This is a genomic window from Pseudomonas sp. FP453 (assembly GCF_030687495.1).
Classification (GTDB): domain Bacteria; phylum Pseudomonadota; class Gammaproteobacteria; order Pseudomonadales; family Pseudomonadaceae; genus Aquipseudomonas.
Genome location: NZ_CP117435.1, coordinates 288,358 through 403,700, shown reverse-complemented (window position 1 = coordinate 403,700; position 115,343 = coordinate 288,358). Strand labels below are relative to the sequence as shown.

At 61.1% G+C, this 115,343-nt stretch carries 82 protein-coding genes, 2 tRNA genes and 5 pseudogenes (2 of these 89 only partly in view); 52 read left to right on the top strand and 37 right to left on the bottom strand.

Annotated features, from left to right (window positions below):
- Both PSH87_RS01765 and PSH87_RS01760 read right to left on the bottom strand, forming a co-directional pair.
- Positions 1–2,433, bottom strand: partial view of a DUF2339 domain-containing protein gene (locus PSH87_RS01765; RefSeq protein ID WP_305432252.1) — the 5' portion only. The gene continues 1,065 nt to the left of window position 1, outside the view; 2,433 of the gene's 3,498 nt are visible here — the first part of the coding sequence; the start codon lies at positions 2,431–2,433; its stop codon lies beyond the left edge, outside the window.
- A gap of 197 nt (positions 2,434–2,630) precedes the next feature.
- Positions 2,631–5,081 (bottom strand): glycogen/starch/alpha-glucan phosphorylase, encoded by a 2,451-nt coding sequence (locus PSH87_RS01760; protein WP_305432250.1) that lies wholly within the window; start codon positions 5,079–5,081, stop codon positions 2,631–2,633.
- Between the two features lie 240 nt (positions 5,082–5,321).
- Here PSH87_RS01760 and PSH87_RS01755 point away from each other — a divergent pair, with 240 nt between their 5' ends.
- Positions 5,322–5,756, top strand: coding sequence for a YkgJ family cysteine cluster protein (locus PSH87_RS01755; protein ID WP_017734855.1), 435 nt, complete (start codon positions 5,322–5,324; stop codon positions 5,754–5,756).
- A 193-nt stretch (positions 5,757–5,949) separates the two neighbouring features.
- Here the strand turns inward: PSH87_RS01755 and typA are convergent, their stop codons facing one another.
- Together typA and thiI are read right to left on the bottom strand one after the other, a co-directional pair.
- Complete coding sequence (gene typA, locus PSH87_RS01750; protein ID WP_305432249.1) at positions 5,950–7,770, bottom strand: translational GTPase TypA; 1,821 nt, start codon at positions 7,768–7,770, stop codon at positions 5,950–5,952.
- A 139-nt stretch (positions 7,771–7,909) separates the two neighbouring features.
- The gene (gene thiI / locus PSH87_RS01745; RefSeq protein ID WP_305432248.1) at positions 7,910–9,364 is read right to left on the bottom strand and encodes a tRNA uracil 4-sulfurtransferase ThiI; all 1,455 of its coding nucleotides are present in this window, start codon (positions 9,362–9,364) and stop codon (positions 7,910–7,912) included.
- A 334-nt stretch (positions 9,365–9,698) separates the two neighbouring features.
- On the opposite strand from thiI, the gene glnA reads away from it, so the two are divergent.
- The 4 genes from glnA to ntrC all read left to right on the top strand — a co-directional run bounded on the left by glnA (position 9,699) and on the right by ntrC (position 14,759).
- Positions 9,699–11,105, top strand: a complete 1,407-nt coding sequence (gene glnA / locus PSH87_RS01740; RefSeq protein WP_017734852.1) for a glutamate--ammonia ligase — start codon at positions 9,699–9,701, stop codon at positions 11,103–11,105.
- 245 nt (positions 11,106–11,350) lie between these two features.
- The gene (locus PSH87_RS01735) at positions 11,351–11,938 is read left to right on the top strand and encodes a hypothetical protein (RefSeq protein WP_305432247.1); all 588 of its coding nucleotides are present in this window, start codon (positions 11,351–11,353) and stop codon (positions 11,936–11,938) included.
- 302 nt (positions 11,939–12,240) lie between these two features.
- Positions 12,241–13,326, top strand: coding sequence for a nitrogen regulation protein NR(II) (gene glnL / locus PSH87_RS01730; RefSeq protein WP_017734850.1), 1,086 nt, complete (start codon positions 12,241–12,243; stop codon positions 13,324–13,326).
- Positions 13,323–14,759 (top strand): nitrogen regulation protein NR(I), encoded by a 1,437-nt coding sequence (gene ntrC / locus PSH87_RS01725; protein WP_017734849.1) that lies wholly within the window; start codon positions 13,323–13,325, stop codon positions 14,757–14,759. Before glnL ends, ntrC begins: the two co-directional genes overlap by 4 nt.
- A gap of 537 nt (positions 14,760–15,296) precedes the next feature.
- Here the strand turns inward: ntrC and PSH87_RS01720 are convergent.
- Positions 15,297–15,737 carry a hypothetical protein gene (locus PSH87_RS01720; RefSeq protein ID WP_305432243.1) on the bottom strand — a complete coding sequence of 147 codons (441 nt, stop codon included), beginning with the start codon at positions 15,735–15,737 and terminating at the stop codon, positions 15,297–15,299.
- Here PSH87_RS01720 and PSH87_RS01715 point away from each other — a divergent pair.
- Positions 15,736–16,191, top strand: a complete 456-nt coding sequence (locus PSH87_RS01715) for a tRNA (cytidine(34)-2'-O)-methyltransferase (RefSeq protein WP_003171120.1) — start codon at positions 15,736–15,738, stop codon at positions 16,189–16,191. The two genes, PSH87_RS01720 and PSH87_RS01715, sit on opposite strands and share 2 nt — an antisense overlap.
- A gap of 132 nt (positions 16,192–16,323) precedes the next feature.
- On the opposite strand, the gene secB is transcribed toward PSH87_RS01715, so the two are convergent.
- From secB to PSH87_RS01700, 3 genes are read right to left on the bottom strand one after another with little or no spacing between them, the layout of a single operon-like run.
- Positions 16,324–16,803, bottom strand: coding sequence for a protein-export chaperone SecB (gene secB / locus PSH87_RS01710; RefSeq protein ID WP_003171119.1), 480 nt, complete (start codon positions 16,801–16,803; stop codon positions 16,324–16,326).
- Between the two features lie 34 nt (positions 16,804–16,837).
- Positions 16,838–17,089, bottom strand: coding sequence for a glutaredoxin 3 (grxC, locus tag PSH87_RS01705; protein ID WP_017734847.1), 252 nt, complete (start codon positions 17,087–17,089; stop codon positions 16,838–16,840).
- 1 nt (position 17,090) lies between these two features.
- Positions 17,091–17,504 (bottom strand): rhodanese-like domain-containing protein, encoded by a 414-nt coding sequence (locus tag PSH87_RS01700; RefSeq protein WP_017734846.1) that lies wholly within the window; start codon positions 17,502–17,504, stop codon positions 17,091–17,093.
- A 151-nt stretch (positions 17,505–17,655) separates the two neighbouring features.
- Between PSH87_RS01700 and gpmI the strand changes: the two are divergent.
- From gpmI to PSH87_RS01660, 8 genes and pseudogenes are all read left to right on the top strand, one after another.
- Positions 17,656–19,183: pseudogene (gene gpmI, locus PSH87_RS01695) on the top strand (2,3-bisphosphoglycerate-independent phosphoglycerate mutase).
- Positions 19,184–19,442: 259 nt separating this feature from the next.
- On the top strand, positions 19,443–20,738 hold the full coding sequence (locus PSH87_RS01690) for a murein hydrolase activator EnvC (RefSeq protein ID WP_305432242.1): 1,296 nt from the start codon (positions 19,443–19,445) through the stop codon (positions 20,736–20,738).
- Positions 20,739–20,768: 30 nt separating this feature from the next.
- The gene (locus PSH87_RS01685; RefSeq protein WP_017738358.1) at positions 20,769–22,076 is read left to right on the top strand and encodes a S41 family peptidase; all 1,308 of its coding nucleotides are present in this window, start codon (positions 20,769–20,771) and stop codon (positions 22,074–22,076) included.
- A 1-nt stretch (position 22,077) separates the two neighbouring features.
- The gene (locus PSH87_RS01680) at positions 22,078–22,860 is read left to right on the top strand and encodes a divergent polysaccharide deacetylase family protein (RefSeq protein WP_305432241.1); all 783 of its coding nucleotides are present in this window, start codon (positions 22,078–22,080) and stop codon (positions 22,858–22,860) included.
- 72 nt (positions 22,861–22,932) lie between these two features.
- A complete protein-coding gene (locus tag PSH87_RS01675) occupies positions 22,933–24,183 on the top strand; it encodes a Vps62-related protein (protein WP_305432240.1) in 1,251 nt (416 codons plus the stop codon).
- 88 nt (positions 24,184–24,271) lie between these two features.
- Positions 24,272–25,855 carry a trypsin-like peptidase domain-containing protein gene (locus PSH87_RS01670; protein WP_305432239.1) on the top strand — a complete coding sequence of 528 codons (1,584 nt, stop codon included), beginning with the start codon at positions 24,272–24,274 and terminating at the stop codon, positions 25,853–25,855.
- Between the two features lie 79 nt (positions 25,856–25,934).
- Positions 25,935–27,029 carry a Vps62-related protein gene (locus PSH87_RS01665; protein ID WP_305432238.1) on the top strand — a complete coding sequence of 365 codons (1,095 nt, stop codon included), beginning with the start codon at positions 25,935–25,937 and terminating at the stop codon, positions 27,027–27,029.
- A gap of 7 nt (positions 27,030–27,036) precedes the next feature.
- Positions 27,037–27,210 (top strand): hypothetical protein, encoded by a 174-nt coding sequence (locus PSH87_RS01660; protein ID WP_305432237.1) that lies wholly within the window; start codon positions 27,037–27,039, stop codon positions 27,208–27,210.
- Here PSH87_RS01660 and PSH87_RS01655 read toward each other — a convergent pair.
- The 7 genes from PSH87_RS01655 to PSH87_RS01625 all read right to left on the bottom strand — a co-directional run bounded on the left by PSH87_RS01655 (position 27,163) and on the right by PSH87_RS01625 (position 32,915).
- Positions 27,163–27,918, bottom strand: coding sequence for an ABC transporter substrate-binding protein (locus tag PSH87_RS01655; RefSeq protein ID WP_305432236.1), 756 nt, complete (start codon positions 27,916–27,918; stop codon positions 27,163–27,165). The two genes, PSH87_RS01660 and PSH87_RS01655, sit on opposite strands and share 48 nt — an antisense overlap.
- Before the next feature lie 67 nt (positions 27,919–27,985).
- Positions 27,986–28,756 (bottom strand): imidazole glycerol phosphate synthase subunit HisF, encoded by a 771-nt coding sequence (gene hisF / locus PSH87_RS01650; protein WP_003171107.1) that lies wholly within the window; start codon positions 28,754–28,756, stop codon positions 27,986–27,988.
- 9 nt (positions 28,757–28,765) lie between these two features.
- The gene (gene hisA / locus PSH87_RS01645) at positions 28,766–29,503 is read right to left on the bottom strand and encodes a 1-(5-phosphoribosyl)-5-[(5-phosphoribosylamino)methylideneamino]imidazole-4-carboxamide isomerase (protein ID WP_003187784.1); all 738 of its coding nucleotides are present in this window, start codon (positions 29,501–29,503) and stop codon (positions 28,766–28,768) included.
- A gap of 39 nt (positions 29,504–29,542) precedes the next feature.
- Entirely contained in the window at positions 29,543–29,800 is a 258-nt protein-coding gene (locus PSH87_RS01640; RefSeq protein ID WP_017738355.1) for a DUF2164 domain-containing protein, read from the bottom strand.
- Complete coding sequence (gene hisH / locus PSH87_RS01635; RefSeq protein WP_305432235.1) at positions 29,801–30,439, bottom strand: imidazole glycerol phosphate synthase subunit HisH; 639 nt, start codon at positions 30,437–30,439, stop codon at positions 29,801–29,803. It abuts the gene before it with no gap.
- Positions 30,439–31,032: an imidazoleglycerol-phosphate dehydratase HisB gene (hisB, locus tag PSH87_RS01630; protein WP_003218037.1), complete on the bottom strand. Its 594-nt coding sequence runs from the start codon at positions 31,030–31,032 to the stop codon at positions 30,439–30,441. Before hisB ends, hisH begins: the two co-directional genes overlap by 1 nt.
- A gap of 221 nt (positions 31,033–31,253) precedes the next feature.
- The gene (locus PSH87_RS01625; RefSeq protein ID WP_017738353.1) at positions 31,254–32,915 is read right to left on the bottom strand and encodes an OFA family MFS transporter; all 1,662 of its coding nucleotides are present in this window, start codon (positions 32,913–32,915) and stop codon (positions 31,254–31,256) included.
- Between the two features lie 326 nt (positions 32,916–33,241).
- On the opposite strand from PSH87_RS01625, the gene PSH87_RS01620 reads away from it, so the two are divergent.
- The 4 genes from PSH87_RS01620 (at position 33,242) to PSH87_RS01605 (ending at position 36,976) form a co-directional block, all read left to right on the top strand.
- Entirely contained in the window at positions 33,242–35,464 is a 2,223-nt protein-coding gene (locus tag PSH87_RS01620) for an AsmA family protein (protein WP_305432233.1), read from the top strand.
- Positions 35,461–36,528, top strand: coding sequence for an A/G-specific adenine glycosylase (gene mutY, locus PSH87_RS01615; protein ID WP_017738351.1), 1,068 nt, complete (start codon positions 35,461–35,463; stop codon positions 36,526–36,528). The genes PSH87_RS01620 and mutY overlap by 4 nt, the downstream gene beginning before the upstream one ends.
- Positions 36,525–36,797, top strand: a complete 273-nt coding sequence (locus tag PSH87_RS01610) for an oxidative damage protection protein (RefSeq protein ID WP_017738350.1) — start codon at positions 36,525–36,527, stop codon at positions 36,795–36,797. Before mutY ends, PSH87_RS01610 begins: the two co-directional genes overlap by 4 nt.
- Positions 36,798–36,900: 103 nt before the next feature.
- Positions 36,901–36,976: transfer RNA gene (locus PSH87_RS01605), tRNA-Phe, on the top strand.
- Positions 36,977–37,200: 224 nt separating this feature from the next.
- Here PSH87_RS01605 and PSH87_RS01600 read toward each other — a convergent pair.
- The 4 genes and pseudogenes from PSH87_RS01600 to PSH87_RS01585 form a co-directional block, all read right to left on the bottom strand.
- The gene (locus PSH87_RS01600) at positions 37,201–38,799 is read right to left on the bottom strand and encodes a hypothetical protein (RefSeq protein WP_305432231.1); all 1,599 of its coding nucleotides are present in this window, start codon (positions 38,797–38,799) and stop codon (positions 37,201–37,203) included.
- A 77-nt stretch (positions 38,800–38,876) separates the two neighbouring features.
- Positions 38,877–39,844: pseudogene (locus tag PSH87_RS01595) on the bottom strand (arsenic resistance protein).
- A gap of 42 nt (positions 39,845–39,886) precedes the next feature.
- Complete coding sequence (locus PSH87_RS01590) at positions 39,887–40,195, bottom strand: type II toxin-antitoxin system RelE/ParE family toxin (protein ID WP_256204495.1); 309 nt, start codon at positions 40,193–40,195, stop codon at positions 39,887–39,889.
- Positions 40,185–40,379 carry a stability determinant gene (locus PSH87_RS01585; RefSeq protein WP_078731168.1) on the bottom strand — a complete coding sequence of 65 codons (195 nt, stop codon included), beginning with the start codon at positions 40,377–40,379 and terminating at the stop codon, positions 40,185–40,187. The genes PSH87_RS01590 and PSH87_RS01585 overlap by 11 nt, the downstream gene beginning before the upstream one ends.
- Positions 40,380–40,604: 225 nt before the next feature.
- On the opposite strand from PSH87_RS01585, the gene PSH87_RS01580 reads away from it, so the two are divergent.
- Together PSH87_RS01580 and PSH87_RS01575 are read left to right on the top strand one after the other, a co-directional pair.
- Entirely contained in the window at positions 40,605–41,525 is a 921-nt protein-coding gene (locus PSH87_RS01580) for an alpha/beta fold hydrolase (protein ID WP_370695289.1), read from the top strand.
- Positions 41,526–41,544: 19 nt separating this feature from the next.
- Positions 41,545–41,958, top strand: coding sequence for a hypothetical protein (locus PSH87_RS01575; protein WP_305432229.1), 414 nt, complete (start codon positions 41,545–41,547; stop codon positions 41,956–41,958).
- Positions 41,959–42,090: 132 nt separating this feature from the next.
- Here PSH87_RS01575 and gabP read toward each other — a convergent pair whose 3' ends face one another.
- Positions 42,091–43,482, bottom strand: a complete 1,392-nt coding sequence (gabP, locus tag PSH87_RS01570) for a GABA permease (protein ID WP_305432228.1) — start codon at positions 43,480–43,482, stop codon at positions 42,091–42,093.
- Positions 43,483–44,035: 553 nt separating this feature from the next.
- On the opposite strand from gabP, the gene PSH87_RS01565 reads away from it, so the two are divergent.
- The 5 genes from PSH87_RS01565 to PSH87_RS01545 all read left to right on the top strand — a co-directional run bounded on the left by PSH87_RS01565 (position 44,036) and on the right by PSH87_RS01545 (position 48,239).
- A complete protein-coding gene (locus PSH87_RS01565) occupies positions 44,036–44,809 on the top strand; it encodes an ABC transporter ATP-binding protein (RefSeq protein ID WP_017738342.1) in 774 nt (257 codons plus the stop codon).
- Between the two features lie 13 nt (positions 44,810–44,822).
- Positions 44,823–45,575, top strand: coding sequence for an ABC transporter substrate-binding protein (locus tag PSH87_RS01560; RefSeq protein ID WP_305432226.1), 753 nt, complete (start codon positions 44,823–44,825; stop codon positions 45,573–45,575).
- 72 nt (positions 45,576–45,647) lie between these two features.
- Positions 45,648–46,343 (top strand): ABC transporter permease, encoded by a 696-nt coding sequence (locus PSH87_RS01555; protein ID WP_017738340.1) that lies wholly within the window; start codon positions 45,648–45,650, stop codon positions 46,341–46,343.
- A 38-nt stretch (positions 46,344–46,381) separates the two neighbouring features.
- A complete protein-coding gene (locus tag PSH87_RS01550; RefSeq protein ID WP_025999969.1) occupies positions 46,382–47,071 on the top strand; it encodes an ABC transporter permease in 690 nt (229 codons plus the stop codon).
- Positions 47,052–48,239 (top strand): methyltransferase, encoded by a 1,188-nt coding sequence (locus tag PSH87_RS01545; RefSeq protein WP_305432225.1) that lies wholly within the window; start codon positions 47,052–47,054, stop codon positions 48,237–48,239. The genes PSH87_RS01550 and PSH87_RS01545 overlap by 20 nt, the downstream gene beginning before the upstream one ends.
- Positions 48,240–48,481: 242 nt before the next feature.
- On the opposite strand, the gene bcsQ is transcribed toward PSH87_RS01545, so the two are convergent.
- Positions 48,482–49,441, bottom strand: coding sequence for a cellulose biosynthesis protein BcsQ (gene bcsQ / locus PSH87_RS01540; protein ID WP_017738338.1), 960 nt, complete (start codon positions 49,439–49,441; stop codon positions 48,482–48,484).
- 292 nt (positions 49,442–49,733) lie between these two features.
- On the opposite strand from bcsQ, the gene lapG reads away from it, so the two are divergent.
- Together lapG and lapD are read left to right on the top strand one after the other, a co-directional pair.
- Positions 49,734–50,426: a cysteine protease LapG gene (gene lapG, locus PSH87_RS01535; RefSeq protein ID WP_207041063.1), complete on the top strand. Its 693-nt coding sequence runs from the start codon at positions 49,734–49,736 to the stop codon at positions 50,424–50,426.
- Between the two features lie 11 nt (positions 50,427–50,437).
- Positions 50,438–52,384 (top strand): cyclic di-GMP receptor LapD, encoded by a 1,947-nt coding sequence (lapD, locus tag PSH87_RS01530; RefSeq protein ID WP_017738336.1) that lies wholly within the window; start codon positions 50,438–50,440, stop codon positions 52,382–52,384.
- Between the two features lie 56 nt (positions 52,385–52,440).
- Here lapD and PSH87_RS01525 read toward each other — a convergent pair whose 3' ends face one another.
- From PSH87_RS01525 to PSH87_RS01510, 4 genes are all read right to left on the bottom strand, one after another.
- Positions 52,441–52,779, bottom strand: a complete 339-nt coding sequence (locus PSH87_RS01525; protein WP_017738335.1) for a hypothetical protein — start codon at positions 52,777–52,779, stop codon at positions 52,441–52,443.
- A 124-nt stretch (positions 52,780–52,903) separates the two neighbouring features.
- On the bottom strand, positions 52,904–60,466 hold the full coding sequence (locus PSH87_RS01520) for a type I secretion C-terminal target domain-containing protein (protein ID WP_305432222.1): 7,563 nt from the start codon (positions 60,464–60,466) through the stop codon (positions 52,904–52,906).
- Positions 60,456–66,788: a hypothetical protein gene (locus PSH87_RS01515; RefSeq protein ID WP_305432221.1), complete on the bottom strand. Its 6,333-nt coding sequence runs from the start codon at positions 66,786–66,788 to the stop codon at positions 60,456–60,458. Before PSH87_RS01515 ends, PSH87_RS01520 begins: the two co-directional genes overlap by 11 nt.
- 47 nt (positions 66,789–66,835) lie before the next feature.
- The gene (locus PSH87_RS01510) at positions 66,836–72,463 is read right to left on the bottom strand and encodes a retention module-containing protein (RefSeq protein ID WP_305432220.1); all 5,628 of its coding nucleotides are present in this window, start codon (positions 72,461–72,463) and stop codon (positions 66,836–66,838) included.
- Between the two features lie 341 nt (positions 72,464–72,804).
- Between PSH87_RS01510 and PSH87_RS01505 the strand changes: the two genes are divergently transcribed.
- The 4 genes from PSH87_RS01505 to PSH87_RS01490 all read left to right on the top strand — a co-directional run bounded on the left by PSH87_RS01505 (position 72,805) and on the right by PSH87_RS01490 (position 77,906).
- Positions 72,805–74,157 (top strand): TolC family outer membrane protein, encoded by a 1,353-nt coding sequence (locus tag PSH87_RS01505; protein ID WP_017734864.1) that lies wholly within the window; start codon positions 72,805–72,807, stop codon positions 74,155–74,157.
- Positions 74,158–74,202: 45 nt separating this feature from the next.
- The gene (locus tag PSH87_RS01500) at positions 74,203–76,356 is read left to right on the top strand and encodes a type I secretion system permease/ATPase (protein ID WP_017734865.1); all 2,154 of its coding nucleotides are present in this window, start codon (positions 74,203–74,205) and stop codon (positions 76,354–76,356) included.
- Entirely contained in the window at positions 76,346–77,722 is a 1,377-nt protein-coding gene (locus PSH87_RS01495) for an HlyD family type I secretion periplasmic adaptor subunit (protein WP_305432218.1), read from the top strand. The genes PSH87_RS01500 and PSH87_RS01495 overlap by 11 nt, the downstream gene beginning before the upstream one ends.
- Before the next feature lie 108 nt (positions 77,723–77,830).
- Positions 77,831–77,906 (top strand) — tRNA-Thr (locus PSH87_RS01490).
- 60 nt (positions 77,907–77,966) lie between these two features.
- Here the strand turns inward: PSH87_RS01490 and PSH87_RS01485 are convergent.
- Positions 77,967–78,218 (bottom strand): annotated as a pseudogene (locus tag PSH87_RS01485) (hypothetical protein); the annotation flags it as partial.
- 206 nt (positions 78,219–78,424) lie between these two features.
- Positions 78,425–78,631, bottom strand: a pseudogene (locus tag PSH87_RS01480) (hypothetical protein); the annotation flags it as partial.
- 541 nt (positions 78,632–79,172) lie between these two features.
- Between PSH87_RS01480 and PSH87_RS28725 the strand changes: the two are divergent.
- Complete coding sequence (locus tag PSH87_RS28725) at positions 79,173–79,316, top strand: hypothetical protein (RefSeq protein WP_370695288.1); 144 nt, start codon at positions 79,173–79,175, stop codon at positions 79,314–79,316.
- 61 nt (positions 79,317–79,377) lie between these two features.
- Here PSH87_RS28725 and PSH87_RS01475 read toward each other — a convergent pair whose 3' ends face one another.
- Positions 79,378–79,692 carry a colicin E1 family microcin immunity protein gene (locus tag PSH87_RS01475; RefSeq protein WP_305432217.1) on the bottom strand — a complete coding sequence of 105 codons (315 nt, stop codon included), beginning with the start codon at positions 79,690–79,692 and terminating at the stop codon, positions 79,378–79,380.
- 716 nt (positions 79,693–80,408) lie between these two features.
- Here PSH87_RS01475 and PSH87_RS01470 point away from each other — a divergent pair.
- The 7 genes from PSH87_RS01470 to PSH87_RS01440 all read left to right on the top strand — a co-directional run bounded on the left by PSH87_RS01470 (position 80,409) and on the right by PSH87_RS01440 (position 90,047).
- Positions 80,409–80,909, top strand: coding sequence for a sigma-70 family RNA polymerase sigma factor (locus tag PSH87_RS01470; RefSeq protein ID WP_305432216.1), 501 nt, complete (start codon positions 80,409–80,411; stop codon positions 80,907–80,909).
- The gene (locus tag PSH87_RS01465) at positions 80,909–81,856 is read left to right on the top strand and encodes a FecR domain-containing protein (RefSeq protein ID WP_305432214.1); all 948 of its coding nucleotides are present in this window, start codon (positions 80,909–80,911) and stop codon (positions 81,854–81,856) included. Before PSH87_RS01470 ends, PSH87_RS01465 begins: the two co-directional genes overlap by 1 nt.
- Before the next feature lie 100 nt (positions 81,857–81,956).
- Positions 81,957–84,386, top strand: a complete 2,430-nt coding sequence (locus PSH87_RS01460; RefSeq protein WP_305432213.1) for a TonB-dependent receptor — start codon at positions 81,957–81,959, stop codon at positions 84,384–84,386.
- 140 nt (positions 84,387–84,526) lie between these two features.
- A complete protein-coding gene (locus PSH87_RS01455; RefSeq protein WP_305432212.1) occupies positions 84,527–85,870 on the top strand; it encodes a CHASE2 domain-containing protein in 1,344 nt (447 codons plus the stop codon).
- A 37-nt stretch (positions 85,871–85,907) separates the two neighbouring features.
- On the top strand, positions 85,908–86,273 hold the full coding sequence (locus PSH87_RS01450; RefSeq protein ID WP_017734873.1) for a hypothetical protein: 366 nt from the start codon (positions 85,908–85,910) through the stop codon (positions 86,271–86,273).
- Positions 86,274–86,285: 12 nt separating this feature from the next.
- The gene (locus PSH87_RS01445) at positions 86,286–87,851 is read left to right on the top strand and encodes a M48 family metallopeptidase (protein ID WP_026136538.1); all 1,566 of its coding nucleotides are present in this window, start codon (positions 86,286–86,288) and stop codon (positions 87,849–87,851) included.
- Between the two features lie 66 nt (positions 87,852–87,917).
- Entirely contained in the window at positions 87,918–90,047 is a 2,130-nt protein-coding gene (locus PSH87_RS01440) for a M48 family metallopeptidase (RefSeq protein WP_305432210.1), read from the top strand.
- A 73-nt stretch (positions 90,048–90,120) separates the two neighbouring features.
- Here the strand turns inward: PSH87_RS01440 and PSH87_RS01435 are convergent, their stop codons facing one another.
- A complete protein-coding gene (locus tag PSH87_RS01435; RefSeq protein ID WP_026136539.1) occupies positions 90,121–91,416 on the bottom strand; it encodes an OprD family porin in 1,296 nt (431 codons plus the stop codon).
- A 409-nt stretch (positions 91,417–91,825) separates the two neighbouring features.
- Between PSH87_RS01435 and PSH87_RS01430 the strand changes: the two genes are divergently transcribed.
- A complete protein-coding gene (locus tag PSH87_RS01430) occupies positions 91,826–93,895 on the top strand; it encodes a TonB-dependent siderophore receptor (protein ID WP_305432209.1) in 2,070 nt (689 codons plus the stop codon).
- A 126-nt stretch (positions 93,896–94,021) separates the two neighbouring features.
- Here the strand turns inward: PSH87_RS01430 and PSH87_RS01425 are convergent, their stop codons facing one another.
- From PSH87_RS01425 to PSH87_RS01415, 3 genes are all read right to left on the bottom strand, one after another.
- Entirely contained in the window at positions 94,022–94,234 is a 213-nt protein-coding gene (locus PSH87_RS01425) for a hypothetical protein (RefSeq protein ID WP_305432208.1), read from the bottom strand.
- A 234-nt stretch (positions 94,235–94,468) separates the two neighbouring features.
- Entirely contained in the window at positions 94,469–95,575 is a 1,107-nt protein-coding gene (gene aguA / locus PSH87_RS01420) for an agmatine deiminase (protein ID WP_305432207.1), read from the bottom strand.
- A gap of 122 nt (positions 95,576–95,697) precedes the next feature.
- Entirely contained in the window at positions 95,698–98,598 is a 2,901-nt protein-coding gene (locus PSH87_RS01415) for an aminotransferase (protein ID WP_305432205.1), read from the bottom strand.
- 151 nt (positions 98,599–98,749) lie between these two features.
- Between PSH87_RS01415 and rfbB the strand changes: the two genes are divergently transcribed.
- The 7 genes and pseudogenes from rfbB (at position 98,750) to PSH87_RS01380 (ending at position 105,784) form a co-directional block, all read left to right on the top strand.
- Positions 98,750–99,832, top strand: coding sequence for a dTDP-glucose 4,6-dehydratase (gene rfbB, locus PSH87_RS01410; RefSeq protein WP_305432203.1), 1,083 nt, complete (start codon positions 98,750–98,752; stop codon positions 99,830–99,832).
- Positions 99,829–100,704, top strand: a complete 876-nt coding sequence (rfbA, locus tag PSH87_RS01405) for a glucose-1-phosphate thymidylyltransferase RfbA (protein ID WP_305432202.1) — start codon at positions 99,829–99,831, stop codon at positions 100,702–100,704. Before rfbB ends, rfbA begins: the two co-directional genes overlap by 4 nt.
- Positions 100,701–101,246: a dTDP-4-dehydrorhamnose 3,5-epimerase gene (gene rfbC / locus PSH87_RS01400; RefSeq protein ID WP_305432201.1), complete on the top strand. Its 546-nt coding sequence runs from the start codon at positions 100,701–100,703 to the stop codon at positions 101,244–101,246. Before rfbA ends, rfbC begins: the two co-directional genes overlap by 4 nt.
- Positions 101,243–102,112 (top strand): dTDP-4-dehydrorhamnose reductase, encoded by an 870-nt coding sequence (gene rfbD / locus PSH87_RS01395; RefSeq protein ID WP_305432200.1) that lies wholly within the window; start codon positions 101,243–101,245, stop codon positions 102,110–102,112. The genes rfbC and rfbD overlap by 4 nt, the downstream gene beginning before the upstream one ends.
- A gap of 36 nt (positions 102,113–102,148) precedes the next feature.
- Positions 102,149–103,957 carry an ATP-binding protein gene (locus PSH87_RS01390; protein ID WP_026136884.1) on the top strand — a complete coding sequence of 603 codons (1,809 nt, stop codon included), beginning with the start codon at positions 102,149–102,151 and terminating at the stop codon, positions 103,955–103,957.
- Positions 103,954–105,332, top strand: a pseudogene (locus PSH87_RS01385) (sigma-54-dependent transcriptional regulator). Before PSH87_RS01390 ends, PSH87_RS01385 begins: the two are co-directional and overlap by 4 nt.
- Complete coding sequence (locus PSH87_RS01380) at positions 105,329–105,784, top strand: YiiD C-terminal domain-containing protein (protein ID WP_017737573.1); 456 nt, start codon at positions 105,329–105,331, stop codon at positions 105,782–105,784. The pseudogene PSH87_RS01385 and the gene PSH87_RS01380 overlap by 4 nt, the downstream one beginning before the upstream one ends.
- Positions 105,785–105,924: 140 nt before the next feature.
- On the opposite strand, the gene cysQ is transcribed toward PSH87_RS01380, so the two are convergent.
- Positions 105,925–106,761, bottom strand: coding sequence for a 3'(2'),5'-bisphosphate nucleotidase CysQ (gene cysQ / locus PSH87_RS01375; protein ID WP_305432197.1), 837 nt, complete (start codon positions 106,759–106,761; stop codon positions 105,925–105,927).
- Positions 106,758–107,324: an ADP compounds hydrolase NudE gene (gene nudE / locus PSH87_RS01370; protein ID WP_017737571.1), complete on the bottom strand. Its 567-nt coding sequence runs from the start codon at positions 107,322–107,324 to the stop codon at positions 106,758–106,760. Before nudE ends, cysQ begins: the two co-directional genes overlap by 4 nt.
- A gap of 87 nt (positions 107,325–107,411) precedes the next feature.
- Between nudE and yrfG the strand changes: the two genes are divergently transcribed.
- Positions 107,412–108,074 (top strand): GMP/IMP nucleotidase, encoded by a 663-nt coding sequence (gene yrfG, locus PSH87_RS01365; protein ID WP_017737570.1) that lies wholly within the window; start codon positions 107,412–107,414, stop codon positions 108,072–108,074.
- A gap of 127 nt (positions 108,075–108,201) precedes the next feature.
- On the opposite strand, the gene lysM is transcribed toward yrfG, so the two are convergent.
- Positions 108,202–108,642, bottom strand: a complete 441-nt coding sequence (gene lysM, locus PSH87_RS01360; RefSeq protein ID WP_017737569.1) for a peptidoglycan-binding protein LysM — start codon at positions 108,640–108,642, stop codon at positions 108,202–108,204.
- A 142-nt stretch (positions 108,643–108,784) separates the two neighbouring features.
- Here lysM and PSH87_RS01355 point away from each other — a divergent pair, with 142 nt between their 5' ends.
- The 4 genes from PSH87_RS01355 to PSH87_RS01340 all read left to right on the top strand — a co-directional run bounded on the left by PSH87_RS01355 (position 108,785) and on the right by PSH87_RS01340 (position 113,628).
- Positions 108,785–109,672 (top strand): LysR family transcriptional regulator, encoded by an 888-nt coding sequence (locus PSH87_RS01355; protein ID WP_017737568.1) that lies wholly within the window; start codon positions 108,785–108,787, stop codon positions 109,670–109,672.
- A 97-nt stretch (positions 109,673–109,769) separates the two neighbouring features.
- Entirely contained in the window at positions 109,770–110,609 is an 840-nt protein-coding gene (fdhD, locus tag PSH87_RS01350) for a formate dehydrogenase accessory sulfurtransferase FdhD (protein WP_305432196.1), read from the top strand.
- Positions 110,606–112,954, top strand: coding sequence for an FdhF/YdeP family oxidoreductase (locus PSH87_RS01345; protein ID WP_017737566.1), 2,349 nt, complete (start codon positions 110,606–110,608; stop codon positions 112,952–112,954). Before fdhD ends, PSH87_RS01345 begins: the two co-directional genes overlap by 4 nt.
- A gap of 200 nt (positions 112,955–113,154) precedes the next feature.
- Positions 113,155–113,628 carry a glycine zipper domain-containing protein gene (locus tag PSH87_RS01340; protein ID WP_017737565.1) on the top strand — a complete coding sequence of 158 codons (474 nt, stop codon included), beginning with the start codon at positions 113,155–113,157 and terminating at the stop codon, positions 113,626–113,628.
- A 153-nt stretch (positions 113,629–113,781) separates the two neighbouring features.
- Here PSH87_RS01340 and PSH87_RS01335 read toward each other — a convergent pair whose 3' ends face one another.
- Together PSH87_RS01335 and PSH87_RS01330 are read right to left on the bottom strand one after the other, a co-directional pair.
- A complete protein-coding gene (locus tag PSH87_RS01335; RefSeq protein ID WP_017737564.1) occupies positions 113,782–114,213 on the bottom strand; it encodes a thioesterase family protein in 432 nt (143 codons plus the stop codon).
- Positions 114,214–114,237: 24 nt separating this feature from the next.
- Positions 114,238–115,343, bottom strand: partial view of an ATP-dependent DNA helicase RecQ gene (locus PSH87_RS01330; RefSeq protein ID WP_305432195.1) — the 3' portion only. It continues 832 nt past the right edge of the window; the window shows 1,106 of its 1,938 coding nt (coding positions 833–1,938); its start codon lies off the right edge, out of view; the stop codon is at positions 114,238–114,240.

Genomic DNA, 115,343 nt, shown 5'->3' with positions numbered 1-115,343 from the left:
CACTTCGCCGATCAACGCCAACGCCCACCACGCCGCGCCCCAGACCAGCAGCAGGTCGGACAGGCGTTGCAGTTTCAGCACGCTAAACACCGGCGCATGGGGTTGACGCTGCAAGCGCCAGGCGCCGACCAGTGCGGCCAGGCCCAGCACCAACGGCGTCCAGAAACCGCTGTGGGCAAAGGGTCGCAAGCCTTCGCTGGTCAGCGGCCCCAGCAGTTCCGGCACCGACAACAGGAATGAACCGCCGCCGATCAGTTGCAGCAGCAAACCGAACACAAAGCTGACGCGCTGTTGCAGGTACAGGCTCAGCCAGATGATCAACAGCCCACTGGCCGCCCACACGCCGCTGGCGCTTTGCCACGGCAGCACGAACAGCACCGCGAGGTTGATCAGCACCAAGCCCGCCAGCAGCACCACCGACAGCCCGCGCAGCAAGCGCACATCGCCGCGCACCATGTCGTCGCGCGCCGCCAGCAGCATGCCGCCGATCAAGGCCAGGCCGATCAGCGACGCGGTGAGCAAGCCACTCCAGCCCGCACTGAACACCGCCGCGCCTTCACCGCCTTGCAAGCGCAGGAGGAACAACGCGCCGCCCAGCAACTGCACGGCGAACGCGGTGAAGAGGAAGGTGCGCGAGCCGATGCGCAGGCCGACAAACAGCGTCGCCAGACCGGCGATGGCCCAACTGATGGCGGTGCCTTGGGTCTGCAACAACAACGGCGCCAGCAGGTACAAAAAGCCCAGGCCAAGGCTCGCCAGCACCGGCAGGCCTTTGCGCTCCCAGTCCGCCGCCTGTTCGTTCGGTGCCTTGCGCAATTGATCGAAGCTGAACAGCAGCGCCGCGCCGAGCAGCAAAGCACCCAAAGGTGCACCGTCGAGCAAGGTGTGTTCGCCAACGCGTAACTCGCTGAGGAACGCCAACGCCGAGCCCACTTGCAGCAGCAAGCCGAAGGCCCGCGCCAATGGCCGCTGCTGACGCAAGCCAAGCCAGAAGATCCCGGCGCCTTCCACGGCCCAGGCGGCAGCGGTCCAGCGCGCATCGAGGCCCAAGGGAATCGCCAGGCTGGCAAAGATCACACCCAGTGCCAGACAGGTTTCAGCCAACAACAACGCGCGGCCACCACTGAGCAGTCGCGCCAGCCCCATGTAGATAATGCCCAGGCCCAGCGCACTGAACGCGGCGGCAAACTCAAGGTGCTGCACCAGCGCGAACTGCAAGCCAAAGCCCACCAGCGGTGGGCCGAACAGCAGGCTGCCGTCGACATAATCGCCCTTGGCAGCCGACCAGCGCAGCAACGCATCACGGCCTTCAGGCGCGCCCCCCATCTCCAACAACTTGCGCCGGGCAAACAACAGGCCGATGGCCAGGTACATCAGGAAAAACAGGATCAGGAACGGCTCGGTGCTCCACAGCAGTTCCGGCGTGTAGGAGCGCAGGCCCCAGGCGAAGCCGATGCCGAAGGTGCCGACAAAGCCGATCAGGTTGAGCAGGCGCCACGCCTTGAACCAGGCGATGGCGAGGATGCCGGCGTTGAGCAAGGCGAAGTAACTGAACAACGCCACATGGTTGCCGGCGCCAGTGGACGTGAGGATCGGCGCCGCGAAACCGCCGAGCGCGGCGGCACAGGCCAGGCCCAAGGCGTCCTGGGTAATCGCCAGGATCGCCGAGAACACCGTGACCGCCACCAGCAAGCCCAGCGCCGCACCGGGATCGATCAGCGGATGCAGGCGCATCGCCGCGAAGACCGTGAGGTACAGCACCGCGATCCCGGTGCCTTGCAGCATCAGGCCGTAGTTGCTGTTGCGCAGGCGCAGCCACCAGCCCAGGCCCAACAGGGCGATGGCAGCGGCGGCGACACCGGCGTAGCGCAGTTCAATCGGCACCACCATGCCTTCGGTGGCATAACGCAGCAAGAACGCCAGGCCGAGGAACAACAGCACCACGCCCACACGCAATACGGTGTTGCCGCCAAACAACCAATTACGCGCACCGCTGATGGCGCGTTCGATCAGGTTGGGGCCACGGGGGATTGCCGGTTCTTTTTCCGGGCGTGGCGTTGGGGCCCAGGCGTCTTCCGGCAGTGGCCGGCTCGTTTCGGCAACCACGGCGACGGGTGCCAATTCGGCCGGCAGCTCCCAGACAAGTTCGGGCGCCTTGGCCACGGGGGTTGGCTCGGGGATTGGGGGTTCGACGATGGCGCTGCTTGGCGGCGCGGGCACTTCCAGTTGCCGCAGGCGTTCACCCAGGGCGATCAGCGCCTTTTGCGTGGTTTCCAGCTGGGTTCCCTGCTTGTCTGCCTGGGCCGACAGTTGCGTGAGGCGGATCGCCTGGCCAATACCCAAGCCCAGCAGCGCACCGATGCCGGCGTCACTGAACGACTCGTCGAGTGTCCAGCCGAGCGCGAGGCCAATCAGCATGAAAATCCATTGCATGGTCGATAATCCCTAGGCAAACCGAGGCCTAGTATATCGACGCAAGCGCAATGTGGGAGAAGGCTTATGTGGACTTATGTGGGAGCGGGCTTGCCCGCGATTGCGGTGTGCCAGTCGACATATTGGTTAACTGACACACCGTAATCGCGGGCAAGCCCGCTCCCACAAGAGCCTGTTCCCACAGGGTGTTGCGGGGTTTAGTCGAGGGCTTTCCAGATTTCGGTGGCGTATTCGCGGATGGTCCGGTCGGAGCTGAACCAGCCCATCCGCGCCGTATTGAGCACCGCCGAGCGCCACCACGCCTTGGAATCGTGCCAATGCGCTTCGACCCGCGCCTGGGCGTCCCAGTAGGAATCGAAGTCGGCACACACCAGGAAACGGTCGTAATCGACCAACCCGTCGATCAAGCCCACATAACGCCCCGGATCATCCGGCGAGAACACCCCGCCACGGATCGCTTGCAGCACATCGTTGAGGCGATGGGACGCGGCGATATCGGGCCCGGCGTTGAATTCACCGGCATGTTTACGCGCTTCAACCTGCTGCGCGCTGAGGCCGAAGATAAACATGTGCTCGGCGCCGACGCGCTCGTGCATCTCCACGTTGGCGCCGTCCATGGTGCCGATGGTCAGCGCGCCGTTGAGGCCGAACTTCATGTTGCTGGTGCCCGAGGCTTCAAAGCCGGCGGTGGAGATCTGCTCCGACAAGTCCGCCGCCGGGATGATGCTTTCCGCCAGGCTGACGTTGTAGTTGGGCAGGAACACCACCTTGAGCAGGCCGCGCACGGTGGGGTCGTTGTTGACGGTGCGGGCGATGTCGTTGGTCAGCTTGATGATCAGCTTGGCCTGGTGATAGCTGGCCGCCGCCTTGCCCGAGAAGATCTTCACCCGTGGCACCCAATCGGTACCCGGCTCGGCGCGGATCGCCTGGTACAGCGCCACGGTGTGCAGCAGGTTGAGCAGTTGGCGCTTGTACTCGTGGATGCGCTTGACCTGCACGTCGAACATCGCCGCCGGGTTGACCGAAATGCCCAGGCGTTCGTGGATGATTTCCGCCAATGCCCTTTTACTGTGCAGGCGTTGCTCGGCGAACTCCTTGCGGAACGCCTGCTTGTCGGCAAACGGTTCCAGCTCGATCAGGCGTTGTTCGGGTTGGTCGAGGATGTCCGGGCCGAGGGCCTCCACCAGCATCTCGGTGAGCTTGGGGTTGGCCTGGTACAGCCAGCGGCGAAAGGTGATGCCGTTGGTTTTGTTGTTGATCCGCTCGGGGTAGAGCTTGTGCAGTTCGGAGAACACTGTGCTGCGCATCAGTTGGGTGTGCAAACCCGACACGCCGTTGACGCTATGGGAGCCGAGGAACGCCAGGTTGCCCATGCGCACGCGGCGGCCGTTGTCTTCTTCGATCAGCGACACGGCGCGCAGCACGTCGAAGTCGTGGATGCCCTTGGCGCGCAGCGAGTCGATGTGCTGGGCGTTGATCAGGTAGATGATCTGCATGTGCCGGGGCAGCATGCGTTCCATCAATCCGACAGGCCAGGTTTCCAAGGCTTCGGGCAGTAGGGTGTGGTTGGTGTAGGACAGGGTTTCAACCGTCACATCCCACGCGGCGTCCCACGGAATATCGTGAAGGTCCACCAATTGGCGCATCAATTCGGCCACGGCGATGGACGGGTGGGTGTCGTTGAGCTGGATCGCCGCGTGTTCGCCCAGGCTGAGGACCGAGCCGTGCATGTTCTTGTGGCGGCGCAGCAGGTCTTGCAGCGACGCGGCGACAAAGAAGTATTCCTGGCGCAGGCGCAGTTCCTGCCCTGCTTCGGTGCTGTCGGCCGGGTAAAGCACGCGGGAGATGCTTTCGGCGCGGGCCACTTCGGCGACGGCGCCGAGGTGGTCACCGGCGTTGAAGCGTTCCAGGTGCAGATCTTCCACGGCGCGGGCACGCCACAGGCGCAGGGTGTTGACGCTGGCACCGCGCCAGCCGACCACCGGGGTGTCATAAGCAATGGCGCGTACGGTTTCGCTGGGGGTCCAGCGCTGGACCATCTTTCCTGACTCATCCTCCAGTGTTTCGACGCTGCCACCAAAGCCAATCGGGTACACCACTTCCGGCCGTTCGAATTCCCACGGGTTGCCGAAATCCAGCCAGTGTTCGGTCTGTTCCTGTTGCCAGCCATCGACAATCGCCTGGCGGAACAGGCCATGTTCATAACGGATGCCATAACCGTGGCCGGCAATGCCCAGGGTCGACATGCTTTCCATAAAGCACGCCGCCAGACGGCCGAGGCCACCGTTGCCGAGCGCCGCGTCGGGCTCCAGCAGGCGGATGCGCTCCAGGTCCACGCCCAGCTCGGCCAGGGCTTCGCGGGCAATCTCCAGCACGCCGAGGTTGCTCAGGCTGTCGTAGAGCAAGCGGCCGATGAGGAATTCCAGGGAAAGGTAATACACACGCTTCTGGCCTTTGCGGTAGATGCGCCGCGTGTGGTCCATCCAGTGATCGACCATCTGGTCGCGCGCGGCCAGGGCAATGGCTTCGAACCAGTCGTGGTCGAAGGCGTGATCCGGGTCCTTGCCCACCGCGTAGGTGAGTTTGGTCAAGACGGCATCGCGGAATGCGGCTACCTCTGCTTCTCGTGCAAGTGGTTCCTGAGACATCAGATGCGACCTCGGGCGAGATAGAAGGAGTTGCTAGAGCCTAGACGGTCTGACAGACGGTGACCGCTCTGGTTCGGCACTTTTTTAACGCATTTACCTTTGCTGGTTTTTGATGCATTGGCCGTGCCTGCTTTTGCGGCAAGCGCACCTTCTGGCTGAAACCCGCAAAATATTGTTCAAAAAATCACCAATCCCGGTATGATCGCGCGCCCGGATACAGCCCCACCTTTTGGAACCCTGATGAAGCCTCAACTGATCGCCGCCGCGGAACTCGACCGTCTTGAAACGTGGCAGAAATACTCCGCGCACATGTGCGGTGGCTGCGTGTCCAGCTGCTGCACGCTGCCGGTGGAAGTGAAGGTCAAGGACCTGATCCGCATTGGCTTGGTCGATGAATTCGAACTCGGCGACCCGGCGAAGAACATCGCCAAGCGCTTGCAGAAGGAAGGCATCGTCGAGCGCTTCAATTCCAAGTCCGAGATTTTTACCCTGCAGCGCATGAGCAACAACGACTGCCTGTTCCTGGATCGTAAGACGCGCTTCTGCACTATTTATGACAAGCGCCCGGATACCTGCCGCAACCACCCGAAGATCGGGCCGCGCCCGGGGTATTGCGCGTACAAGCCGAAGGAAGTGGTGCGCGAGACCAAGTTCAAGACGCTCGATAAGTTCTGATCCAGATTCTGTAGTGCCCTTTAGGGCCTCATCGCAGGCAAGCCAGCTCCCACATTTTGATTTGTGAACACATTCAAGTGTGGGAGCTGGCTTGCCTGCGATGGGGCCGGTAGAGACAACACACAAACTGCAGGCACAAAAAAACGCCCCCGGCCTTTCGACCGGGGGCGTTTTTCATTCAGCCTGAGTTAACTCAGTTCTTGGCTTTCTTGGCAGCGCGGGTACGCTCGCCTTCGTCCAGGATCTTCTTACGCAGGCGGATCGACTTAGGCGTAACTTCGCACAGCTCGTCGTCCTGGATGAATTCCAGGGCCTGTTCCAGGGTGAAGCGAACAGGTGGAACCAGAGCGATGGTTTCGTCTTTACCCGAAGCACGCATGTTGTCGAGCTTCTTGCCTTTGGTTGGGTTGACGCCCATGTCGGTGTCACGGCTGTTCAGACCAACGATCTGACCGTTGTAGATCTCTTGACCGTGTTCAACGAACAGCTTGCCACGCGCCTGGAGGGTTTCCAGGGAGTAGGTCAGCGCCTTGCCGGTTTCTACCGATACCAGAACGCCGTTCTGACGGCCGGACATTTGACCGGACTTCATCACGTCGTAACGGTCGAAGATCGAGGTCAGGATGCCAGCACCGTTGGTCAGGGTCAGGAACTGGTTACGGAAACCGATCAGACCACGAGCAGGGATGTTGTATTCCAGACGTACACGGCCTTTGGCATCCGGCACCATGTTGGTCAGGTCGCCTTTACGCAGACCCATCTCTTCCATCACCTTGCCCTGGGATTCTTCCGGGGTGTCGATGGTGACGTTTTCGAATGGTTCGTGCTTGTTACCGTCAACAACGCGGATGATCACTTCTGGACGACCAACGCCCATTTCGAAGCCTTCGCGACGCATGGTTTCGATCAGTACGGACAAGTGCAGCTCGCCACGGCCCGATACCTTGAACTTGTCAGCCGAGTCGCCTTCTTCAACGCGCAGTGCAACGTTGTACAGCAGCTCTTTGTCCAGACGTTCCTTGATGTTACGGGAAGTCACGAACTTGCCTTCTTTACCGCAGAAAGGCGAGTCGTTTACCTGGAAGGTCATGGAAACGGTTGGCTCGTCAACGGTCAACGGCTTCATCGCTTCAACGTTCAGCGGGTCGCACAGGGTGTCGGAGATGAACAGCGAGTCCATGCCGCTGATGCAGACGATGTCGCCGGCAGCCGCTTCTTCAACGTCTACACGGTGCAGACCGTGGTGACCCATCAGCTTCAGGATACGACCGTTACGCTTCTTGCCGTCGGCGTCGATAGCCACAACCGGAGTGTTCGGCTTGACGCGACCACGAGCGATACGGCCAACGCCGATAATGCCCAGGAAGCTGTTGTAGTCCAGTGCCGAGATTTGCATCTGGAACGGACCGTCACGGTCAACTTTTGGCGCTGGTACGTTGTCGACGATCGACTGGTACAGCGGGGTCATGTCTTCAGCCATGTCGGTGTGGTCCAGACCGGCAATACCGTTCAGGGCCGAGGCGTAGACGACTTTGAAGTCCAGCTGTTCTTCGGTGGCACCCAGGTTGTCGAACAGGTCGAAGATCTGGTCCAGAACCCAGTCCGGACGCGCGCCTGGACGGTCAACCTTGTTGATCACCACGATTGGACGCAGGCCGGCTTCGAAAGCCTTCTTGGTCACGAAACGGGTTTGCGGCATAGGACCGTCTTGGGCATCAACCAGCAGCAGAACGGAGTCAACCATCGACATTACGCGTTCTACTTCGCCGCCGAAGTCGGCGTGGCCCGGGGTGTCCACGATGTTGATGTGGTAGCCGTTCCAGTTGATGGCGGTGTTTTTCGCCAGGATGGTAATACCGCGCTCTTTTTCCTGGTCGTTGGAGTCCATCACGCGCTCGTCGTTGAGCTCGTTGCGCTCCAGGGTGCCGGATTGACGCAGGAGTTTGTCTACCAGGGTGGTTTTACCATGGTCAACGTGAGCAATGATGGCGATGTTACGTAGATTTTCGATCACTTGTGTATCTCGATCAGAGGATTCGGTGTGCTGACAGGTCGTGGCAGCGATTAACAGTAGAGTCAGGCCTTGCCGTTACAGCTTGACGGCAGAGTCGGGGGGCCGGTGACGCAGGCCACAGGCAAACAGCCCCGGGCTCTTAGCTCGGTCGATAAACGCGCACATTGGCATGCCCCTCACTGAGCAAATGGTGGGCATGCAGGCGACTCATCACGCCTTTGTCGCAATACAGCAGGTACTGACGGCTGTTATCCAGTTCCTTGAAACGCGCGTTCAATGCATAAAACGGCAGCGTTTGTACGTCGATGCCAGCGATTTCCAGCGGCTCATCTTCAGCGGCATCCGGGTGACGGATGTCGATGACGATCTGGCCGGCCAGGGCTTCGCTGACTTCTTCGATCTTGATGTCCTGGCCCAATTCGTCGATCACGCGATCGATCGGCACCAGCTTGGCATTCTCGAGCGCACGCTCCAGAACGGCCATGTCGAACTGTTGTTCTTCGTACTCCACGCGGTTGCGCTTGGCGTGGGTCTTGGGGTTCACCGAGATGACCCCGCAATATTCAGGCATGTGCTTGGCAAAATCCGCCGTGCCGATTTCTTCGGCCAGGTCGATGATGTCCTGCTTGTGACTGGCGATCAGCGGGCGCAAGACCAGCTTCTCGGTGACGCAATCGATCAGCGACAGGTTCGGCAGCGTTTGGCTGGAGACCTGGGAGATGGCTTCACCGGTCACCAGAGCGTCGATCTGCAACTGATCGGCGATCCGCGACGCAGCGCGCAACATCATACGCTTCAATACCACGCCCATATGACTGTTATCGACTTTACCGAGAATTTCTCCCAGCACTTCCTCAAACGGTACGCTTACAAATAGCACGCGTTGGGAGCTGCCGTACTTCTTCCAGATAAAGTGCGCGACTTCCATCACGCCCAATTCGTGTGCACGCCCGCCCAGATTGAAGAAGCAGAAGTGGCTCATCAGGCCACGGCGCATGATCTGGTAGGCCGCCACCGTGGAATCGAAACCGCCGGACATCAAGACCAGGGTCTGTTCCAGGGCGCCCAGCGGGTAGCCGCCGATGCTGTTGTGCTGGCTGTGGATGACAAACAACCGTTGGTCGCGAATTTCCATGCGCACTTCAATTTGCGGCGCTTTCAGGGAAATTCCGGCAGCGCCGCACTCGCGACGCAGCTTGCTGCCGACGTATTTTTCGACGTCCATGGAGCTGAAGGCGTGCTTGCCGGCGCGCTTGCAACGCACCGAAAAGATCTTGCCTTCGATCTCGCTGCCGAAGTGCTGTTTGCACTTCTCGGTGATGTCGTCGAAGTCGCCCAGCGGGTACTCATCCACCTGCAGGAAATGCGCGATGCCCGGCATGCAGCTCAGGCGTTCGGTCATGTCCTTCAAGGCTTTGGCGTCGGTGAGGCGGGTTTCCAGCTCGAGGTTGTCCCACACGCCGTTCACCACCACAGCCGGGTCCAGGTCACGGAGCACGGCACGGATGTTCTTGGCCAACTGACGGATGAAACGCGTCCGTACCGGTCGGCTTTTGATGGTGATCTCGGGGAAGACTTTAACGATTAATTTCATGGAAACAGCGCGCGCCGGGCCTGCTGAAAAAGGGGGGCGCGGATTATAGCGGAAATCGCTCAAGGTTTAACCAGTTAATATGCATTGGACTGTGCGCGCACTAAAGCAGTGCGCTTTCAGGCGGAAGCGCCACATTGCGGTGCGCCATTTTCGAGCTTTTGTCGCATTGCACCTTTATAGGGGCGTTTTTGGACCAAAAAACCCATGTTGGCGCACTGGCATGCAATTTGCTCTCTTGTGAGGCAGGTTGCCATGGCGGACTATCCGCGCCGGCATCACCCACATTCTAAGGGCTAACTCCACTACCCCAGCCCGAAGCCACCCGGAGGACACTATGTCGAAGTCGGTTCAACTCATCAAAGATCATGACGTTAAATGGATTGATCTGCGCTTCACGGACACCAAAGGCACGCAGCACCACGTGACCATGCCGGCTCGTGACGCGCTGGAAGACGACTTCTTCGAAGTCGGCAAGATGTTCGACGGTTCCTCCATCGCTGGCTGGAAAGGCATCGAAGCCTCCGACATGATCCTGCTGCCGGACGACGACTCCGCCGTACTGGACCCGTTCACCGAAGAGCCGACCCTGATCCTGGTCTGCGACATCATCGAACCTTCGACCATGCAAGGCTACGATCGCGACCCGCGCGCCATCGCCCACCGTGCCGAGGAATACCTGAAGACCACCGGTATCGGTGACACCGTTTTCTGCGGTCCAGAGCCTGAGTTCTTCATCTTCGACGAAGTGAAGTTCAAGTCCGACATCTCCGGTTCGATGTTCAAGATTTTCTCCGAGCAAGGCTCGTGGATGTCCGACCAAGACATCGAAGGCGGCAACAAAGGCCACCGTCCAGGCGTCAAAGGCGGCTACTTCCCAGTACCTCCGTTCGACCACGACCACGAAATCCGTACCTCCATGTGCAACGCGCTGGAAGAAATGGGCCAGGTCGTTGAAGTTCACCACCACGAAGTGGCAACTGCTGGCCAGAACGAAATCGGCGTCAAGTTCAACACCCTGGTGAAGAAGGCCGACGAAGTTCAAACCCTGAAATACGTTGTCCACAACGTAGCTGACGCCTACGGCCGCACCGCGACCTTCATGCCTAAGCCTCTGTACGGTGATAACGGTTCGGGCATGCACGTGCACATGTCCATCGCCAAAGATGGCAAGAACACCTTCGCCGGCGAAGGCTATGCCGGCCTGTCGGAAACTGCCCTGTTCTTCATCGGCGGTATCATCAAGCACGGTAAGGCCCTGAACGGCTTCACCAACCCGGCGACCAACTCCTACAAGCGTCTGGTACCAGGTTTCGAAGCACCGGTCATGCTGGCCTACTCGGCCCGTAACCGTTCCGCCTCGATCCGTATTCCTTACGTCAACAGCCCACGTGGCCGTCGTATCGAAGCACGTTTCCCGGACCCGGCTGCCAACCCGTACCTGGCGTTCGCCGCCCTGCTGATGGCTGGCCTGGACGGCATCCAGAACAAGATCCACCCAGGCGACGCCGCCGACAAAAACTTGTACGACCTGCCGCCTGAAGAGGCCAAAGAGATCCCACAAGTGTGCGGCAGCCTGAAAGAAGCCCTGGAAGAGCTGGACAAGGGCCGTGCGTTCCTGACCAAAGGCGGCGTGTTCAGCGACGACTTTATCGATGCCTACATCGCCCTGAAAAGCGAAGAAGAAATCAAGGTCCGCACCTTCGTACACCCACTGGAATACGAGCTGTACTACAGCTGCTGATCCGGTAGCGCTGCTTAACGTGGCGTGACAAAAAAGACCTCCTTCGGGAGGTCTTTTTTTTGCCTGTTTGCCTTGTCCGATCACGCCCCAGTTCAGTGCAGGCCATTTCCGGTCATTTCATAAATTTGCAGAAATATCCGACATACCCCAGACAGCCGATTCGCCAGGATGCAACGACCAGCCGCCACCCTCCTGCGTACTTAGCAATGAATCCCACCTGCAAACGCCTATGCTCACTGATGCTCATGCTCAGCCCGCTGGCCTGCGCACAAGAACGCACGTCCTCCCCAATCAACAACTTCGTGCCCGCCACCTGGATCGTGCAAGCGCCCGAGCCGCGCAGCAAGATTACCAGCGTGCACATCGACGGCATGGCCGCTCACGCTGACGAGACCAGCATTGCGATCCTGCAAGTCGCCTGCTATCGCTCACCTTTGCGCCCGGTCATCTCGCTGTACACCCACACCGATGAACTGCGCTTCAATCCCAGCATTTATGAAGGTAAAAGAACCCGGCCAACAGACCCCCTCAGCCTCACGACAGGTGCGCTTCCCGCCCACACCTATCCCGTAAACGGCTACTACAGCGCAGAACACCCGCAACCGCAGGGTGCACTGTTCAAATTCACCATGCCTGCCAATCGCCGCGAGTTACGCGAGTGGATCAGCGCTGATATGGCCGGCCACCCCATCAAGATAAAACTGCCTTCAGCCGTCCGCGGAGGCACACCGTTGACTGCGGTGTTTTTATTGCCGCACGACAATGGTGGCCTGCGCGAAGTCATCACCCCTTGCCTGAACAACAGAAAGACCCCGCCGAAAAAGCCTTCCTGAATCCAGAACGCCACCGTTGCGTGATCTACCGCCGTACCCTCTGCCAACAAAGCCTTTTTCAGCATTCCTGAACAGACCCGCCAAATACGCACTATATTGGTGCGCAAGACTGCCCCCTTCCCACCCATCAGCCCATTTTGGTTCGAAACTTCCCGGGCAAGCCGGCAGACCGCCACAGATTCGCGCCCTAAACCCCCATTCCAGGGCATTTACGCTTCTTTTCGGAGCCTTGGTTTGGTTTTTGCATTTTCCTTGTATCAGCGCGTGCCTCAAGCCCGCGCCTTGCTCCAAAAGAGGTCCTGATGACCATCAGCGATGCACTGCACCGTTTGCTACTCGACAACCTGACCACCGCGACCATCCTGCTCAATGACGACCTGCGCCTTGAGTACATGAACCCGGCGGCGGAGATGCTCCTGGCCATCAGCGGCCAGCGCAGCCATGGGCAGTTCATCAGCGAACTGTTCACCGAGTCGGCCGAGGCCTTGAGCTCGTTGCGCCAGGCGGTGGAGCAGGCACACCCGTTTACCAAGCGCGAAGCGATGCTCACCGCCCTCACCGGCCAGACGCTGACCGTCGATTACGCCGTGACCCCGATCCTCAGCAACGGCACGACCCTGCTGTTGCTCGAAGTGCACCCCCGCGACCGCCTGCTGCGCATCACCAAGGAAGAAGCGCAGCTGTCCAAGCAGGAGACCAGCAAGATGCTGGTGCGCGGCCTGGCCCATGAGATCAAGAACCCGCTCGGCGGCATTCGCGGCGCGGCGCAGCTGCTGGCCCGTGAGCTGCCCGACGAGAACCTCAAGGACTACACCAACGTCATCATCGAGGAAGCCGACCGCCTGCGTAACCTGGTGGACCGCATGCTCGGCTCCAACAAGCTGCCGTCCCTGGCGATGACCAACGTGCACGAAGTGCTGGAGCGCGTCTGCCAACTGGTCGAGGCCGAAAGCCAGGGCTGCATCACTTTGGTGCGCGACTACGACCCAAGCATTCCCGACGTGTTGATCGACCGCGAACAGATGATCCAGGCGGTGCTCAATATCGTGCGCAACGCCATGCAGGCCATCAGCAGCCAGAACGAGCTGCGCCTGGGCCGCATCAGCCTGCGCACCCGCGCCCTGCGCCAGTTCACCATCGGCCATGTGCGCCATCGCCTGGTGACCAAGGTCGAGATCATCGACAACGGCCCGGGCATTCCTGCGGAACTCCAGGAAACCATTTTCTTTCCCATGGTCAGCGGCCGCCCGGACGGTACCGGGCTGGGCCTGGCCATTACCCAGAACATCATCAGCCAGCACCAGGGTCTGATCGAATGTGAGAGCCATCCTGGCCACACCACGTTCTCGATCTTTCTGCCACTGGAACAAGGAGCCCCATCGACATGAGCCGTAGTGAAACTGTCTGGATCGTCGATGACGACCGTTCTATCCGCTGGGTCCTCGAGAAAGCCTTGCAACAGGAAGGCATGACCACCCAGAGCTTCGACAGCGCCGACGGCGTGATGAGCCGCCTGGCACGCCAGCAGCCCGACGTGATCATCTCCGACATCCGCATGCCCGGCGCCAGTGGCCTGGACCTGCTGGCCCGCATTCGCGAGCAGCACCCGCGCCTGCCGGTGATCATCATGACCGCGCACTCGGACCTGGACAGCGCTGTCGCGTCCTACCAGGGCGGCGCCTTTGAATACCTGCCCAAGCCGTTCGACGTGGACGAGGCGGTGGCGCTGGTCAAGCGCGCCAACCAGCACGCCCAGGAACAGCAAAGCCAGGAAGCCCCACCGGCCCTGACCCGCACCCCGGAGATCATCGGTGAAGCGCCGGCGATGCAGGAAGTGTTTCGCGCCATCGGGCGCTTGAGCCATTCCAACATCACCGTGCTGATCAACGGCGAATCCGGCACCGGTAAAGAACTGGTGGCCCACGCCCTGCACCGGCACAGCCCACGGGCGGCGTCGCCGTTTATCGCGCTAAACATGGCGGCGATTCCCAAGGACTTGATGGAGTCCGAGTTGTTCGGCCACGAGAAAGGCGCGTTCACCGGCGCGGCCAACCTGCGGCGCGGGCGCTTTGAACAGGCCGACGGCGGCACGCTGTTCCTCGATGAAATCGGCGACATGCCGGCCGACACCCAGACCCGCCTGCTGCGTGTGCTGGCGGACGGCGAGTTCTATCGCGTGGGCGGGCACACGCCGGTCAAGGTCGACGTGCGCATCATCGCGGCGACCCACCAGAACCTGGAAACCCTGGTACACGCGGGCAAGTTCCGTGAAGACTTGTTCCACCGCCTCAACGTGATCCGCATCCACATCCCGCGCATGTCGGACCGTCGCGAGGACATCCCGACCCTCGCCCGCCACTTCCTCAGCCGCGCCGCCCAGGAGCTGGCCGTCGAGCCGAAGCTGCTGAAAAGCGAGACCGAGGAGTACCTGAAAAACCTGCCATGGCCGGGCAACGTGCGCCAGCTGGAGAACACCTGCCGCTGGATCACGGTGATGGCGTCCGGCCGCGAAGTGCATATCAGCGACCTGCCACCGGAACTGTTGAGCCTGCCGCAGGACTCGGCGCCGGTGACCAACTGGGAGCAGGCGCTGCGTCAGTGGGCCGACCAGGCATTGGCACGCGGCCAGTCGAACCTGCTGGACAGCGCGGTGCCGGCGTTTGAGCGGATCATGATCGAGACGGCCCTCAAGCACACCGCTGGTCGTCGTCGCGATGCGGCTGTGCTGCTGGGCTGGGGCCGCAATACCTTGACGCGCAAGATCAAGGAATTGGGGATGAAGGTCGATGGCGGCGATGATGACGAGGGCGATGACGCCTGACATCTCTCTCACCTCCACCGAAAATCCAATGTGGGAGCGGGCTTGCCCGCGATAGCGCCGTGTCAGCCACTGAAAATGCTGGCTGATACACCGCTATCGCAGGCAAGCCAGCTCCCACAGTTGTTTTGTGCTGGAGCCAATACTGTGCACCGCTTCAAGGCACCATGAACCGGCATTGGGCATGGAACCAACACATGAAACTTCAGCGTCGCTGATAAAAACCTGAAAACCAAAAACACCAAAGCCCCGTATTCCGGGGCTTTGCGCTTTCTGTAAAAAGTTTTTTGCACAACCTGGCCACTCTGGCACGCCCCCTGCAATAACCCTCGTACAACCCAGTTTCGGGGACCTTGGTACAGGCAGGCCGAGAATCCCCTCTTTACACCCGGGGTGCTCGATGCGAACCGCGTCGCGCTCCACACCGCTTTGGGGAACCTTGGTACAGGCAGGCCGGGGATTCCCTCTTTAACACCGAAGCCCGTGCGGCTTCAGCCCGTTTTGGGAGCCCTGGTACAGGCAGGCCGGGAACTCCCTCTTTTATTGCTCCTGGAGATGGATCTCCAACCGCCAGCGGCCTTCGGCCTTCTCGCCCTTCCACTCCCCGCGCAACGGCCGAGCCGCCACCAGGTTCAGCAGCAGGCCGCCATCGGTCTTGCGGATGCGCCAGTTCACGTCCTTGTCATTGACCTTGAGTTGCCCACTGGCCGCCTTGCCCTGGGCGTCGAACAGCAGCGCCACGGTGCCGTCGACATGCTCGCCGTGCAGCTTGGGTTCGCTGTTGAACCACACCACCACGCCGTCCGCCGCCGTCTCGACCTGTTGCAGTTCGATGGGGTCCGCAGTGGTCAGGCGACCAATCATCAGCCCCACCATCATGCCGACAATCGCCAAAGAGCCCATGACCCTCGGCATTAGCTTCGGTCTTGGGTCCTCTTCGGGAGTAGAATGCAGCGCATCTTTACCTTCGGAGCCGTGCATGTTTCACGTCATCCTTTTTCAACCAGAAATTCCGCCGAATACCGGCAACGTTATCAGGCTGTGCGCCAACAGTGGCTGCCACCTGCATTTGATCGAGCCCCTGGGCTTCGACATGGACGACAAGCGCCTGCGCCGCGCCGGGCTGGACTACCACGAGTACGCCACGCTCAAGCGCCACGCCGACCTGGCCAGCTGCCTGGAAAGCCTGGGGCACCCACGGCTGTTCGCGTTCACCACCAAGGGTTCGCGACCGTTTCATGATGCCAGCTTTGCCGAAGGGGATGCCTTCCTGTTTGGCCCTGAGAGTCGCGGTCTGCCGGCTGAGGTGCTGGATGCCCTGCCCGATGGTCATCGCTTGCGGTTGCCGATGCGTGAAGGGTGCCGCAGCTTGAACCTGTCCAACACCGTGGCCGTCGCTGTCTATGAAGGCTGGCGTCAACTCGGTTTCAAGTAATACACAAAACAAAATGTGGGAGCGGGCTTGCTCGCGAAAGCGGTGTGTCAGTCAATGAAGATGTCGACTGAAGTACCGCATTCGCGAGCAAGCCCGCTCCCACATTTGATCGGTGTCGCTGTTCAGAACCGCTTACTGAACAGTCGACGAACCTTCCTGTTGCATGCGCTGCAGCTCTTGCGCGTACAGGGCATCAAAGTTCACCGGTGCCAGCATCAGCGCCGGGAACGAGCCACGGGTGACCAGGCTGTCCAGGGTCTCACGGGCATACGGGAACAGGATGTTCGGGCAGAACGCGCCCAGGGTGTGGCTCATGGACGCTTCGTCCAGGCCCTGGATCAGGAAGATACCGGCCTGTTGCACTTCAGCGATGAAGGCGACTTCTTCGCCGTTCTTCACGGTCACCGACAGGGTCAGCACGACTTCGTGGAAGTCGCCTTCCAGTGCCTTTTGACGGGTGTTCAGGTCCAGCGCAACGCTTGGGGTCCATTCCTGGCGGAAGATCGCCGGGCTTTTCGGCGCTTCGAACGACAGGTCACGCACGTAGATGCGCTGCAGCGAGAACTGTGGGCCTTGGTCTTGCGCAGCTTCGGTGTTCTGTTGGTCAGTCATCGCAGATCCTTGTGATCTTGGGGTCTTTTAGGGGTTAGGCGAGCAGCGCATCCAGCTTGCCGGCGCGCTCAAGGGCAAACAGGTCGTCGCAGCCACCGATGTGCTTGGCGCCGATCCAGATCTGCGGCACGGACGTGCGCCCCGCCTTCTGGGCCATTTCGGCACGCACCTGGGGTTTGCCATCGACCTTGATTTCTTCGAAGGCAACGCCCTTCTTCTCCAGCAAGGCCTTGGCCCGCATGCAGTAAGGGCACCAATCGCTGGAATACACGACAACCTGGCTCATATCACTTCACCAGCGGGAGGTTATCGGCTTTCCAACTGCCGATACCGCCGGACAGCTTGGCGGCGGTGAAACCGGCCTTGAGCATTTCGCGGGCGTGGGTGCCGGCGTGCTGGCCCTGGGCATCGACCAGGATGATGGTCTTGGCCTTGTGTTTTTCCAGCTCGGCCAGGCGCGCGATCAGCTTATCCTGTGGAATGTTCAGGGCACCGACGATATGGCCGGCGGCAAAATCCTTGGCCGGGCGGATGTCCACGACAACGGCCTCATCCTTGTTGACCAGCGCGGTCAGCTCCGCTGTGCTCAGGCTGCGGCCACCACGGCTCATCTCGTGAGCGATCAGCAGCGCCAGCAGGATGACGAAGGCACCCACGAGCAGATAGTGGGCAGTGGCAAATGCAATCAGGTGATCAACCATCAAGGAGGTTCCAGGGCGTTAAAATGGCGGTAAGTATACACAGCCGCCGGGGGGGGCCAACCCCCGTAAAGCGGTGACGCGGTCGGAACTTCGCTTTAAACTGCCACTCCCTTTTCAATCGCCTTCCTTTATTACCGCCACGAGAGGATCTATGACTACTACGCCTAAACCTTTGGTCCTGATAATTCTCGATGGCTTCGGACACAGTGAAAGCCACCACGACAACGCGGTATACGCGGCCAGGAAGCCCGTCCTCGACCGCCTGACCGCGACGATGCCCAATGGCCTGATCTCCGGTTCCGGCATGGACGTGGGCCTGCCGGACGGCCAGATGGGCAACTCGGAAGTCGGCCACATGAATCTCGGCGCCGGACGAGTGGTCTATCAAGACTTCACCCGCGTGACCAAAGCGATCCGCGATGGCGAGTTCTTCGAGAACCCGACCATCTGCGCCGCCGTCGATAAAGCCGTGGCTGCCGGCAAGGCCGTGCACTTCATGGGCCTGTTGTCCGATGGCGGCGTCCACAGCCACCAGGACCACCTGGTCGCCATGGCCGAACTGGCCTTCAAGCGCGGCGCCGACAAGATCTACCTGCACGCCTTCCTCGACGGCCGCGACACCCCGCCGAAAAGCGCGCAATCGTCCATCGAACTGCTGGACGCCACCTTTGCCGCCCTGGGCAAAGGCCGCATCGCCAGCCTGGTCGGCCGCTATTTCGCCATGGACCGCGACAACCGTTGGGATCGCGTGTCCCAGGCCTACAACCTGATCGTCGACGGCCAGGCCGAATTCAACGCCGCCACTGCCCAGGAAGGCCTGGAAGCCGCCTACGCCCGTGGCGAGAGCGATGAATTCGTCAAGGCCACCACCATCGGCGAGCCGGTCAAAGTGGAAGACGGCGACGCCGTGATCTTCATGAACTTCCGCGCCGACCGCGCCCGCGAGTTGAGCCGGGTGTTTGTCGAAGACGGTTTCAGCGAGTTCGAGCGCGCGCGCCAGCCGAAAGTCCACTACGTCGGCCTGACCCAATACGCCGCCAGCATCCCGGCCCCTGCCGCTTTTGCGCCGGGCAGCCTGGAAAACGTGCTGGGCGACTACCTGGCGAAAAACGGCAAGACCCAGCTGCGCATCGCCGAAACCGAAAAATACGCCCACGTGACCTTCTTCTTCTCCGGCGGTCGTGAAGAACCGTTCCCGGGCGAAGAGCGCATCCTGATCCCGTCGCCCAAAGTCGCCACCTACGACCTGCAGCCGGAAATGAGCGCGCCGGAAGTCACCGACAAGATCGTCGACGCCATCGAACACCAGCGTTATGACGTGATCGTGGTCAACTACGCCAACGGCGACATGGTCGGCCACAGCGGCAACCTCGCCGCCGCGACCAAGGCCGTGGAATGCCTGGACGAGTGCGTCGGCCGCATCGCCGAAGCGCTGGAAAAAGTCGGCGGCGAAGCGCTGATCACCGCTGACCACGGCAACTGCGAGCAAGATGTCCGACGAATCCACCGGCCAAGCCCATACCGCCCATACAACCGAACCGGTGCCGTTCATCTACGTCGGCAAGCGTGATCTGAAAGTACGTGAGGGTGGCGTGCTGGCCGATGTGGCGCCAACCATGCTGAAGCTGATGGGGCTGGAGAAGCCGGCTGAGATGACCGGCACCTCGATCCTGGTCTAAATCTCGGATACACCACATAACAGTGTGGGAGCGGGCTTGCCCGCGATAGCGGCAGATCAGTAGCCATTTATGTGGCTGACCCACCGCCATCGCGGGCAAGCCCGCTCCCACATTTGTTTTGCACAGCTTTCAGAGATGTCTTTTAGCCATACCCCCGCCACTCGGCACCTATCTTGGCCCCCAGCCCGAATTGGACGTTTTTTTTGCAGCAGTTGGCGGGCATACTAGGCCGTCCATTTCCCTGGTGTCGCCCGCCTCTATGCTTCGCGCCTTGATTCCCCTTGCCCTTGTCTGCCTGCTCCAACCGGCGTTTGCCGATGAGCGCGCACAAACCCAACAACAGTTGGACGCTACGCGTCAGGACATTACCGAGCTGAAAAAGCTGCTCGGCAAGCTCCAGGAAGAAAAATCCGGGGTGCAGAAAGACCTGCGCGGTACGGAAACCGAGATGGGCAAGCTGGAGAAGCAGGTCCAGGAGCTGCAAAAAGAATTAAAGAAGAGCGAGTCGGAACTGGAGCGACTCGACGCTGAGAAAAAAAAACTCCAGGGCGCACGCGTTGAACAGCAACGCCTGATCGCAATCCAGGCCCGTGCCGCCTACCAGAGCGGCCGCCAGGAATACCTCAAGCTGCTGCTGAACCAGCAGAATCCGGAAAAATTTGCGCGCACCCTCACCTATTACGACTACCTGAGCCAGGCGCGTCTCGCGCAACTGAAGGGTTTCAACGAGACCCTGCGCCAGCTGGCCAACGTCGAGCAGGAAATCGCCGACCAGCAATCACAGCTGCTCGACCAGAAGACCGCCCTCGACACCCAGCGCGATCAGTTGGAACAGGTGCGCAAGGAACGCCAGCAGGCCCTGGCCAAGCTCAATGACGACGTGAAGGCCCGCGACGCCAAGCTCCAGGCCCGCGAGCAGGACCAGGCCGACCTGGGCAAAGTCCTCAAAACCATCGAAGAAACCCTGGCCCGCCAGGCACGTGAGGCCGAAGAAGCGCGCCAGAAAGCGCTGATCGCCCAGCAGGAAGCCGAAAAAAAGCGTCAGCGTGAGGCCGAGCTGGCCGCCACCACGGATGCTCCGGCGCCGCGTAAACCGGCGCATGCAGCCCCTGGCCCGCTGGTTTCCAGCGCCGGCGAGAACTTCGGCGGCCCTTTTGCTTCAGCCCGCGGCAAACTTCCATGGCCAGTTGATGGTCGACTACTGGCACGCTTCGGTGAAACCCGTGGCGATGACACCCGTGCCAAGTGGGATGGGGTGATGATCAGCGCCTCCTCCGGCAGCCAGGTCCACGCCGTCCACGGTGGCCGTGTGGTGTTTGCCGATTGGCTGCGGGGCGCCGGTTTGTTGGTGATTTTGGACCACGGTAATGGCTATTTGAGCCTTTACGGCCACAATCAGACTTTACTCAAGTCGGCAGGTGATGTTGTAAAAGCCGGTGAATCCATCTCCACTGTCGGTAACAGTGGTGGCCAGGATACCCCGGCGCTGTACTTCGCTATTCGTCAGCAGGGCCGCCCGAGCGATCCTGCACAATGGTGCCGTTCCCAAGGATAGGGCCGCATCTACATTAGGAGTTCGTTCGACATGCTGCATTTGTCCCGCCTCACTTCGCTGGCCCTGACCATCGCCCTGGTGATCGGCGCGCCCCTGGCTTTCGCCGCACCGGCCGCACCGGCTGCACCTGCAGTGACCACCAAGGCGCCACTGCCGCTGGACGAGCTGCGCACCTTTGCCGAGGTCATGGACCGGATCAAGGCAGCTTATGTCGACCCCGTAGACGACAAGACCCTGCTGGAAAATGCCATCAAGGGCATGCTCAGCAACCTCGACCCGCACTCCGCCTACCTCGGCCCGGAAGATTTCGCCGAACTGCAGGAAAGCACCAGCGGTGAGTTCGGCGGCCTGGGCATTGAAGTCGGCTCCGAAGACGGCAACGTCAAGGTGGTCTCGCCCATCGACGACACCCCGGCATCCAAGGCAGGCATCCAGGCCGGTGACTTTATCGTCAAGATCAACGGCCAGCCGACCCGTGGCCAGACCATGACCGAAGCCGTCGACAAGATGCGCGGCAAGATCGGCCAGAAAATCACCCTGACCCTGGTGCGCGATGGCGGCACGCCGTTCGACGTGACGCTGACCCGCGCGACCATTGTGGTCAAGAGCGTGAAGAGCCAGCTGCTGGAGTCGGGCTACGGCTACATCCGCATCACCCAGTTCCAGGTCAAGACCGGCGACGAAGTGGCCAAGGCCCTGGCCAAGCTGCGCAAGGACAACGGCAAGAAACTCAACGGCATCGTGCTCGACCTGCGCAACAACCCGGGCGGCGTGTTGCAGGCGGCGGTGGAAGTGGTCGATCACTTCATCACCAAGGGCTTGATCGTGTACACCAAGGGCCGTATCGCCAACTCCGAGCTGCGCTTCTCGGCCACCGGCAACGACCTCAGCGAAAACGTGCCATTGGCCGTGCTGATCAACGGCGGCAGCGCCTCGGCGTCGGAAATCGTCGCCGGTGCCCTGCAAGACCAGAAACGCGGCGTGCTGATGGGCACCACCAGCTTCGGCAAAGGCTCGGTGCAAACCGTGCTGCCGCTGAACAACGACCGCGCCCTGAAGATCACCACCGCGCTGTACTACACGCCGAACGGCCGCTCGATCCAGGCCCAGGGCATCGTGCCGGACATCGAAGTGCGCAAGGCCAAGATCACCAACGAGGCCGACAGCGAGTACTACAAAGAGGCGGACCTGCAAGGTCACCTGGGCAATGGCAACGGCGGTGCCGACCAGCCAACCGGCAGCGCCGCCAAAGCCAAGCCAATGCCGCAGGACGATGACTACCAACTGGCCCAGGCGCTGAGCCTGCTCAAGGGCTTGAGCATCACCCGCAGCCGTTGATATGCGTTTTGCCCTGATCATCGCTGTGCTGTGCAGCCTGGCCGGAGTCGCTCACGCGGCGCCGGCCAGCGAATCGCACAAAGCCTACCTGACCCTCATCATCGACGACCTCGGGCAAAACCTGCCCCGGGATCGTCGTGTGCTGGCCCTGCCTGGGCCGGTGACCACGGCGATCATGCCCGACACGCCCCACGCCGCCGAATTCGCCCGCGAAGCCCACAAGGCCGGCAAGATCGTCATCCTGCACATGCCCATGGACCCAGCCACCGGCCCGTTCGCCTGGCACCCCGAGCTGCCCATCGAAGAGCTCGGCAAACGCCTGGACGCCGCGTTCAAGGCCGTGCCCTACACCGCCGGCATCAACAACCACATGGGCAGCCGCATGACGGCGCAACCGGCAGCCATGGCCTGGCTGATGGCCGAGTTGCAACGGCGCAACAAGTTCTTTGTCGACAGCCGCACCAGCGCACAAACCGTGGCCGCCGCCGAAGCACAGAAGATCGGCCTGGCCAGCGTCTCGCGGGACGTGTTCCTGGATGACGAGCGCACCGAAGCGGCCATCACCACGCAATTGCAGACCGCAATCAAGCTGGCCCACAAGCAGGGCTCGGCAGTGATGATCGGCCATCCGTACCCGCAGACCTTGGCGGTGCTGGAGCGCGAGCTGCCCAAGCTCAAGGCCCAGGGCGTCGACTGGATCGACATCAAGCTGATGATCAGCGTGCGCAGCAACCAAGCCATGGCTGGGCATGGCAAGGACGGCACCTACCGCCCCGCTAGATAAGTACCGCCCCCGTTCTCCGCGCGTCCTGAATAGTGGGTCCTTCGGCTATTGATGCAAAAGGAACCCAACCCTATGGACTCGCTGATCTTCAAAGATTTGCTGATCAACTTCACCAGCGACTTCACCCCACTGTGGAATGATCGGGGCTCCGGCGCCCAACTGTCGGTCAGCTACTGGCGGCCGATTCCTACCGAGCATTTTCATGGCTTTCACATTCTCGGGGACTTCGCCAGCAGCGATTACAACAGCATCGTGAGAAACCGCATTGTCGCGATAGTGAGCGACGCCAACGGGCCTGACGGCACTGCCCTGCGCCCGCCCGTGGACTACCAGCGCCTCTGGAGCGACACCGGCACCGGTGCGGATACGCACGGCGCCATCTGGAAACCCATCGCCCCAGAGGGCTACGTGGCGCTCGGCATGTTATGCACCCTCGGTTATGAAAAGCCGTTATTGAGCACCATGCGATGCATCAGGGCTGACCTGGTGATCGCGTCCTATGTCGGCGACATGATCTGGAACGACCGGGGCAGCGGCGGCGACAGCGACTTCAGTGCCTGGTCCGTTCAACCGCCGAAGGCCGCATCCGGGGAGTTGTACTTCTCATCCGGCACCTTCATCGGTGTGCCCAGCTACGAAAAGCCGGACATCCACATCAACGCGCACGCGCTGCGCATGCAGATGCCGCTGGAAGCTTTCACGCCTTCCCCGGTGCCAGCACTTGCCAACTTCAACAAACCACCCAGTGTCGAACCCAGCAGCGTGACCTACATCACGCGCTTGCCATGGTTCATTGTGAAAGACCCAAACCTGCAAAACCACGAGCAGCTAAGGCTGTCACCTGAATACCGCCTGGAGCGGTCTGATCGTTTTATCCTGGTCGGGTTTGGCCACAACACCAGTTCGGTGACACAAGCCTTCGATTGGACGGCCACTCACGGCGAAAGTGGCGGGCACTCCCATACGCTCTCTGACACAACCCTCGTCGAAGTGGGCTTCGAGTGGCAATTCAGCGTATTCAAGAACTCGATAAAGTTCTCCGCCAAGTTCAACAACAGCGTCACCCACACCAAGACATCCTCCATTGGCTGGAGCACAACCACGTCCCTGAAAGTGACCGCCGTAGTGCCCAGCCAAAAAGCCGTGGCGGTGTATTTGATCCAGAGTGATTACCGCCTGCTACGCCGAGATAATGGGCAAATATCCACGAGCATCAGCTATACCGACGGCAATAGCGTGTATTGGAGCGAATTCCCGCCGACGCCAGAACGTGAAGTGACTGTGAGCTGCACGCCCATCGAACAACCGCCCAGCCTAGAGTGAGCCCTCAGATACATCTAGATAAGTACCGCTTGCCCTCACCTTGCGTCCTGAATAGTGGGCACTTCGACCCACTCTTACAGGACGCTTCATGAATATCCCCCACATCGCCCTTTACGGCCTGCTGCTCGCCAGCCTGCCCAGCACGCTGATGGCCGCGCCCACTGATTTTGGTGAAGGCCTGCCGAACGCCAGCCCAGCGCGCTTGCTCACCAATGCCCGAAACGAGCACAGCCATTGGAATGGGGTCGGCCGCATCAGGAACGAGGCCCAAACCCTGTGCACCGCAACGCTTCTGGACACCCGGGGCGCCACCGGAAAGTCCGGCCCGGCGTATGTGCTCACCAGCAGCCACTGCCTGCATCGCCTCAATGGCGCAGTGCAAAAAGACCTGCCGATCAAGGGCAGCGTCAGCTTCAACTATTTCGACGACACCTTGGAGTCGATCAAGACCTACCCGCTCAAAACCTTGAAATGGGGCAGCAGCCAGGGCATGGACCTGGCGATTATCGAGTTGCAGGCCCCCTTGGCTGCATTGCTCAAGGACGGTATTGCCCCACTCAAACTCGCCGAAGAAGTACCCGCCGATGGCAACGACATCCTCGCGCTGACGGCCCCGGAATGGGACACGCTGCACCTTTCGGCATGCGTCCAGCAAAGCTCCAGGGAACTGGTGGAGCAGCCGTTCGTATGGCGGGTCACCATGAAAAACCAATGCGAAGGCGTTGAGCGCGGCAGCTTTGGCGGGCCATTGCTCGACCGGGCAACCAATACCCTGTTTGGCATTCTCAGCACCAGCACCAAGGGGCAGCCCGAAGAGCGAAAATGCCAGCGGGACGCCCCATGCGAGGTCCGTGACGGCCACCCCTCGTGGCATGCAGAAACCAATTACGGCAGCCCGACGACCTTTCTCAATAAATGCTTCACCGCCGGGGTACTGGAAGCTGACAGTGAGCACTGCGAGCTTTTCCCGACCACCACGATCACCTTCAACAACCCGGAACCGATCCAGCAATACTTCATCAAGAAATCCGGCAGCAAAGGCAAGGACATCGTGCCTCGCTGGAACCTGACCTTCACCACCAACACGCCGCTGTACCGCTACAAGGCCACACGGCGTGCCATTGACTGCGAAAACCCTGTGCACTACAGCACGCCGATCAACGCCGACAAGGCGCATATCACCGACGCCATAGGCCCACAGACTGGCATGCACATGCTCTGCATCGTTGGGGTCGAATCCGCCGAGCAACAGGTCACCAATGGCATGATGCGCAATGCCTTGACGCTGGCAGTTGAGCTCGCCGAACCGGGTCCTGCACGTACGCCTAACCTGACCATCAGCCTGGACCGGCTTGGCCTCGGTGCTTATACCGTGATCTGGAACCTGGCGCCGCCGTTCATGCAGCGATACACCTATAAATATGGGCCGGCGGCAACTACCGATTGCCTTCGTCCTGCAGGCTTCTTGCCGATTCCCACCCCGCCAGCGAGCGAGGACGACGAGGAGCCCATCGAGCTGGTGTATCCACTCAATGACTTCCCCGCCATGCCGCCGGAGAAATTCGCCCAAGTGATCAACGTCAGAAACACCCCCATCAAGATCTGTACCTATGCATTCGACCAGGCAGACCAGCCCTCGACCCTGCGGGTCGATTTGCTTAAACCGCGCTGAATACGCCCTAAATAGCTACTGCCTGCCGCTGCCTGGCGTCATCGATAGTGAGCCTTCCAACCCTCTGGAGAGTTCACCGATGAACCCACTGCAATTCAAAGACCTGCTCATCAGCTTTACCAGCGAGTTCCTGCCGCTATGGAACGACAAGGGATCGGGCGCCCACACCGCCATAGGCCTGTGGCGGCCCAGCAACGCCGCCGACGCGCTGGGCCAGTTTTTCTCGCTGGGGGATGTCGCCACAAACAGCTACCGCAATATCAACCAGCGCAGGATCGTCGCTGTCGTCAGTGAAGCCGATAAGCTCAACGGCACCGCGTTGCGCCCGCCGGATGACTATGAATTGGTCTGGAAGGATACCGGCTCAGGTGCCCGCACCGATTTCTCCATCTGGCAGCCGCTGGCACCGGAAGGCTATGCGGCGATGGGCCAGGTGTGCGGCGTGGGCTACGAAAAGCCCTCGCGCAATGCCGTACGTTGTGTCCGTGCTGACCTGGTAGCGAGCGCCCAACCCGGCCAATTGATCTGGAGCGACAAAGGCAGTGGCGCGCCCAACGACTTCAGCGCCTGGACGATAACGCCACCGGACGCAGCCCCCGGAGAACTTCACCTGGCGCCAGGTACGTTTATCGGTAACGCCCGCTACACCAAACCCACCCTGCCGGCCTACACCCTGCGCCTGGCACTGGCCGCACAACTGCGCGAGCCCCTGCCGGCGCCCGCCCTCACTGGCTACGAAAGCCCCGCAGACCAGCAAATTGTGTCTACACCGCAAGTGTGCGAGCTGCCCTGGTTCAGCGTAAAAGATCCGGAGCTGAGTGCCATCGAGCAACTGCAAACCTCCCCCATCTATCGCCTGGAGCGGAACGATCGCCACCTTCTCGCCGGTTTTGGCCACAACACCGCCACCACCAGCCAACCGTTCATGTGGACAGCCACCAAGGGCGAAATCGGCGGGCACTCCAGAGCCTTGGCCTCCACCTCCTGCGTCGACTTGTGCAACGAATGGCCGCCCAGGTATCGCACCTTCGAGCTAGGCTTCTCGGCCAACCTTGAGCAGGTTTTTTCCCACACCCAACGCTCGGCCAAAGGCATGGAACCATGCCTCACCGCTGGAAATCATCACCTACGTTCCGGCGAAGAAAGCCGTCGCGGCGTACCTGATCCAAAGTGAATACCGCTTGCTGCGCCAGGACGGCAGCCAGGTTTCGGCCACCGTCAGCTACACCAACGGCGATCAGGTCTATATGAGTGAGTTTCCCGCTGCCGAACCGGCGCACAGCGAAGAACCGGCAGTGGAGCCTGTGCTAGAGGTAACCGGCCATGATCCGGTCGACAACGCCCTCACCTCGTAACTGATCAAGCGCCGCCTGCAACTTGGCGACCACCTCATCCGGCACCTGCTTGTTCAGCGCGAGGTACAACTGGGCACTGTTGAAGCGCAGTACGGTCTTCAGGCCTGTGACCCCCACCTGGCGCGCCAGGTAACGCCCGGCCGGATCGCCCGTGGCCCAGAGGTCGATCTGGCCATCCAACAGCTTTTGCGCGTTGTCCTGGTCGCGCAACACCACAAGCGGGTTGAGCCCCTGCTTTTCCAGGGTCTCGGCAATGGCATCGCCCTTGTAGGCGCCGATCTTGTAGCGACGCGCCTGTTCAAGGTCGGCCAACTGGATCTTGCTGTCAGCCTTGGCCAGTAGCACCCAATCGTCCGGGCCGATGGGGCCGACCCATTTGAACAGGGCTTCGCGGTCCGGCAGGCGAGCCATCACGAACACGCCGTAGCCGGGTTTTTCCAGGGCGAGTTTGTAGATTCGCTCCCAAGGAAAACGCAGAGTGAGGTTGTAGGAGATGCCGGCACGGTTGAAGGTTTCGCGCACGATGTCCACGGCGATGCCTTCGATGTTGTCTTCCTTGGCGAAGTTCTTGCCGTTTTTCGCCATGTTGTAGGGCGGGAAGTTTTCCGTCAGCAGCACCAGGGCGGTGCCAGACGGTGCTTCGGCGTGGGCCGACCCCGTCAGAAGGATGGACGTACTGGCAAGGGCTAGCAACAGGTGTTTGAACATGAAGGGCTACCGGAATCCATGGCAAGCGCAGAGAGTGCCGCGCACTTGCCATGGTGTCCAGCAGCGTTTAGCGCACGACGATACCGCGCGCCGCCATGTAGGCTTTTGCCTCGGGAACGGTGTATTCGCCAAAGTGGAAAATACTCGCCGCCAGTACCGCACTGGCGTGGCCTTCAATGACGCCGTCAGCCAGATGCTGCAGGTTGCCGACGCCGCCGGAAGCGATCACCGGAATCCCCAGCGCGTCGCTGATGGCACGGGTGACGCCAAGGTCGAAGCCGTTTTTCATGCCGTCCTGGTCCATGCTGGTCAGCAGGATTTCACCGGCGCCCAGGCCTTCCATCTTCATCGCCCACTCCACCGCGTCCAAGCCGGTAGGCTTGCGCCCGCCGTGGGTGAAGATCTCCCAACGCGGGGTTTCACCCGGGCCGGAGACTTTCTTGGCGTCGATGGCCACCACGATGCATTGCGAACCGAAGTGCTGCGCGGCTTCGCCGACGAACTCCGGGTTGAACACGGCGGCGGTGTTGATCGAGACCTTGTCCGCGCCGGCGTTGAGCAGGTTGCGGATGTCTTGCACGGTACGCACGCCACCGCCCACGGTCAGCGGGATAAACACCTGGCTGGCCATGCGCTCGACGGTATGCAACGTGGTGTCGCGGCCGTCGACGCTGGCGGTGATGTCGAGAAAGGTAATCTCGTCGGCACCTTGCTCATCGTAGCGACGGGCGATTTCCACCGGGTCGCCGGCGTCGCGGATGTTCTCGAACTTGACGCCCTTGACCACGCGACCATTGTCGACGTCCAGGCAAGGGATGATGCGTTTGGCCAGCGCCATGGTCAGTCCTCAGCCGTTGTAGGCGTCGCAGTAAGCCTGGGCTTCGGCGACGTCCAGGGTGCCTTCGTAGATCGCACGGCCGGTGATGGCGCCGATGATGCCGGGGGCCTTGGCGTCCAGCAGCGACTTGATGTCACCCAGGTTGTGGATGCCACCGGAAGCGATCACCGGGATCTTGGTCGCGGCGGCCAGCGCGGCGGTGAACGGTACGTTGCAGCCCTGCATCATGCCGTCTTTGGCGATGTCGGTATAAACGATGGCGGAGACGCCGTCGGCTTCGAACTGCTTGGCCAGGTCGATCACCTGCACGGTGCTGATTTCAGCCCAGCCGTCGGTGGCGACAAAACCGTCTTTAGCGTCCAGGCCCACGATCACTTTGCCCGGGAACGCACGGCAGGCTTCGGCGACGAATGCCGGGTCTTTCACGGCCTTGGTGCCGATGATCACGTAGCTCACGCCCGCCTTGACGTAGTGCTCGATGGTTTCCAGGGAACGGATACCGCCACCGATCTGGATCGGCAGGTTGGGGTAGCGCTTGGCGATGGCCGTGACCACTTCGCCGTTGACCGGCTGGCCTTCGAAGGCGCCGTTCAAGTCCACCAGATGCAGGCGACGGCAGCCCCCTTCCACCCATTTGGCAGCCATGCTCACCGGGTCATCGGAGAACACGGTGGAGTCTTCCATACGGCCTTGGCGCAGACGGACGCAGGCGCCGTCCTTGAGATCGATAGCGGGGATAATCAGCATCTGGCAAACCTTATTCGATATTCAGCAATGCTTGGGAAATCAGGGTTTCTCAAGCGACCACAGGTCGCTTTCGATGCTTTCGAACCTTTCTTTAAGGAGCGTCTGTGCATCGAAAATCGCCCGGTTGTAATAGTGCGGCGCCACTTCATTGGTAAACAGTTCGAGGATCTCGGCGACCTCGAACGAGCCAAGCTTGAGCTCGAAGCGATCTTCCATGAACCGCTTGATCTTGAGGGTAGCCTCACTCTCCTGTTCGGGCGTGAGGTTCAAGAGCGGCAGCTTCGGCTTCTTGGCCATTTACCAGCGCCCGTTCCAGGCGGCGAAGTTCTGCAGCAACTGCAGGCCATGGGTATGGCTCTTCTCCGGGTGGAACTGCACGGCAAAGCGCGAACCTTCGGCCAGCGCGGCGGCGAAATCGACACCGTAGTGCCCGCCCCCCACCACCTGGGCCGGGTTGCCGGCGGCGATGTAGTAGCTGTGCACGAAGTAGAAGCGCGCCAGGTCCGGAATGTCATGCCACAGGGGGTGATCCACCGTCTGGCTGACTTCGTTCCAGCCCATGTGCGGGACTTTCAGGTGGGCGCCGTCTTCGTGCAAGTCCTTGCCGAAGAACTTCACCTGGCCCGGAAACAGGCCGATGCAGTCCACGCCGTCGTTCTCTTCACTGCGGTCGAGCAAGGCTTGCATGCCCACGCAGATGCCGAGGAACGGACGGTCCTGGCTGACTTCACGCACCAGGCTGTCAAAGCCCAGGCGGCGGATCTCGGCCATGCAATCGCGAATCGCGCCAACGCCGGGGAATACCACCCGGTCGGCTTCGCGAATCACGTCTGCATCGCTGGTGATCAGCACCTTGCCGGCACCTACGTGTTCGAGGGCCTTGGCCACCGAGTGCAGGTTACCCATGCCGTAATCGATAACCGCGACCGTCTGCATTACAGGACGCCCTTGGTCGAGGGCATTTGCCCGGCCATGCGGTCATCCAGCTCCACGGCCATGCGCAGGGCGCGGCCGAAAGCCTTGAACACGGTTTCGATCTGGTGGTGGGTGTTGGTGCCACGCAGGTTGTCGATGTGCAGGCTGACCAGGGCGTGGTTGACGAAACCCTGGAAAAATTCCTGGAACAGGTCGACGTCAAAGCCGCCCACGGTGGCGCGGGTGTAGGGCACGTGCATCTGCAGGCCTGGGCGGCCGGAGAAGTCGATGACCACACGCGACAGCGCTTCGTCCAGCGGGACATAGGCGTGGCCGTAGCGACGGATGCCTTTTTTGTCGCCGATGGCCTTGGCAAACGCCTGGCCGAGGGTGATACCGACATCCTCCACGGTGTGGTGGTCGTCGATATGCAGGTCGCCCTTGCTGACGATATCCAGGTCGATCAGCCCGTGACGGGCGATCTGGTCCAGCATGTGCTCAAGAAAAGGTACACCGATATCAAATCGGGCCTTTCCGGTGCCATCCAGGTTGATCGAGGCTTTGATCTGGGTTTCCAGAGTGTCGCGCTCGACGGACGCCTTACGTTCGGCCATCACCAGCTCCGCAAAATCATTGGGCGAAAAAGGCAGCCATTATAGGGGCGCGGGCGCTAAACAGAAACATCGGAGGGGATAAGACTGATGGAGTGTCGGGGATAGACATGTGCATACAACTGTGGGAGCTGGCTTGCCTGCGATGCAGGCACCTCGGTCACTCAGACAGACCGAGGTGATGCTATCGCGGGCAAGCCCGCTCCCACAGGGTTTTTGCGGTGTTAGTGGAACAGTACCGCCGTCTTCTGCAGGGTCACCCACACACCCCACGCCAACGGAATACCCACCACCAGCCAGGCGGCAATCGCCAATGGCACAGTACCTGGCGCGGCTTTCCACTCCAGGGACGTGCTGGCGTCGGCGCCTTTGTCATGCCCCAGCGCTTGCTCGGCGGCCAGTTCGGCGTCGGTCATGAAGTACTTGTCGGCCACCGGACGCACCAGCAGGTTGCAGATGAACCCCAGCACCAGCAGGCCAGCGAGGATGTACAAGGTGATGTCATAGGCCGCAGCGCGTTCAACGCCGATGCTCAACTGATACTCACGCAGATAGTTCACCAACACCGGGCCCAAGACGCCCGCCGCTGCCCAGGCGGTCAGCAGGCGACCGTGGATCGCACCGACCATCTGCGTACCGAACAGGTCGGCCAGGTAAGCCGGAACCGTGGCAAAACCACCGCCGTACATCGACAGGATGATGCAGAACGCCGCCACGAACAGCGACACGTTGCCCAGGTGACCGAGGTTCGGGATCAGCGCGTACAGGGCAAAACCCAGGGCGAAGAACACGAAGTAGGTGTTTTTACGGCCCAGGTAGTCGGAGAACGACGCCCAGAAGAATCGCCCACCGATATTGAACAGGCTCAACAGACCGGTGAAGCCCGCCGCGATCGCCGCGATGGACGCCAGTTGACCGGCATCCAGCTGGCCAAACGGCACATCCACGCCCAGCAGCTTGCCGCCGAACACTTCCTGCAGCAGGGGCGACGCCATGCCGAGGATGCCGATACCGGCAGACACGTTCAGGCACAGCACCAGCCACACCAGGCGGAATTGCGGAGTTTTCCAGGCCACGTTCACGTGCACGTGACGGTGGGTGATCATCGCGTTGCTGGCTTTTTTCGCCGGCGCGGTCCAGCCCTCAGGCTTCCAGCCGGTTGGCGGAACGCGGTAGGACAAGGCGCCGCCGATCATGAACACGAAGTAGATCGCCGCCATCACCAGGAAGCTCTGCCATACGCCCACGCTGTCCGGCGTGGCGAAGTGGCCCATCAATGCCGCTGCCAACGGGGCGCCCACCATGGCGCCGCCGCCGAAGCCCATGATTGCCATGCCGGTGGCCATGCCGCGCTTGTCCGGGAACCACTTGATCAGGGTCGACACGGGCGAGATGTAGCCCAGGCCCAGGCCGATACCGCCAATGACCCCGGAGCCGATCCACATCAGCCAGATCTGGTGGGTGTAGATGCCCAACGCCGAGATCAGCAGGCCGCCACACCAGCACAGCGCCGATACAACGCCGGCCTTGCGCGGCCCGGCATGTTCCAGCCAGCCGCCCCAGATCGCTGCCGAGCAGCCCAGGAAGATGAAGAACAGGGTGTAGATCCAGCCCAGCATGGAGATGGGCCAGTCACACTGGGACGAGAAGATTTGCGCGATAAAACTCATGTCTGGCGCGCAGGCCAGCGGCTTGGTGACGCCCAGCGCTTTCGACAACGGCAGCCAGAACACCGAGAAACCGTAGGCCATGCCGATGCACAGGTGGATGGCCAACGCGGCCGGCGGAACCAGCCAGCGGTTGAAGCCGGGCTTGGCGATGATGCGCTCCTTGGACAGGAACGCAGGCTGTGCGGCAGTTGAAGCTGCCGCAGTGCTAGTGCTCATTGGTGTTTCCCCCAGTTATTAGTATGTGTTCGTCAGGCGCTCTCTCCCTCGGCCTTGCACGCAGAGCGTTGGCCGTTGTTGTTGAGTAAAGCTCCATTTGAGCGCGACGCTATGTCGCAGAAGGCAGACGAACCGGCGAAGATTAGCACCTGTGGATGACAGAAAAACCAAACTGACATCACCTTTTTCGGGATATCTGTTTTGTTTGACGCCAAATTCCCGTTTTGCTGGGCCTGGATACAATGTAACGATGAGGGAACTGACGTACGGTTACGGGCGTTATACTCTTCGGCTAAATTTTGAAATCGACATACAAGGACTCGCCCATGAAAGCGTTCGGCAAAATCCTGGGTCTGGTACTTCTCGGGCTGTTGCTGATCATTGTGGCGCTGGGCTTTGCCCTGACCCACCTCTTCGATCCCAACGACTATAAAGACGAGATTCGCCAGATTGCCCGCGACAAGGCCCACATCGAGCTGACGCTCAATGGCGACATCGGCTGGAGCCTGTTCCCCTGGCTCGGCCTCGAATTGCACGAAGCCAGCGTGGCCACCCTGACCACCCCGACGCAACCGTTCGCCGACCTGCAAATGCTCGGCCTGTCGGTCCGCGTGCTGCCGCTGCTGCGCCGCGAAGTGCAGATGAGCGACGTGCGTGTCGAAGGCCTGAACCTGCGCCTCAACCGCGACAAGCAGGGCCACGGCAACTGGGAAGATATCGGCAAGAACGCGCCTGTCGCGTCCACCGAAACACCCGCGCCAGCCGCCACGCCGGCCGAGCCCGCTGCCGAGGCCAAGCCGGAGAAGCCGCCACAGCCGATCCGCCTGGACATCGACAGCCTGACCATCAACAACGCCCGCGTCGAATACAACGACGAGCAGACCGGCAAGCAATTCAGCGCCGAAAGCATCCAGCTGAGTTCCGGCGCGATCCACGACGGTGCGAGCATCCCCGTGAAGCTCACCGCGTTCTTCGGCAGCAACCAGCCGGTGATGCGCGTCAAGACCGAGCTCAACGGCAACCTGCGCATCCAGCGTGCGCTCAAGCGCTACCAGTTCGAAGACATGCGCCTGAGCGGCGAAGCCACCGGCGAGCCACTGCAAGGCAAGACCGTGACCTTCTCCACCCAGGGGCAGTTGTTGGTGGATCTGGCAGCGAACGTCGCCGAATGGACCAACTTGAAGCTGTCGGCCAACCAGTTGCGCGCCTTGGGCGAGTTGAAGGTCAACGACCTCGACAAGACTCCGCAACTGAGCGGCGCCCTGTCCATCGCCCAGTTTGACCTGGCCAAGTTCCTCGACAGCGTCGGCCAGCCGTTGCCGCCGATGGCCGAGGGCAGCCTGAGCAAGGTCGAGCTGGTCAGCCGCCTCAGCGGCACACCGACCCGCGTGGCCCTGGACGACCTGAACCTGAAGGTCGACGGCAGCACGTTCACCGGTCGCATTGCCGTGGATGACTTCGCCAAGCAGTCGCTGCGCGTGCAACTCAAGGGCGATAGCTTCAACGCCGACAACTACTTGCCGGCCAAGTCCGAAGCCGCCAAAGGCGCCTCCGCCGCGCGCCAGGCCGAAGTGCAGAGCAGCGAAGCCGGGGCCATGGCCGCCGGCGGCACCACGCCGCTGCCGGACGCACCCACCAAGGGCGCCTGGAGCACCGACAAGCTGCTGCCACTGACGCGCCTGCGCACCTTGGACGTGGATGCCGACCTGGCCTTCGGCCAACTGACCCTGAGCAAGCTGCCGATCCAGAACGCCGTGCTCAAGGCCACTGGCATCGACGGCCAACTCAAGCTCAACACCTTGAGCGGCGGCCTCTACAACGGCACCTTCCAGGCCAACGGCAGCCTCGACGTACGCCAGGATACCCCGCTGCTGGCGCTGCAAAGCCAGATCAGGCAAGTGCCGGTCGAACGCATCCTGCAAGCCCAGGGGCAAACGCCACCGGTGAAGGGCCAGATCACCCTCGACAGCAACCTCAGCGGCCGCGGCAACAGCCAGAAAGCCCTGATCGACAGCCTCAACGGCACCGCCAGCTTTGTGATCAACAACGGCGTGCTGCTCAACGCCAACCTTGAGCAACAGCTGTGCACCGGCATCGCCCTGCTCAACCGCAAGACCTTGAGCAGCACGCCACAGGGCAAGGACACGCCGTTCCAGGAACTGCGCGGCAACCTGACCTTCCGCAACGGCGTGGCCAGCAACCCGGACCTGAAAGTGCGCATCCCGGGCCTGACGGTCAACGGCAACGGTGACATCGACCTGCGCGTGCTGGGCATGGACTACCGCGTGGGCATCCTCGTCGAAGGCGACCAACGCGCCGTGCCAGACCCGGCCTGCCAGGTGGGCAGCAACTTCCAGGGCATCGAAGTGCCGCTGCGCTGCCGTGGCCCGCTGGAACTGGGCGCCAAGGCCTGCCGCCTGGACAAGGACGGCCTCGGCCAGGTCGCGATCAAGGCGGCGGGCAACAAGCTCAGCGACAAACTTGAAGAGAAGCTCGACAAGGTCAACCCGCAGCTCAAAGACGCGCTCAAAGGCCTGTTCAAACGATGAGAAACGAGCAGTTTTCAACGGCGGTGCTGGACTGGTACGACCGCCACGGTCGCCATGACCTGCCCTGGCAACAGGGCATCACGCCTTACCGGGTGTGGGTCTCGGAGATCATGTTGCAACAGACCCAGGTGAGCACCGTGCTCAATTACTTCGACCGTTTCATGGCCTCGCTGCCGACGGTCGAAGCCCTGGCCGCCGCACCGGAAGACGAAGTGCTGCACTTGTGGACCGGCCTGGGTTACTACACCCGCGCACGCAACCTGCAAAAGACCGCGAAGATTGTCGTGGCCGACTACGGCGGCGAGTTTCCCCGGGACGTGGAAAAACTCACCGAGCTGCCGGGCATCGGCCTGTCCACCGCTGGCGCAATCGCGAGCCTGAGCATGGGCCTGCGCGCGCCGATCCTCGATGGCAACGTCAAACGCGTGCTGGCGCGCTTTACCGCGCAAGAGGGCTACCCGGGCGAGCCCAAGGTGGCCAAGCAGCTGTGGGCCACCGCAGAGCGCTTCACGCCCCATGATCGCGTCAACGCCTACACCCAGGCGATGATGGACATGGGCGCCACCCTCTGCACCCGCAGCAAACCCAGCTGCCTGCTGTGCCCGCTGGAAAAAGGCTGCGAAGCCCACATGCTCGGCCTGGAGACGCGTTACCCGATCCCCAAGCCGCGCAAGACCATCCCGCAGAAGCGCACGCTGATGCCGATGCTGGCGAATGCCGAGGGCGCGATCCTGCTTTACCGCCGCCCATCGACAGGGCTATGGGGTGGGCTGTGGAGCTTGCCGGAGCTGGACGACCTGCAAGACCTCGAACACCTCGCCCACCAGCACGCGCTGGAACTGGGCAAGCCACAGGCACTGCCGGGGCTGATCCACACCTTCAGCCACTTCCAGCTGGCCATCGAGCCCTGGCTGGTGCAGGTCGAGGAATCCGCCCATCACGTGGCCGAGGCCGACTGGCTCTGGTATAACCTCGCCACCCCGCCGCGCCTGGGCCTTGCCGCCCCGGTCAAGAAACTGCTGAAGCGCGCGGCCGACGTTTTGAATGCAGGAGTGTCGTCATGACCCGCACCGTAATGTGCCGCAAGTACAAAGAAGAACTGCCAGGCCTGGAACGTCCTCCGTATCCGGGCGCCAAGGGCCAGGACATTTTCGAGCACGTCTCTGCCAACGCCTGGGGCGACTGGCTGAAACACCAGACCCTGCTGATCAACGAAAAACGCCTGAACATGATGAACGCCGAAGACCGCAAATACCTGGCGGGCGAAATGGACAAGTTCTTTTCCGGCGAGGATTACGCCAAGGCCGACGGCTACGTGCCGCCTGCTCAATAATTGATCAAAAACCGGGGTCGGCACGTAAGCGACGGTAATAATTAAATATTTTTTGAAAACTTGCTTGACGACCCCCTGAAAAACCCGTTTAATGCGCCCCGTTGCCCAGATAGCTCAGTCGGTAGAGCAGGGGATTGAAAATCCCCGTGTCGGCGGTTCGATTCCGTCTCTGGGCACCACTAATTAGTTTTAGGTGGTGCGAACATCATCTGAAACACACAAGAAACCCGCCTAGTGCGGGTTTTTTGTTGTCTGCGATTTTGTGCAGAAATTTCACTTATCCGAGTGGCGATTTAGAGATAGTGAATTTATCTGCAGCGGCCTCGAAGCTGATTCCACAAGGGCTACGCCACTTACTTTTTGAGATAACGCTTCGCCCAGTTAGAGAAATCCTCCAGCATCGTCACCTAAGCAAAAACACCATCAACGGATTGTCATTCAACCGCCCACTGAACACCGGCGCCTGATGCTCCAGCGGCGTCCCCGCCAGCAACGCCGTTTCCTTGCGCGCCACGATCACCCATGCAGGCCGTGGCAACGCGCCCAGCCGCTCCACCTCGCCGGCACTGACAAACAGCGGCTGCTCATCGTGGTCCAGGTTCATCATGTAACGCACCGCCCAGGTATCACGACCCAGATTGAGAAACACCAACGGCCCCGGCTGTGTGACGCGAAGTGCCTCTACCTGGCCAACAAAGGTGCGGGTGTCGAATTGCAGATCTTTGGCGCGATCGACCACGGTCACCAGCACCAACCATTGCGCGACCAAGGCGATTGCACTGAGCCACACCAGCCGATGCCAGGCGATCACTGCCGCCACCTGCAAAATCAACAACGCGCCAATCAACAGCGGCAACGAAACGTCCGGCCAGTATCCGTGCTTCTGCCATCCATGCCGACAGACAAAGACTACAACCACGCACAACGTCGGTAGCGCCGCGACAAGCCCTTCGTAGCACCTGCGCACGCCAACGAGCCAACCTTGCGCCTGGAGCAGCCCATAGGCGGCGACAGCAGCAAACAGCGGCACCATGGGCAAGATGTAATAAGCACGCTTGAAGTGCGGCACCGATAGCCCGAGCAGGATCATCAGGCCGCATGCTCCCAGCCGTACAACCAATTGCACATCGTCACTCACAAACCGCTCAGACCAGCGATGGCGCAGCGCGACCAACGTTGCCAGCGCCAGCGGCACAACCGGGAAGTAGCGGTACACACTCAACTGGAAGTAGAAATAGAACGGCTCGCCACTTTCATCGAGTCGCCCGCCGACCTGCATCTTGAACACCTCATCGGCAAAGGCATCACCGCCGCTGATCCGCGCCAGCTTCACCAGCAGCCACCAGCACGCGGCCAACAACAGCAGGCCAACCGCGCCGTGGATCAGCACCTGCCTGACCCGCTGCCCGGGGCGACTCAACGCCCAGTACACGCACACCACCCCACAGATTTCGATCAACCCCAACGGCCCACGAATGGCAAAGCCGAGAATAAACAAGGGGAACACTGCCAGTTGGCGCCACCGCGATCCCAGGCGCTCGCCGGTGTGCAGCAGGTAGAAACTGCCTACACACAACAGCGACACCATCTGATCCAGGCACACCGAGCGCGACTTATCGAGCAACTGCGCGGTGAGCAGCGTCAGCAGCACCGTCAGCAGTGCCCATTGGCGACTCGACGGGACTAGGAGGCGATAGATCAAGGCAACCACGCCTGCGGACGCCAGCGCTGTAGGCAGGATATTCGCCAGGTGGTTGGGCGCACCGAACAGCCGGGCAAAAACAAAACTGAAGAAGGTCGCGGTGCCAGGATAGTCCGCGTAAGGCTGGCCATAGGTCGTCGGGAAAAAACTCACACCGTGGCGAAACATTTCTTGCAGGAACAGCGCCCAGCGCCCGTCAAAGCCCTGGGGCTGCTGATCCCAGATGCCCAAGGTAAACAGCAATAAGGCCAGCAGGAAAATGCCCATGGACTCCAGGCGAAAACGGTTGCGGTGATCCATCGGTTGACCTGTCAGGTGAAGGGCGCCGACCTATGTTGCCGACCCTCCTGCTGAATAGCGCCTGAACAGACACACACTTACCGCCGCGCGGGCCACACCAACGCCGGGATCAGGCGGATGTAGATCAACTCACCCACCAGCTCGATCAAGGTTTGCAGGATCACCACCGTCGCCGCCAACCCGCGTACATCCTCAGGCAGCGCCAATGCCAAAGGCAGTACCACCAACGAGTTGCGCGTCGATGCGCTGAACGTCACCGCGCGCGCCGTCGCCGCAGGCAGCGCGAACAGGCGCGCGGCCAACATACCCATCAGCGGCGCCAACACCAGGAAGCCCACATACACAGGGATCACCCGGCACCAACAGGCCGATATCACGCACCACCGAGGTGATTTGCGACGCGATCACCACGAACAGCACCAACGCCATCGCCGGCACCGGCAGCCAGGCCCAGGCGTTGCTCCACGCGCTGACGACCGAGGATCGCCGTGCCAGGGAGGTGGTCAGCACCGCCAGGATCATCGGCAGCACAATCAACAGCACGAACGCCTCGACAAACGGCCCCGCCGCCACCGCCACGCCCGATTGCGCCCCCAGCATCAAACCCAGGTACACCGGCAACAGCACCAGTTGCAGCAACAACAGCACCGGCGTCGCCGCCAACATCAGCCGCGAATCGCCCTTGCCGATATGGGTAAACACCACCACGTAGTCGATGCACGGCGTGAGCAACACCAGCAACGCCCCCCACCAGCAACGCTGGGCGCTCCACCAGGCCACGGGTCAACGCCCACACCAGCAAGGGCACCAAGATGAAGTTGCCCAGCAGCAAGGCCGAGAGGAAACGCTTGTTGGCCAAGCCTTGGCGCAAGTCCAGAAACGGGATTTGCAGGAACATCGCGTACATCAGCACGGCGATGGCAGGCGTGACCAGCATGCCCAGGCCGCTGGCTGATGAGGGCACGAGCAAGCCGAAGGCCGCGGCCAGGAGGACAGCGACGAAGTAGAGGGGGATCTGATGGTGTTCGAGAGTGTCGCGGGTCATGACATCGCCCTAGCTGATCGCAAAGGCAACAAGCCTATGGATCTATTGGCGAGAGGTCGAGTGGTAAGGCTTGAGCTTGTCAGAGGGATATTCCTGACGGGTGTGTAGCACCGCCAGTACCTCGATTTGCTCCAGCACTCGATAAACCACCAGATAATTGGGATGAACAACCATTTCCCGCGTGCCGATCAAGCGACCACACTTGAATCCGTAGGGCATTGAAGACAGCCCCTCAGTGGCCGCCACAATGTTTCGGTGAAGGGTCGCAGCGGCAACGGGGTTGTACTGCTCAATATAATCAATGATATCGGTCAGGGCGGCGATAGCCTCAGGCCGCCACTTAACGAGCAGCACGGCGAGCCTTGCGCCTCTCTTCCAGCATCCTCTCGACTTCGGCCATGGCCTCATCATGCGGAATGCTCGGGCGAGGATCATCAATCGACGCCTGCACCTTGGCCCGAAACCAACGGTCGTAGCTGGCAGCCTGCTCTTCTGTTTCAAACTCTGAAACGATGGGAGAAAGTGGGATGCTCATAGAGACCTCCGAGTTAGGTGCCTGCCAGTCTAATCGGTCCATGGTCGGGTGTCGTTCCTCTCGGATGTATGGCTCTATCAGTGAGCGCCGAGATTAGTGAACCCACCAAAGGCAGGACAAGTACTGGCAAACTGGCCAACTGTTACTAAAAAAATAAAAACGATTAAAGGCAGAACCCCAATGAATTTGAATGACGCCTCTTCGCGAATGCCCGATGTGACACGCATGCCAAGTCAAAGCACCCCATTCAAAGAACCCACCGCCGACAACCACCTCCTCGGCGGCTTCACCTGGCGCCACCCGCGCACCGACCTCGAACGCCCCATCGTCATCATCAACGCCGCCACTTCCCTGCGCTGTCGCTATTACTCGCGCTTCGCCGACTACCTGTTTGCCAACGGCCTTGACGTCATCACCTACGACTACCGTGGCATCGGCGAATCCCGCAGCGGCTCGCTGCGCAGCTTCAAGGCGTCCTGGTCGGATTGGGGCACGCTGGACTTCGAGGCGATCCTGCGGCGCGCTCAACGGGAGTTTCCCGGGCAGCCAATCGACGTGGTGGGCCACAGCTTCGGCGGCTGTGCGGCAGGCCTTGGCGCCTCGGGCGCGGTGATCCGGCGCATCGTTACCGTCGGCGCACAGTTTGCCTATTGGCGCGACTACGCAACGCGTGGGCGCTGGCAGATGGTTGCCAAATGGCATGTGCTGATGCCGTTGCTAACCGCCCTCTGCGGATACTTCCCCGGCAAGCGCCTGGGCTGGCTGGAAGACACGCCCGCGGGCGTGGTGCGGGACTGGAGCACGCCGACGCCCCGCTATGAAACGAGGCCCAGCGGACGAGACCTGGGTGAGCTGCCGTTCAGCCGGGTGAAGGCGCAGCTCCTGGCCATCAGCCTCACTGATGATCCGTTCGGCACCGTGGCAGCCATCGAGCGGCTGCTCGGCTACTTCGCCAACAGCGAGCGCACCCACCTGCGGATTGCGCCCGAGGACATCGGCGAAAAACAGGTCGGGCATTTCGCCTTTTTCCGTAGCGAGTATCAGGACCGATTGTGGCCGATAGCATTGGCGTGGCTGCGAAACGGCCAATTACCGACAGATACCCTTGGGATTTGCGCCAAGCTGCGCTTCAATACCCCACTCTGAACCCTAGGACGTCACACCCATGGCCTCGCCAAACAAGCAGCAAAAACGCGCCCAACGGGCCAAGACCAAGGCCAAGCAAAACCGCACCCAGCGCGCCGTCGCGAGCAAGCCGGACGCGTTTGCCGGCGATGACAGCCGCATTGACCTTGAGTCAGTGGATTTGACCGAGCTGTTCGTCGAGATGCGCGCCGCGGGCGAGACCAGCCAGCAGGCATTGTGCGCAGCGTTCCTGTCGCACCCATTGCTGGCGCTGGTGTTGGAGCAGGAAGGCGAAGAGGAAGCTACTGACTTTATCCTGGCGGCACTGATCGAGTATCGGCAGTGGGCCACGGATAGCGATGATGAAGCGACTGCGCTGGCGTGGATCGAATCGCCAGAGTTCCAGGCGGATTACCTGGCGGCGTCCCAGGCCCTGACCAGCTCGGCAGACTGACGCAACACCCAATGTGGGAGCTGGCTTGTGTGGGAGCTGGCTTGCCTGCGATAGCATCACCTCGGTGTCACTGTAAGACCGAGGTGCCTGCATCGCGGGCAAGCCCGCTCCCACATTTTTGAACGCATTCCGTCAGTTGAGTACTGCGGCGCCTACCTTTTGCGCCTTGCGACGACTGGACACCATCAGCCCCGCCGCCACCACCAGCAAACTCAACACACCCGTCGCAATAATCTCGACCCGATGGGCTTCCTGGAACAGCATGATGGTCAACGTACCGACGATAAACACCATCACCGCGTAGGTCAGGCCCGGGAACAGCCACATCTTGAAGACAATCTTCTCACCCGCCGCCGTACGCTTCTGGCGCATGCGCAGTTGCGACACCGCGATCACCAGGTACACCAGCAGCGCAATTGCGCCGGAGCTGGCCAGCAGGAATTCCAACACGGCAGCCGGAGCCACGTAGTTGGCGAACACTGCGAGGAACGCCGCGCCGGTGGACAGCATCACCGCCCAATAAGGCGTGCCGCTCTTGTTGGTGCGCTTGGCCACAGCCGGTGCGTCACCGCGACGACCCAGGGAGAACAGCATGCGCGACGCGGTGTACAACGCCGAGTTCAGGCAGCTGGTCACGGCAACCAACACCACGATATCAACGATCATCTTGGCGTTCGGGATGCCCATGCGTTCCAGCACGGTCTGGTAGGAACCTACGGCCGCGAGGGTCGGATCGTTCCATGGCACCAGGGACACCACGATGAAGATCGACAACAGGTAGAACAAACCAATCCGCCAGATCACCGAGTTGGTGGCCTTGGTGATTTGCTGGCCAGGGTTCTTCGATTCGGCGGCAGCGATGGTGACGATCTCGGTGCCCATGAACGAGAACATGGTGGTGAGGATCGCGGCCAATACCGCGCCCATGCCGTTGGGCATGAAGCCTTGGGTGTCGAACAGGTGCGAAACGCCGCTGACCTGGCTGGTCGGCAGGAAGCCGAAGATCGCGGCCAGGCCGAGGATCACAAAGCCCACGATGGCCACGACCTTGATCAGCGCAAACCAGAACTCGAACTCGCCGTAGTTCTTCACGCTGAACAAGTTGGTCGCGGTCAGCAGCAAGGTGATGACCAGCGTGAACGCCCAGATGGCGATATCCGGGAACCAGGCGTGCAGGATGGTCGCGGCGGCGTTGGCTTCCAGCGGGATCACCAGGACCCAGAACCACCAGTACAACCAGCCGATGGTGAAACCGGCCCAGTGACCGATGGCGCGGTCGGCGTACGTCGAGAACGAACCGGTGTCCGGTGACGCCACGGCCATTTCGGCCAGCATGCGCATCACCAATACCACCAGCGTACCGGCGGCGGCGTAGGCCAGCAGCACCGCAGGGCCGGCGGCAGCAATCGCGTGGCCGGAGCCAACAAACAAACCGGCACCAATGACGCCGGCAATCGACAGCATGGTGACGTGACGCGGTTTGAGCCCCTGTTCGAGGTCATTGGAGCTTTGCGTACTACTCATTGACACACCTTTGCGAGGAATTGCGAAAACGGTCCGCCCGGCCTGTGCTCTTTCTCGTGAAAAGAAACCAACAGGGCGTTCTTTATTTTTTACGCAAGATTTGCGCCAAAATGTTACAAGCCCGCAATTGACGCGGGCTGTAGGACAATCCAGCAGCCATCGCAACCCATTGAGAACAATGAAATTCCGCTATAGCGTTACCGTGCGACTCACTTTTAAACGAAAGCACGCACCAAAAACACACACAAAAAGTACGTGACGCGCCATAACGGGGCTGATATGCACCGTTTGCCCGATTGACCCTTCCAACCCCCGGCCAAAGCTGGCACCATCGCGCCCTTTTTTACGCGAAGCCTGCCGGTTTACAGGTTCAAACGGCTGTTCGGTTGTAGATGGCGCGACACGCTGCTGTGCCGATGCGACACCCTGCCGCAGACCACCTGTTAACCGTCCGCAGCGCTGTTGGCTGTCATTCAAACGCTATGCTAGCTTGGCGCCTCGCCAGGAAGGCGGCCCAACAGCAAGCACGCAACGAACACAATGAGGACCGCACATGGCCGAGGCCACGCCCGCGCTTGAAATCCGCAACTTGCATAAACGCTATGGTGAGCTGGAGGTACTCAAAGGTATCTCGCTGACCGCTCGCGACGGCGATGTGATCTCGATCCTGGGTTCCTCCGGTTCCGGCAAGTCCACATTCCTGCGCTGCATCAACCTGCTGGAAAACCCGCACCAGGGCCAGATCCTGGTCGCCGGCGAAGAGCTCAAGCTCAAGGCTGCGAAAAACGGCGAGCTGATGGCCGCCGACGGCAAGCAGATCAACCGCCTGCGCAGCGAAATCGGTTTTGTGTTTCAAAACTTTAACCTGTGGCCGCACATGAGCATCCTCGACAACATCATCGAGGCCCCGCGCCGTGTGCTCGGCCAGAGCAAGGCCGAAGCCATCGAAGTGGCCGAAGCCCTGCTGGCCAAGGTCGGCATCAGCGACAAACGCCACGCCTACCCCGCGCAATTGTCCGGTGGCCAGCAACAACGGGCCGCCATCGCGCGCACCCTGGCGATGCAGCCTAAAGTCATCCTGTTCGACGAGCCCACATCGGCCCTTGACCCGGAAATGGTTCAGGAAGTACTTAATGTGATCCGCGCACTGGCCGAAGAAGGCCGCACCATGCTGCTGGTCACCCATGAAATGGGCTTCGCCCGTCAGGTGTCCAGTGAAGTGGTGTTCCTGCACCAGGGCCTGGTCGAAGAGCAAGGATCGCCACAGCAGGTATTTGAAAACCCGCTTTCGGCGCGCTGCAAACAATTCATGTCCAGCAACCGCTAACGGAGCAACATGCATGCAGAACTATAAAAAATTCCTTCTGGCTGCGGCCGTCTCGATGGCGTTCAGCGCCACGGCCATGGCAGAAACCTTGAAGATGGGGATCGAAGCGGCTTACCCGCCCTTCAACAATAAAGATGCCAGCGGCAACGTCGTGGGCTTCGACAAGGACATCGGCGACGCCCTGTGCGCCAAGATGAAAGTCGAGAAGTGCGAAGTGTACGTGTCCGACTGGGACGGCATCATCCCGGCCCTGAACGCCAAGAAGTTCGACTTCCTGGTGTCCTCGCTGTCCATCACCGATGAACGCAAGCAGGCCGTCGACTTCACCGACCCGTACTACTCCAACAAGCTGCAGTTCATCGCGCCGAAAGCCACCAAGGACTTCAAGACCGACGCCGGTTACCTGAAGGGCAAGATCATCGGCGCCCAACGCGCGACCTTGGCCGGTACCTACCTGGAAGACGAGCTGCCGGACACCACCGCCAAGCTCTACGACACCCAGGAAAACGCCTACCTCGACCTGATCTCCGGCCGCCTCGACGGCATGCTCGCCGACAAGTACGTGCAGTACGAATGGCTCAAGAGCAAAGACGGTTCCGCCTACGAGTTCAAGGGCGACCCGGTTGTAGAAAGCGACAAGATCGGCATCGCCGTCCGCAAGGGCGATCCGCTGCGCGAGCGCCTAAACAAAGCCTTGGCAGAGATCAAGGCAGACGGCACCTACAAGAAGATCAACGACAAGTACTTCCCTTTCAGCATCGAATGATCTGAACGGTATGCCCGACGCGCTCACCCGGGCGCGTCGGCTTTTAGCAATGCCTTGCGATATGAAAACACCATGAATTTCGATCTCTACGGATTCGGCCCCGCGCTCGCCGCTGGCGCGCTGATGACCGTCAAACTGGCGCTCACGGCCCTGTGCCTGGGGCTGGTGCTCGGCCTGGCCGGCGCCCTGGCCAAGACGTCCCCGTACAAGCCGCTGCAATGGCTTGGCGGCGCGTACTCGACCCTCGTTCGCGGCATTCCCGAACTGCTGTGGGTGCTGCTGATCTATTTCGGCACGGTCAACCTGATGCGTGCCCTCGGCGAGTTCTTCGGCAACCCCGACCTGTCCCTCAGCGCCTTTGCCGCCGGGGTCATCGCCCTGGGCCTGTGCTTTGGCGCCTACGCCACCGAAGTGTTCCGTGGCGCGATCCTCGCCATTCCCAAGGGCCACCGCGAAGCCGGTGTGGCGTTGGGCCTGTCGAAGTTTCGCATCTTCACCCGCCTGATCATGCCGCAGATGTGGCGCATCGCCCTGCCGGGCCTGGGCAACCTGTTCATGATCCTGATGAAGGACACCGCGCTGGTCTCGGTGATCGGCCTGGAAGAAATCATGCGCCACGCGCAAATCGGCGTGACCGTGACCAAGCAGCCCTTCACCTTCTTCATGGTCGCGGCCTTCATGTACCTGGGCCTCACCGTCCTGGCGATGACCGCCATGCATTTCCTGGAAAAACGCGCCGCCCGCGGCTTTGCAAGGAGCACCCAATGAGCGGCGACTACAGCTGGCTGGCGCATTTCGACCTGGGCCTGAACTGGGCCGTGATCATCAAGTGGCTGCCCAAGCTGGCCCAGGGCGCGATCCTGACCCTGGAGCTGGTGGCCATCGCCGTGATCGCCGGCCTGCTGCTGGCGATTCCGCTGGGTATCGCCCGCTCCTCGCGACGCTGGTACGTGAGCGCCCTGCCCTACGCCTACATCTTCTTTTTCCGGGGCACGCCGCTGCTGGTGCAGTTGTTCCTGGTCTACTACGGCCTGGCGCAGTTCGATGCGGTGCGCGAGAGCTTCATGTGGCCGTACCTGCGCGATCCGTTCTGGTGTGCCACCGCCACCATGACCCTGCACACCGCCGCCTATATCGCCGAGATCCTGCGCGGCGCGATCCAGGCGATCCCGCCCGGTGAGATCGAAGCGGCGCGCGCCCTGGGCATGTCCAAGCCGAAGACGCTGTTCTACATCATCCTGCCGCGCGCCTCGCGCATCGGCCTGCCGGCGTACAGCAACGAAGTGATCCTGATGCTCAAGGCCAGCGCCCTGGCCAGTACCGTGACCTTGCTCGAACTGACCGGCATGGCCCGTACGATCATCGCCCGCACCTACTTGCCGGTGGAGATCTTCTTTGCCGCTGGCCTGTTCTACCTGCTGATGGCCTACATCCTGGTGCGCGGCTTCAAGCTGCTGGAACGCTGGCTGCGCGTCGATGCGTGCCAGGGACGTTGAAGCGCGCTTTGAAGCGCTGGATACATTCCTGATCGAACACCAAGGGCTGTGGCGACCACGGCCCTTCACCCACCGGCAATTACCCTGGGAAGCCGAACACCCCGCGCTCTCCCAGTGGCTGCGCCAACGTTCGTTGGCCGACGCCGAAACCGCCCACAACCATCCCCATGACTTACCCGCGCCCGCACCTTTTCCACAGCTGGCCAGCCAGGCGTTGGCGCTCGGTGCTGTGGATAAGTTACCGACCATGCCCCTTGAGCCCGCCCGCCATCGCCTGAATGTCGATGTGCCCGGGCGCAAATGGCAACAGATCGAAGCCTTCGGCGCGGCGCTGGGATTTGCCGCAACGCCGACACACTGGCTGGACTGGTGCGCCGGCAAGGGCCACCTCGGCCGCCGCCTGCTGCAAACCGGGCAACACCTGACCTGCCTGGAATATGACCCCGCCCTGATCGCCGCCGGCCAGGCCTTGAGCGAACACCACGGCCTGCCCGTGACCCATCGCCTGCAAGATGTGATGGCCGACGTCACGCTCAGCGCCGAGCACACGCTCGTTGCCCTGCACGCCTGCGGTGACCTGCACGTGCGCCTGCTGCAACTGGCCAGCAGCGCCGGCTGCAAGCAACTGGCCCTGGCGCCCTGCTGCTACAACCGCATCGGCGCAGAGCGTTATCAAGCACTGTCCAGCGCAGGCCAGGCGTCGGCATTGCAGCTGTCAATCGACGACCTTGGCCTGCCCCTCAGCGAAACCGTCACCGCCGGCGCCCGCGTGCGCCGCCAACGCGACATCTCCATGGCGCGGCGCCTGGGCTTCGATCACCTGCAACGGCAACTGCGCGGCTGTGACGACTACTTGCCCACCCCTTCACTGCCCAGTGCCTGGCTGGATAAACCCTTCGCCGACTACTGCCGGGAACTGGCGGCGCTCAAAGGGTTATCCACAGGCAGGCAGGATTGGCTGGCGCTGGAGGCGCACGGCTGGCGGCGACTTGCCGAGGTCAGAAACCTGGAATTGCTGCGTGGTCTGTTTCGGCGCCCGTTGGAGCTATGGCTGGTGCTGGATCGGGCACTGTTTCTGCGCGAAAACGGCTACAGGGTCGATGTCGGCAGCTTTTGCGAAGCGGCATTGACGCCGCGCAACTTGATGGTGCTTGCCGAGCGCGATTAGAGGGCAAGATTGTCGCACCCAATCCTGTGGATAACTCTGTTGATGAATTCTTTACAGCGCCTGTAGCCGTCTGCGTTAGCGGCCAAAAGCCAGGCTGATCATTTTTTGTTCACAAAATAAAACACACGTAAAACAGGTAGTTGCGACGTGTTGAGAACAGATCCACAGAATCGCTGTTTAACCCCGTCAGCAACCAACCAATTGTGCATAAGCATTTGGCATCTTGCCTATAACGCGCCCGCTCAAGGCGTGTTTTTTGCCCTGGTCAGCACCCGGCACAGCTCGTTGATATCGTCGCTGGCGAGGCTCTGGCCCACGTTATCCAGCGGGTCTGAACCAAAGGCCAGGGCTTCGCTGAAGGACAGATCGCGGTGCACGACATCCAGCAGCTGTTCACCCAGGCGCAGCTTGAACGCTTCGACCATGTCCAGGCTGAACGCCGAATGCTCATCCAACTGGTTGATCACGAAGTGACAACGCGGCGGGTGATGGCGCTCACGGTAAGGCGCCAACAAGGCCTCCATCTGGTCCAGCGTGCCGAGGCAGGCGGCGTCCGGCTGGACCACCACCAGCACGATGTCGGCGACGTTCAGTGCTTGGTGCAGGTACGCATTGTTGCCAGCGGGGGTATCGATGATCACCGTCTGGCGCTCGCTCAAGCCCAGCACCGACAGGCGCTGCGCCAGCCATGTCGGCTCGCGGGTGAGCCAGCGCTGGAGGTTTTCCTGCTGCTGCACATCGGTGTCGCCAAAGGGCATCACCTGGCAACCGGCAAACCCCGCTTGCAAGACACTCTGCCATTGCGCATTGATCAAGCTGGTGCGGCCGATACCCGGTAGCTCATGGCCCACACCAAAGTGCTGGCGCAGGGCGTTCTGCGGGTCGAGGTCCAATGCCACCACCGACTCGCCCAGGCGCTGCAAACCGCTGCTCAGAGCCGTGACCAGGGTACTGCGGCCCACGCCACCATTGACGGAAACCACGGCCAGCACCTTCGGGTGCGGCGCATTCGAATCAAAAGGCAGGGTGTGTTCGTAGGCATAAGGCGTGTTGGCGCTGAAGCGCGAACCGTCCTTCGCATTCACGCGAGTGCCATCATCGAAGGGGATGGTGCCGAAAAAGTGCAGTCGAGCGTTGCGCCCTTCCGGGTCGCGGGACACGCCCTTGCCGAACAAGGCAAACAGATCATCAGTGCGGCTCATGGCCGGAGCTCCTTCACGGCGCGTTTAAAGACGTGGGAGGTCGGCAAGAAAACAAGGGGCTTACCGCAGTCTTTTTGTAGGCGCTGTCGTTGGGCCATTTTGTGACAGAGATCAGGGGGTGTCATTATTTTGGTGATATTCTCAGCCTTCTTTCGGACGAGCGGAAAACAGCCAATTTACTGACGTTTAAATCCCGTTATTTCTGGCCCCGTGATTTCACCGTGCCATTGTTTTTTACCCGCTATCACCGCACCATTGCCGCACCTTCCAGGCTGCAAGCTCGGGTATAGCTGTGGCGATACGCTTTAAAATCCCCCGGATTCTGTTCGGTTTTGCCATCACGCTGATGCTGGGTGGCGGGCTGCTGGGCGATTTGCATGCCGATTGGGATTTCAGCCAGATCAGCCGTCGCGCCGAGGCGCTCTATGGCCCACTCGGCGCCGGGCGCCAACGCATCGATGCCTGGCAAAACCTGCTGTCGACGCAAAAGCAAATCGGCGAGCTTGAGCAACTCAAAGTGGTCAACCTGTTCTTCAACCGGCAGATGAAGTACGAAGAAGATATCGACCTGTGGCACGAGATTGATTACTGGGCGACCCCCATTCAATCCCTGTGGAAAGGCGCCGGTGACTGCGAAGACTACGCCATCGCCAAATACTTCAGCCTGCGTAACCTCGGCATCCCGGCCGACAAGCTGCGCATTACCTACGTAAAGGCCTTGCGCCAGAACCGCGCGCACATGGTGCTGACCTACTACGCCAGCCCCGAAGCCATGCCGTTGGTCCTGGACAGCCTGATGGACCCGATCCTGCCCGCCAGCCAGCGCACCGACCTGCTGCCGGTCTACGCGTTCAACGGTGAAGGGTTGTGGCTGACCGGGGCGGCGGGCAACAAGAAAGTCGGTGACACCAAGCGCCTGTCGCGCTGGCAGGATGTCTTGAAGAAAATGACCGCCGAAGGGTTTCCGGCCAGTTCGGATAATTAACAGGAGCTACGATGTCACTGTTCAAACAATTGCTGATCGCTATCTGTGTGTTTCTCGTGGTCGCCTTCAGCGGTAGCTTCGTGGTCAGCCTGGAAAGCTCGCGTACCCAGTACGTCAACCAGCTGCGCTCCCACGCCCAGGACGCGGCCACCGCGCTGGCGCTGTCGCTGACGCCGAACATCGACGACCCGGCGATGACCGAACTGATGGTCAGCTCGATCTTTGACAGTGGCTACTACGCCAGCATCCGCGTGATCGACCTGAGCAATGACCAGGTGCTGGTGGAACGCTCTGCCGAGCCCGACGCCAATGGCGTGCCGGCCTGGTTCGTGAAGATGATCGGCCTCGCGCCGGCCGGCGGCGATGCCATCGTCAGCCGTGGCTGGCAGCAGGCGGCGCGCGTGGAGGTGGTGAGCCACCCAATGTTCGCCCTGGCCAAACTCTGGCAAAGCGCCCTGGGCAGCCTCGGCTGGCTGCTGCTGTGCGGGGCGGCGAGTGCGATCCTCGGGGCCTTGCTGCTGCGGCGTCAGCTCAGGCCGCTGGACTATATGGTCGAGCAATCCCACGCCATTGCCCGGCGTGAATTCCTCAGCCTGCCCGACCTGCCGCGCACCCCGGAATTGCGCCGCGTGGTGCAAGCCATGAACCAGATGGTGGAGAAGCTCAAGGCACTGTTCCACGAGCAGACCGAACGCAGCGAGAAACTGCGCGTGGAGTCCTACCAGGACAGCCTGACGGGCCTGGCCAACCGGCGTTATTTCGAGATGCAGCTCAGCTCCCGCGTCAGCAACCTGGAAGAGCCCAGCTCCGGCTACCTGCTGATACTGCGCGTCAACGACCTCGGCGGCCTCAACCAGCGCCTCGGCGGGCAACGCACCGACCAGTTGCTGCAAGCCGTCAGCCAGCAACTGGTGCGCACCTGCGCCAAATACCCGGAAACCCACAACCTGATCACCCGCAGCCGTGGTGGTGAATTCGCGGTGCTCGCGCCAGGCCTGGTGCGTGACGAAGCCCGGCAATTGGCCCAGGAGCTGGAAACCACCCTGCAAAGCCTGCACGAAACCGGCGCCACCGACATGCCCACCGTGGCCTATATCGGCCTGGCCCCGTACAACCCCGGCGACGCCTCGGCCGACCTGCTGATGCTGGCCGACCAGGCCCTGGCCCAGGCGGAAGCCAGCAGCGGCCAGACCTGGGTGTGCCTGGAGCACCAGACCGCCGGCACCGTCAGCGATGACCCGCACAGCTGGCATACCCTGCTCGACCACGCCCTGAAGCAAGGGCGTTTCCGCCTGTTCTTCCAGCCGGTGGTGAGCAGCAGCGATACCCAGCGAGTGCTGCATTACAAGGTGTTGTCGCGCCTGCTCGACAACGAGGACCAGACCATCGCGGCCGGTCACTTCCTGCCGTGGCTGGAGCGCTTCGGCTGGACCGCGCGCCTCGACCAAGTGATGCTCGATCTGGTCATCAAGCAATTGGCCCAGCACAACCAGTCAGTGGCCCTGAACCTTTCCGCCGCCACGTTGAACGACCCGCAGGCCATGGAGCAGATCTTCGAACGACTGGCCCAGCACCCGGCACTGGGGCCGCGCCTGATCCTGGAAATCGGTGAAGAGCAAGTGCCCGAGCAAACCCAGCTTGAGGTGATGCTGCGGCGCATGCGCAGCCTCGGCTACAGCCTTGGCCTGCAGCGTTTCGGTGGGCGTTTCAGCATGATCGGCAACCTGGCGAACCTGGGCCTGGCCTACCTCAAGATCGACGGCAGTTACATCCGCGCCATTGACCAGGAAAGCCACAAGCGCATCTTTATCGAAGCCATCCAACGGGCCGCCCACAGCATTGACCTGCCGTTGATTGCCGAGCGCGTGGAAACCGAGGGTGAGTTGCGGGTAATCCGCGAGATGGGCGTCGAAGGGGTACAAGGCCAACTGGTCGGTGAACCGGCGCCCTGGAAGTAAAACATCGAAGCCTCATGCCTCCTTGACGCGGATGCCGTAAAGGAGGTGTGGCGTGTTCAGATCAGGCCGGTTTCATCGTCATTGATCAGTTCACTCAAGCCGCCCAGCGCCGCCCGGGCCTGGGTCCGCTCCAGAAACTTGGCCTGTGCCGCCGGCGGCAAGTCGGTGATGCGGATCACGCCTTTGGATGTCAGCACCTGGATCAAGTCGTCGAGCACTCGAATCATCTCAAGGTCACTGTTCTTGAGCTGCTTGAGGCTGTCTTCGATCTCATCGCCGGCAAACCACGCCTGGATCTCGTGATGGTCCGCCGGTAGCGTCTCGGTGGCTTCCGCGTAGGCCTGCGCCTCGACGCGTACCAAAGCGTTGTTTTGATCGCGTTGCACGTAGAACATCAGCGTTCTCCCAATAAAAAATCCCTGCAGGCGCCGCGCACGACGCCCACAGAGATTACACACATTTCCCCGAAGCCGATGCCACTGGGGCGCCAATCCCGAAAGATTGCCGCCCCGGTGGTGATCAGTCGTGGTGCTTGACGGTCAGGTCGCCACCGGCGATCAGGTTGTTGATCGCGCTGCTGCCGTTGCCCCAGTTCGCGCCATCGACCTTGATCGTCACATCGGCCGTACCGCCACTGGTGGTAAACGAACCGCTGCTGCTCACGCTCAGCGTCGAGTTGCCCGACGAGTCGGTGGTCAGCTTCAGATACTTATCCAAGTTGCTGTCGGTATTGCCTTGCAGCAAGTCGGACAGGTCCAGCTTGTCGCCTTCGCTGTGCTTGAAGTCAGTGATGCGATCAAAGCCGCCGCTGGTGTTGGTATCGCCTTTGAGCCAGACGAAGGTATCGGCACCTGCGCCGCCGGTCAGGATGTCATTGCCCTTGCCGCCCACCAGGATGTCGTTGCCGGCACCGCCATTGAGGGTGTCGTTGCCGCCCTGGCCGAACAGGATGTCGTTGCCTGCGCCACCCAGCAGGGTGTCGGCGCCATCGTTGGTACCGTAGATGTTCGACGCGTTGGCCAAGGCCCCGACGTCCTGCACATGCTCAGTGATGTACTGGTGCAAGGTGCGATCGTCAATCAGGTCAGGCGTAGTCGACAGCTTCTCGGCAGCGAAGGCCTTGAGTGCCGCATTGCCTTCCTGGCCTTTGTAGCTGATCAGGTCGCCGAACAGGATGTCGTTGCCCGAACCACCGGAAACGTTGTCCGCGCCGGCATCGGCGGTGTGGCCGGTGATGGCGTCTGCCAGCTTCTCGGTGTCGATGGTGGAAACCACCTTGTCGGTATCGAACTGCTTGAGCACGGTGCTATCGATGCTCGAACCCAGACCGATCGCCTCGACCACGACTTTGTCGGGCACCGAGTTGACCAGATCGCTGTAGGCCGTCTTGGCGTTTGCCAGTGCGGTGCTGGAGTTGTTGTAGACCGCAGCAACGTCGAAGCCGCCATTGCTGTTGGCCACAACCGTACCTTCATAGTTCGAGTAGCCGCGGCTGTCGTAGGAGTAAACCTTACCGCTGCTATCGACAATCATCCGCCAGTTGCCATTGATCACGGCGTAGACCGGACTGCTCTGGCCCAGGACGTAATTGGAGTTGTTCACCATGCTGTCAAAGTAAACGCTGGAGCCCTTGTTGCCGCCGCTATAGCCCAGGTACGGGTTGCCCTGCACGTCGGTGTACACGTTCGGCGAACCGTCGGTGATGAAGTACGTGAGGTTTTTCGCACCGGCGTTGCTGGTGGCGTCGCTGCTCTTGAACCAATCCGAGGCCGCTTTGAACGCGTCCTGGTAGTTGGTCATGTCGCTGGAATTGGACACCATCTGGTTCAACACGGCCTGCAAGGCAGCCTTGGCGGCGGTCTTGTCGGCCAGGTTGACCGAGACTTCAGACTGGACGCGGGTGTCGAAGTCCACCAGCAGCACTTTCACAACGCCCGAGTCTTTAGTCGCGGCATTGGCAATCAAGGTATCGAAGATGCTCGAGAGCTGATCCTTGATCGACTTCATGGCGGTCGAACCGATACTGCCCGAGGTGTCGACGAGGAACGCGATGTTGTAGTTGGTACCCGGCGTGGTGATACCGCCTTTGTCGCCGACCACAATGTTGTTCGCCGAGCTGGAACCCAGGTCGATGGTATCGGCACCCGCGCCGCCTTCCAGGTTCAGGGTGTAAACCTGCGACTTGACCGTGATGGTGCTGGTGGCAACCGACGAGCTCAAGCTGTCGGAACCGGCGCTGTCCTTCACGGAGATGTCGATGAGACGATCACCGGTGGTTGGGTACTTGCTGGTGCTGGAGTACTGGAACGACTCCAGCAGCGCCTTGTAAGTGGCCGAATCCGCTACGCCCGAGAGCGTCAGCACGATCTTGCCGCTGACGTCGGTACCGACGCTGGTTAAGGTCACGCCTTTGTAAGTACCGCCCACCGCAATCAGGCTGGAGCTGAGCTGATCGCCCGAGCTGGCGTTTTTCAGGGTGATGGTCGCACTTTGCATCTGCGTGCTGTCGACGTCGGCAATGCCCACGCTGGCAGTGATCGCAACGCCGGCGTCGGAGCGCTCGGTGTACGAGGTGCTGTAGCCGGTGGCGAGAGCGCCGTCTGCGGTGCTGAGGTCCAGCACTGGGGCGTCGTTGACCGGGGTGATCACGATGCTCACCTTGCCGCTCGACGTCACGGTTTCACCGGTGCTCTGCTCGGTGGAGGTTGCCTTCACGGTCAGGTCGAAGGTCCCGGTGGAATCCTTGACCGGCGTGACCGTCAGGGTTTTCAGGTTCCAGGTGCTGACATCGTAGAGCGTGCCCGTGCCGGTCGAGGTGTAGGTATGACCGGTGGTGCCGTCGGTGATCACGGTGCCTTTCGGCAGGCCGCTGATTTCCACCTTGTGCAACTCCGAACCGTCGTTATCGGCAAACGTCGCGGTAATCGGGCTGACCTTGATGACGGTGTCTTCCAGGCCGCTGTTATAGACATACCCGGTGTAGTAACCCTCGCCATTGACCACATGGCTGTCGCCCAGCACCGCACCGGCGGCTTTCAACGCCTCGATGCTGGTGTAGGTCTGGATGCCGCTGCTGCCCAACGACACCGAAGGGGCGTTGTTGATCGACACATTGACGTTGTAGTTGCCCGCGCCAGCCTGATTGTAGTGGTAGATATCGAGGGTGTAGTAGCCCGACTCGGTCGGCGTGTAGGCCGAGCCGGTGATCGCGCTGCCGCTGCTCCAGGTTTCGGTCGCAACCAGCTTGCCGCCCACGGTGATTGCCAGGCTGTCGTCGGCCGTACCGGTGAAGGTATAGCTCTTGCCCGCTTCCAGGTAGATCAGGCCCGAGACCTTGGTCGCGGTGGTGGCCGTCACATTGTCGTTGGCCACGGTGTGGATCACACCGGTGGACACAGCGCTGGCTGCGGTTTTGGCGTCGATGACCTTGATCAGGTCGTCGGATTTGACTACGCCGTTACCGTTGGTGCCCAACGCAGTCGGCAGGTTGCCGCCCGTCCAGGTCTGGATAACCAGGCCCTGCGCCGCAGCGCCGGCCTGAGTCACCGTCACAACCCCCGCATCCGCCAGCGGATGGATATCCACGGTGATGGTTTTGGTCTCGCTGTTGGTGTTGCCGTCGGTGGCCTGGAACTTCAGCTCGGTGTAGTGACCTTGCTTGTTGCCCACGCCGGTGCCGCCGAAGCTGCTGTCACCGGACTCGTTCTCCGCCGGGCTGTAACGCACGTTGTGGTTATCGAAGTCCGCCTGGCTGAAGGCCTTGCCGGCCGACGTGGCGGTTGCCAGATCGGCCGTGGTGAGCTTCACCCACACGCCGTTGACGTTGTACTCGATGGAACCGGCAGGCAGCGCGGTGAACACCACTTTCGGGTTCGCCGAGTCTTCATCCTTGACGCCGAAGGTGGCCCAGGTCAGTTCGACCGGGGTGTCTTCGTTGCTCTGGATGCTGCCGTTGGTGGCGGTTGGGGTGTCGTCGACCAAGGTCACCGTCGGCTGCGCAACGTTATGCGAGTTCAGGCCTTCTGGGTCGGTAACGGTCAGGTCGATCTTCGGCAGCTGGTTGCCGGCGTTGACGAAATCAGCACCTTTCTGGGTCAACACCACGTTGTTGCCGGAGATGCTGTAGTAGCCGCTCGCGTTGGTGGTGCCGGTGAAGGTGATGGTCAGGCCCGAACGTGGGGTTTCTTCGTCGGTCGCAACGAAGGTACCGGCCACGGTGCCGACCTTGGCGGTGTCTTCAACGATGGTGGTCGGCGTGATGGTGATCACTGGCACGTCGTTGTGCAGGTTAACCACTGGCTGAGCGTTGTTGTTGGAGCTCAGGCCTTCTGGGTCAGCGACAGTCAGGTCGATCTTCGGCAGCTGGTTGCCGGCGTTGACGAAGTCGGCGCCTGCTTTGGTCAGCACAACGTTGTTGCCAGAGATCGCGTAGTAACCGGCAGCGTTGCTAGTGCCAGTGAAGGTGATCGTCAGGCCAGCACGTGGGGTTTCTTCGTCGGTCGCGACAAAGGTACCGGCGACGGTGCCCGTGGTGACCGAGTTCTCTTCCAGAGTGTTGGCGGTGACGGTGATGACCGGCACGTCGTTGTGCACGTTGACCACTGGTTGGTCGGAACCTTTGGAGTTCAGGCCTTCAGGATCAGTAACGGTCAGATCGATTTTCGGCAGCTGGTTGCCGGCGTTGACGAAGTCGGCGCCTGCTTTGGTCAGCACTACGTTGTTGCCAGAGAGCGCGTAGTAACCGGCAGCGTTGCTAGTGCCAGTGAAGGTGATCGTCAGGCCAGCACGTGGAGTCTCTTCGTCGGTCGCAACGAAGGTACCGGCGACGGTGCCTGTAGTGACCGAGTTTTCTTCCAGGGTGTTGGCAGTAACGGTGATGACCGGCACATCGTTATGCACGTTAACTACTGGCTGGTCGGAACCTTTGGAGTTCAGACCTTCAGGATCAGTAACGGTCAGGTCGATTTTCGGCAGCTGGTTGCCAGCGTTGACGAAGTCAGCACCTGCTTTGGTCAGCACGACGTTGTTGCCAGAGATGCTGTAGTAGCCAGCCGCGTTGCTGTTGCCCGTGAAGGTGATCGTCAGGCCAGCACGTGGGGTTTCTTCGTCGGTCGCGACAAAGGTACCGGCGACGGTGCCCGTGGTGACCGAGTTCTCTTCCAGAGTGTTGGCGGTGACGGTGATGACCGGCACGTCGTTGTGCACGTTGACCACTGGTTGGTCGGAACCTTTGGAGTTCAGGCCTTCAGGGTCGGTGACGGTCAGGTCGATTTTCGGCAGCTGGTTGCCGGCGTTGACGAAGTCGGCGCCTGCTTTGGTCAGCACAACGTTGTTGCCGGAGATGGCGTAGTAGCCAGCGCCGTTGGTGCCTGGAGTGAAGGTGATCGTCAGGCCAGCGCGCGGAGTTTCTTCGTCGGTCGCAACGAAGGTACCGGCGACGGTGCCCGTGGTGACCGAGTTCTCTTCCAGGGTGTTGGCGGTGACGGTGATGACCGGCACGTCGTTGTGCACGTTGACCACTGGTTGGTCGGAACCTTTGGAGTTCAGGCCTTCAGGATCAGTAACGGTCAGGTCGATTTTCGGCAGCTGGTTACCGGCGTTGACGAAGTCGGCACCTGCTTTGGTCAGCACAACGTTGTTGCCGGAGATGGCGTAGTAGCCAGCGCCGTTGGTGCCTGGAGTGAAGGTGATCGTCAGGCCAGCGCGCGGAGTTTCTTCGTCGGTCGCGACAAAGGTACCGGCGACGGTGCCTGTAGTGACCGAGTTCTCTTCAAGGGTGTTGGCGGTAACGGTGATGACCGGCACGTCGTTGTGCACGTTGACCACTGGTTGGTCGGAACCTTTGGAGTTCAGGCCTTCTGGGTCAGTAACCGTCAGATCGATTTTCGGCAGCTGGTTGCCGGCGTTGACGAAGTCAGCACCTGCTTTGGTCAGCACTACGTTGTTGCCAGAGATCGCGTAGTAACCGGCAGCGTTGCTAGTGCCAGTGAAGGTGATCGTCAGGCCAGCACGTGGGGTTTCTTCGTCAGTCGCAACGAAGGTACCGGCGACGGTGCCTGTAGTGACCGAGTTCTCTTCAAGGGTGTTGGCGGTAACGGTGATGACCGGCACGTCGTTGTGCACGTTGACCACTGGCTGGTCGGAACCTTTGGAGTTCAGACCTTCAGGATCAGTAACGGTCAGGTCGATTTTCGGCAGCTGGTTGCCAGCGTTGACGAAGTCAGCACCTGCTTTGGTCAGCACGACGTTGTTGCCAGAGATGCTGTAGTAGCCAGCCGCGTTGCTGTTGCCCGTGAAGGTGATCGTCAGGCCAGCACGTGGGGTTTCTTCGTCGGTTGCAACGAAGGTACCGGCGACGGTGCCCGTGGTGACCGAGTTCTCTTCCAGGGTGTTGGCGACAACGGTGATGACCGGCACGTCGTTATGCAGGTTGACCACTGGCTGCGCGTTGTTGCTGGAGTTCAGGCCTTCTGGGTCGGTGACGGTCAGGTCGATTTTCGGCAGCTGGTTACCGGCGTTGACGAAGTCGGCACCTGCTTTGGTCAGCACAACGTTGTTGCCGGAGATGGCGTAGTAGCCAGCGCCGTTGGTGCCTGGAGTGAAGGTGATCGTCAGGCCAGCGCGCGGAGTTTCTTCGTCGGTCGCGACAAAGGTACCGGCGACGGTGCCTGTAGTGACCGAGTTCTCTTCAAGGGTGTTGGCGGTAACGGTGATGACCGGCACGTCGTTGTGCACGTTGACCACTGGTTGGTCGGAACCTTTGGAGTTCAGGCCTTCTGGGTCAGTAACCGTCAGATCGATTTTCGGCAGCTGGTTGCCGGCGTTGACGAAGTCAGCACCTGCTTTGGTCAGCACTACGTTGTTGCCAGAGATCGCGTAGTAACCGGCAGCGTTGCTAGTGCCAGTGAAGGTGATCGTCAGGCCAGCACGTGGGGTTTCTTCGTCAGTCGCAACGAAGGTACCGGCGACGGTGCCTGTAGTGACCGAGTTCTCTTCAAGGGTGTTGGCGGTAACGGTGATGACCGGCACGTCGTTGTGCACGTTGACCACTGGCTGGTCGGAACCTTTGGAGTTCAGACCTTCAGGATCAGTAACGGTCAGGTCGATTTTCGGCAGCTGGTTGCCAGCGTTGACGAAGTCAGCACCTGCTTTGGTCAGCACGACGTTGCGGTTGCCAGAGATGCTGTAGTAGCCAGCCGCGTTGCTGTTGCCCGTGAAGGTGATCGTCAGGCCAGCACGTGGGGTTTCTTCGTCGGTTGCAACGAAGGTACCGGCGACGGTGCCTGTAGTGACCGAGTTCTCTTCCAGAGTATTAGCTGTAACGGTGATGACTGGCACGTCGTTGTGCACGTTAACAGTCGGTTGGCCTTCGCCATTCGAGTGAGCGCCCGCTGGATCAGTAACGGTCAGGTCAATCTTCGGCAGCTGGTTACCAGCGTTGACGAAGTCCGCGCCTGCCTTAGTCAGCACAACATTGTTGCCGTCGATGGCGTAGTAACCATCAGTGTTGGTGCCCGGAGTGAAGGTGATGGTCAGCCCCGAACGTGGGGTCTCTTCGTCAGTCGCGGTGAAGGTACCGGCGACAGTACCAACGGCAGCCGAGTTTTCTTCAATCGTGGCCGGAGCAACGGTGATCACAGGCACGTCGTTAACCAGGTTAACGGTCGGCTGGCCTTCGCCATTCGAGTGAGCGCCTGCTGGATCAGTAACGGTCAGGTCAATCTTCGGCAGCTGGTTACCAGCGTTGACGAAGTCCGCGCCTGCCTTAGTCAGCACAACATTGTTGCCGTCGATGGCGTAGTAACCATCAGTGTTGGTGCCCGGAGTGAAGGTGATGGTCAGCCCCGAACGTGGGGTCTCTTCGTCAGTCGCGGTGAAGGTACCGGCGACAGTACCAACGGCAGCCGAGTTTTCTTCAATCGTGGCCGGAGCAACGGTGATCACAGGCACGTCGTTAACCAGGTTAACAGTCGGCTGGCCTTCGCCATTCGAGTGAGCGCCTGCTGGATCAGTAACGGTCAGGTCAATCTTCGGCAGCTGGTTACCAGCGTTGACGAAGTCCGCGCCTGCCTTAGTCAGCACAACATTGTTGCCGTCGATGGCGTAGTAACATCAGTGTGGTGCCCGGAGTGAAGGTGATGGTCAGCCCCGAACGTGGGGTCTCTTCGTCAGTCGCGGTGAAGGTACCGGCGACAGTACCAACGGCAGCCGAGTTTTCTTCAATCGTGGCCGGAGCAACGGTGATCACAGGCACGTCGTTAACCAGGTTAACAGTCGGCTGGCCTTCGCCATTCGAGTGAGCGCCCGCTGGATCAGTAACGGTCAGGTCAATCTTCGGCAGCTGGTTGCCGGCGTTGACGAAGTCCGCACCCGCCTTGGTCAGCACAACATTGTTGCCGTCGATGGCGTAGTAGCCAGCCGAGTTGCTGCCTGGAGTGAAGGTGATGGTCAGACCCGAACGAGGAGTCTCTTCATCAGTCGCAGTGAAAGTACCGGCGACGGTACCTACAGCGGCGGAGTTCTCTTCAATCGTGGCCGGAGCAACGGTGATGACCGGTACGTCGTTAACCAGGTTAACAGTCGGTTGGCCTTCGCCATTCGAGTGAGCGCCCGCTGGATCAGTAACGGTCAGGTCAATCTTCGGCAGCTGGTTACCAGCGTTGACGAAATCAGCACCTGCTTTGGTCAACACAACATTGTTGCCGTCGATGGCGTAGTAGCCAGCCGAGTTGCTGTTGCCAGTGAAGGTGATGGTCAGACCCGAACGAGGAGTCTCTTCGTCAGTCGCAGTGAAGGTACCGGCGACGGTGCCTACAGCGGCGGAGTTCTCTTCGATGGTAGCCGGAGCAACGGTGATGACCGGCACGTCGTTAACCAGGTTAACAGTCGGCTGGCCTTCGCCATTCGAGTGAGCGCCTGCTGGATCAGTAACGGTCAGGTCAATCTTCGGCAGCTGGTTACCAGCGTTGACGAAGTCCGCACCCGCCTTGGTCAACACAACATTGTTGCCGTCGATGGCGTAGTAGCCAGCCGAGTTGCTGTTGCCAGTGAAGGTGATGGTCAGACCCGAACGAGGAGTCTCTTCGTCAGTCGCAGTGAAGGTACCGGCGACGGTGCCTACAGCGGCGGAGTTCTCTTCGATGGTAGCCGGAGCAACGGTGATGACCGGCACGTCGTTAACCAGGTTAACAGTCGGTTGGCCTTCGCCATTCGAGTGAGCGCCCGCTGGATCAGTAACGGTCAGGTCAATCTTCGGCAGCTGGTTACCAGCGTTGACGAAATCAGCACCCGCCTTGGTCAGCACAACATTGTTGCCGTCGATGGCGTAGTAGCCAGCCGAGTTGCTGTCTGGAGTGAAGGTGATGGTCAGACCCGAACGAGGAGTCTCTTCATCAGTCGCGGTGAAGGTACCGGCGACAGTACCTACAGCGGCCGAGTTCTCTTCAATCGTGGCCGGAGCAACAGTGATAACCGGCACATCGTTAACCAACGTCACATCCGGCGTGGCCGCATCATGCGCGCTGCCTTTGTCGGCATCGGTCACGGTCAGATCAATCGCCGGCAGTTTGTTGCCAGCGTTGACGAAGTTCGCACCCGCCAGGGTCAGCACCACGGCATTGCCAACGAGGGTGTAGTAGCCATCTTTGTTGCTGTCGCCGGTGAAGGTGACTTTCAGCTGGGCAACCGGGGTTTCCACATCGCTGACGGTGAAGTTACCGGCAACGGTGCCTTCCGCCACTTGGCCTTCCACCAGGGCGTTGGCAACCACTTCGATGACGGGCAGGTCGTTGACCGAAATCACGTTGATCGGCAGCGTGATCGACTCGGACTTAGGCAACGCATCGCCATCCTGCGCCGTAGCGGTCACGGTCAGGTTGACCACGCCGTAGGCGTTTGCCACCGGGTTGTAGACCAGTGTGGCTCGGCTCCAGTCGCTGATGTCGACGCTTTGATTGCCGGCCGTCGCGGTGAAGGTGTGGCCCGCGCCATCGGAAATGGTCGCGCCTGCCGGGATGCCGCTGATTTCCAGCTTGAGCGTCTCGGAGCCATCCTTGTCGGTGGCGTAGGCGTCAATCGCCGACAGCTTGATTGCGTGGTCTTCCAGGCCGGTGTTCAGCACCTGGGTCACGCTGATGTTGTCCAGCACGCCGCCGTAGGAGTTGTTGGTATCGCCGGCCGGGGCCTTGAATTCGAGCTTGGCATCACCGTCGGCAGTGACCGGCACCACGAAGGTGTAGGTCTTCATGCCCACGACGGTGGTGTCCAGGGTGCCGACTTTGACGCCGCCCCAGAATACGTCGATCACCGAATCGTTCTCGTGACCGAGACGCGGCGAGTAGTCGACCGAGATGCTGTAAGCGGTGCCGCTTTCAGCCTTGATGATGGTGTACAGGCTGGAGTCGTCGCCGGCGTTTTTCTCCAGCTCGATGACCTGGCTGTTGCCCGGGGTCTCGACGCCGTAGATGCTGCTTTGGCCGATTTCGACCTTGCCGTCGCTGTTGCCGGTCATCCACTGGGTGGCAGGACCGGTGCCGGCTGCATTGTTGGCATTGCCGACGGCGACGGTGCCCCACGAACCGTTGAGGTTCGCGCTGTCGAAGTTGATCGCGCTGACGACGCCGCCACCGAGCAGGCCCAGGTGCGGGGTGTCGGTGACCGGTGCAATGGTCACAGGCGCGGTGGTGACGTCGCTGGCTTTACCGGCATTGTCGACCGCCGTGAAGGTGACCGCCGTTGTGCCGCTCCAGTCAGCCGTTGGGTTGAAGTAGACCAACGCCTTGCCGTCAGCGCCCGCAGGCACCGAGTCACCGACCTTGAGTTCGGTGGTCATGCTTTCGTCGCTGTACAGCTTGCCGTTCTCCGGCAAGGTGGTGATGACGAACTTGGCAACGGTGCCGTCCACATCGGCGCCGCTCAGTACGATCGTGGCCGCGTGGTCTTCGTCTGCGCCGGTAGAGCTACCGGTTGCAGTCGGCGCATCGTTGAACAGCTCGACAGTCACCTTGCCATTCGCAGTGCTGGTTTCTGGCGGCTCTCGGTCGAGGTTACCGCCACCGTTATCGGTGACAGAGATGCTCACGGTGCGATCAGTACCGGCCGGGTTGTTGCCCGGGGCCTGGAAGGTGATCGCTTCAACCAGCTTGATGAAGTCGGCGGCGCTGCTGCCGGCCGGCAAGTTGCTGGTCAGGGTGTAGACGATCTTGCCATCGGCGGCGCTGCCGCTTTCGGTGATGGTGATACCGGCAACGGCGAGGGCCTTGAGCACGTCGGCGTTGGTGAGCAGGTCGCCAGACACCAGGTGATCAACGGTGACCACCACTTTGCTGAAGGTTTGGTTGTCGACGTCGGTGATGCTCAGTTTTTCAACCAGTGCCACGGCGCCTTTTTGCTCGACAAACTTGGTGCTGTCGAAGCTGATCACCGGCGCATCGTTGACCGGCACCACGTAGATCACGGAGGTCACTGGCGCCGAATCCGCCTGGCCGTCGTTCACGGTGATGGTCAGGTTGCGGTTGACCGGGCTCGGGTCTTCGCTTTCGCTGGCGAAGTGCACCGAACGCAGGACTTCCTGGTATTCAGCCTTGGTGGCTTCGCCGGACAGGGTCAGCACACCGGTGGTCTTGTCGTAGCTGACGGTGATCTTGGTGTTGCTGACATCCGCGATCAGCACGTCGTCGGTCAGGTGGTTGACCAGCGTGACCTTGGCGCTTTGCAGGGTGGTGTTGTCGACGTCGGTGATGGTCAGGTTCGCCGCGACGTAGCCGCCTGGCTTGCCTTCGATGTAGGTGTCGCCGAACGCGTTGGTCGATTCGTTGCCCAGTACTGGCGCGTCGTTGACGGCTGTAACCACCACGCTGATCTTGCCGGTGGTGACTTCTTCAACGCCGGTGCTCTGCTCTTTGGCGGTGGCTTTCACGGTCAGGTCGAAGCTGGCGGTCGAGTCCTTGAACGGGGTAACGCTCAGGGTGCCCAGGTTCCAGGTGCTCACGTCGTACAGCGTGTTTGCGCCGGTCGAGGTGATGGTATGGGTGCCGTCGGTCAGCACGGTGCCTTCCGGCAGGCCGCTGATTTCGACCTTGTGGGATTCCGAGCCGTCGGTGTCGACAAACTTGACGTCAATCGGCGCGATCTTGATCGCGGTGTCTTCCAGGCCGTGGTTGTAGACGTTGCCGGTGTAATAGCCTTCGCCATTCACCACGTGGCTATCGCCCAGCACCATGCCGGCGTCTTTCAACGCTTCGATACTGGTGTAGGTCTGCACGCCGCTGCTGCCCAGCGATACCGACGGGCCGTTGTTGACCGACACGTTGACGTTGTAGTTGCCCGGGCCGTTCTGGTTGTAGTGGTAGATGTCGAGGGTGTAGTAACCCGACTCGGTCGGCGTGAAGGCCGAGCCATTGATACCGCTGCCTTGGCTCCAGGTCTCGGAAGCAACCAGCTTGCCGCCCACGGTGATTGCCAGGCTGTCGTCGGCTGTACCGGTGAAGGTGTAGCTCTTGCCGGCTTCCAGGTAGACCAGGCCGGACACTTTGGTCGCGGTGCCTTCGGCCACGTTGCCGTTGTTGACATCGCTGGTCACGCCCGTGGTGGCTGCGCTACCGGCGGCTTGGCCGTTGATCACCTTGATCAGGGTGTTGGAGTCGGTCACGCCTTGGCCGTTGGTGCCCAGGGCACCCGGCAGGTTGCCGCCGGTCCAGGTCTGAATGGTCAGACCGGTTGGCACTTGGCCGATGGTCAACACCGGCACATCCGTCACCGGGTGGATATCCACGGTGATGGTTTTGGTGTCGCTGTAGGAGTTGCCGTCGGTGGCCTGGAATTTCAGCTCGGTGTAGTCACCTTGCTTGTTGCCCACGCCAGTGCCGCCGAAGGTGTCATCGCCGGATTCGTTTTCCGCCGGGCTGTAACGCACGTTGTGCGCATCGAAATCAGCCTGGGTGAAGACCTTGCCTGCCGAGGTGTCGGTTTTCAGGTCGGCCGTGGTGAGCTTGACCCACTCGCCGTCGACTTTGTACTCGATGGAACCGGCCGGCAGGCTGGTGAACACCACGCCTGGGCTGGTGGTGTCTTCATCCTGAACGCCGAAGGTCGCCCAGGTCAGTTCGATCGGGGTGTCTTCGTTGCCTTCGATGTGGTTGTCGATGGCGGTCGGGGTGTCGTCAACCAGGGTGACGGTTGGTTGGCCAGTGCCGTTGGAGTGCAGGCCTTGTGGGTCGGTGACGGTCAGGTCGATTTTTGGCAGCTGGTTGCCGGCGTTGACGAAGTCCGCACCTTTTTGGGTCAGCACGACGTTGTTGCCGGAGAGGCTGTAGTAGCCGTCGGCGTTGCTGTTGCCCGTGAAGTCGATAGTCAGGCCATCACGTGGGGTTTCTTCGTCGGTCGCGGTGAAGGTACCGGCGACGGTGCCTGCGCTGGCGGTGTCCTCAACAATGGTGTTGGCCGCAATTTCGATTACCGGCGCATCGTTGTGCAGGTTGACCACTGGTTGGTCGGAACCCTTGGAGTTCAGGCCTTCTGGGTCGGTGACGGTCAGGTCGATTTTTGGCAGCTGGTTACCAGCGTTGACGAAGTTCGCGCCTGCTTGGGTCAGCACAACGTTGTTACCAACGATGGCGTAGTAGCCAGCTTCGTTGCTGCCCGGCGTGAAGCTGATGGTCAGGCCGTCACGTGGAGTCTCTTCGTCTTTGGCAACGAAGGTACCGGCGACGGTGCCTTCTACGGCCGAGTTCTCTTCCAGGGTGTTGGCGACAACGGTGATCACCGGCACGTCGTTGTGCAGGTTGACCACTGGTTGGTCGGAACCTTTGGAGTTCAGGCCTTCTGGGTCGGTAACAGTCAGGTCGATCTTCGGCAGCTGGTTGCCAGCATTGACGAAGTCAGCACCTTCTTTGGTCAGCACAACGTTGTTGCCAACGATGGCGTAGTAGCCAGCTTCGTTGCTGCCCGGCGTGAAGCTGATGGTCAGGCCATCACGTGGAGTCTCTTCGTCTTTGGCAACGAAGGTACCGGCGACGGTACCCTCAACGGCCGAGTTTTCTTCCAGGGTGTTGGCGACAACAGTGATCACCGGCACATCGTTGTGCAGGTTGACCACTGGTTGATCGGAACCCTTGGAGTTCAGGCCTTCTGGATCGGTAACGGTCAGGTCAATCTTCGGCAGCTGGTTGCCAGCATTGACGAAGTCAGCACCTTCTTTGGTCAGCACAACGTTGTTGCCAACGATGGCGTAGTAACCCTGCGTGTTGGTGCCCGGCGTGAAGCTGATGGTCAGGCCGTCACGTGGAGTCTCTTCGTCTTTGGCAACGAAGGTACCGGCGACGGTGCCTTCTACGGCCGAGTTTTCTTCCAGGGTGTTGGCGACGACAACGGTGATCACCGGCACGTCGTTGTGCAGGTTAACCACTGGTTGGTCGGAACCTTTGGAGTTCAGACCTTCAGGATCAGTAACGGTCAGGTCGATCTTCGGCAGCTGGTTGCCAGCATTGACGAAGTCAGCACTTCTTTGGTCAGCACAACGTTGTTGCCAACGATGGCGTAGTAGCCCGCGTCGTTGCTGCCCGGCGTGAAGCTGATGGTCAGGCCATCCGTGGGGTTCTTCATCTTTGGCAACGAAGGTACCGGCGACGGTGCTTCTACGGCCGAGTTTTCTTCCAGGGTGTTAGCAACAACAGTGATCACCGGCACATCGTTATGCAGGTTGACCACTGGCTGGTCGGAACCTTTGGAGTTCAGACCTTCAGGATCAGTAACGGTCAGGTCGATCTTCGGCAGCTGGTTGCCAGCATTGACGAAGTCAGCACCTTCTTTGGTCAGCACAACGTTGTTGCCAACGATGGCGTAGTAACCCTGCGTGTTGGTGCCCGGCGTGAAGCTGATGGTCAGGCCGTCACGTGGAGTCTCTTCGTCTTTGGCAACGAAGGTACCGGCGACGGTGCCTTCTACGGCCGAGTTTTCTTCCAGGGTGTTGGCGACAACGGTGATCACCGGCACGTCGTTGTGCAGGTTAACCACTGGTTGGTCGGAACCTTTGGAGTTCAGACCTTCAGGATCAGTAACGGTCAGGTCGATCTTCGGCAGCTGGTTGCCAGCATTGACGAAGTCAGCACCTTCTTTGGTCAGCACAACGTTGTTGCCAACGATGGCGTAGTAGCCCGCGTCGTTGCTGCCCGGCGTGAAGCTGATGGTCAGGCCATCACGTGGGGTTTCTTCATCTTTGGCAACGAAGGTACCGGCGACGGTGCCTTCTACGGCCGAGTTTTCTTCCAGGGTGTTAGCAACAACAGTGATCACCGGCACATCGTTATGCAGGTTGACCACTGGCTGGTCGGAACCTTTGGAGTTCAGACCTTCAGGATCAGTAACGGTCAGGTCGATCTTCGGCAGCTGGTTGCCAGCATTGACGAAGTCAGCACCTTCTTTGGTCAGCACAACGTTGTTGCCAACGATGGCGTAGTAACCCTGCGTGTTGCTGCCCGGCGTAAAGCTGATGGTCAGGCCATCACGTGGCGTCTCTTCGTCTTTGGCAACGAAGGTACCGGCGACGGTGCCTTCTACGGCCGAGTTTTCTTCCAGGGTGTTGGCGACAACAGTGATCACCGGCACATCGTTGTGCAGGTTAACCACTGGTTGGTCGGAACCCTTGGAGTTCAGGCCTTCTGGGTCGGTAACAGTCAGGTCGATCTTCGGCAGCTGGTTGCCAGCATTGACGAAGTCAGCACCTTCTTTGGTCAGCACAACGTTGTTGCCAACGATGGCGTAGTAACCCTGCGTGTTGCTGCCCGGCGTAAAGCTGATGGTCAGGCCATCACGTGGAGTCTCTTCGTCTTTGGCGACGAACGTACCGGCGACGGTGCCTTCTACGGCCGAGTTCTCTTCCAGGGTGTTGGCGACAACGGTGATCACCGGCACGTCGTTGTGCAGGTTGACCACTGGTTGGTCGGAACCTTTGGAGTTCAGGCCTTCTGGGTCGGTAACGGTCAGGTCAATCTTCGGCAGTTGATTGCCAGCGTTAACGAAGTTCGCGCCCGCTTGGGTCAGCACGACGTTGTTGCCAACGATGGCGTAGTAGCCCGCGTCGTTGGTGCCTGGCGTGAAGCTGATAGTCAGGCCGTCGCGTGGGGTCTCTTCGTCTTTGGCAACGAAGGTACCGGCGACGGTGCCTTCTACGGCCGAGTTCTCTTCCAGGGTGTTGGCGACAACGGTGATCACCGGCACGTCGTTATGCAGGTTGACCACTGGCTGGTCGGAACCTTTGGAGTTCAGGCCTTCTGGATCGGTAACGGTCAGGTCGATTTTTGGCAGCTGGTTACCCGCGTTAACGAAGTTCGCGCCCGCTTGGGTCAGCACGACGTTGTTACCAACGATGGCGTAGTAGCCAGCTTCGTTGCTGCCCGGCGTGAAGCTGATGGTCAGGCCGTCACGTGGAGTCTCTTCGTCTTTGGCAACGAAGGTACCGGCGACGGTGCCTTCTACGGCCGAGTTCTCTTCCAGGGTGTTCGCAACAACAGTGATCACCGGCACATCGTTATGCAGGTTAACCACTGGCTGGTCGGAACCCTTGGAGTTCAGGCCTTCTGGGTCGGTAACGGTCAGGTCAATCTTCGGCAGTTGATTGCCAGCGTTAACGAAGTTCGCGCCCGCTTGGGTCAGCACGACGTTGTTACCAACGATGGCGTAGTAGCCAGCTTCGTTGCTGCCCGGCGTGAAGCTGATGGTCAGGCCATCACGTGGGGTTTCTTCATCTTTGGCAACGAAAGTACCAGCGACGGTACCCTCAACGGCCGAGTTTTCTTCCAGGGTGTTCGCGACAACGGTGATCACCGGCACATCGTTGTGCAGGTTAACCACTGGTTGGTCGGAACCTTTGGAGTTCAGGCCTTCTGGGTCGGTGACAGTCAGGTCGATTTTTGGCAGTTGATTGCCAGCGTTGACGAAGTTCGCGCCCGCCTGGGTCAGCACCACGTTGTTACCAACGATGGCGTAGTAGCCCGCGTCGTTGCTGCCCGGAGTGAAGCTGATGGTCAGGCCGTCGCGCGGCGTCTCTTCGTCTTTGGCAACGAAGGTACCGGCGACGGTGCCTTCTACGGCCGAGTTCTCTTCCAGGGTGTTGGCGACAACAGTGATCACCGGCACATCGTTGTGCAGGTTAACCACTGGTTGGTCGGAACCCTTGGAGTTCAGGCCTTCTGGGTCGGTAACGGTCAGGTCAATCTTCGGCAGTTGATTGCCAGCGTTAACGAAGTTCGCGCCCGCTTGGGTCAGCACGACGTTGTTGCCAACAATGGCGTAGTAGCCAGCGTCGTTGGTGCCTGGAGTGAAGCTGATGGTCAGGCCATCGCGCGGCGTCTCTTCGTCTTTCGCAACGAAGGTACCGGCGACGGTGCCTTCTACGGCCGAGTTCTCTTCCAGGGTGTTAGCGACAACAGTGATCACCGGCACATCGTTATGCAGGTTGACCACTGGCTGGTCGGAACCTTTGGAGTTCAGGCCTTCTGGGTCGGTGACAGTCAGGTCGATTTTTGGCAGTTGATTGCCAGCGTTGACGAAGTTCGCGCCCGCTTGGGTCAGCACGACGTTGTTGCCAACAATGGCGTAGTAGCCAGCGTCGTTGGTGCCTGGAGTGAAGCTGATGGTCAGGCCGTCGCGTGGGGTCTCTTCGTCTTTGGCAACGAAGGTACCGGCGACGGTGCCTTCTACGGCCGAGTTCTCTTCCAGGGTGTTGGCGACAACGGTGATCACCGGCACATCGTTGTGCAGGTTAACCACTGGTTGGTCGGAACCTTTGGAGTTCAGGCCTTCTGGGTCGGTAACGGTCAGGTCAATCTTCGGCAGCTGGTTGCCAGCATTGACGAAGTCAGCACCTTCTTTGGTCAGCACAACGTTGTTGCCAACGATGGCGTAGTAACCCTGCGTGTTGCTGCCCGGCGTAAAGCTGATGGTCAGGCCATCACGTGGGGTTTCTTCATCTTTGGCAACGAAGGTACCGGCGACGGTGCCTTCTACGGCCGAGTTTTCTTCCAGGGTGTTGGCGACAACAGTGATCACCGGCACATCGTTTTGCAGGGTGACGACGGGCTGGTCAGAACCGGTGGAGTTCGCGCCCTGAGGGTCAGTAACCGTCAAGTCGATCTTCGGCAGCTGGTTACCAGCGTTAACGAAGTTCGCGCCCGCCTGGGTCAGCACAACGTTGTTACCAACGATGGCGTAGTAGCCCGCGTCGTTGGTGCCCGGCGTGAAGCTGATGGTCAGGCCATCGCGCGGCGTCTCTTCGTCTTTCGCAACGAAGGTACCGGCGACGGTGCCCGCTGTAGCGGTGTCTTCAACGATGGTATTGGCAACCACCTCAATCACCGGCACATCGTTTTGCAGTGTGACGGTAGGTTGAGCGGCGCCGTTGGAGTTCAGACCTTCTGGGTCGGTGACAGTCAGGTCGATCTGCGGCAGTTGATTACCGGCATTCACAAAGTCCGCGCCCTTCTGGGTCAGCACGACATTGTTATCGACGATGGCGTAGTAGCCATCCTTATTGCTGTCGCCCGTAAACACGACCTTCAGCTGGGCAGCTGGCGTTTCTGCATCGCGGGCCACAAAGGTGCCCGCCACAGTGCCGGCGACGGCGGTGTTTTCGACCAGGGTGTTGCCCGTCACTTCGATCACCGGCGCATCGTTCACCGGTGTCACCGTCACATTCAGCGTGCTGCTGGAGCCGGTGTTGGTGGTGTAGCCAATGGTTGGCACTTCACCGTTGTAATCCTTGACCGGGGTAAAGGTGTAGGCGCCATCGGCACCAATGGTGATGCTACCCACGCCTTCGATAGTGGCCGTTTGGCCGGCGTTATAGGTGTTGCCGCCCACCTGGAAGGTGGCCACGCTCAACACGTTGTCGATGTCGCTGTCGTTGCTCAGCACGTTGCCAGTGGCGACGCCATCTTCGGCGATTGTGTTGGTATCCGGCGCCAATACGCTCGGATCATCCACAGCAACAACGGTCGAAGTCGCTGGCGCAGGGTTGATCGCCAGGTCTTCGTAGTTGCCACCAGTCGCGCCGGTGATCGTGACACTGACGGCAAGGTCTTTGCCATCCGCCAGGTTGGCAGGCGTGTCGACGCTGACCGTGCCGGAGGATTTACCGGCCTCGATGGTGATGGTGGTGTTGTTGGACAGCTTGATGACGACGTCGGTCTGCGCCGGGTTGTTCACGGTCGCGGTATAGACGATCTGGCCGCCTTCATTCACCGACGGGGTCGCGGTCAGTGTGACGGTGGTGGTGTCGATGGTGTCGTTGATCTGGGTAACCGCTGGCGCCGGGTCAGTGGTGATGATCAGGTTGCCGCCGCCGGCGGTGCCGGTGATGGTCGCGGAGATCGACGAGGCGTCCAGGTAAGGCGTGTCGTTACCCGCGAACGTGACGTTCAGCGCGCCCGAGGTCTGGCCGGCAGCGATCACCACGGAGAGGCCGTTGGACAAGGTAACGGTCAGGTCGCTGGTCGGCGCCTGGGTGATGAATACGGTGTAGACCACAACGCCACCGGCTTCGGTGATGCTCGGCGTGGCGGTCAGGGTGATGGTGACGCTGCGCGCATCGGGGCCATTGGTGTCGGTGGCGCCGGTTTGGGTGGTGCCCACTGCGTCACCGGCATTCAAGCCGGTCGTCGGGTAGCCAATGGTGGGGTCAACCACGCCTGCGGTGGCTTCCAGCACGACAAAGCTGTGGCCGCCGCCAGCCGCGCCGTCGGCGCCGGCAGACGTCGGGCCGGCTGCGGTGGCTTCGAGGTCTTGGGTCGGGTCGGCACCGGCAGCGATGGCTTGCTGCAGTTCGGCAACGGACGGTGCGGCTTGAGCGGTGGCGGCGCTGAGGTCGGTGACGGAGTCAGGAGCGTTTGCGCTCCACTGAGTGTCACGGCCCAGGTCGATGGTACGGCCATCAGCCAGTTCCAGGGACACGGCGCCCGCTGCGCCCGTATCAACCTGCTCACCGGCGAACAGACGATCCCCTTCTACAAGCAGGCGACGAATCCCTTCCGGGGATACCGCAAACACTTGACCGACAATGCTTTTGACGACCGCAACGCTGCTCATAAAAGACTCTCCGTGTATTACCGTTCGGGGTATCCATCATGGAGACCGGCCTCATTACCTATGCCGATTCGATAGCTGGAGTACTTAACTAAGTGTGGAATATTTGGCGTCAATAATTTGTTGTTTAATTCAGCAAATTACTTTTCCGTCAAGGTATTGACCTATTTGGCGCCATCCTAAACAATCCGCCCGGTAATGTCACATTGATATTTAATCGGCTCGCGACTTTCTGTTTGGACTACCAGGTTCCTATGACAAGCAGTCATTTCGGTTGCCAATTCCAATGCAATTTTTCACGTTTGTTGCGTTTTTAAGGCAACCAATCCCAGGGAAACACCAGAATGCGTTTGCACCTTCTTAAAGCCGTGCCGTTTGCTCTAGCCGCCAGTTTCGTCCAGGCCCAGACCCTGCCGGAAGCGATGCAAGACGCGGTGCAGAACCATCCTGAGATCCAGGCTGCCATCAATGCGCGCATTGCCGCTGACTACCAAGTCCGCGAAGCCCAGGGCGGCTACCTGCCTAAAGTGGACCTGTTGGGTGGTTATGGCCGCGAAAGCTCCGACAACACCTCGACCCGCGCCGCCAGCAACAGCCATGACTGGAAAACCCTGAACCGCGGCGAGTCGACCATCCGCCTGCAACAAAATTTGTTCCAGGGTTTTGGCACCGTTAATGAAGTCGGCCGCCAACAAGCCACCGCCAACTCCCGTGGCTATGCACTGCTGAATACCTCCGAGCGCACCGCGCTGACCGTCGCCCAGGTGTATCTGGATGTCCTGACCCGTCGCGAGATGGTGCAACTGGCAGAAGACAACCTGAAAAGCCATGAACGGATTTTTGACCAGATCAAACTGCGCACCAGCCGTGGCGTCGGAAGAATGGCGGACATGGACCAGGCCGAAGCCCGTCTGGCCCAGGCGCAAAACAACCTGATCACCGAGCAGACCAACCTGGCGGACGCCAACACCAACTTCTTCAGCGTTGTCGGCAAAGAACCCGATCAACTTGAAAAGCCGTTGGGCGTTGTGACCGCACTGCCTGCCAGCCTGGATGAAGCCCGTCGCCAGATGATCGCCGACAGCCCGGTGCTGCGCTCGGCCGAATCCGACATCGCCGCTGCCGAAAAGCAGTACGAAGCCGCCAAGTCGACCTTCTACCCGCGTTTTGATGCCGTGCTGCAACGCTCCGCCAACAACAACGTCGGCGGCGACGAAGGCCATGACAATGGTTATTCCGCGATGCTGAACATGCAGTTCAACCTGTACAACGGCGGTAGCGACAAGGCCAGCCTGCAATCCAAGGCGTCCCAGGCCACCCAGGCGCTGGATATCCGCAACAACGCCCTGCGCCAGTTGAATGAAGAATTGGGCCTGGCGTGGAACGCCTACAACAACGCCACCCAACAGGTGCCGATCGCGCAGCAATACGTGGACCGCAGCACCAAAGTTCGCACCTCGTACCAGCAGCAGTTCAGCCTCGGTGAGCGTACACTGCTCGACTTGCTCGACAGCGAGAACGAACTGTTCACCGCTCAGCAGCGTTTGGCCCAGATCAAAAGCCTGCATATCTACACGCAGTACCGTATCAAGGCCGACATGGGCCAACTGCTGAAAAGTCAGGGCGTGGTTGCTCCGATGGCATCAGTTGTGCAAAACGATATTAAACCGTCGGTAAACCTGCCAGGGATGAACTGATTCTTGACGGCGTTGAACCACAAAACCGCTTAAGAGAGAGTCAGCTTGGATCCTGAAATTGGTGTGGCGCAACTCAACCATGACCCGCGCACTCAGCATGACGACCCATTGCTAGATGGGTTGTTGGCTCTCTGCTCCCTGCATTACAAGCCCGCCAGTCGGGCCATGCTGACCACCGGCTTGCCGCTGGCAGGCCAGCGCATGAGCGCCGACCTGCTGCCGCGCGCAGCAGCGCGGGCGGGTTTGCAGGGGCGGTTGCTGCAACGCAAGCTGGAACAGATCCCCTCCATCGCATTGCCGGCCTTGTTGCTATTAAAGGAAGGGCGCAGTGCGGTGCTGCTGGGCTGGGAGGGCGATACCGCCCGCCTGCTGCTCAGCGAAAGTGACGGTGGCGAAGTCCACGTCAGCCGTGAAGTGCTGAGCCAGGATTACAGCGGTCGGGTTTTCTTCGCCCAGCCGCAGCATAAATTTGACGTAACCAGCGGCACCCTGATCCCACGCGCTCGCTCGTGGTTCAAAGACACCCTCAAGCGTTCACGCTGGCTATACGCCGACGCCATCGCCGCGAGCCTGGTGATCAACCTGATCGCCCTGGCCGCGCCGTTGTTCGTGATGAACGTGTATGACCGCGTCGTGCCGAACCAGGCCACCGCCACCCTGTGGGTGCTGGCCATCGGTATCTGCGGCGCCTATCTGTTCGACCTGTTGCTCAAGAGCATGCGCAGCCTGTGCCTGGACTTGGCGGGCAAGAAAACCGACCTGATCATTTCGGCGACGCTGTTCGAGCGCATCGTCGGCATGTCGATGAAAATGCGCCCGGCGCGTGTCGGCAGCTACGCCTCGAACATCCACGAGTTCCAGGGGATGCGTGACTTTCTCACGTCCCTGACCCTCGCCAGCCTGATCGATCTGCCGTTTACCTTGATCATCCTCGGCGTGATCGCGCTGTTGGGCGGCCACCTGGTGTGGATCCCCATCGTCGCCTTCCCGCTCGCCCTGGGCATCGGCCACTTCCTGCAAAAACCGCTGACCGCGACACTTGAGCGCACCATGGCCCTGGGCGCCGAGCGCCAGTCGAGCCTGATCGAGACCCTCGCCGGGCTGGATGCGGTGAAGGTCAACAACGCCGAAAGCGAACGCCAATACCAGTGGGAACAAACCATTGGCACCCTCAGCCGCCTGGAGCTGCGGGTCAAGGTGCTGTCGGGCCTGGCGATGAACATCACGCTGCTGATCCAGCAAGTGGCCGGCGTGGCGATGATCATCTTTGGTGTGTACCAGATCATCGACGGCACCCTGAGCATGGGCGGCCTGGTGGCCTGCTACATGCTCAGCGGCCGCGCACTCGGCCCGTTGGCGCAGTTGTCGGGCCTGCTGACGCGCTACCAGCAAGCCAAGGTGACGATGGTCTCGGTGGACCAGATGATGGAGCTGCCGCAGGAACGCAACTTCGACGAACGCCCCCTCAGCCGCAAGACGCTGCAAGGCGCGATGACCTTCCGCGAAGTCAATTTCACCTACCCGGACCAGCAGAACCCGGCCCTGCGCGGGATCAACCTGAACGTCCGCCCGGGCGAAAAAATCGGCATCATCGGCCGCAGCGGCTCGGGCAAAAGCTCGCTGGCCAAGCTGCTGGTGGGCCTGTACCAGCCGGACTCGGGGTCGTTGCTGGTGGACGGTGTAGACATCCGCCAGATCGACGTCAGCGAGCTGCGCCACAACATCGGCTACGTTGCCCAGGACATCCAGCTGCTGGCCGGCACCCTGCGCGACAACCTGGTCTCGGGTGCGCGCTACGTGGACGATGAAATGGTGCTGCAAGCCGCCGAACTGGCTGGCGTGCATGAATTCGCCAGGCTGCACCCGCAAGGCTACGAGTTGCAAGTCGGCGAGCGCGGACAGAACCTCTCCGGCGGCCAACGCCAGAACGTCGCCCTGGCCCGTGCGTTGCTGCTCAACCCGCCGATCCTGCTGCTGGACGAACCGACCAGCGCCATGGACAACACCGGTGAAGAGCGCCTGAAACAGCGCTTGCAAGCCGTCATCGAAAACAAGACGGTGATTCTGGTCACCCACCGCGCCTCGCTGTTGAGCCTGGTGGATCGCCTGCTGGTGATCGACCGTGGCCAGATACTCGCGGACGGTCCAAAAGCGGCCGTCATGGAAGCGCTGAAAAAGGGGCAGATCAGTGTTGCTTAAGTCCGGCCCAGGCCGTTGGAAAGATGTGATCTTCCGCTACTTCAAAGGCAGCGATTCGCTGGATGACCAGCCCCTGCCCGAAGTCGAAAAAGCCCTGATCGACGACGCCCCGCGCATCGTGCGCCTGACCATCTGGGGCGTGATCGGGTTTTTCGTGTTCATGCTGCTCTGGGCGCACTTCGCGATCATCGACGAAGTGACCAAGGGCGAAGGCAAGGCGATCCCGTCGTCGCGCATCCAGAAGATCCAGAACCTGGAGGGCGGCATCGTCGCCCAGATCTATGTGCACGAAGGCCAGATCGTCGAAGCCGGCGCGCCACTGATCCGCCTGGACGACACGCGCTTTGCCTCCAACGTCGGCGAAACCGAAGCCGAGCGCGTGTCCATGGAACTGCGTGTGGAACGCCTCAGCGCGGAAGTCGACGACCGCCAGCTGAAGATCACCGACGCTGCGCGCAAAGCCGTGCCCAACCAGGTGTCGAACGAAGAATCGCTGTACGCCAGCCGCCGCCAGCAACTGGCCGACGAAATTGGCGGGCTGCAACAACAACTGCTGCAACGCCAGCAGGAGCTGCGTGAATTCAGCTCCAAACAGGACCAGTACCGCAACAGCCTGAACCTGCTGCGCCAGGAGATCGGCATGTCCGAACCGCTGGTCGCACAGGGCGCCATTTCGCCGGTGGAAGTCCTGCGCCTCAAGCGCTCGGAAGTGGAAACCCGCGGCATGCTCGACGGCACCACCCTGGCCATCCCCCGCGCCCAGGCGGCGATCAACGAAGTGCAGCGCAAAGTCGACGAAACCCGCGGCAAGTTCCGCAGCGAAGCCCTCGCCCAGCTGAACGAAGCGCGCACCATGCTAAGCAAGGCGCAAGCCACCTCCAAGGGCCTGGAAGACCGTGTCAGCCGCACCATGGTCACCTCGCCCGTGCGCGGCATCGTCAAGCAGATGCTGGTCAACACCGTCGGCGGCGTGATCCAGCCTGGCAGCGACATGGCCGAAGTGGTGCCACTGGACGACACGATCCTGGTCGAAGCCAAGATCCGCCCACAAGACATCGCCTTCCTGCACCCCGGCCAGGAAGCCATGATCAAATTCACCGCCTACGACTACACCATCTACGGCGGCCTCAAAGGCAAGCTCGAACAGATCGGCGCCGACACCGTGATGGATGAAGAGAAGAAAAACACCTTCTACATCATCAAACTGCGCACCGACCGCAGCCACCTGGGCACGGACGAGAAGCCACTGCTGATCATCCCAGGCATGGTGGCTTCGGTGGACATCATCACCGGCAAGAAAAGCATCTTGAGCTACCTGCTCAAACCGATCATCAAGTCCCGGGCTGAGGCGATGCACGAGCGTTGATTGCGGGGAAATAAGGGGCGGTGATGCGAAAACTTGGGTTTTCGCAAAAATAGTCAGATTTCAGGGGTTTACAGAACCTTGGCAGTCGCTATAATCGTCGCCCAACACGCCGGTATAGCTCAGTTGGTAGAGCAACTGACTTGTAATCAGTAGGTCCCGGGTTCGACTCCTGGTGCCGGCACCATATCTCGAAGCCCCGCAATGCGGGGCTTTGTGGTTTCTGGGGTTTAGAAAATCACGCCACCTAAAACCACCAAAAACCCCCTTCCGTCCAACATACGTCCAATTTCATTTTTTGGACGCTCTCCCCCTGCCAACTTTTCTTCTTCCTCTTCTTCTCAAAAATACCCGCCAACGGATTCAACGAAACCACCTCCGCCATATGCCCAGGACTGAAATGCGCATATTTCTGAGTCATGGCCAGAGTGGCGTGCCCAAGCCCCCGCTGTAGGGTCAGGATGTCACCGCCGTTCATCATGAAGTGCATGGCGAAGGTATCGGGAAATGGGGACTGTCCCCATTCCCCCAGAAGAACGAGTACACAAATGCACCAACCCATCCTTGGCAGTCTGTTCGCAGGCATCGGAGGCTTTGATGTCGGATTTTAAAACGCCGGACTTCTCTAGTTGAATACGCTCCAGCAACTTGAGACAGGCAGATAGATGATTCAACCGAAGCGCCCCCCAATGCATTTACCTCAACATCCCACCAACGGCTCGCGAGCAACAGCTCAATCAACGCTGGCTCAAACCTAAACCTGACAACTTTTGCGGGGAAGCCTACAACGATGGAATAAAACAGTACGTCCTTCACCACAACTGCCCGCCCCGCAATCACAGCACCCGTTCCGACCCTCACACCCTCCAAGATCATCGCATCACTGCCAATCCAAACATCATGGCCAATCACAGCCATTTCAGTTTAGGCGCGGTAGCGCAATGGCGTGTCGGTGTATTGGAAAGGCCGAGAGGTTACCCATTGACGGATATCAGGCGGATCTAAAAATGGATGAAGCGATTTCACGACTATTGCTCCGCATTGCCTCCAGCAAATCTCAGTCTCGCATTCGTTGGAATGTGAACCCGCTACCCGCTAAAAAAGCCCTGGGAAAGCCCACGATTTTAAAACTGTAAATGGCTTGTTCCACACATAAATTGGAACAACCAATCATGTCAACCCGTCGTAAAATCTTTGGTTTCTTGACTGATGCAATGAGCCTTCTCAAAGCCTTGATGCTCGTTCAAACCATGCTTTCCCCTACTCAACCGATCGTCCCGACGAACGTATTTATTTTCTTGGAGTGCAAACCATGCGTGCATCACGAGGTAGCGCCGCCGATTGAACTCCCAAAAACATGGGCTTTATAAAATGAATTCGCTGTGGATGACGAACTGAGGCAAATGGGGACTGTCCCCATTTCGCAAACTCGGGCGATTGCAAACTGTTTTTTGTGAAGATCGAATCAATCGCCCTTGGCGTAGCAGCAACAGCCTCGGTTAGTGCAATGCTCGGTTTCATTGCTGTAACACCCCTACGCATCATAGCGTTTGCTGCTCTGATTGCAGCCACAGGTGCGCGATTAACGGCAAGCTAGCCGCCGACCTAAACGCACTCATTAAGGCGCAGTAACAAATCGCGCTGCCTATACGGCAGCGCTATTTTTTCATGTAAAACAACATCAAAAATAACACTCCTAACGGAATGGCAAATGCAAAATAAAACGAATACAAAAGCGCGTGACCGCCATTTGCAGCAGCCGTCCTTGATGGACCCGTCTCCCAAATCCCCTTTTTCGTATAACGGAACACAGCATCTTCTACCAGGCGCTTTGAGAAGGGGAACAAAAATGCATTTACGCCAGACACGACAAAAAATACAACGGCATCATCACTTGACCTAAAAACGAATACACATATAAAAAACAGCACAACCCCAATGACTAAATTCTTGAAAAAGTAACTTTTTTCCATATTTACCAATCCTTGTCCAAAACGCTTAACGTGTAATTAAACGCAATAAATTTAGCCCTCTGTTCCCGCAAGGCTACTACACTCATCGAAGATCTGGCCAGATTTCCATCGTGCGCCGAACGAACCACTATTTGGCCGCGATGCATAACAGGAAATGGAGACAGTCCCCACTTCTAACTTTATGCAGAATTATGAATTGGCAATAATCATTATGACGTATCCATAAAGACGAATAATTTTTACGGGAAACAAACCACGCGCGAACCATGCCCTATTCCCATTTTTCGCCAGTTCAGTCACACGCCCTCACGAATTCACATACCCCATTCCTGAGTGCCAGCATTGAGTAAACCCAAGCTTATAGACAGGCTACCCCCTCCCCGGTTAGTGCTTTCATTGCCAATGAGCGCCCCTTCGACGTTTGACGGTAGCGATAGCCCAACCGTTGTCATCATCCGTCCACTAGTCAGCCCCGTACGCAGTGATTAAATTCCCTGGCCGTTAGGGTGAAAAAACCGGCCCTTGTGCCGGTTTTTTCGTTTCTGAGGGTTGAGTCTTGCGTACGGTTCACCAGCCCTTAAGCCAGCCTATTGGTAAATCCGCTGGTTGCACGAGCCCGGCATTCAAAATCGTGCTTTGTACGCTCTACCCCTTGCATAAAACCCCACCATCACAATAATGAGAGCCATTACCATTTACTCCCCAATGGCCCGCTCATGTCGTCCCTCGATCACTCCGCGCTTCATCAGCTCTACAGCGAACACAACAGTTGGCTAAAAGGCTGGTTGCGCGTGCGTCTGGGCAATGCGGCGGATGCGTCCGATCTGGCGCAGGACACTTTCATACGCGTCATGACGGCCCGCAACGCGGCACCCATCCGTGAACCTCGCGGTTACCTGAGTGCGATTGCCCGTTCGTTGTTGATCGATAAATCCCGTCGGCGAGCGATTGAGCAGGCGTATCTGTTCGCGTTGGCGCAACAGCCGGAACCGGTGGCGGTGTCGCCGGAGGTGCGGTTGTCGATCATTGAGATGTTGCTGGGGATCGACAGCCTGCTCGATGAATTGGGTACGCGTACGCGGGAGATTTTCCTCGCGGTGCAGCTCGAAGGCCTGACCTACGTGGCGGCCGCCGAGCGGTTCGACGTGTCGGTGACGACGGTGAAGAATCATCTGATCCGCGCCATGACTCAATGCCTGTTGCTGGTCGAACCCTGATGGCTGCGCCGCTGGATCTGAAGACCCTGGAAGCCGCCGCCACCTGGTATGTGCAGCTGAATGACGGCGCAGCCGACGAGGCGCGCACCCGCGCCTGGCAGACGTGGCTGCACGCCAGCCCGCAGCATGCGGCGGCCTGGGCGCGGGTGGAGGCGCTGCAACAGCAGTGGGCGCGAATGCCGCAGCGGGCGGCGCTTTCCGGGTTGGGGGCGGCGCAGCAACAACGACGCGATGTGTTGAAGATCCTCGGCATGCTGATGGCCGTGGGCGCAGGCTCATGGCTGGCGGTGGAGCAGGTGCCGTATCGCTCGATGCTCGCCGGGCAACGCACCCGCTCCGGTGAGCGGCGTTCGCTGCAACTGGACGATGGCACGCGGTTGGAGATGAATGTCGATACGTCGCTGGATATCCAGTTCGACGGCCAGCAACGGCTGATCCAGTTGTACCAGGGCGAGATTCTTGTGCAGACCGCCAAGGACCCCGCCCAGCGGCCGTTCAGCGTGACCACCAGCGATGGCAACGTGCGCGCACTCGGCACCCGATTCAGCGTGCGCCAATGGGGCGATCACACCGAAGTGGGCGTCGAACAGGCCGCTGTCGAAGTCCGCCCACGCCGCAATGACACGCAACGACTCACCCTGGAAGCCGGCCAACACGTCAGCTTCGACCGCGATGCCATCGGCCGTCCTCGCCCTTTACCGCAGGGCTCAACCGCCTGGGTCCAGGGCATGCTGAGCGTGGACGACTGGCGTCTCGGGGATTTCATCACCCAGTTGGGCCGCTACCGCCCCGGCGTGTTGCGCTGTGCGCCTCAGGTACAGAACCTGAGCATCTCCGGCGCGTTTCGGATTGACGACACTGACACCGTCCTACAAAACCTGGGCAAATCCCTACCAGTAAAAGTGACTTACCTCACACGCTACTGGGTCAGCATCGAAGCCCTTTAAATAAAACCGCAGGAAACCTTGCTGATTTCGATTCTCATCCGTCAATGACACAAGCCGCGCACACAGCGGCTCTCTGCCAAGACTACGCAAGGACAATCGAATGCTCCCGCTTCCTCTTACCGCCAAGACGGCCATGGCCCGTGCCGTGCGTCTGGCGCTGTTTGGTTTGACCCTGGCCAGCCTGCCCGCGCTGGCGCTGCAAGCCACTCCCGCAAACGCCCAGAGCCAGGCCGCGTACGAGATTGCACCGGGCTCGCTAGGCAACGCACTGACCCAATTCGGCGTGCAGGCGGGCGTGACGATTTCGTTCGATACTCAGCAGACGCGCAACCTCACCAGCGAAGGGCTCAAGGGCGCGTACACCGTTGAAGAGGGCCTCGCACGCCTGCTGGCCAACAGCGGCCTGGCAGCGCAACGCCAGAGCAACGGCGGTTATGTGTTGGTCGCCAGTACCGGCGACGGCCCCCTGCAACTGCGCGCCACCGAAGTCACCACCAACCAGCTGGGCACCGTGACTGAAGGTAGCGGCTCCTACACACCCGGCACCATCGCCACCGCGACCAAACTGGTGCTGACGCCACGGGAGACGCCGCAGTCGATCTCCGTGGTGACCCGCCAGGCCATGGACGACTTCAGCCTCAAGTCCCTCGACGACGTGATGCGCCACACGCCGGGCATCACCGTCGCGGCTTACGACAGTGAGCGCACGTCCTACTACTCCCGTGGCTTTGCCATTCGCAACTTCCAGTACGACGGCATCCCGATCCTGCAGGACGCGCAATACTCCTCCGGCCACACCCTCACCGACACGGTGATCTACGACCGCGTCGAGATCCTCAAGGGCGCCACCGGCCTGCTCACCGGCGCCGGCGGCCTGGGGGGCACCATCAATATGGTGCGCAAGAAACCCACCTCGGAATTCAAGGGCTACATCGACCTGGGCGCGGGTTCCTGGGACAACTATCGCTCGGAAGTGGACGTCAGCGGCCCGCTGACCGAGTCGGGCAACGTGCGGGGGCGCGCCGTCGCGGCCTATCAGGACAAGCACTCGTTCCTCGACCACTACCAGCGCCAGACCGCGGTGTACTACGGCATCCTGGAATTCGACCTGTCCCCCGACACGCTGCTGACCGTCGGCGCCGACTACCAGGACAGCGACCCGCAGGGCTCCAGCTGGTCCGGTTCGGCAGCACTGTACGATTCGGCCGGCAACCGTATCAGCACACCGCGTTCGTTCAACAACGGCGCCAAGTTCAGCTCGTGGGCGCAGTACACGCGCACCGGCTTCGCCACCCTCGAACACGAATTCGCCAACGGCTGGGTGGGCAAGGCGCAATACAACCACCAGATCAACGGCTACGACGCGCCGCTCTCCGCCCTGCTGAGCCCGAACGCGACCACCGGCAAAGCCATGATGCTGACCCGCGCCTACTACGGTGAAACCACCAGCGACACCGGCGACCTGTACGCCACCGGCCCGTTCAGCCTGTTTGGCCGCGAACATGAACTGGTGGTCGGCACCTCGGTGTCGCGCTCGCGCTGGACCGGCAAGGACTACACCGCCGCCGTCCACGTCAACGGCAACAGCCACGACTACTTCCCCTGGGATGGCGACGCCGCAGAACCAGGCCGTGGCCCGATGACGAATTACAACGACGAAACCACGCGCCAGAGCGCCGGCTACGTTACCGCCCGCTTCAACGTGACGGACGCCATGCACCTGATGCTCGGCACCCGGGTCAACAACTTCGAAGTCACCGGCACCAGCCAGGTCAAGGACACCGGCAAGGTCGTGCCTTACGCCGGCCTCACCTACGACCTCAACGACTACCTCTCGGCGTACGCCAGCTACACCGAGATCTACCTGCCGCAGCGCGAATACCGCGACCTCAATAACAAACCGGTGGAGCCGGATGAAGGCCAGAACTACGAGATCGGGCTCAAGGGTGAATTCTTCGATGGCCGCTTGAACGCCAGCCTCGCCTACTTTGAAATCCACGAGGACAACCGTGCGGTCAGCGACGACAGCTATGTCTCCGAAACCATCCCCGGGCTGTACGGCGCCTATAAAGGCGTGGAATCCAAGACCAAGGGCTACGAAGCGGAAATCTCCGGCGAGCTGGCACCCGGCTGGCAATTGCAGGCGGGCTACACCCACAAGATCATGCGCGACAAGCAGGGCGAGAAGCTGTCCACCTGGGAACCGGAAGACCAGTTCAACCTCTACACCAGCTACAAGCTGACCGGTGCGCTGGACAAGCTCACCCTGGGCAGCGGCGTGCGCTGGCAGGGCACGGGCTGGAAACTGCTGACCAACAACTACACCACCGGCAGCCAGGACAACTTCTCCCAGGAACCGCTGTGGCTGCTGGACCTGATGGCCCGCTACCAGATCACCGACAACGTCTCGGCCACGCTCAACGTCAACAACGTCTTCGACAAGACCTACTACACCAACATCGGCTTCTATAACTCGGCCTACTACGGCGACCCCCGTAACGTGATGCTCAGCACGCGCTGGAATTTCTGACCGCTACACCCCTCGGCCGCAGTCTGGCCGAGGGGTTTGGATTGGTCCAGCGTAATGGCACTTAGCCATTTTTCCAATTGACACCCCCTCCCCGCTCCGCTAAAAACCCTGTCTTGCTTGTGCTTTTTATCGAGACACGGATGTTGTCGAACCCCCCGCTGTTCAAATACCGCCGCTATTGGCTGGCCGCATTTATCGTGCTGCTGGCGATCCTCGACCCGTTCGGCCTGGCCAGTTCCAGTGACAAGGCCTCGTCCCAGTGGCTCAGCCGTCTGTTCGCCAGCAGTTACCCAAGCACCGGCCAGCAGCAGGTGGCCGTGATCCTGATCGACGACGCCTACCTGATGCGCAACCAGACCTCCTGGCCGATGCCCTACGGCGAGCAGAGCAAGCTGTTCAAGCGCTTGCTCGCGTACAAGCCCAAGGCGGTGTTTGTGGATCTGCTCTACAGCCACGACCACTCGTTCGGCGACCCGGCGCGGGGCAGCCAATTATTGGCGAACGTGTTCGAACGTTATCAGCGCCAGGGCATTCCATTGTGGTTGGCCAATACCGGCGTGGTGCGCGGCGAAGCGGGCCAGGCCAATACCCTGGCGCCGTTTGTCGAGGTGAGCCGACCGGGCCTGGTGGCGTGGGAAGGCGTGGACGACAAGTACCCGCTGGCAGTGAACACCCCGACCGGGCTGATGGAAACGCCGGCCCTGGCGATGTATCGACACTTCTGTTCCACCCAACCGTGTAAACAGCCGCCGGTGGATGCGCAAGTCGCCGCCGCTATGCAACCCATCGCCGTGCAATGGGGCCTGAAACTCGCACCGGAACAAGCACGCATCGCCGACATCGGCCATTGCGCGCCGGCGCGGCATTTTTTGCTGGAAGCGGTGGCGCAGTTGTTCCAGGCGGTGTTCTGGAAGCTCGACGATTCGGCCCAGGCGCGCTGCCCCTACACGCTGACCTTGTCGGCCAGCGACCTCGAAGTCAGCGACCCGCAAGACCAAGAACTGATCGCCGAATTGTTGCGCGACCGCCTGGTATTGGTCGGCGCCAACATCACCTCCACCGGCGACCTCGTGGAGTCGCCGGTCCACGGCCAACTCCCCGGCGTGTACCTGCACGCCATGGCCCTCGATAACCTGATCAACGACGGCATGGCCTACGACCACGAGCCCGCCAACCTGCCCGGCCTGCCCTTCCATTGGCTGGACTTTGTCGAGATCGGCCTGCTCGCCTTGATCGCCTTGCTCAAGGCCCTGCACGCGCGGCGGCTGGCGGGCTATCGCACCTGGAGCCGTTGGCGGCGCCAGGAAATCTGGTTTTTCACGTCGCCATGCCCATCGTGGCTGTTGGTGATGTCGGTGCTCATCGCGCTGAGTGTGCTGCTGAGCCTGAACCACATCACCCCGGTCAACGTGCTGGGCATTGTATTGCTGTCGTTGGTGCTGTTCAGCGAACGGATCGAAGCCTGGTTCGACCGCGATCGCTGAAGGCGCCGTTGTATTTTTTGACTCAAGGAACCCAAGGATGAACAAACACCTGATCGTATTGCTCGCTGCCCTCTTCACTCAAGGCGCCTGGGCCGAAACCCACAACATCATGGCCTTCCTCGCCGACCCGGTGGCGGTGCTGGATGAGCAGGGCAAACAACAGCGCGAGCTGCCGAAAAAAGACACGCCCAGCCAACCCGTGCCGGTGTTGCAGTACAACAAGGCGCTCGACCTGGTACAGGTGGAACTGGCCGGCCAGAAGGTCTGGCTGGACACCATGGACCTGCGCATCGTGCCGCCGCTCAATATCGTCGAGCTGCCTTGCCAGGGCCTGACCAAGAGCCAGACCAAAGACAGCCGCAACAACTCCACCATCGGTTTTGGTGCGGGCTGCAATCAATAAAGGAGCGTGGCGGTGAAGGGATATCTATTGCTGGCCAGCGCACTGCTGAGCGGTTGCGCGACATTGAAGGGGGCGGACCAGGCCTTCATGAACCTGGTGGGCCCTTCGACCCAATCCAGGGTGCAGGGCCACTACGTGGACAACACCGACGTGCGCCAGTACTACAAGCTCGACCCGCAACGCCAGAGCCAGCAACGCTTGAGCTACGACGGCCGCGCGGTGCCGGCAGCTGAAGCGCGCCAGCAGAACCTGGTGGATATCCCGATGTTGCAGGTGTACTTGCAGGGCATCGTCACGCGCCTGTCCAAAGGCTGGCCGGGTGAGTTGCCGACCTTGCAGGTGAAGATCACCGACAGCTACGGCTTCGGGCCTTCAGCGGACCCGTACGGCAACCTGTTCGTGCCCCTGGGCATGCTCGATAACGTCGGCAGCGAAGATGAAATCGCCGCGATGCTCGGCCACGAGATGAGCCACGTGCTGCTGCATCACCATGACCGCATGGCCGCCTTCCAGCAGCAGAAAGAGATGTTCACCACGGTCGCGTCCACGGTCGCCCTGGCCACCATGGCCGCCGATACCGGCATCGACCGCAGCTCCGGCACCATGAAAGTGTTCAGCAAAGACCCGGCCGGCACGCAGAAAACCATCGGCAACACGGTGCTGTACACCACGTTGGCCAACACCTTTTCCGACCACGTGTGGAGCACCGCCTGGGGCCGCAGCCAGGAAGACCAGGCCGACTTGCTCGGCACCGACCTGATGATCCGCGCCGGCTACGCGCCCCGCGCCGCCACTCATAGCCTGGAGCGCTTGAATGACTTCCAGGGCAAGCAAAAACCGTTGCTCACCGGCTTTCTCACCGCGCGCAAGAACGCCATGCAGGACTCGTTGCAGCAGTTCAACCTCAACCAGTTCACCAAAGAGCTGGACGTGCTGGTCAAGGACGGCCTGACCACCGGCATCACCGCGACCACTCAGTATTTCAACCGCTCGCACATGTCGGCGATGGACCGCGACACCGAGCTGCGCCAGTACTTGCAGCGCGAATACCGCCAGGAACGCCGCGCCCGGGTCAGCCCGCAAAGCTGGACGACGATGAAGAACACGCCGCAGGTGGCGAAGGCCATGCAGGGCTATAAAGACGCCTACTTCGCCATCGACGCCCTGGAGAAAAACAAGGTGTCCGATGCCGATGGTTTTGTGCGCAAGGCGCTGGCCTCGCCGGTCAAGGACCAACCGGGCATCCGTCGCACCGCCTACACCGTGCGCCTGGCCCAGGGCCGAAGCAGCGAGGCGATCAAGGAGTTGCAGGCGATCAAGGACTGGTCGCTGGCCGGCCCTTCGACCTATGACCTGATGATCAGCTACCACCTCAAGCGCGGCGATGGGCAATCGGCGCTGGCGATGATCGACAAGGCCGAGCGCCACCTCGGTTCGGAAGAGCTGTTCATCACCGAGAAGCTGCTGGCCAATCAACAAATGCAGAACGCGCAACAGGTGCAAAGCGTGCTGCGCAAGTGCGAGCAGTACCCGACGCGCAAGGAGAACTGCAAGAAACTGGCGCCGGTGAAGGCCTGACGGGTATCCCTTAAACGCGGTTCTTCGGTATAACCGGAAAATTTCCCGCGTTGTGAACGGACTCCCATGAACGCCCTGAAACTGATCTGCCTGCTGGTTGTTTTCCCCATGCTCCTGGCCGCCCTTGGCGGCTGGGAGCTTCAGCGGGCTGACCGCGCCGCCACGGCGCTGGTTGAATTGCGCCTCAACCTCGCGAACTACAAACAACCCCTGCAAGCGGTAGCCGCCAGACAACCCGCATCGGCAATCCCCCCACCCGAGGGCCTCATCACCGTTCAAGAGGCCATCGCGCGGGTGGAAAAAACCGAAGCCGAGCTGCCCACCGCCCACCGCATCAACCGCGTCCTGCACGCACTGGCGCCATGGGTGATCGGCCTCGGGTCGCTCGCGGCCCTCATCGGCCTGGCCGCACTCGCTGGCACACACTGGGCCGGGCACCGCGCGCAGCAGTCGCGGCAGACGTTGTTGCAGGTGTTCTCCCTCGGCAGTCGCCTGTTGCCCTACGTGCTGGTGAGCCATGTGGTGGCGATGGCCGCGACGGTGGCGCTGGTGCTGCTCTTCGAGGGCCTGGCGTTGTGGCATGTCGGCCGGCTTGGCAGCGGCGAGATGAAGCTGATGGGCATCCTGGGGGTCGTCGCTGCGTTTTGCCTGTATTCGATCTGGCTGTTGCTCAAGCAACTGCGCCCCATGCTGGCGATGTTCGAACCCACGCCGCTGGAGATGTTCGGGCAGCGCGTCACGCCGGAACAGGCGCCGGGCCTGTGGCGCCACGTCGATGAGCTGGCGGCCAAGTTGGGCGCGTTGCCGCCGGAGCATATCGTGGTGAGCCTGACCCAGGGCTTCTACGTGACCTCCAGCGATGCCCTGGTGATGCCCGCCGAAACCCCGTTGCGCGGGCGCACCCTGCATCTCCCGTTGCTGTACCTGGGGCTGCTGGACCGTGAGGAAATCGGCGCAGTGATCGGCCATGAGCTGGCGCACTTTGCCGGCGACGACACCGCCTACAGCCTGCGCTTCTTGCCGATCTACGACGGGGTCCACCGCAGCCTCTGCGGGTTGCTCGAAACCATGGCGGCCAGCGACCCGATCCAGGGCCGCCTGATGCGCCCGTCGTTCATGCTCGGTGAGTTTTTCATGCAGCGCTTTGATCATGCGGTGAACCATTGGAGCCGCGAGCGCGAATTGCTCGCGGATGCCGCCGGCGCACGGCTGGTGGGCAATGGGGCTGCCGCTTCGGCATTGTTGCGGGTCTCGGTGTTGCAGGCGCCGATCGACGACGCGCTGATGACCGCGTGCGAAAACGCCGCTGAACGCGACTTGCCCGCTGCCGTGCTCAACGCGCTGCAAGGCGCTGAGCTGCACCTGCCAGCCGAGGCGCTGGACATTCATCAGCCACACCCAACCGATTCCCATCCGTCCAATGGCGAGCGCTTGCAGGCCCTGCACGTACCGCTGGAAGACGCGATGCACAGCGCCACCCGCGCCGTGGACGCCGACGCCGCGAACGGGCAGATCGATGCCTGCTTCAACGCGCCGCACACACTGCGCGAGCAATTGACGCAGGACTTGATCGCGGTGGCGGCATCCGAAGACTCGGCGCACACCCACCTGCTGGAAACCCTGGCGGCTTCGGCCGCAGGCGAGCGTGAATTGCACGAAGGCGGCCCGTGGCGCGGCACGTTGATGGCGCTGTCGGGCCTGCCCTTCGTGCTGGCGGGCCTGTTTGCCATAAGCCGCCCCTGGCTTGCCCCGGAGCGCATGAAGGGCACGCCGCTGTCGGCGCTCGGCGCAGGCGCGTGCCTTGGAATGATTGGCCTGGCCCTGTTGTGGCTGGGCATCCGCCGCTTCAAGCGCGCACCGCAGACCGCCTTGCGCCTCACGCCCGAGCATTTTGTATTCAACAATTTGGCGCAGCCGCTGCCCATCGCGCATATCGACGAGATCACGCTGCAGTTCGTCCAGGGGATCTGGGTGACGATCCAACTGACACCCGAGGCGCCTTTGCCCGAAACGCGCAAGACCGCATTCGGCGTGCCCGGTGTACGGGTCAACAAGAAGAAGCGCCAGGTGCTGCTGCTGATGGCGCAGCTGTGCATCGACGGAAAAAAAATCGAGCCCTATGAAGGACTGTCGGTGATGCTCGACTACAAGAACGCCGCACTGGCCCGCAGCATTTTGCAGCACCGCGAGGACTGATCCCGCGGCATAAAAAAACCCCGAACCAGTCGGGGTTTTTTATCGCCTGAAATCAGACGCTACAACCGATCACTTAGAAAACGTTGATCGGGTAGTCAGCGAACAGACGCAGTTCGTTACCGCCAATGTTGTAGTTGCTGGCGTTGTTCGAAACGCGCAACCACGAGGCACGAGCACGCAGGCTCAGGTCTTTGGCTGGGCCGCTCTGAACCACGTACTTGAACTGGTTGAAGATTTCGCGCTCGGTGCCATTGCCACGGTTGGTACCGTCGTCAATGTTGGTGCCGCGCACGTAAGCCACGTTGTAGCTCAGGCCAGGCACGCCGTAGGCGCTGAAGTCCAGGCCGTAGCCAACCTGCCAGGAACGCTCGTCCTTGCCGTTGAAGTCAGACCAGTAGGAGTTGGCCAACAGGATGGTGTTGCCACCGTCGCCAATGCCGCTGTTCTTGTTGTCCTGGTGGTAGCCGCTGTACAGGTAGCCGGTGTCACCGGTGCTGCGCTGGTGAGCGACGGTGAAGCTGTGTGCGCCAACAGCCCAAGTAGCCGCCAGGCTCCAGATTTTGTTGTCGCGGGCGTCTTGATCGCCTTGGGTCAGCTGGGCGAAATCTTTGTCCAGCTTGGTTTTGTAGCCGTTGAAGTCAAAGGTCAGCGACTGCTTCTCTGGCAGGGCCAGCACGTAGTTCACGTTGACGTATTGCTTCTTCAGCACGTCCTGCATATCGGAAGCGTACAGCGCGGCCGACAGGCTTTCGGTGAACTTGTAGCTACCGCCGACGTAGTCGATGCTTTTCAGGTGGCCGCTGTCGCTGCCTTCGGCGCTTTTACGGCCTTGCTTGGTGAAATGACCAGCGTCCAGTTGCAGGCCGGCGATTTCTTTGGAAACGATCGAGGTGCCCTCGTAGGTTTCCGCCAGCAGACGGCCACTGTCGTAGGCCAGGACCGGTACGTTCGGCAGTTGCTGACCGTATTTCAGTACGGTGTTGGAGATACGCGCCTTAACAGCTGCGCCGCCCTTGGCCAGGTCGTTGGCGGCCGCGCCGCTGTCGCCTTGCTTGAAGAAGTCGATGCCGCCGCCGCCGCTGCGACCTTTACCACCGTCCAGACGGATAGCGTATTGGCCCAGTACGTCCACACCCACACCCACGGTGCCTTGGGTGAAACCGGACTCGAACTTGCCGATGAAGCCTTGGCCCCATTCAGCTTTGTCCTGGTTGTGGTTTTTGTAGTCACGGCTGATGTAAGCGTTACGTGCCGCGATGTTCAGGTGGCTGTCTTCAACGAAACCCTTGGATTGTTCCTGGTCGTTGGCCATTGCTGTCGATGCGCTCAAAATCCCCAGAGCGATCAGACTCATCCGTTGCTTCAACATTTCTTATATTCCTTATTACTGGTTGAGTACGCGCTATGACACCAGGCTCCGTATTGCTTTCTGGTATCGACTTTTCCCGGAAAAAAGAAGACCCGCGGACGACTGAACTGCCGCGGGCCTTTTTTTATTGGATGAGTCATGGCTGTTAGCCACAGGCGTTGGGCGCAATCCTAGTCGCGCCCGGAACTATGTGTCAATTTCGCGAATCGTCTGTATTTAGGCGAAATAATTCTAAGCAACGGCCTACAGCGCTTCTGAAAACGACAAAAAACCCTATCAACCGGGTCGTTAAACACATTCTGTAACACATTTCAAAGCCGATACATTTGGGAATCCATCACGAGCGTTAATGCAAAGCATTACCATTAACGCGCAATTCTCCTCCCAAACAATTCGGATACATTTCCCCATGCCTGCCCCACGCCTGACGCCCATCACACTTGGGCTCTCCGTTCTGCTGTCTGCTGGTTTTGCCTGTGCTGCCACCACCTTGCCCACTACGTCGATCAGCGCCGAAGCTGACGAAGACGACCCACGCATCAAGGAAACCAGCACCGCCACGCGCACAGCCACCCCGGTGCGTTATGTGCCCCAGGCCATCGACTCGGTGAAGACGGAAAGCCTGCGGTCCTACGGCACCAATGACCTGGGCCAGGCGTTGAGCGGCATTCCCAACGTCAGCAGCGGCGCCGATACGCGCTTCGACAGCCTGCGCATTCGCGGTTTCGACGCGAGCAACGACTTCTACCTCGACGGCATCCGCGACGACAGCCAATACGTCCGAGACCTGCATAACATCGAGCGCATCGAAGTGCTCAAGGGCCCAGCCGCAGTACTCTACGGGCGAGGCGGTCAGGGAGGGATCGTCAACCGCGTGAGCAAACTGCCCACCGCCGGGCATAAATCCAGCATCGAAGCCCAGGGCGGCAGCAATGATTTGCGCAGCCTGTACGCCGACTTGAGCACTGACCCCAGCGACACCATCAGCCTGCGCCTGAACATGGGCAACCAGGACAACAACAGCTTCCGTCATGGCGTCAGCGGCAACCGCCAACTGTTCGCACCGTCCATGAGCTGGCAGCTCACGCCCGACCTGAACTGGCTGGTGCAATACGAATACAGCCGCTACAACCGCACGCCCGATCGCGGCATCCCCGGCGTCAACGGTCGCCCGGCCGATGTGAGCCGCAGCACCACCTACGGCGACAGCCGCGACTACATCGACGACAAGTCCCAGTCGCTGCGCTCCAAGCTCGCCTATGAGCTCAACGACAACTGGCAACTGCGCCAGACGCTCGGTCTGTTCAAACTCGACAGCGATTTCGACAACACGTATCAAGTCGCTTACGTGCCCGCGACCAACAGCGTCACGCGCCAGCGCTGGCAGCAGGACCTGCGCACCTTCAACATCACCAACAACGTCGAACTGGAAGGCAGCTTCAGCACCTTCGGCCTGGAGCATCGCCTGCTCACCGGCGTCGAAATGGGCAGCCAACGCCGCGATCCGAAGCTCTACAACGGCGGCACGAGCGTGCCGCGCCTCGACCTCAACCAGCCCAATCGCCACTTGAGCCACACCGGGCGCATGAGCCTATCGAGCAACAACCACACCGAAGTCGAAAGCCGTGCCGTCTACGTGCAGGACCAACTGCGCCTGAACGATCAATGGCAAGTCCTCGCCGGCTTGCGCTACGACCGCTTTGAAGTCGACACCAAGAACAAAATCAACAACCTCCAGCAAAACGTCGACAGCCATAACGCCAGCCCACGCATCGGCCTGGTGTGGACGCCCCTGGAAAACCACTCGTTCTACGCCTCGTGGAGCAAGACGTTCTCCCCAGCGGGCGGCGGCCTGATCGGCATCACCCCGAGCGCCACCAGCGGCGCCAACGACTTGAGCCCCGAGCTGACCAAGCAAAAGGAAATCGGCGTCAAAAGCGACTGGCTCGACGACCGCCTGAGCACCACCCTGGCCGTGTACGAACTGGAACTCTACAACCGCCGCACCGCCGACCCACTGGACCGCACCATTACGCTGCTCAGCGGCCTGCAACGCTCACGCGGCGTCGAGTTGACCGCCACCGGCAAGATCGTCGGCAACTGGTATGTACGCGGGGGGATTGGCCTGCAGGACGCCACGGTGGTGAAGGACAACAACGGCTTTGAAGGCAAGCGCGTCAACGACGTGGCCAAGCGCAATGGCAGCCTGTTCATCACCTGGAAACCAGAGATGGGCTGGTACGCGGAAACCGGCTTGACCCTGGTGGGCGACCGTTACGCCGACAGCCTCAACACCGTGGTGCTGCCGGGCTACGGCCGTTGGGATGCGTTGGCCGGGTTCCGTCAGAAGGAATGGGATGTGCGCGCGGCACTGAACAATATCGCCGACAAGAACTACTACGCGTCGGCGACCAGCGTGGCGCAGATTCAGCCAGGCGAGCCGCGTAGCCTCGTCGTAACCGGCACCTACAGCTTCTAAACCCAAACACAGAACCAATGTGGGAGCTGGCTTGCCTGCGATAGCGGTGGGTCAGCACCTGATGTGGGGCTGACACACCGCTATCGCAGGCAAGCCAGCTCCCACATTTCTGGATTGCAGTGTTCTTTAGTTCTGCAGCAAATCGCACAACACGTGCACTTCATCCTCACTAAACAAACCCACCGGATACCGCTCGCTCAACACGCTGCGCAAATCAGGCAGCCTGCTCTTCCGTGAGCCGTTTTCCTTCAACCAGAGCCCCAGTGCTTGGATCGCGTCGCCGTTGACCCGCATCGGGTGAAACGTGCGCGTGTACATCAGGTTGATTTGAGGACTCATTTCAGCGCTCTCTCCTACTGCTTGAGCGGCTAACTTACTCAAGGTTTATGACAGAACTGCTGAGTCATAAACCTCGATCACTGTCGCAACAGCGATACAAGAGCTATGCCAACCCCCAGTTTTTGTAGGCATTTACCCACAAAAAAGCCCGCGACCTTGCTGGGCCGCGGGCTTGCCATGAGTACCGGAATTGCTCAGTGCCCGGTCACCCTCATGCTGCTGTTACAACTGCACTCACTTTTTCTGCGGGGCCGGCTGTTGTTGGGTCAGGCAATGGATATTGCCGCCGCCCAGTAACAGTTCGCGGCCCGGCACCATCACCACTTCGTGCTGCGGGAACAGATCCTGGAGGATCTTCTTCGCCGGGCCGTCCATCGGGTCATCGAAGCTCGGCGCGATGATGCCGCCGTTGACGATCAGGAAGTTCACGTAGGAACCGGCCAAACGTACGGTCGGATTACGCTCCTGCGAACCGTCCACCGGGTCGACACCGGCGCATTCTTCCTCGGTGGCGTACAGCGGCCCCGGGATCGGCATTTTATGCACGGTGAACGCGCGGCCCTGGGCGTCGGTGCTGCTGTGCAGCACGTCCATGGCGGCGTGGCAGCGCGCGTAGTTCGGGTCTTGCACGTCGTCGGTCCAGGCCAGCAGCACTTCGCCGGGGCGCACGTAGCAGCAGAAGTTATCCACATGGCCGTCGGTTTCGTCGTTGAACAGGCCGTCCGGCAGCCAGATGATCTTATCCACAGCCAGGTTGGCGCTGAGCACCGCCTCGATCGCCGCGCGGTCCAGGTGCGGGTTGCGATTGCGGTTGAGCAGGCACTCTTCGGTGGTGATCAGCGTGCCTTCGCCGTCAACGTGGATCGAGCCGCCTTCCAGCACGAAGCCTTCGGTGCGGTAGCGCGGCGCGCGTTCGATTTCGAGGATCTTGCCACCCACCTGCGAGTCGCGGTTCCACGGCGCGTACAGGCCGCCGTCAAACCCGCCCCAGGCGTTGAAATCCCAGTTCACGCCGCGCACTTCGCCGCTGCCATTGATCACGAAGGTCGGCCCGGTGTCGCGCACCCAGGCGTCGTCGCTGGACATTTCCACCACGCGGATATTCGGCCCATCCAGGCGCGCACGCGCATTTTCGTACTGGCCCGCAGACACCGCCACGGTCACCGGTTCGAAACGCGCAATGGCCTTGGCCACCGCCACATGCGCTGCCTGCGCCGGCTTGCCGCCCAGGCGCCAGTTGTCCGGGCGCTCGGGCCAGATCATCCAGGCCTGGGTCTGTGGCGCCCATTCGGCAGGCATATGGAAGCCATCGGCGCGGGGTGTGCTGTGCAGGGTGGTCATGGCGATCAAGACTCCGAATGGGGGTAAAGGCCGACTTTATAACGGATAAAAATCGGCTTTAAAAGCGCTCAAGGATCATCGGCGATAAATATGACATTAAATAGCCGATAAGAATCGATTAACTACAATTGCTCGCCAAGCACCTTCGACAGCATGTCCACGAAGAAATCCACACTGCGCCGGGACGTGACCATCGGCGGCTTGATCTTGAGGATGTTCAGATAATCCCCCGTCGGCTGCATGAAAATGCCCAGCTCGCGCAGGCGATCACACAACAGCGCGGTTTCTTCGGTCGCGGGCTCCAGCGTCTGCCGGTCGCGGACCAACTCCAGGCCCAGATAGAAGCCGGAACCGTGAACCGCGCCGACCAATGGATGCAGGTCGATCAGTTCTGCCAACCGCGCCTTGAAATGCCCGCCAACCACCTGGGCGTTTTCCCACAGTTTTTCTTCGGCCATCACGTCCAGCACCGCCATGCCGATCCGGCAACTGACCGGGCTGCCCCCCGACGACGAGAAGAAATACCCCTCGGCCTCCAGCGCCTCGGCGATGTCGCGCCGGGTAATCACCGCGCCCAGCGGCTGGCCGTTGCCCATGCCCTTGGCCATGGTGATGATGTCCGGCACCACGCCCTGTTCTTCAAAGCCCCAGAAAAAGTGGCCCATGCGCCCGTAACCGACCTGCACCTCGTCGGCGATGCACACGCCGCCCCTGGCGCGCACCAGCCCGTACACCTGCTGCAAATAGCCCGGCGGCAACGAGATGCCCCCGGCGTTGCCGTACACCGGCTCGCAGATAAAGCCGGCCAGTTGGCGTTTACTCGCGGCGATTTTCGCCAGGTTGTGTTCCACGCTTCGTACGTAATCCGGCGCACTGTCCGGCCCACGGAACTCGCCGCGATAGGTATTCGGCGCGGTCACCGGATGCACCCAATCCGGGCGACTGCTCAGCGCCTGGGGGTTGTCGGCAATCGAGGTGGACACCGCATCCGCCGCCACCGACCAGCCGTGATACGCCTCCAGCACGCTGAGCATGTCGCGCCCGCCGCTGTAGGCCCAGGCCAGGCGAATCGCCAGGTCATTGGCTTCAGTGCCGCTGTTGACCAGGAACACCCGGTCCATGCCTTCGGGCGCCAGCGCCAGCAAGCGCTCGGAAAATTCCGCAATCGCCGCGTAGTGGAAACGCGAGTTGGTATTGAGCAGCGACCACTGCCGCGCCGCCACCGCCGCCATGCGCGGGTGACCATGGCCGAGCACCGCGACGTTGTTGAGCATGTCCAGGTAGGAGCGGCCCTGCATATCGATCAAATGGTTGCGCCAGCCGCGTTCGATGCGCGGCGGGTCGACGTAATAGTGTTTTTGCGAGCGCGCGAAGCTGGCGTCGCGCCGGGCCAGCAGGGCCTCGGGGTCCAGCTCGGGTTCGGCGTCGCAGGCCAACCCCAGCAGCGTCGCGGGCGATGGACACAAGGCTTGCCACGCCAACGCCCGCGACGGCGTGCAGAACAGCGGCGGTTCCAGCTCGGCGCGGCACAGTTGCACGGTCAACGGCGCGTGTACTTCACCCAACACTTGGCCCTCGACCAACAGCGCGCCAGCGTTCAATACGGTGTTCACGCCCCACAAACGCAGGCTCAATTCGACGCCCTGCACGCTGACCAGGCCGTCCGCGCCGTGCTGCAACGTCCCGGCGAAGGGCACTTCCAACAGCGTGCCGTGGGGCAAATGCAGCTCGACATGCAGCGGGAACGTCGCCGGTTCAACGGCACTGTCCGGGCAGGTCTGCGACAGCCGGTACTGGCCATAACGGCTGGCGGCCAGCCCATGCACCGCCGCCGCTTCATCCAGCAAGCGGCGGTCAATCCCCGCGTGCTCCCAGTTGCCCGCCTCGAAATGCGGGCTGAGTACGCCCAGATCGATCAGGGCAAATTCGCGCCCCACCAGCCCCGGCAACAACGACGCAAAATCCTCGCTGGCCACCGCCGGCAGGTCTTCGCCGACGCTGCGCAGAATCGCCGCTTCCATCAACTCGAACGGCACCGACGTGGCCACGTGGAAGATTTCCCACTCGTGCTCGGCGTTTTTCAGCAGGTAAGCGTTATCCGGGTCCAGGCATTGCTGTTGCTCGCTGCTCAACACCAGCACCGCCGCACGCGCGACGATCAGCGGCCACAGCGCCTGTAGCTCGGCGCGCTGCAACGGCGTCACCGCGTGGCACGCCTGGATCGCCGGCAAGATCGCAAAGGGATCGCCCTCGGCGTGGTGCAGCAACGCCGCGCAGGTCACCGACAGGTCGGCAATGCGCCAGGTGTGCACCAGGTCGCCGAAATCAATCACGCCCTCGACCTGCCACTGCCGCGCGGCATCACGCTGCCAGACCACATTGTCATCGGTGATATCCATGTGCACGGCTTGCCACGGCAACTGCTCCGCCAGCGGCCGGATGCGCGCTTCGACCTGCGCGGCGACCTGTTCCAGCTCGGCGCGGTGCGGCAGCTCTGGCAAGGTCGCCAGCAAATGCGCGATCAGCTCCCGCCCATGGCGCGGGTCCCACTGCAACGTGCGCTCCAGGCCCGGATGGGCGAAATCCGCCAGGGCCAGGCTCATGCGCCCGCACAGCTCGCCAAAGCCTGCGATCACCTCGCGCCCCAGGTGCGGCCGATGGGTCAGCGGCTGGCCGTCGATGTAGTCGAGCACGCGCAGGTGCAGGGTTTGCCCGTCGAGGGTGACGGTCAGCAGTTCATCGCCGTTCAGCGCCTTGACCACTTTGGGCACGCGCACGCCTTGCAGGCTATTGAGCGCGGCGTGCTGGGCCTGCAACTCCACGGCGGCGTAGTCGCCCCGGCAGATTTTCAGAACAAATCGGCCGCGAGGGCTGTCCACCCTGTAATTGAGGTCTTGCTGGCTGCCCAATGATTGCAAGGTGCCAGCCAGGCCATAATGCTGCGCCAATAATTGCGCTGCCTGCTCGGGGCCCACTTGCGGGCAGGGTAGACTGGCGCGGTGAATCAACGTGGCGAGCAGCATCGGGGGCAACCTCGGTATTTTTATCAGGCGCTTAGTTCGCCATTGTTCAGGGGGCTTGTGCAACCCCCCGACACATCCTGCCCTACCGCGCGCGGCAACACAGGCTATGCTCCATTCGCTAAATGTCCGTCAAAAGGAAAAGGGCCCCGACATGCGCATTCTCATTACCGGTGGCGCCGGTTTTATCGGTTCTGCTCTGGTACGTCACCTGATCCAGCACACCGAGCATGAAGTGCTCAACCTCGACAAACTCACCTACGCCGGCAACCTCGAATCGCTGACTTCCATCGCGTCCAACAGCCGCTACGAGTTCGTCCAGGCCGACATCATCGACCAGGCCACCGTCAGCGCCGTGCTCGCGCGCTTCGAACCGCAGGCGATCATGCACCTGGCGGCCGAGTCCCACGTGGACCGCTCCATCGACGGCCCGTCGGATTTTATCCAGACCAATATCGTCGGCACCTACAGCCTGCTGGAAGCCGCCCGGGGTTATTGGCAGACCCTCGACCCAGCCGCGAAAAACGCATTCCGCTTCCACCACATCTCCACCGACGAGGTGTACGGCGACCTGCACGGCGTGGACGACCTCTTCACCGAAACCACGCCCTACGCCCCCAGCTCACCCTACTCCGCGAGCAAGGCGGCGTCCGACCACCTGGTGCGCGCCTGGCAGCGCACCTACGGGCTGCCGGTGCTGCTGACCAACTGTTCCAACAACTACGGGCCGTTCCATTTCCCGGAAAAACTCATCCCGCTGGTGATTCTCAACGCCCTCGCGGGCAAGCCCTTGCCGGTCTATGGTGATGGTTTGCAGGTGCGCGACTGGCTATTTGTCGAAGACCACGCGCGGGCGCTGCTCAAGGTGGTGACGCAAGGCGTGGTGGGCGAGACCTACAACATCGGCGGGCACAACGAGCAAAAGAATATCGACGTGGTGCGCAGTATCTGCGCGCTGCTGGAAGAACTGGCGCCGCAGCATCCACCCGGCGTGACGAGTTACAGCGACCTGATCACCTTCGTCAAAGACCGCCCCGGCCACGATCAGCGCTACGCCATCGATGCCAGCAAGATCCAGCGCGAACTGGGCTGGGTGCCAGCGGAAACCTTTGCAACCGGTCTACGCAAAACCGTGCAGTGGTACCTGGATAACCTGGACTGGTGCCGCAGGGTCCAAGACGGCAGTTATCAGGGTCAACGATTGGGCAACACCGACATGAGGGATCTGATCGCATGATGAAAGGAATCGTACTGGCCGGTGGCTCCGGCACGCGTCTGCACCCCATCACCCTGGGCGTGTCCAAACAGCTGTTGCCGGTGTATGACAAGCCGATGATCTACTACCCGATCTCGGTGCTGATGCTGGCCGGCATCAAGGAGATCCTGGTGATTTCCACCCCGGCCGACCTGCCGCAATACCGCAACCTGCTGGGCGACGGCAGCCAGTTCGGCGTCACGTTCAGCTACGCCGAGCAACCGACGCCGGACGGCCTGGCGCAAGCCTTCCTGATTGGCGAGCAGTTCATTGGCAGCGACCCGGTGTGCCTGATCCTCGGCGACAACATTTTCCACGGGCAAAGCTTCAGCGCGCAGTTGCACGCCGCCGTCAACCGCGGCAAAGGCGCCACGGTGTTCGGCTACTGGGTCAAAGACCCGGAGCGTTTCGGCGTGATCGACTTCGACAGCGAAGGCCGCGCCCTGTCCATCGAGGAAAAACCGGCGGTGCCCAAGTCCAGCTATGCGGTCACCGGCCTGTATTTCTACGACAACGACGTGATCGAGATCGCCAAGGCGGTCAAGCCCTCGGCCCGGGGCGAACTGGAAATCACCGACGTCAACAACGCCTACCTGCGTCGCGGCGACTTGCAGGTGGAACGCTTTGGCCGTGGCTTCGCCTGGCTCGACACCGGCACCCACGACAGCCTGCTGGATGCCTCGCAGTACGTGCAGACCATCGAGCGCCGCCAGGGCCTGAAGGTCGCGTGCCTCGAAGAAATCGCCTACACCAGCGGCTGGATCGACCGCGAACATCTGCTGGAGCGCGCCAAGTATTTCGGCAAGACCAGTTACGGCCAGTACCTCTATTCGCTGGCGGGAGACACCCCGTGAACGTGGTCGACACCGCGCTGCCCGGTGTGCTGATCCTGGAGCCCAAGGTGTTCGGTGACGAGCGCGGGTTTTTCTACGAGAGCTTCAATGCCCGCGCCTTTGCCGAGGCCACCGGGCTGCAGCGCGACTTTGTGCAGGACAACCACTCGCGCTCGCAAAAAGGCGTGTTGCGCGGCCTGCACTATCAACTCGAACACACCCAGGGAAAACTGGTGCGCGTCACCGCCGGCGAGGTGCTGGACGTGGCCGTGGACATCCGCCGCAGCTCGCCGAACTTCGGCCAGTGGGTGAGTGTGCGGCTGTCGGCGCAGAACCACCGCCAACTGTGGGTGCCGGAAGGCTTTGCCCATGGGTTTGTGGTGCTCAGCGATTTCGCCGAGTTCCTGTACAAGACCACCGACTATTACCAGCCAAGTGCCGAGCGCAGCATCCTGTGGAATGACCCGACGCTGGCCATCGACTGGCAGCTGAGCGAGGCGCCGCAGCTGTCGGCCAAGGACCAGGCGGGCAAATTGCTGATGGAAGCCGACCTGTTCCCATGAAGATCCTGATCACCGGCCAACACGGCCAAGTCTCCCAGGCACTGCAACAGCGACTCCAGGGTTTGGGCGAGCTCATCGTGCTCGGCCGCGACCAGCTTGACCTGGCCAACCCCGAGCACATCCGCCAGCAAGTCCGCGCTCACCGCCCCGGCCTGATCATCAACGCCGCCGCCCACACCGCCGTGGACCTGGCCGAAAGCGAGCCGGACGCCGCGTTCGCGATCAATGCCATAGCGCCCGGCATCCTCGCCGAAGAAGCCAAGGTCCTGGGCGTGCCGTTGATCCACTACTCCACCGATTACGTGTTCGATGGCACTAAAGCGGCGCCCTATACCGAGACCGACACACCCAACCCGCTCAGCGTCTACGGCCAAAGCAAGCTGTCCGGCGAGCAGGCGATTGCGGCGGTGGGCGGCGAATACCTGATCCTGCGCACCAGCTGGGTGTATTCCAACCACGGCAAGAACTTCCTGCTGACCATGCAGCGCCTGCTGCAAGAGAAGCCGCAGATGCGCATCGTCGCCGACCAGATCGGCGCGCCGACCTGGGCTGGCAGCATCGCCCACAGCACCCGTGCCCTGATCGAGCGCTGGCAGGCCGGCGCAGCGGGCGAATGGGGCGTCTATCACCTGACCGCCGGGGGCGAAACCTCATGGTTCGGCTTCGCACAGGCGATTGGCGAACATTTGCGCGCCGAGGGCAAGGTTTGCGCCGAACTGGAGGCGATCCCCTCCAGCGCCTACCCCACGCCCGCCCAACGCCCGCTGAACTCGCGCCTCGATTGCAGTCGCCTGCAACAGCAGTGGCACGTCAGCCAGCCGCACTGGCAGGACGCATTGCGCGAGTGTCTTGCCGCGCAGCACTAGGCATAATGCGCCTGTACCCCCAGGCGCCCGACTTCCATGACTCCAACCCTCCCGCGAAGACCCCGCTGGCGCAGCCTCGCCCTGTTGGCGTTGTGCCTGGCGCCGCTGCTATGGCCGCTGGAGCACCTGGCCGAGCGTTATTACCGCAACGAACTGGCCGGGCAGAACCGCCAGACCCTCGACCTGTACGTCGCCAACCTGCTCGGCACCCTGCACCGCTTTGAGGTTTTACCGCAGATCCTCGGCGACTTGCCGGCCCTGCGCACGGCGCTGGACGCGCCGCAGGTCAGCACCAACCTGACCAACGCCAACCAGTTGCTCAAGGACGTCGCCGCCCAGGCCGGGGTGGAGGTGATGTACCTGATGGACACCCACGGCAAGACCCTCGCCGCGTCGAACTGGGATAAACAGGACAGTTTTGTCGGGCGTAATTTTTCCTTCCGGCCGTATTTCAGCGAAGCCATGGCCGGGCGACTGGGGCGGTTTTTCGGCCTGGGCACCACCTCGGCCAAGCGCGGCTACTTCTTCGCCGCCGCCGTGCGCGATGGCGACACCATCATCGGCGTGCTGGTGGTCAAGGTCGATCTGGACCACACCGAAAGCTTGTGGGGCAACACCCCGGAACAACTGCTGGTGACCGACCACAACGGCGTGGTGATCCTCACTTCACGCCCGCAATGGCGCTTCCGTGCGACCCGCCCGCTGACCGCCGAAGAGCGCCAGGCGATCATCGCCATCCAACCCTACCCGACCCGCGACCCACAGCCGCTGACCCTCAGCTCCACGGCGTGGCTGCGCCAATCCACGGCGATTGCCGAGACCGGCTGGAACGTGGAAATCCTCGCGCCGCAATCCTTGATCAACCGCCCGGTGCGCACCGTGGTCGCCGTCGGCGGCGCGACGTTGCTGGTGCTGATGCTCTTGCTCGGTTTGCTGATGCAGCGCCGCCGCCACTACCTGGAGCGCATCGCCTTCGAAGCCAAGGCACGCCGCGAGCTGGAAGCGCGGGTGATCGAGCGCACCAGCGACCTTGAAGGCCTGAACCGGCGCCTGAAACAGGAAGTGCTGGAACGCGAACAGGCGCAACAAGAGTTGGTGCGCGCCCAGGATGATCTGGTACAGGCGGGCAAACTGTCGGCGCTGGGCACCATGTCGGCGAGTATCAGCCACGAGCTCAACCAGCCGTTGGCGGCAATCCGCAGCTATGCGGAAAACGCCGAGATCCTCCTCGACCACCAGCGCACCGACGATGCGCGCGGCAACCTCAAGCTGATCAGCGAACTGACCGGGCGCATGGCCTCGATCATCGCCCACCTGCGCGCCTTTGCCCGCCGCGACCGGCATGCGCCGGAAAGCGTCGGCCTGCAACCGGCGCTGGACGATGCCCTGGCCTTGCTGGCCAAGCGGCGGCGCTCGATGGAAGTCGAGCTGATTCGCGACCTGCCCGAGGCGACGCTGTGGGTGCAGGCCGGCGAAACCCGTCTGCGCCAGGTGCTCGGCAACCTGCTGGCCAACGCCCTCGACGCCCTCACCGAAAAAGGCCCGCCGCGCAAACTCTGGCTGAGTGCCGAAACCACCGAACAGGGCGTCAACCTGTACATTCGCGACAACGGCCCGGGCTTTTGCATGGAAGCCCTGGGCCGCGCCAGCGAGCCGTTCTACACCACCAAGACGCGCACCCAGGGCCTTGGCCTCGGCCTGGCGATCTGCGACACCTTGATGCGTGCCTTTGGCGGCGAACTGCTGTTCGCCAACCACAAGGAAGGCGGCGCGCTGTTAACCCTGAAATTGCGTGCCGGCTCGCCGGGCGTCAGTCTGCAACCGTCCGAGGACCGCAGCGTATGAGTATCGACAACGGGATTCAGGTGGTGTTGATCGACGACGATCCACACCTGCGTCAGGCCCTGTGCCAGACCCTGGACCTGGCCGGGCTGAAAGTCCTGCCCCCTGGGCGAAGCCAGCGGCCTCACCGCGCGCCTGTCGCGGGATTGGCCGGGGGTGGTGGTCAGTGACATCCGCATGCCCGGCATGGACGGCCTGGAGCTGCTCGCCGAACTGCACGGGCAGGACCCGGACCTGCCCGTGCTGCTGATCACCGGCCATGGCGACGTGCCGCTGGCGGTGCAGGCCATGCGCGCTGGCGCCTATGATTTCCTGGAAAAACCCTTCGCCAGCGACGCCCTGCTCGACAGCGTGCGCCGCGCCCTGGCCCTGCGCCGCCTGGTGCTGGACAACCGCAGCCTGCCGCCTGGCCCTCAGCGACCGCCAGCAACTGAGCACGCGCCTGGTGGGCCACTCGCCACAAATGCTGCGCCTGCGCGAGCAGATCGGCGCCCTGGCGGCGACCAAGGCCGATGTGCTGATCCTCGGCGAGACCGGCGCCGGCAAAGAGGTGGTCGCGCGGGCGCTGCACGATCTGTCCAGCCGGCGCAGCGGGCCGTTCGTGGCGATCAACGCCGGCGCTCTCGCCGAATCAGTGGTGGAAAGCGAGCTGTTCGGCCACGAGCCCGGCGCGTTTACCGGCGCGCAGAAACGCCGCATCGGCAAGTTCGAATTCGCCAACGGCGGCACGCTGTTCCTCGATGAAATCGAAAGCATGAGCCTGGATGTGCAGGTCAAGTTGCTGCGCCTGCTGCAAGAACGCGTGGTGGAACGCCTGGGTGGCAATCAGCTGATCCCGCTGGATATCCGCATCATCGCCGCCACCAAGGAAGACTTGCGCCAGTCCGCCGACCAGGGCCGCTTCCGCGCCGACTTGTATTACCGCCTCAACGTCGCCTCGCTGCGCATCCCGCCCCTGCGCGAGCGCGGTGAAGATGCGTTGATGCTGTTCCAGCACTTCGCCGATGAAGCCAGCAGCCGCCACGGCCTGCCCCTGCACGAACTGCAACCGGGCCAGCGCGCGCTGCTGCTGCGTCACAGCTGGCCGGGCAATGTGCGTGAGTTGCAGAACGCCGCCGAACGCTTCGCCCTCGGGCTGGAGCTGGCGCTGGACGCCACGCCGGACAATCCCCATGCCCACGTGCTGACGTCCACGTCGGGCGGCTTGAGCGAGCAGGTCGAGCAGTTCGAAAAAAGCCTGATCGCCGCCGAACTGACCCGCCCCCACGGCTCCATGCGCAGCCTCGCCGAAGCCTTGGGCGTACCGCGCAAAACCTTGCACGACAAGCTGCGCAAGCACGGCCTGAACTTTGCCAACCAAAGTGGTGACGACGAATGACCCACGCCAGCGATGACCTGGAATCGGTGCTGCACCACGACATCCCCCTGACCCGGGAGATGGGCCTCAAAGTGCGCGACTGGCAACACGGGCGGCTGGAACTGCACCTGCCGTTGCAGGCCAATATCAACCATAAAAGCACCATGTTTGGCGGCAGTCTTTATTGCGGCGCGGTGTTGGCGGGTTGGGGCTGGCTGCATTTGCAGTTGCGTGAGGAAGGGATTGAAGACGGGCATATCGTGATTCAGGAGGGGCAGATCAGTTATCCGCTGCCCGTCACGCGGGATGCGACAGTGGTGTGCCAGGCGCCGGAAGATAAGGTGTGGAAGCGGTTTGTGGCGACCTATAAGCGTTATGGCCGCGCAAGGTTGACGCTGGAGACGTGGATTGTGAATGAAGGCAGTGAGGACCGCGCAGTGACCTTCACCGGCCAGTACGTCCTGCACCGCTGAAAGCCTCCACACAGAACCACCTGTGGGAACGGGCTTTTGTGGGAGCTGGCTTGCCTGCGATGGCATCACTGCGGTTTAACTGACAGACCGAGGCGCCTGCATCGCAGGCAAGCCAGCTCCCACATTGATTTATGCAAGCCTCAGGAGCGTGCCAAAGCCAGTAAACGCTCGCGCCATGCCGCTTTCGCCGGCAACGCGAGGAAGAACGGATTCAACAACGATTCCCGCGCCGGATAACTGAACGGCACACCGCTCAACTCCAGCACTTCGCCGCCCGCACCTTCCAGCACACCCTGGGCCGCGGCGGTATCCCACTGCGACGTCGGCGCCAGGCGCGGATAACAATCCGCACTGCCCTCCGCCAACAGGCAGAACTTCAACGAACTGCCGATATTCGCCAGTTTCAGTTCACCCAAGCCTTCGCTCAAACCCGCCAGCAAACGCTCCTGCTCCGGGCTGCTGTGGCGCCGGCTGGCAACCACGGTGAACGCTTCTCCCGCCGCCGGGGCCGTGCGCACCTGGATCTGCCGGGGCGCTTCGTTCACGTCCGAACGCCACGCCCCCAGGCCCGCACCGCCGAAGTAGCAACGCCCGATGGTGGGCATCGACACCACGCCAAACACTACGCGGCCCTGCTCGATCAAGGCGATATTGACGGTGAATTCTTCGCTGCCGGCGATAAATTCCTTGGTGCCATCCAGCGGATCAACCAGCCACCAGCGCTGCCAACTGGCTCGGATGCTCTGGTCGATATCGGCATCTTCTTCGGACAGCACCGGGATGCTCGGGTCCAGCGCGGTGAGGCCGGCGAGGATCAGGTGGTGCGCCGCCAGGTCGGCCGCCGTCACCGGCGAGTCATCGGCCTTGGCGGTCACGGCCACATCGGCGCGCCAGTACGGCAGGATCACTTCGCCGGCTTGACGCGCCAGCTCGATCACCGGGGCGATAAACGGGTGGCCTAAAAACAATTCGCTCATGCGTCAAACGCTCCACGCTGGGTCAACAAGTCTCGTACCAGATACAACGCAGCCAGGGCCCGGCCCTCGCTGAATTGCTCGTTTTGCGCCAGCTGCGACAGCTCGCGCAGGTTGACCTTGTCCACGCGCATCGGCTCAGGCTCATCGCCTTCCAGGCGTTCTTCGTAGAGATCGGTGGCCAGCACCACCTGGATTTTCTGGCTCATGTACCCCGGCGACAACGACAGCTCGGTAATCAGCTCCAGCTGGCGTGCACCGTAGCCCGCTTCTTCCTTGAGCTCCCGCTCGGCCGCCGCCAACACGTCTTCGCCGGGTTCGATCAGGCCCTTGGGCAGGGACAGTTCATATTCGTCGGTGCCGCCGCAGTACTCTTCCACCAGCACCGCATGCTCGTCGTCGAGCATCGCCACGATCATCACTGCGCCGTAGCCGGCACCGCGGCCCACCAGGCGTTCGTAGGTCCGTTCAACGCCATTGGAGAAGCGCAATTGCACTTCCTCCACGCGGAACAAACGGCTACTGGCGACTATTTCGCGGGCGAGGACGGTGGGTTTCTGGCGCATAAGCGGCTCCTTGGCGTGATCGGGTTACTATACCGTGGCTTTTCCGATTGTTTGTGTCGGATATTTCTACTTACATGAGACCGCCCCATGCCCTCTTTGCCTTGGCACGCCATCGACACCGTCCTGCTGGACATGGACGGCACCTTGCTCGACCTGCACTACGACAACCATTTCTGGATGGAACACCTGCCGCAACGCTACGCCGAGCTGCACGGGGTAAGCCGGGCCATGGCCGAGATGGAACTGCAGCCACTGTTCGAGCGTAACGCCGGACAGTTGCAATGGTATTGCCTGGATTTCTGGAGTGCCGAGCTCAAGCTCCCGGTGCGCGAACTCAAGCTGGAAACCGCCCACCTCATCGCCCTGCGCCCGGATGCCGACACCTTCCTGGCGGCGATCAAACAGGCCGGCAAGCGCGTGATCATGATCACCAACGCGCACCGCGACTCGCTGTCATTGAAGTTGGAACGCATTGAACTGGCGCCGTATTTCGAGCGATTGATCAGCTCCCACGACTACGGTTTCGCCAAGGAAAACCCGCAATTCTGGGATGCCCTGCAAGCCGATATCGGCTTTGACCCGGCGCGCAGTTTGTTTATCGATGACACCTTGCCGATCTTGCGCAGCGCGCGGGCGTTTGGGGTGGGGCATTTGTTGGCGGTGAAAGAGCCGGATAGCAAGAAGGGGCCAAAGGACACTGGGGAGTTTGCCGCAGTCGAAGACTACCGCGATCTCATTGGCGGACTCTGACCCCATTGTTGGAGTAGCTCTATGTGGGAGCCGGGCTTGCCCGCGATGCAGGCGCCGCGGTGTATCAGTGACACCAAGGTGATGCAATCGCGGGCAAGCCCGGCTCCCACACAAGCTGTGCTGTGCGTTACTCAGGAATGCGCAGCGTCTGCCCTGGGTAAATTTTGTCCGGGTGCGACAACATCGGCTTGTTCGCCTCGAAGATCTTGTTGTACTGGTTGGCGTTGCCGTACACCGCCAGGGAAATAGCGCTCAGCGTGTCGCCCTTCTTCACCACGACAAAACGCGCGGCCGCAACCACCGGGCCAGACACCGTAATCTGGTCCTCAACACTGGCCACCCCGGCAATATTGCCTGCTGCCAGAATGATCTTTTCTTTCTCTTCCTGGCTGGCGACTTCACCGGTGATCGTCACCTTGTCACCGTCAACGGTGGCATGCACGTTCGGGTTGCCCAGCCCCACATCTTCGATATGCTTTTTCAGATTCTCACCGGCGTTGGCATTGCCCGGTGTCAACAGGTCGATCAACTTCGCGCCGGCTTCCTTAACAAAGCTAAAAAGACTCATGGTTCGCTCTCCTTTGGGTTTAAGTTCCAGATGCCAAAGACTAGACCAGTCCTACAGAACCTGGTTCCAGCCCGACCAATGACCAGACGACTCCTACACGCGCTAGAATCCCCCCGCCATTGCAATAAGCCCTGGAGCGAAGATGGACATCAAACAGCTGAAATTCCTCATCGCCCTCGACGAAACCCGTCACTTCGGCCAAGCCGCGGCACGTTGCCACATTACCCAGCCGACCCTGTCGATGCGCTTGCGCAGCCTCGAAGAAGAACTGGACCTGCCACTGGTCAATCGCGGCCAGCGCTTCGAAGGCTTTACCGCCCCCGGTGAACGCGTGCTGGCCTGGGCGCGCACCGTGCTGGCTGCCTATGACGGCTTGCAGGCCGAAGCCGCCGCCTGTCGCGGCAACCTGGTCGGCACGTTGCGCCTGGGTGTGGTGCCGCTGTCGAGCTTTGATCCGCTGGCGCTGATGCAACAACTGCACAAAGAGCACCCCAGCCTGCGCTTTGAGCTGTCAGCACTCAGCTCCGAGCAAATCCTTGAACAACTGGCGAGCAATCGCCTGGACCTCGGCGTGTCCTACCTGGAGCGCCTGGACAACGAACGCTTCGACTCCCTGGCCTTGGGCGAAACCCGCATGGGCCTGCTCTACGACCAGCGCTTCTTCAGCTTTGGCGACAAACCCCTGAGCTGGGAAGCGCTGACGGAATTGCCCCTGGGCATGCTCACCAGCGGCATGCACTTTCGCCAGTCCATCGACCACAACTTCCACAGCCGTGGGCTCAACCCGCAACCGCTGCTGCAAACCGATGCCGTCCATCAGTTGTTACAAGCTGTGCACGGCGGCCTGTGTTGTGCGGTGATGCCACTGGACGGCGGCCTGGACGCGTTGACCGAGCATCTGCGCCTGCAACCGATCGAAGACGCCCACACCTTGGCGCGCCTCGGGTTGATCATGCGCCGCAGCGCGCCGCGCTCGGCGTTGGCCGAGGCGTGTTTCGCGCTGTTTCAGAAATCGCAAAACCCGTCTTGATCGACGTCATCTATCGGTAGATCAGTACTGGCAATTAGACGCGACGCTTTGTCGCGCCTAGTCTAAACACTGATCAATCCGCCGGTGGTATTGCCCCATGAACGCCAAGCGCCCAGTCTGCGCGGCGCCCGCCCTTGATACAGCCGCGCCGGCCGCCAGCCAGAGCTACCAGTTTTGCAATCTCGAACACACTGAAATCGCCAGCACCGCGCTGGCGGAAGAAGTGGCGTTGGCGATTGCCTATAACGACATCAGCCAGGCGGTGATGCTGGTGACGCCCACCGACCTGGAAGACTTTATCGTCGGTTTCAGCCTTGGCAGCGGCATTATCACCGACGTTAGCGACATTTATGACCTGAAACTCAGCGGCTCCGGCTCAGCCCAATACGCTCAGGTGCAGATTTCCAGCCGTGCGTTCTGGAACCTCAAGCAGCAGCGCCGCCAATTGGCCGGCACCAGCGGCTGTGGCCTGTGCGGCGTGGAAGCGGTGGAACAAGCCCTGCCCGACCTGCAAGTACTGCCCGGCGCCCCGTTGCCGCCTGCCGAATGGCTCGACGGCCTGCGCCAGCGCATCAGCGCGTTTCAGCCGCTGGGCCAATACAGCGGCGCGGTTCACGCCGCGGTGTTTATGAACAATCAGGGCGAATTGCTGCTGGGCCGCGAAGACATCGGCCGACACAACGCCCTGGACAAGTTGATCGGCGCGCTGATCCGCCAAAAGATTCCGACCGACGGTGGCCTGGCGATTGTCACCAGCCGTTGCAGCCTCGAGCTGATCCAGAAAGTCCTGCGCGCGGGCATCCAGACCCTGGTCAGCCTGTCGTCGCCCACCGGCCTGGCCCTGCAATGGGCACGCCGGCATAACCTCAATCTCATCCACCTGCCGCAGAAAAGTGCGCCGCGGGTCTACAGCCCTGCGATGGAGAACCAGCCGTGAGCAATCATAACCAAGCCGACCAAACCCCAACCCCGCGCTACAAGCCCTACAAAGGTGCGGCCGGCGGCTGGGGTGCGCTGATCAGCGTGGCGCAGGCCTGGCTGACCAGCGACAACGCCCTGAAAAACCTGCGCATGATGCTCAAGACCAACCAGAACGGCGGCTTCGACTGCCCGGGCTGCGCCTGGGGCGACTCGCCGGAAAGCGGCATGGTCAAGTTCTGCGAAAACGGCGCCAAGGCAGTGAACTGGGAAGCCACCAAGCGCCGTGTGGATGCAGCGTTTTTCGCCAAGCACAGCGTCACTTCGCTGACAGCACAAAGCGACTATTGGCTGGAATACCAGGGCCGCCTCACCGAGCCGATGCGCTACGACGCCGAGACCGACCGCTACCAGCCCATCAGTTGGGAAGCCGCGTTCGACCTGGTGGGCAAGCACCTCAACGCCCTGCCCAGCCCGGACATGGCCGAGTTCTACACCTCGGGCCGCGCCAGCAACGAAGCGGCGTATCTGTACCAACTGTTTGTGCGTTCGTTTGGCACCAACAACTTCCCGGATTGCTCGAACATGTGCCACGAAGCCAGCGGCGTCGCCCTGGCGCAAAGCGTGGGCGTGGGCAAAGGCACCGTGACCTTTGACGACTTTGAACATGCCGACGCCATCTTCGTCTGGGGCCAGAACCCCGGCACCAACCACCCGCGCATGCTCGAACCGTTGCGTGAAGCGGTGACACGCGGCGCCCAGGTGGTGTGTATCAACCCACTGAAAGAGCGCGGCCTGGAACGCTTCCAGCACCCGCAGCACCCGCTGGAAATGCTCACCAACGGCGACAAGCCGACCAACACCGCCTACTTCCGCCCGGCGCTGGGTGGCGACATGGCCATCCTGCGCGGCATGGCCAAGTTCCTGCTGCTGTGGGAACGCCAGGCCCAGGCCGAAGGCAAGGAAGCCGTGTTCGACCACGACTTCCTCAACGAACACACGGTCAACGTGCTGGATTACCTGGCCAAGATCGACGACACCTCGTGGGATGAAATCGTCGAGCAGTCCGGCCTGACCCTGGTGGAGATCGAGCAAGCGGCGCGCATGTACGCCAAAGGCAAGAACGTGATCATGTGCTGGGCGATGGGCATCACCCAGCACCGTCACTCGGTGCCGACCATCCAGGAAATCGCCAACCTGATGCTGCTGCGCGGCAACATCGGCCGCCCGGGCGCCGGCCTGTGCCCGGTGCGCGGCCACAGCAACGTGCAGGGCGACCGCACCATGGGCATCAACGAACGGCCACCGGTGGCGTTCCTCGACGCGCTGGAGCGCCGCTTCCAATTCCAGGTGCCACGGGAAAACGGCCACAACGTGGTGGAAGCGATCCACGCCATGCTCGAAGGGCGCTCCAAGGTGTTTATCGGCCTGGGCGGCAACTTCGCCCAAGCCACGCCAGACAGCCCGCGCACCTTTCAAGCCCTGCGCAACTGCGACCTGACCGTGCAGATCAGCACCAAGCTCAACCGCAGCCACCTGATGCACGGCAAGGACGCGTTGATCCTGCCGTGCCTGGGCCGTACCGACATCGACATCCAGGCCGATGGCCCGCAAGCGGTGACGGTGGAGGACTCGTTCAGCATGGTCCACGGTTCCAATGGCCAGTTGCAGCCGCTGTCGAAGCTGATGAAATCCGAACCCGCCATCCTCGCCGGTATCGCCGCCGCGACCCTGGGCAGCAAGCCGGTCGACTGGAACTGGCTGGTGGCCGACTACGGGCGCATCCGCGACCTGATCGCCGACACCATCCCGGGCTTCAAGGACTTCAACGAGAAGATCAAAAACCCAGGCGGTTTCTACCTCGGCAACTCGGCTGGCGCACGCCGCTGGAACACGCCATCGGGCCGCGCGAATTTCCGCGCGAACATCCTGCCCAAGGACCTGATCCACGAACGCACCCACGCCACGGGCCGCGTGCCGGACCTGATCATGCAGTCGATGCGCTCCCACGATCAGTACAACACCACGATTTATGGCCTGGACGACCGCTACCGTGGGGTCAAGGGTCAGCGTGACGTGTTGTTCGTCAACGAAGCCGACATCATCCGCCTGGGCTTCAAGCCGGGGCAAAAGGCGGACATCGTGTCGCTGTGGGAAGACGGCCGTGAGCGCCGGGTGAAAGGCTTTACCTTGCTGGCGTTTGATATTCCGGCGGGGCAGGCAGCCGCCTACTACCCGGAAGTGAACCCGCTGGTGCCGCTGGAAAGCACGGGGGATGGCAGCCATACGCCAACGTCGAAATTCGTCGCGATCCGTTTGGAAGCCGCGAGTGACAACGGCTTGATCATGGCGCGCACGGCGTAAATCGCGGGCACAAAAAAGGCCGCTTTTGCATAAAAGCGGCCGTTCCGAAGAGTTAAAGACTCACTAAATCGACTTAAGTTCCCCAGTTAAAACAATAACTTAGCTAATTGTGCACAACTCGTGTTACTGGTCGGATTTCTATTGTCACAATGCCGATACAGCCTCAGGATCGCGCCGTCATCCCCTTGAGGTTTCCCTGAATGAAGTTCTCCTCGATTCTCTTGTTGTCCCTTGGCCTGGTCAGTGGCGCAGCCATGGCCGGTGGCACCACCGAAGCCGGTGTAGGCGGCGCATTGGGCGGGGTTCTAGGTTCGGTCGTTGGCCAGCAGCTTGGCGGCAACACCGGCTCCACCATTGGCGCAGCCCTGGGCGGCGCAGGCGGTAGTGCGGTCGGTGCCGACAAACGCAGCCGTGGCGAAGCGGCCATTGGCGGCGCATTGGGCGCAGCGGGCGGCAACGTGGTCGGCCGCAGTGTCGGCGGCAGCACCGGCAGCCTGATCGGCGCAGCCGCCGGCGGTGGTGCAGGTGGTGCCCTGGGTAACTACATGGGCAACAAGAGCGACGACGATGATCGCCGTTCGCGCGACAACCGTCGTTATGATCGCGATGACCATCGTGGCCGTGGGCATGCCTATGGGCATCGCAAGAATAAGCATCACTACCGTCACCGGTAAGCCCACGATCTAAAAGGCACCGCAGGCTAAAAAATGTGGGAGCGGGCTTGCCCGCGATAGCGTCGTGTCAGGCAACAGATGCAAACCTGACACACCGCTATCGCAGGCAAGCCAGCTCCCACAGTTGGCTTTCATCGTTTGCAGAATTGGGGGTCAGACCACCAACCGCTGCAAAGCCTCGCGCAACACCCCCGCAATCGCCACCGGCTGGTTCGACCCGCGCTCCACAAACACATGCACAAAGCGCCCCGCCGCGCAGGCGTCGTCTTCGCCCGCCTTGAACACCGCCAACTCGTATTGCACCGAACTATTGCCCAACTTGCCCACCCGCAGGCCGATCTCGATGTGCTCGGGAAAGGCGATCGACGCAAAGTAGTCGCACGCCGAGCTCACCACAAAGCCCACCACCTTGCCGTCATGAATATCCAGACCACCCTGTTCGATCAGGTAGGTGTTCACCGCCGTGTCGAAGAAGCTGTAGTAGGTGACGTTGTTCACATGCCCGTACACATCATTGTCGTGCCAGCGCGTGATGATCGGCTGGAAGTGAAGGTAGTCGGCACGTTGGGGCACTGAGTCGGGCATCGGGGGCATCTCGTGTAGATGGGTTTAAAGGTCCTGCAAATGGGCTGCGGCCCACTGGCGTACCTCGGCATATGGATAGTCTTCCAGCGCAGCAAAACCCGGAATACCCCGCGCCTTCAGCTTGGTAAACAACGGTACGCTGATGCCGCCAAGGAACCGCGTCAGGCGTTCCGCTTCGGGCAGTTGGCCGGTGTGCTGATGATGCCTGTGGATAAAATCCCCGCACAGCCCCATGAAGTTTTTATCCACAAGCGGCGGCAAAGCGGGCGGCGGTGGCAAGTGCGCAACATTGCCGTGGCAAACCGAGCAATGCCCGCAGCGCTGCGGCGCGTTTTCATCACCGAAATACTGCGCCAGGCGCTGGCCCAGGCAGCGCTCGGTGGCAAACAGGTCGAGCATGGCGTGAATGCGCGCCACCTCGCCGACCTCGTGCTGCTTGAAGCCTGTGTATAACTCGGCGCTCAACGCCTGTGGATCAAATCCTGTGTCCAGCAGGCTGTAGACCTCGGTCATCTGCTTGCTTTCCAACTCGATCAGGCCCTGCTCCTGGAAGTAATCCAGGGCTTTCACCACGCGGTCGCGTCCGGCGTTGTGCTGTTGATACAGCGCGTCGAAATCCACCGTGGCCCAGGCCCTGGCGCGCTTGCACACCTCGACGATCGCCGCAACAAACTGCTGCCGCTCGCCGCTAAACCTTGCCAACAAGGCGTCGGGCTCGATCAGGTACTTGAAGCGGTACTCCGCATAAAACGCGTAGCGCGGCGCAATCACGCCCTTGAGCTCCAACTGCACCAACAGGGTCTTCAGCGGCAGCTCGCGGATGTTGCTGTGGTCCGACAGCGAGCGCAGCAGAAACTCCCACTGCCCATCGCCCCGCGCCGCCTGCAACGCCTCCAGCACACGGCGAATGGCGTCCTGCTCCGGCGTATCGCCATACACGAAGTTTTCCAGCACATTGAGGCTGTCGCGGTTGGCCAGCACCAGGCAGTCGGACGGCTGCCCATCACGCCCCGCGCGGCCGATCTCCTGGCTGTAGTTCTCGATGGATTTGGGCAGGTCGAAGTGCACCACATTGCGGATATCACTCTTGTCGATGCCCATGCCAAACGCGATGGTCGCGACGATGCAGT

Coding starts and splice junctions, on each gene's coding strand:
- PSH87_RS01760 (WP_305432250.1), bottom strand. CDS start 5,081: ATGTCTCAGGAACCACTTGCACGAGAAGCAGAGGTAGCCGCATTCCGC.
- PSH87_RS01755 (WP_017734855.1), top strand. CDS start 5,322: ATGAAGCCTCAACTGATCGCCGCCGCGGAACTCGACCGTCTTGAAACG.
- thiI (WP_305432248.1), bottom strand. CDS start 9,364: ATGAAATTAATCGTTAAAGTCTTCCCCGAGATCACCATCAAAAGCCGA.
- glnA (WP_017734852.1), top strand. CDS start 9,699: ATGTCGAAGTCGGTTCAACTCATCAAAGATCATGACGTTAAATGGATT.
- PSH87_RS01735 (WP_305432247.1), top strand. CDS start 11,351: ATGCTCAGCCCGCTGGCCTGCGCACAAGAACGCACGTCCTCCCCAATC.
- glnL (WP_017734850.1), top strand. CDS start 12,241: ATGACCATCAGCGATGCACTGCACCGTTTGCTACTCGACAACCTGACC.
- ntrC (WP_017734849.1), top strand. CDS start 13,323: ATGAGCCGTAGTGAAACTGTCTGGATCGTCGATGACGACCGTTCTATC.
- PSH87_RS01715 (WP_003171120.1), top strand. CDS start 15,736: ATGTTTCACGTCATCCTTTTTCAACCAGAAATTCCGCCGAATACCGGC.
- PSH87_RS01720 (WP_305432243.1), bottom strand. CDS start 15,737: ATGCACGGCTCCGAAGGTAAAGATGCGCTGCATTCTACTCCCGAAGAG.
- secB (WP_003171119.1), bottom strand. CDS start 16,803: ATGACTGACCAACAGAACACCGAAGCTGCGCAAGACCAAGGCCCACAG.
- grxC (WP_017734847.1), bottom strand. CDS start 17,089: ATGAGCCAGGTTGTCGTGTATTCCAGCGATTGGTGCCCTTACTGCATG.
- PSH87_RS01700 (WP_017734846.1), bottom strand. CDS start 17,504: ATGGTTGATCACCTGATTGCATTTGCCACTGCCCACTATCTGCTCGTG.
- PSH87_RS01690 (WP_305432242.1), top strand. CDS start 19,443: ATGCTTCGCGCCTTGATTCCCCTTGCCCTTGTCTGCCTGCTCCAACCG.
- PSH87_RS01685 (WP_017738358.1), top strand. CDS start 20,769: ATGCTGCATTTGTCCCGCCTCACTTCGCTGGCCCTGACCATCGCCCTG.
- PSH87_RS01680 (WP_305432241.1), top strand. CDS start 22,078: ATGCGTTTTGCCCTGATCATCGCTGTGCTGTGCAGCCTGGCCGGAGTC.
- PSH87_RS01675 (WP_305432240.1), top strand. CDS start 22,933: ATGGACTCGCTGATCTTCAAAGATTTGCTGATCAACTTCACCAGCGAC.
- PSH87_RS01670 (WP_305432239.1), top strand. CDS start 24,272: ATGAATATCCCCCACATCGCCCTTTACGGCCTGCTGCTCGCCAGCCTG.
- PSH87_RS01665 (WP_305432238.1), top strand. CDS start 25,935: ATGAACCCACTGCAATTCAAAGACCTGCTCATCAGCTTTACCAGCGAG.
- PSH87_RS01655 (WP_305432236.1), bottom strand. CDS start 27,918: ATGTTCAAACACCTGTTGCTAGCCCTTGCCAGTACGTCCATCCTTCTG.
- hisF (WP_003171107.1), bottom strand. CDS start 28,756: ATGGCGCTGGCCAAACGCATCATCCCTTGCCTGGACGTCGACAATGGT.
- hisA (WP_003187784.1), bottom strand. CDS start 29,503: ATGCTGATTATCCCCGCTATCGATCTCAAGGACGGCGCCTGCGTCCGT.
- PSH87_RS01640 (WP_017738355.1), bottom strand. CDS start 29,800: ATGGCCAAGAAGCCGAAGCTGCCGCTCTTGAACCTCACGCCCGAACAG.
- hisH (WP_305432235.1), bottom strand. CDS start 30,439: ATGCAGACGGTCGCGGTTATCGATTACGGCATGGGTAACCTGCACTCG.
- hisB (WP_003218037.1), bottom strand. CDS start 31,032: ATGGCCGAACGTAAGGCGTCCGTCGAGCGCGACACTCTGGAAACCCAG.
- PSH87_RS01625 (WP_017738353.1), bottom strand. CDS start 32,915: ATGAGCACTAGCACTGCGGCAGCTTCAACTGCCGCACAGCCTGCGTTC.
- PSH87_RS01620 (WP_305432233.1), top strand. CDS start 33,242: ATGAAAGCGTTCGGCAAAATCCTGGGTCTGGTACTTCTCGGGCTGTTG.
- mutY (WP_017738351.1), top strand. CDS start 35,461: ATGAGAAACGAGCAGTTTTCAACGGCGGTGCTGGACTGGTACGACCGC.
- PSH87_RS01610 (WP_017738350.1), top strand. CDS start 36,525: ATGACCCGCACCGTAATGTGCCGCAAGTACAAAGAAGAACTGCCAGGC.
- PSH87_RS01600 (WP_305432231.1), bottom strand. CDS start 38,799: ATGGATCACCGCAACCGTTTTCGCCTGGAGTCCATGGGCATTTTCCTG.
- PSH87_RS01585 (WP_078731168.1), bottom strand. CDS start 40,379: ATGAGCATCCCACTTTCTCCCATCGTTTCAGAGTTTGAAACAGAAGAG.
- PSH87_RS01580 (WP_370695289.1), top strand. CDS start 40,605: ATGCCAAGTCAAAGCACCCCATTCAAAGAACCCACCGCCGACAACCAC.
- PSH87_RS01575 (WP_305432229.1), top strand. CDS start 41,545: ATGGCCTCGCCAAACAAGCAGCAAAAACGCGCCCAACGGGCCAAGACC.
- gabP (WP_305432228.1), bottom strand. CDS start 43,482: ATGAGTAGTACGCAAAGCTCCAATGACCTCGAACAGGGGCTCAAACCG.
- PSH87_RS01565 (WP_017738342.1), top strand. CDS start 44,036: ATGGCCGAGGCCACGCCCGCGCTTGAAATCCGCAACTTGCATAAACGC.
- PSH87_RS01560 (WP_305432226.1), top strand. CDS start 44,823: ATGCAGAACTATAAAAAATTCCTTCTGGCTGCGGCCGTCTCGATGGCG.
- PSH87_RS01555 (WP_017738340.1), top strand. CDS start 45,648: ATGAATTTCGATCTCTACGGATTCGGCCCCGCGCTCGCCGCTGGCGCG.
- PSH87_RS01545 (WP_305432225.1), top strand. CDS start 47,052: ATGCGTGCCAGGGACGTTGAAGCGCGCTTTGAAGCGCTGGATACATTC.
- bcsQ (WP_017738338.1), bottom strand. CDS start 49,441: ATGAGCCGCACTGATGATCTGTTTGCCTTGTTCGGCAAGGGCGTGTCC.
- lapD (WP_017738336.1), top strand. CDS start 50,438: ATGTCACTGTTCAAACAATTGCTGATCGCTATCTGTGTGTTTCTCGTG.
- PSH87_RS01525 (WP_017738335.1), bottom strand. CDS start 52,779: ATGTTCTACGTGCAACGCGATCAAAACAACGCTTTGGTACGCGTCGAG.
- PSH87_RS01510 (WP_305432220.1), bottom strand. CDS start 72,463: ATGAGCAGCGTTGCGGTCGTCAAAAGCATTGTCGGTCAAGTGTTTGCG.
- PSH87_RS01505 (WP_017734864.1), top strand. CDS start 72,805: ATGCGTTTGCACCTTCTTAAAGCCGTGCCGTTTGCTCTAGCCGCCAGT.
- PSH87_RS01475 (WP_305432217.1), bottom strand. CDS start 79,692: ATGGAAAAAAGTTACTTTTTCAAGAATTTAGTCATTGGGGTTGTGCTG.
- PSH87_RS01470 (WP_305432216.1), top strand. CDS start 80,409: ATGTCGTCCCTCGATCACTCCGCGCTTCATCAGCTCTACAGCGAACAC.
- PSH87_RS01465 (WP_305432214.1), top strand. CDS start 80,909: ATGGCTGCGCCGCTGGATCTGAAGACCCTGGAAGCCGCCGCCACCTGG.
- PSH87_RS01460 (WP_305432213.1), top strand. CDS start 81,957: ATGCTCCCGCTTCCTCTTACCGCCAAGACGGCCATGGCCCGTGCCGTG.
- PSH87_RS01455 (WP_305432212.1), top strand. CDS start 84,527: ATGTTGTCGAACCCCCCGCTGTTCAAATACCGCCGCTATTGGCTGGCC.
- PSH87_RS01450 (WP_017734873.1), top strand. CDS start 85,908: ATGAACAAACACCTGATCGTATTGCTCGCTGCCCTCTTCACTCAAGGC.
- PSH87_RS01440 (WP_305432210.1), top strand. CDS start 87,918: ATGAACGCCCTGAAACTGATCTGCCTGCTGGTTGTTTTCCCCATGCTC.
- PSH87_RS01435 (WP_026136539.1), bottom strand. CDS start 91,416: ATGTTGAAGCAACGGATGAGTCTGATCGCTCTGGGGATTTTGAGCGCA.
- PSH87_RS01430 (WP_305432209.1), top strand. CDS start 91,826: ATGCCTGCCCCACGCCTGACGCCCATCACACTTGGGCTCTCCGTTCTG.
- PSH87_RS01425 (WP_305432208.1), bottom strand. CDS start 94,234: ATGAGTCCTCAAATCAACCTGATGTACACGCGCACGTTTCACCCGATG.
- aguA (WP_305432207.1), bottom strand. CDS start 95,575: ATGACCACCCTGCACAGCACACCCCGCGCCGATGGCTTCCATATGCCT.
- PSH87_RS01415 (WP_305432205.1), bottom strand. CDS start 98,598: ATGCTGCTCGCCACGTTGATTCACCGCGCCAGTCTACCCTGCCCGCAA.
- rfbB (WP_305432203.1), top strand. CDS start 98,750: ATGCGCATTCTCATTACCGGTGGCGCCGGTTTTATCGGTTCTGCTCTG.
- rfbA (WP_305432202.1), top strand. CDS start 99,829: ATGATGAAAGGAATCGTACTGGCCGGTGGCTCCGGCACGCGTCTGCAC.
- rfbD (WP_305432200.1), top strand. CDS start 101,243: ATGAAGATCCTGATCACCGGCCAACACGGCCAAGTCTCCCAGGCACTG.
- PSH87_RS01390 (WP_026136884.1), top strand. CDS start 102,149: ATGACTCCAACCCTCCCGCGAAGACCCCGCTGGCGCAGCCTCGCCCTG.
- PSH87_RS01380 (WP_017737573.1), top strand. CDS start 105,329: ATGACCCACGCCAGCGATGACCTGGAATCGGTGCTGCACCACGACATC.
- cysQ (WP_305432197.1), bottom strand. CDS start 106,761: ATGAGCGAATTGTTTTTAGGCCACCCGTTTATCGCCCCGGTGATCGAG.
- nudE (WP_017737571.1), bottom strand. CDS start 107,324: ATGCGCCAGAAACCCACCGTCCTCGCCCGCGAAATAGTCGCCAGTAGC.
- yrfG (WP_017737570.1), top strand. CDS start 107,412: ATGCCCTCTTTGCCTTGGCACGCCATCGACACCGTCCTGCTGGACATG.
- lysM (WP_017737569.1), bottom strand. CDS start 108,642: ATGAGTCTTTTTAGCTTTGTTAAGGAAGCCGGCGCGAAGTTGATCGAC.
- PSH87_RS01355 (WP_017737568.1), top strand. CDS start 108,785: ATGGACATCAAACAGCTGAAATTCCTCATCGCCCTCGACGAAACCCGT.
- fdhD (WP_305432196.1), top strand. CDS start 109,770: ATGAACGCCAAGCGCCCAGTCTGCGCGGCGCCCGCCCTTGATACAGCC.
- PSH87_RS01340 (WP_017737565.1), top strand. CDS start 113,155: ATGAAGTTCTCCTCGATTCTCTTGTTGTCCCTTGGCCTGGTCAGTGGC.
- PSH87_RS01335 (WP_017737564.1), bottom strand. CDS start 114,213: ATGCCCGACTCAGTGCCCCAACGTGCCGACTACCTTCACTTCCAGCCG.